At 55.8% G+C, this 115,343-nt stretch carries 111 protein-coding genes (2 of these 111 cut by a window edge); 68 read left to right on the plus strand and 43 right to left on the minus strand.

Translation table 11 applies throughout. From position 1 onward, the window contains the following. Both B3K78_RS09590 and B3K78_RS09595 read right to left on the minus strand, forming a co-directional pair. Nucleotides 1–636, minus strand: the 5' portion of a protein-coding gene (locus tag B3K78_RS09590; RefSeq protein WP_286695270.1) for a hypothetical protein. 453 nt of this gene lie to the left of the window's left edge; the window shows 636 of its 1,089 coding nt (coding positions 1–636); its start codon is at nt 634–636; the stop codon falls past the left edge of the window. A 72-nt stretch (nt 637–708) separates the two neighbouring features. After that, a complete protein-coding gene (locus tag B3K78_RS09595) occupies nt 709–3,099 on the minus strand; it encodes a hypothetical protein (protein ID WP_286695271.1) in 2,391 nt (796 codons plus the stop codon). A gap of 366 nt (nt 3,100–3,465) precedes the next feature. On the opposite strand from B3K78_RS09595, the gene B3K78_RS09600 reads away from it, so the two are divergent. Beyond that, nucleotides 3,466–4,524, plus strand: coding sequence for an NAD(P)H-dependent flavin oxidoreductase (locus tag B3K78_RS09600; RefSeq protein WP_286695272.1), 1,059 nt, complete (start codon nt 3,466–3,468; stop codon nt 4,522–4,524). Nucleotides 4,525–4,621: 97 nt separating this feature from the next. Beyond that, the gene (locus B3K78_RS09605; protein WP_286695273.1) at nt 4,622–5,035 is read left to right on the plus strand and encodes a DUF805 domain-containing protein; all 414 of its coding nucleotides are present in this window, start codon (nt 4,622–4,624) and stop codon (nt 5,033–5,035) included. On the opposite strand, the gene B3K78_RS09610 is transcribed toward B3K78_RS09605, so the two are convergent. After that, a complete protein-coding gene (locus tag B3K78_RS09610; RefSeq protein ID WP_286695274.1) occupies nt 5,032–5,697 on the minus strand; it encodes a nitroreductase in 666 nt (221 codons plus the stop codon). The two genes, B3K78_RS09605 and B3K78_RS09610, sit on opposite strands and share 4 nt — an antisense overlap. A gap of 163 nt (nt 5,698–5,860) precedes the next feature. On the opposite strand from B3K78_RS09610, the gene B3K78_RS09615 reads away from it, so the two are divergent. Continuing rightward, nucleotides 5,861–7,663, plus strand: coding sequence for a putative bifunctional diguanylate cyclase/phosphodiesterase (locus tag B3K78_RS09615; protein WP_286695275.1), 1,803 nt, complete (start codon nt 5,861–5,863; stop codon nt 7,661–7,663). A gap of 82 nt (nt 7,664–7,745) precedes the next feature. Continuing rightward, nucleotides 7,746–8,516, plus strand: coding sequence for a sulfite exporter TauE/SafE family protein (locus B3K78_RS09620; RefSeq protein WP_286695276.1), 771 nt, complete (start codon nt 7,746–7,748; stop codon nt 8,514–8,516). 32 nt (nt 8,517–8,548) lie between these two features. On the opposite strand, the gene B3K78_RS09625 is transcribed toward B3K78_RS09620, so the two are convergent. The 6 genes from B3K78_RS09625 to ectA all read right to left on the minus strand — a co-directional run bounded on the left by B3K78_RS09625 (nt 8,549) and on the right by ectA (nt 14,690). After that, nucleotides 8,549–9,961 carry a sodium/proline symporter gene (locus tag B3K78_RS09625; RefSeq protein ID WP_286695277.1) on the minus strand — a complete coding sequence of 471 codons (1,413 nt, stop codon included), beginning with the start codon at nt 9,959–9,961 and terminating at the stop codon, nt 8,549–8,551. Between the two features lie 36 nt (nt 9,962–9,997). Further along, complete coding sequence (locus tag B3K78_RS09630) at nt 9,998–10,888, minus strand: TPR end-of-group domain-containing protein (RefSeq protein WP_204994865.1); 891 nt, start codon at nt 10,886–10,888, stop codon at nt 9,998–10,000. Beyond that, nucleotides 10,876–12,315 carry an aspartate kinase gene (locus B3K78_RS09635; protein WP_204994866.1) on the minus strand — a complete coding sequence of 480 codons (1,440 nt, stop codon included), beginning with the start codon at nt 12,313–12,315 and terminating at the stop codon, nt 10,876–10,878. Before B3K78_RS09635 ends, B3K78_RS09630 begins: the two co-directional genes overlap by 13 nt. A 53-nt stretch (nt 12,316–12,368) precedes the next feature. Then, complete coding sequence (locus B3K78_RS09640) at nt 12,369–12,752, minus strand: ectoine synthase (RefSeq protein ID WP_204994867.1); 384 nt, start codon at nt 12,750–12,752, stop codon at nt 12,369–12,371. Between the two features lie 91 nt (nt 12,753–12,843). Further along, nucleotides 12,844–14,115 carry a diaminobutyrate--2-oxoglutarate transaminase gene (gene ectB, locus B3K78_RS09645; RefSeq protein WP_204994868.1) on the minus strand — a complete coding sequence of 424 codons (1,272 nt, stop codon included), beginning with the start codon at nt 14,113–14,115 and terminating at the stop codon, nt 12,844–12,846. Nucleotides 14,116–14,153: 38 nt separating this feature from the next. Continuing rightward, nucleotides 14,154–14,690 carry a diaminobutyrate acetyltransferase gene (ectA, locus tag B3K78_RS09650; protein ID WP_286695278.1) on the minus strand — a complete coding sequence of 179 codons (537 nt, stop codon included), beginning with the start codon at nt 14,688–14,690 and terminating at the stop codon, nt 14,154–14,156. A gap of 231 nt (nt 14,691–14,921) precedes the next feature. On the opposite strand from ectA, the gene B3K78_RS09655 reads away from it, so the two are divergent. The 7 genes from B3K78_RS09655 (at nt 14,922) to B3K78_RS09685 (ending at nt 21,547) form a co-directional block, all read left to right on the plus strand. Continuing rightward, nucleotides 14,922–15,443 (plus strand): MarR family winged helix-turn-helix transcriptional regulator, encoded by a 522-nt coding sequence (locus B3K78_RS09655; RefSeq protein ID WP_036255765.1) that lies wholly within the window; start codon nt 14,922–14,924, stop codon nt 15,441–15,443. Beyond that, nucleotides 15,433–15,789 (plus strand): c-type cytochrome, encoded by a 357-nt coding sequence (locus B3K78_RS09660; RefSeq protein ID WP_286695279.1) that lies wholly within the window; start codon nt 15,433–15,435, stop codon nt 15,787–15,789. The genes B3K78_RS09655 and B3K78_RS09660 overlap by 11 nt, the downstream gene beginning before the upstream one ends. A gap of 80 nt (nt 15,790–15,869) precedes the next feature. Continuing rightward, on the plus strand, nt 15,870–16,829 hold the full coding sequence (locus B3K78_RS09665; protein WP_286695280.1) for a YbgA family protein: 960 nt from the start codon (nt 15,870–15,872) through the stop codon (nt 16,827–16,829). Beyond that, nucleotides 16,826–18,196 (plus strand): deoxyribodipyrimidine photo-lyase, encoded by a 1,371-nt coding sequence (gene phrB / locus B3K78_RS09670; RefSeq protein WP_286695281.1) that lies wholly within the window; start codon nt 16,826–16,828, stop codon nt 18,194–18,196. Before B3K78_RS09665 ends, phrB begins: the two co-directional genes overlap by 4 nt. Before the next feature lie 104 nt (nt 18,197–18,300). Then, complete coding sequence (locus B3K78_RS09675) at nt 18,301–18,879, plus strand: ATP-dependent zinc protease family protein (RefSeq protein WP_204994872.1); 579 nt, start codon at nt 18,301–18,303, stop codon at nt 18,877–18,879. Further along, nucleotides 18,876–20,411, plus strand: a complete 1,536-nt coding sequence (locus tag B3K78_RS09680; protein ID WP_204994873.1) for an inactive transglutaminase family protein — start codon at nt 18,876–18,878, stop codon at nt 20,409–20,411. Before B3K78_RS09675 ends, B3K78_RS09680 begins: the two co-directional genes overlap by 4 nt. Then, nucleotides 20,408–21,547, plus strand: a complete 1,140-nt coding sequence (locus B3K78_RS09685) for an alpha-L-glutamate ligase-like protein (RefSeq protein WP_286695282.1) — start codon at nt 20,408–20,410, stop codon at nt 21,545–21,547. The genes B3K78_RS09680 and B3K78_RS09685 overlap by 4 nt, the downstream gene beginning before the upstream one ends. A 13-nt stretch (nt 21,548–21,560) precedes the next feature. On the opposite strand, the gene B3K78_RS09690 is transcribed toward B3K78_RS09685, so the two are convergent. Next, the gene (locus tag B3K78_RS09690; protein WP_286695283.1) at nt 21,561–22,709 is read right to left on the minus strand and encodes an iron-containing alcohol dehydrogenase; all 1,149 of its coding nucleotides are present in this window, start codon (nt 22,707–22,709) and stop codon (nt 21,561–21,563) included. 156 nt (nt 22,710–22,865) lie between these two features. Between B3K78_RS09690 and B3K78_RS09695 the strand changes: the two genes are divergently transcribed. Further along, nucleotides 22,866–23,753 (plus strand): AraC family transcriptional regulator, encoded by an 888-nt coding sequence (locus B3K78_RS09695; RefSeq protein ID WP_286695284.1) that lies wholly within the window; start codon nt 22,866–22,868, stop codon nt 23,751–23,753. Between the two features lie 9 nt (nt 23,754–23,762). Here the strand turns inward: B3K78_RS09695 and B3K78_RS09700 are convergent, their stop codons facing one another. The 4 genes from B3K78_RS09700 to B3K78_RS09715 all read right to left on the minus strand — a co-directional run bounded on the left by B3K78_RS09700 (nt 23,763) and on the right by B3K78_RS09715 (nt 26,629). Continuing rightward, nucleotides 23,763–24,713 (minus strand): DMT family transporter, encoded by a 951-nt coding sequence (locus tag B3K78_RS09700; RefSeq protein WP_286695285.1) that lies wholly within the window; start codon nt 24,711–24,713, stop codon nt 23,763–23,765. Nucleotides 24,714–24,812: 99 nt separating this feature from the next. Continuing rightward, on the minus strand, nt 24,813–25,520 hold the full coding sequence (locus tag B3K78_RS09705; RefSeq protein ID WP_286695286.1) for a thiol:disulfide interchange protein DsbA/DsbL: 708 nt from the start codon (nt 25,518–25,520) through the stop codon (nt 24,813–24,815). Between the two features lie 147 nt (nt 25,521–25,667). Then, complete coding sequence (locus tag B3K78_RS09710; protein ID WP_027873374.1) at nt 25,668–26,294, minus strand: c-type cytochrome; 627 nt, start codon at nt 26,292–26,294, stop codon at nt 25,668–25,670. A gap of 38 nt (nt 26,295–26,332) precedes the next feature. Further along, complete coding sequence (locus B3K78_RS09715) at nt 26,333–26,629, minus strand: c-type cytochrome (RefSeq protein ID WP_027873375.1); 297 nt, start codon at nt 26,627–26,629, stop codon at nt 26,333–26,335. Between the two features lie 162 nt (nt 26,630–26,791). Here B3K78_RS09715 and yihA point away from each other — a divergent pair, with 162 nt between their 5' ends. Beyond that, nucleotides 26,792–27,442: a ribosome biogenesis GTP-binding protein YihA/YsxC gene (gene yihA / locus B3K78_RS09720; protein WP_286695287.1), complete on the plus strand. Its 651-nt coding sequence runs from the start codon at nt 26,792–26,794 to the stop codon at nt 27,440–27,442. Between the two features lie 9 nt (nt 27,443–27,451). Here yihA and polA read toward each other — a convergent pair whose 3' ends face one another. Beyond that, complete coding sequence (gene polA, locus B3K78_RS09725) at nt 27,452–30,184, minus strand: DNA polymerase I (RefSeq protein ID WP_286695288.1); 2,733 nt, start codon at nt 30,182–30,184, stop codon at nt 27,452–27,454. 258 nt (nt 30,185–30,442) lie between these two features. On the opposite strand from polA, the gene B3K78_RS09730 reads away from it, so the two are divergent. Next, nucleotides 30,443–30,712 carry a hypothetical protein gene (locus tag B3K78_RS09730; protein ID WP_204994881.1) on the plus strand — a complete coding sequence of 90 codons (270 nt, stop codon included), beginning with the start codon at nt 30,443–30,445 and terminating at the stop codon, nt 30,710–30,712. Between the two features lie 3 nt (nt 30,713–30,715). On the opposite strand, the gene B3K78_RS09735 is transcribed toward B3K78_RS09730, so the two are convergent. Beyond that, on the minus strand, nt 30,716–31,552 hold the full coding sequence (locus B3K78_RS09735) for a metal ABC transporter solute-binding protein, Zn/Mn family (RefSeq protein WP_286695289.1): 837 nt from the start codon (nt 31,550–31,552) through the stop codon (nt 30,716–30,718). Between the two features lie 86 nt (nt 31,553–31,638). Between B3K78_RS09735 and B3K78_RS09740 the strand changes: the two genes are divergently transcribed. From B3K78_RS09740 to B3K78_RS09750, 3 genes are read left to right on the plus strand one after another with little or no spacing between them, the layout of a single operon-like run. Further along, nucleotides 31,639–32,130, plus strand: coding sequence for a Fur family transcriptional regulator (locus B3K78_RS09740; RefSeq protein WP_286695290.1), 492 nt, complete (start codon nt 31,639–31,641; stop codon nt 32,128–32,130). Further along, nucleotides 32,123–32,890, plus strand: coding sequence for a zinc ABC transporter ATP-binding protein ZnuC (znuC, locus tag B3K78_RS09745; protein WP_286695291.1), 768 nt, complete (start codon nt 32,123–32,125; stop codon nt 32,888–32,890). Before B3K78_RS09740 ends, znuC begins: the two co-directional genes overlap by 8 nt. After that, a complete protein-coding gene (locus B3K78_RS09750; RefSeq protein ID WP_027873381.1) occupies nt 32,883–33,674 on the plus strand; it encodes a metal ABC transporter permease in 792 nt (263 codons plus the stop codon). Before znuC ends, B3K78_RS09750 begins: the two co-directional genes overlap by 8 nt. Before the next feature lie 43 nt (nt 33,675–33,717). Here B3K78_RS09750 and B3K78_RS09755 read toward each other — a convergent pair whose 3' ends face one another. From B3K78_RS09755 to B3K78_RS09775, 5 genes are read right to left on the minus strand one after another with little or no spacing between them, the layout of a single operon-like run. Then, nucleotides 33,718–34,380 carry an SCO family protein gene (locus tag B3K78_RS09755; protein WP_286695292.1) on the minus strand — a complete coding sequence of 221 codons (663 nt, stop codon included), beginning with the start codon at nt 34,378–34,380 and terminating at the stop codon, nt 33,718–33,720. Further along, nucleotides 34,373–35,311 carry a heme o synthase gene (gene cyoE / locus B3K78_RS09760; RefSeq protein WP_286695293.1) on the minus strand — a complete coding sequence of 313 codons (939 nt, stop codon included), beginning with the start codon at nt 35,309–35,311 and terminating at the stop codon, nt 34,373–34,375. Before cyoE ends, B3K78_RS09755 begins: the two co-directional genes overlap by 8 nt. Then, complete coding sequence (locus B3K78_RS09765) at nt 35,308–36,357, minus strand: COX15/CtaA family protein (protein ID WP_204994886.1); 1,050 nt, start codon at nt 36,355–36,357, stop codon at nt 35,308–35,310. Before B3K78_RS09765 ends, cyoE begins: the two co-directional genes overlap by 4 nt. Nucleotides 36,358–36,398: 41 nt before the next feature. Beyond that, nucleotides 36,399–37,016, minus strand: coding sequence for a redox-active disulfide-containing membrane protein (locus tag B3K78_RS09770; RefSeq protein WP_036255773.1), 618 nt, complete (start codon nt 37,014–37,016; stop codon nt 36,399–36,401). Beyond that, entirely contained in the window at nt 37,013–37,756 is a 744-nt protein-coding gene (locus tag B3K78_RS09775) for an SURF1 family protein (protein WP_286695294.1), read from the minus strand. The genes B3K78_RS09770 and B3K78_RS09775 overlap by 4 nt, the downstream gene beginning before the upstream one ends. Nucleotides 37,757–37,806: 50 nt before the next feature. Here B3K78_RS09775 and B3K78_RS09780 point away from each other — a divergent pair, with 50 nt between their 5' ends. Then, nucleotides 37,807–38,049, plus strand: coding sequence for a DUF2909 domain-containing protein (locus tag B3K78_RS09780; RefSeq protein WP_027873386.1), 243 nt, complete (start codon nt 37,807–37,809; stop codon nt 38,047–38,049). Between the two features lie 85 nt (nt 38,050–38,134). Here the strand turns inward: B3K78_RS09780 and B3K78_RS09785 are convergent, their stop codons facing one another. Genes B3K78_RS09785 through coxB form a run of 4 tightly spaced genes read right to left on the minus strand, consistent with a single transcriptional unit; the run spans nt 38,135 to nt 42,467 of the window. Beyond that, nucleotides 38,135–39,115, minus strand: coding sequence for a cytochrome c oxidase subunit 3 (locus tag B3K78_RS09785; protein ID WP_204994889.1), 981 nt, complete (start codon nt 39,113–39,115; stop codon nt 38,135–38,137). Nucleotides 39,116–39,154: 39 nt separating this feature from the next. After that, nucleotides 39,155–39,721 (minus strand): cytochrome c oxidase assembly protein, encoded by a 567-nt coding sequence (locus B3K78_RS09790; RefSeq protein WP_027873388.1) that lies wholly within the window; start codon nt 39,719–39,721, stop codon nt 39,155–39,157. Between the two features lie 14 nt (nt 39,722–39,735). Next, nucleotides 39,736–41,292: a cytochrome c oxidase subunit I gene (ctaD, locus tag B3K78_RS09795; RefSeq protein ID WP_027873389.1), complete on the minus strand. Its 1,557-nt coding sequence runs from the start codon at nt 41,290–41,292 to the stop codon at nt 39,736–39,738. A gap of 11 nt (nt 41,293–41,303) precedes the next feature. Continuing rightward, nucleotides 41,304–42,467: a cytochrome c oxidase subunit II gene (coxB, locus tag B3K78_RS09800; protein ID WP_204994890.1), complete on the minus strand. Its 1,164-nt coding sequence runs from the start codon at nt 42,465–42,467 to the stop codon at nt 41,304–41,306. Nucleotides 42,468–42,933: 466 nt separating this feature from the next. Between coxB and B3K78_RS09805 the strand changes: the two genes are divergently transcribed. Continuing rightward, complete coding sequence (locus B3K78_RS09805) at nt 42,934–44,280, plus strand: MATE family efflux transporter (RefSeq protein ID WP_286695295.1); 1,347 nt, start codon at nt 42,934–42,936, stop codon at nt 44,278–44,280. 156 nt (nt 44,281–44,436) lie between these two features. Further along, nucleotides 44,437–44,751: a hypothetical protein gene (locus B3K78_RS09810; protein WP_286695296.1), complete on the plus strand. Its 315-nt coding sequence runs from the start codon at nt 44,437–44,439 to the stop codon at nt 44,749–44,751. 7 nt (nt 44,752–44,758) lie between these two features. Here B3K78_RS09810 and B3K78_RS09815 read toward each other — a convergent pair whose 3' ends face one another. Next, a complete protein-coding gene (locus tag B3K78_RS09815; RefSeq protein ID WP_286695297.1) occupies nt 44,759–45,667 on the minus strand; it encodes a LysR family transcriptional regulator in 909 nt (302 codons plus the stop codon). A 112-nt stretch (nt 45,668–45,779) separates the two neighbouring features. On the opposite strand from B3K78_RS09815, the gene B3K78_RS09820 reads away from it, so the two are divergent. The 6 genes from B3K78_RS09820 (at nt 45,780) to B3K78_RS09845 (ending at nt 49,785) form a co-directional block, all read left to right on the plus strand. Continuing rightward, nucleotides 45,780–46,382, plus strand: coding sequence for an FMN-dependent NADH-azoreductase (locus B3K78_RS09820; RefSeq protein WP_286695298.1), 603 nt, complete (start codon nt 45,780–45,782; stop codon nt 46,380–46,382). Nucleotides 46,383–46,403: 21 nt separating this feature from the next. Then, nucleotides 46,404–47,261 carry a pirin family protein gene (locus tag B3K78_RS09825; RefSeq protein WP_286695299.1) on the plus strand — a complete coding sequence of 286 codons (858 nt, stop codon included), beginning with the start codon at nt 46,404–46,406 and terminating at the stop codon, nt 47,259–47,261. Nucleotides 47,262–47,352: 91 nt separating this feature from the next. Beyond that, on the plus strand, nt 47,353–47,766 hold the full coding sequence (locus B3K78_RS09830) for a CBS domain-containing protein (RefSeq protein ID WP_036255781.1): 414 nt from the start codon (nt 47,353–47,355) through the stop codon (nt 47,764–47,766). Further along, nucleotides 47,763–47,933: a hypothetical protein gene (locus B3K78_RS09835; protein WP_154653844.1), complete on the plus strand. Its 171-nt coding sequence runs from the start codon at nt 47,763–47,765 to the stop codon at nt 47,931–47,933. Before B3K78_RS09830 ends, B3K78_RS09835 begins: the two co-directional genes overlap by 4 nt. Nucleotides 47,934–48,115: 182 nt before the next feature. Then, on the plus strand, nt 48,116–49,339 hold the full coding sequence (locus B3K78_RS09840) for a saccharopine dehydrogenase family protein (protein ID WP_286695300.1): 1,224 nt from the start codon (nt 48,116–48,118) through the stop codon (nt 49,337–49,339). A 26-nt stretch (nt 49,340–49,365) separates the two neighbouring features. Beyond that, complete coding sequence (locus B3K78_RS09845; RefSeq protein WP_286695301.1) at nt 49,366–49,785, plus strand: CBS domain-containing protein; 420 nt, start codon at nt 49,366–49,368, stop codon at nt 49,783–49,785. 12 nt (nt 49,786–49,797) lie between these two features. Here B3K78_RS09845 and B3K78_RS09850 read toward each other — a convergent pair whose 3' ends face one another. From B3K78_RS09850 to B3K78_RS09860, 3 genes are all read right to left on the minus strand, one after another. After that, entirely contained in the window at nt 49,798–50,184 is a 387-nt protein-coding gene (locus tag B3K78_RS09850; RefSeq protein WP_161624243.1) for a SpoIIAA family protein, read from the minus strand. 100 nt (nt 50,185–50,284) lie between these two features. Further along, nucleotides 50,285–50,572, minus strand: a complete 288-nt coding sequence (locus B3K78_RS09855) for a YheV family putative zinc ribbon protein (RefSeq protein WP_027873422.1) — start codon at nt 50,570–50,572, stop codon at nt 50,285–50,287. Further along, the gene (locus B3K78_RS09860; protein ID WP_286695302.1) at nt 50,556–52,610 is read right to left on the minus strand and encodes a M3 family metallopeptidase; all 2,055 of its coding nucleotides are present in this window, start codon (nt 52,608–52,610) and stop codon (nt 50,556–50,558) included. The genes B3K78_RS09855 and B3K78_RS09860 overlap by 17 nt, the downstream gene beginning before the upstream one ends. A gap of 140 nt (nt 52,611–52,750) precedes the next feature. Between B3K78_RS09860 and B3K78_RS09865 the strand changes: the two genes are divergently transcribed. Beyond that, entirely contained in the window at nt 52,751–53,329 is a 579-nt protein-coding gene (locus tag B3K78_RS09865) for a gamma carbonic anhydrase family protein (protein WP_286695303.1), read from the plus strand. Here B3K78_RS09865 and B3K78_RS09870 read toward each other — a convergent pair. From B3K78_RS09870 to B3K78_RS09895, 6 genes are all read right to left on the minus strand, one after another. Continuing rightward, entirely contained in the window at nt 53,297–54,271 is a 975-nt protein-coding gene (locus tag B3K78_RS09870) for a calcium/sodium antiporter (RefSeq protein WP_286695304.1), read from the minus strand. The genes B3K78_RS09865 and B3K78_RS09870 overlap by 33 nt on opposite strands. A gap of 25 nt (nt 54,272–54,296) precedes the next feature. Next, a complete protein-coding gene (gene aroE / locus B3K78_RS09875; protein WP_204995031.1) occupies nt 54,297–55,130 on the minus strand; it encodes a shikimate dehydrogenase in 834 nt (277 codons plus the stop codon). Between the two features lie 2 nt (nt 55,131–55,132). Continuing rightward, a complete protein-coding gene (gene hemF, locus B3K78_RS09880; protein WP_286695305.1) occupies nt 55,133–56,032 on the minus strand; it encodes an oxygen-dependent coproporphyrinogen oxidase in 900 nt (299 codons plus the stop codon). A 9-nt stretch (nt 56,033–56,041) separates the two neighbouring features. Next, a complete protein-coding gene (locus tag B3K78_RS09885) occupies nt 56,042–56,608 on the minus strand; it encodes an L-threonylcarbamoyladenylate synthase (protein ID WP_286695306.1) in 567 nt (188 codons plus the stop codon). A gap of 93 nt (nt 56,609–56,701) precedes the next feature. After that, nucleotides 56,702–57,814, minus strand: coding sequence for a DNA-processing protein DprA (gene dprA / locus B3K78_RS09890; RefSeq protein WP_286695307.1), 1,113 nt, complete (start codon nt 57,812–57,814; stop codon nt 56,702–56,704). 56 nt (nt 57,815–57,870) lie between these two features. After that, nucleotides 57,871–58,896, minus strand: a complete 1,026-nt coding sequence (locus B3K78_RS09895; RefSeq protein ID WP_286695308.1) for a LysM peptidoglycan-binding domain-containing protein — start codon at nt 58,894–58,896, stop codon at nt 57,871–57,873. A gap of 237 nt (nt 58,897–59,133) precedes the next feature. On the opposite strand from B3K78_RS09895, the gene def reads away from it, so the two are divergent. From def to B3K78_RS09925, 6 genes are all read left to right on the plus strand, one after another. Then, the gene (def, locus tag B3K78_RS09900) at nt 59,134–59,640 is read left to right on the plus strand and encodes a peptide deformylase (protein WP_204994905.1); all 507 of its coding nucleotides are present in this window, start codon (nt 59,134–59,136) and stop codon (nt 59,638–59,640) included. Between the two features lie 9 nt (nt 59,641–59,649). Further along, complete coding sequence (fmt, locus tag B3K78_RS09905) at nt 59,650–60,603, plus strand: methionyl-tRNA formyltransferase (RefSeq protein WP_286695309.1); 954 nt, start codon at nt 59,650–59,652, stop codon at nt 60,601–60,603. Further along, a complete protein-coding gene (gene rsmB / locus B3K78_RS09910; RefSeq protein ID WP_286695310.1) occupies nt 60,600–61,904 on the plus strand; it encodes a 16S rRNA (cytosine(967)-C(5))-methyltransferase RsmB in 1,305 nt (434 codons plus the stop codon). The genes fmt and rsmB overlap by 4 nt, the downstream gene beginning before the upstream one ends. Before the next feature lie 66 nt (nt 61,905–61,970). Then, a complete protein-coding gene (gene trkA, locus B3K78_RS09915) occupies nt 61,971–63,344 on the plus strand; it encodes a Trk system potassium transporter TrkA (RefSeq protein WP_204994908.1) in 1,374 nt (457 codons plus the stop codon). Nucleotides 63,345–63,356: 12 nt separating this feature from the next. Continuing rightward, nucleotides 63,357–64,805, plus strand: a complete 1,449-nt coding sequence (locus B3K78_RS09920) for a TrkH family potassium uptake protein (protein WP_204994909.1) — start codon at nt 63,357–63,359, stop codon at nt 64,803–64,805. Then, complete coding sequence (locus B3K78_RS09925) at nt 64,805–65,380, plus strand: class I SAM-dependent methyltransferase (RefSeq protein ID WP_286695311.1); 576 nt, start codon at nt 64,805–64,807, stop codon at nt 65,378–65,380. Before B3K78_RS09920 ends, B3K78_RS09925 begins: the two co-directional genes overlap by 1 nt. On the opposite strand, the gene B3K78_RS09930 is transcribed toward B3K78_RS09925, so the two are convergent. Next, entirely contained in the window at nt 65,370–67,802 is a 2,433-nt protein-coding gene (locus B3K78_RS09930) for a penicillin acylase family protein (protein ID WP_286695312.1), read from the minus strand. The two genes, B3K78_RS09925 and B3K78_RS09930, sit on opposite strands and share 11 nt — an antisense overlap. Nucleotides 67,803–67,961: 159 nt before the next feature. On the opposite strand from B3K78_RS09930, the gene B3K78_RS09935 reads away from it, so the two are divergent. After that, entirely contained in the window at nt 67,962–69,842 is a 1,881-nt protein-coding gene (locus B3K78_RS09935; protein ID WP_286695313.1) for a putative bifunctional diguanylate cyclase/phosphodiesterase, read from the plus strand. A 58-nt stretch (nt 69,843–69,900) separates the two neighbouring features. On the opposite strand, the gene B3K78_RS09940 is transcribed toward B3K78_RS09935, so the two are convergent. Together B3K78_RS09940 and djlA are read right to left on the minus strand one after the other, a co-directional pair. Next, nucleotides 69,901–72,672, minus strand: a complete 2,772-nt coding sequence (locus B3K78_RS09940) for a PKD domain-containing protein (RefSeq protein WP_286695314.1) — start codon at nt 72,670–72,672, stop codon at nt 69,901–69,903. Nucleotides 72,673–72,747: 75 nt separating this feature from the next. Further along, entirely contained in the window at nt 72,748–73,548 is an 801-nt protein-coding gene (gene djlA / locus B3K78_RS09945) for a co-chaperone DjlA (RefSeq protein WP_286695315.1), read from the minus strand. A 141-nt stretch (nt 73,549–73,689) separates the two neighbouring features. Between djlA and glyQ the strand changes: the two genes are divergently transcribed. From glyQ to B3K78_RS09960, 3 genes are read left to right on the plus strand one after another with little or no spacing between them, the layout of a single operon-like run. Further along, nucleotides 73,690–74,640: a glycine--tRNA ligase subunit alpha gene (glyQ, locus tag B3K78_RS09950; RefSeq protein ID WP_036255786.1), complete on the plus strand. Its 951-nt coding sequence runs from the start codon at nt 73,690–73,692 to the stop codon at nt 74,638–74,640. Continuing rightward, entirely contained in the window at nt 74,640–76,724 is a 2,085-nt protein-coding gene (glyS, locus tag B3K78_RS09955; protein WP_286695316.1) for a glycine--tRNA ligase subunit beta, read from the plus strand. The genes glyQ and glyS overlap by 1 nt, the downstream gene beginning before the upstream one ends. Nucleotides 76,725–76,751: 27 nt before the next feature. Continuing rightward, nucleotides 76,752–77,477 (plus strand): lysophospholipid acyltransferase family protein, encoded by a 726-nt coding sequence (locus B3K78_RS09960; protein WP_286695317.1) that lies wholly within the window; start codon nt 76,752–76,754, stop codon nt 77,475–77,477. Between the two features lie 65 nt (nt 77,478–77,542). Here the strand turns inward: B3K78_RS09960 and gyrB are convergent, their stop codons facing one another. From gyrB to dnaA, 4 genes are all read right to left on the minus strand, one after another. Continuing rightward, nucleotides 77,543–79,963: a DNA topoisomerase (ATP-hydrolyzing) subunit B gene (gyrB, locus tag B3K78_RS09965; protein WP_286695318.1), complete on the minus strand. Its 2,421-nt coding sequence runs from the start codon at nt 79,961–79,963 to the stop codon at nt 77,543–77,545. A gap of 82 nt (nt 79,964–80,045) precedes the next feature. Further along, nucleotides 80,046–81,185: a DNA replication/repair protein RecF gene (gene recF / locus B3K78_RS09970; RefSeq protein WP_286695319.1), complete on the minus strand. Its 1,140-nt coding sequence runs from the start codon at nt 81,183–81,185 to the stop codon at nt 80,046–80,048. Nucleotides 81,186–81,292: 107 nt separating this feature from the next. Next, complete coding sequence (gene dnaN / locus B3K78_RS09975; RefSeq protein WP_286695320.1) at nt 81,293–82,405, minus strand: DNA polymerase III subunit beta; 1,113 nt, start codon at nt 82,403–82,405, stop codon at nt 81,293–81,295. A 92-nt stretch (nt 82,406–82,497) separates the two neighbouring features. Continuing rightward, nucleotides 82,498–83,976, minus strand: coding sequence for a chromosomal replication initiator protein DnaA (gene dnaA, locus B3K78_RS09980; RefSeq protein WP_286695321.1), 1,479 nt, complete (start codon nt 83,974–83,976; stop codon nt 82,498–82,500). 505 nt (nt 83,977–84,481) lie between these two features. On the opposite strand from dnaA, the gene rpmH reads away from it, so the two are divergent. From rpmH to B3K78_RS10100, 24 genes are all read left to right on the plus strand, one after another. Continuing rightward, nucleotides 84,482–84,616 carry a 50S ribosomal protein L34 gene (rpmH, locus tag B3K78_RS09985; protein WP_084497939.1) on the plus strand — a complete coding sequence of 45 codons (135 nt, stop codon included), beginning with the start codon at nt 84,482–84,484 and terminating at the stop codon, nt 84,614–84,616. A gap of 31 nt (nt 84,617–84,647) precedes the next feature. Further along, entirely contained in the window at nt 84,648–85,025 is a 378-nt protein-coding gene (gene rnpA, locus B3K78_RS09990) for a ribonuclease P protein component (protein WP_027873444.1), read from the plus strand. A 3-nt stretch (nt 85,026–85,028) separates the two neighbouring features. After that, the gene (gene yidD, locus B3K78_RS09995; protein WP_027873445.1) at nt 85,029–85,289 is read left to right on the plus strand and encodes a membrane protein insertion efficiency factor YidD; all 261 of its coding nucleotides are present in this window, start codon (nt 85,029–85,031) and stop codon (nt 85,287–85,289) included. After that, a complete protein-coding gene (gene yidC / locus B3K78_RS10000; RefSeq protein ID WP_286695322.1) occupies nt 85,286–86,974 on the plus strand; it encodes a membrane protein insertase YidC in 1,689 nt (562 codons plus the stop codon). The genes yidD and yidC overlap by 4 nt, the downstream gene beginning before the upstream one ends. Before the next feature lie 3 nt (nt 86,975–86,977). Beyond that, nucleotides 86,978–88,333, plus strand: coding sequence for a tRNA uridine-5-carboxymethylaminomethyl(34) synthesis GTPase MnmE (mnmE, locus tag B3K78_RS10005; protein ID WP_286695323.1), 1,356 nt, complete (start codon nt 86,978–86,980; stop codon nt 88,331–88,333). Nucleotides 88,334–88,445: 112 nt separating this feature from the next. Further along, nucleotides 88,446–90,413 carry a TonB-dependent receptor plug domain-containing protein gene (locus B3K78_RS10010; protein ID WP_286695324.1) on the plus strand — a complete coding sequence of 656 codons (1,968 nt, stop codon included), beginning with the start codon at nt 88,446–88,448 and terminating at the stop codon, nt 90,411–90,413. Between the two features lie 33 nt (nt 90,414–90,446). Further along, on the plus strand, nt 90,447–91,331 hold the full coding sequence (locus tag B3K78_RS10015; protein ID WP_286695325.1) for a type 1 periplasmic-binding domain-containing protein: 885 nt from the start codon (nt 90,447–90,449) through the stop codon (nt 91,329–91,331). Beyond that, nucleotides 91,332–93,194 carry an ATP-binding protein gene (locus tag B3K78_RS10020; RefSeq protein WP_286695326.1) on the plus strand — a complete coding sequence of 621 codons (1,863 nt, stop codon included), beginning with the start codon at nt 91,332–91,334 and terminating at the stop codon, nt 93,192–93,194. A gap of 416 nt (nt 93,195–93,610) precedes the next feature. Next, entirely contained in the window at nt 93,611–95,500 is a 1,890-nt protein-coding gene (gene mnmG / locus B3K78_RS10025; protein ID WP_286695327.1) for a tRNA uridine-5-carboxymethylaminomethyl(34) synthesis enzyme MnmG, read from the plus strand. 1 nt (nt 95,501) lies between these two features. After that, the gene (rsmG, locus tag B3K78_RS10030; RefSeq protein WP_286695328.1) at nt 95,502–96,158 is read left to right on the plus strand and encodes a 16S rRNA (guanine(527)-N(7))-methyltransferase RsmG; all 657 of its coding nucleotides are present in this window, start codon (nt 95,502–95,504) and stop codon (nt 96,156–96,158) included. A gap of 10 nt (nt 96,159–96,168) precedes the next feature. Continuing rightward, on the plus strand, nt 96,169–96,993 hold the full coding sequence (locus B3K78_RS10035) for a ParA family protein (RefSeq protein WP_204994930.1): 825 nt from the start codon (nt 96,169–96,171) through the stop codon (nt 96,991–96,993). Continuing rightward, entirely contained in the window at nt 96,986–97,906 is a 921-nt protein-coding gene (locus B3K78_RS10040; protein WP_286695329.1) for a ParB/RepB/Spo0J family partition protein, read from the plus strand. Before B3K78_RS10035 ends, B3K78_RS10040 begins: the two co-directional genes overlap by 8 nt. A 233-nt stretch (nt 97,907–98,139) precedes the next feature. After that, the gene (locus B3K78_RS10045) at nt 98,140–98,550 is read left to right on the plus strand and encodes an ATP synthase subunit I (protein ID WP_204994932.1); all 411 of its coding nucleotides are present in this window, start codon (nt 98,140–98,142) and stop codon (nt 98,548–98,550) included. Between the two features lie 35 nt (nt 98,551–98,585). Then, the gene (gene atpB / locus B3K78_RS10050) at nt 98,586–99,524 is read left to right on the plus strand and encodes a F0F1 ATP synthase subunit A (protein ID WP_204994933.1); all 939 of its coding nucleotides are present in this window, start codon (nt 98,586–98,588) and stop codon (nt 99,522–99,524) included. Between the two features lie 55 nt (nt 99,525–99,579). Continuing rightward, nucleotides 99,580–99,819, plus strand: coding sequence for a F0F1 ATP synthase subunit C (gene atpE, locus B3K78_RS10055; RefSeq protein WP_022958922.1), 240 nt, complete (start codon nt 99,580–99,582; stop codon nt 99,817–99,819). 56 nt (nt 99,820–99,875) lie between these two features. After that, nucleotides 99,876–100,346, plus strand: a complete 471-nt coding sequence (locus B3K78_RS10060) for a F0F1 ATP synthase subunit B (protein WP_027873453.1) — start codon at nt 99,876–99,878, stop codon at nt 100,344–100,346. A gap of 11 nt (nt 100,347–100,357) precedes the next feature. Then, on the plus strand, nt 100,358–100,894 hold the full coding sequence (locus B3K78_RS10065; protein ID WP_286695330.1) for a F0F1 ATP synthase subunit delta: 537 nt from the start codon (nt 100,358–100,360) through the stop codon (nt 100,892–100,894). A gap of 32 nt (nt 100,895–100,926) precedes the next feature. After that, nucleotides 100,927–102,471 carry a F0F1 ATP synthase subunit alpha gene (gene atpA, locus B3K78_RS10070; RefSeq protein WP_286695331.1) on the plus strand — a complete coding sequence of 515 codons (1,545 nt, stop codon included), beginning with the start codon at nt 100,927–100,929 and terminating at the stop codon, nt 102,469–102,471. A gap of 52 nt (nt 102,472–102,523) precedes the next feature. After that, nucleotides 102,524–103,390 (plus strand): F0F1 ATP synthase subunit gamma, encoded by an 867-nt coding sequence (gene atpG / locus B3K78_RS10075; RefSeq protein ID WP_027873456.1) that lies wholly within the window; start codon nt 102,524–102,526, stop codon nt 103,388–103,390. A 54-nt stretch (nt 103,391–103,444) separates the two neighbouring features. After that, nucleotides 103,445–104,842 carry a F0F1 ATP synthase subunit beta gene (gene atpD, locus B3K78_RS10080; RefSeq protein WP_027873457.1) on the plus strand — a complete coding sequence of 466 codons (1,398 nt, stop codon included), beginning with the start codon at nt 103,445–103,447 and terminating at the stop codon, nt 104,840–104,842. A 39-nt stretch (nt 104,843–104,881) separates the two neighbouring features. After that, entirely contained in the window at nt 104,882–105,307 is a 426-nt protein-coding gene (locus tag B3K78_RS10085; RefSeq protein ID WP_204994937.1) for a F0F1 ATP synthase subunit epsilon, read from the plus strand. Nucleotides 105,308–106,221: 914 nt separating this feature from the next. Next, entirely contained in the window at nt 106,222–107,508 is a 1,287-nt protein-coding gene (locus tag B3K78_RS10090) for a hypothetical protein (RefSeq protein ID WP_286695332.1), read from the plus strand. A gap of 272 nt (nt 107,509–107,780) precedes the next feature. Further along, on the plus strand, nt 107,781–108,449 hold the full coding sequence (locus tag B3K78_RS10095; protein ID WP_286695333.1) for a pseudouridine synthase: 669 nt from the start codon (nt 107,781–107,783) through the stop codon (nt 108,447–108,449). Between the two features lie 16 nt (nt 108,450–108,465). Next, nucleotides 108,466–109,371 (plus strand): DMT family transporter, encoded by a 906-nt coding sequence (locus B3K78_RS10100; protein WP_286695334.1) that lies wholly within the window; start codon nt 108,466–108,468, stop codon nt 109,369–109,371. Here the strand turns inward: B3K78_RS10100 and B3K78_RS10105 are convergent. Further along, nucleotides 109,368–110,276 carry a LysR family transcriptional regulator gene (locus B3K78_RS10105; RefSeq protein ID WP_286695335.1) on the minus strand — a complete coding sequence of 303 codons (909 nt, stop codon included), beginning with the start codon at nt 110,274–110,276 and terminating at the stop codon, nt 109,368–109,370. The genes B3K78_RS10100 and B3K78_RS10105 overlap by 4 nt on opposite strands. A gap of 144 nt (nt 110,277–110,420) precedes the next feature. Here B3K78_RS10105 and B3K78_RS10110 point away from each other — a divergent pair, with 144 nt between their 5' ends. From B3K78_RS10110 to B3K78_RS10140, 7 genes are all read left to right on the plus strand, one after another. Beyond that, nucleotides 110,421–110,975 (plus strand): carboxymuconolactone decarboxylase family protein, encoded by a 555-nt coding sequence (locus B3K78_RS10110; RefSeq protein WP_286695336.1) that lies wholly within the window; start codon nt 110,421–110,423, stop codon nt 110,973–110,975. A gap of 60 nt (nt 110,976–111,035) precedes the next feature. After that, nucleotides 111,036–111,623: a pyridoxamine 5'-phosphate oxidase family protein gene (locus B3K78_RS10115; RefSeq protein ID WP_286695337.1), complete on the plus strand. Its 588-nt coding sequence runs from the start codon at nt 111,036–111,038 to the stop codon at nt 111,621–111,623. After that, nucleotides 111,624–112,136: a nuclear transport factor 2 family protein gene (locus B3K78_RS10120; RefSeq protein WP_286695338.1), complete on the plus strand. Its 513-nt coding sequence runs from the start codon at nt 111,624–111,626 to the stop codon at nt 112,134–112,136. A 136-nt stretch (nt 112,137–112,272) separates the two neighbouring features. Continuing rightward, a complete protein-coding gene (locus B3K78_RS10125; RefSeq protein WP_286695339.1) occupies nt 112,273–113,574 on the plus strand; it encodes an alpha/beta hydrolase in 1,302 nt (433 codons plus the stop codon). A 69-nt stretch (nt 113,575–113,643) separates the two neighbouring features. Continuing rightward, nucleotides 113,644–114,363 (plus strand): polyamine aminopropyltransferase, encoded by a 720-nt coding sequence (locus tag B3K78_RS10130; RefSeq protein ID WP_286695642.1) that lies wholly within the window; start codon nt 113,644–113,646, stop codon nt 114,361–114,363. 20 nt (nt 114,364–114,383) lie between these two features. Then, entirely contained in the window at nt 114,384–114,818 is a 435-nt protein-coding gene (locus B3K78_RS10135) for an SRPBCC domain-containing protein (RefSeq protein ID WP_286695340.1), read from the plus strand. An 18-nt stretch (nt 114,819–114,836) separates the two neighbouring features. Further along, nucleotides 114,837–115,343, plus strand: the 5' portion of a protein-coding gene (locus B3K78_RS10140) for a DUF2238 domain-containing protein (RefSeq protein WP_286695341.1). Its footprint extends 99 nt past the window's final position; 507 of the gene's 606 nt are visible here — the first part of the coding sequence; it begins with the start codon at nt 114,837–114,839; the stop codon falls past the right edge of the window.

Below are 115,343 nucleotides of genomic sequence, written 5' to 3' on the forward strand. Positions count from 1 at the left end.
CTCGGCAAATGGCCAGCTCAGGTCAAGGTCGAGGCTGAGGCCATTGCCTCGGACATTTTCCTCTTCGCGCTTTAGCAAGGCATCTCGGGAATAGTTGTAGTCGAGGACAAGATCGGCCTCGACTGTGTCTTCGAGCGTGCGCAGCTGACCACTCAGCGTGCCATCGGTCAGCTCTTCCGCACGGAGGTAATTGGCGCGTAGTTTCAGTTTGGCCTTACCCGGTAGCGAAAAATAATAGCCAAGCCCTAAGCCCTTAGCGCGCAAGTGGTTGGGCTCTATATACAGGTGATAGTTGCGCTGCTTATCCAGTTCTTTGTCGTTTTTATCAGCATAGGCGACTTCTGCGGTATCATTGCTGAATTCTAGGAAGTAGTCGTAGCGATAAAAGGCGCTCACTTCCCAGTTGCCGTCGCGTTCGCCGACTTCAAATTTATTGTGAGTGAAGGCAAGATCGCCTCGACTGAAGCGCGGACCGTTTAGGTCATCTAATAGCTGCTTTATCGGCGCGATTTCGCTATAGGCATCGGATTCTGCCTGGAAATAAAAAGCATTATCGGCATGGCTGAGCGGCATGCTAAGTAGCCCTGCCAGCAATACGATTACTGAGTATGTACGTGTATGGGTTTGCGCTTTCACGGTAAACGCTCTGTGTAAGAAATAGAAAAGGGAGGCTAGGCCTCCCTGTTTACGTTTATTTAACGCGCTTACTTAGAACGATTCAAACTCGCCATCAGTATAGGTGATGACCGGCGCGCCGGCGTCTTCATCTATGTCGGCATATTTTACGCCGTCCTGCTCGATGGTACCGCTCAGTTCGCCGTCGGCATCTTCCGTCAGGGTCATAACCACATCGTTGTGGTTGCTAACGGTAACGCTGCCACCCTCAGGTGCATCCTCGGAGAGGTCTGCGGTGTGAGCAATTGTCAGCGTATTGCCACTGTAGGCAAGCTCAACATCCAGATCAGCTTCTTCAAGGCCGGTGCGGGTTCCCGTCGCCGTGAGCTTCACAAAGTCGGCTACGCCGTCCAGCGCGATATCAAAGCTGACTGCAATGGCGGCACTGGCGTATTGCTCAGCGCTTTCCTGCAAGCTGCAATCGTAGCTGGCATCCCACTGGTAGGGCTCATCCATCGAATAGGAGTAGCTATACTCGTCTGTGCAAACCTCGTGGATACCGTCAGCTTGCAGAGCCAGGCTGGCGTTGAAGGCATCACCGTCGTTGTTGGCAATGGAACCCGACAGAGTGAGTTCAAAGCCATCAACCATTACCGTGCTTTGGCTATTGTCGTAGCCGCTACCGCTTGCCTCTTGCCAATTGGACTGGTCTCCCCACTCCTCAGAGTACTCAGAGTCGAAACGCTCAACGCCAAGCTCCAGGCCGCCGCTGAACGTCACCGTCTGCTCACCTTCCAGCGCTGTTTCCAAGCTGCCATTGATAATGGCGCGCAAATTGGTAACGGTGAATTCGTCGGTATATTGGCCGTCATACTGGTAGCCGTTTGCTGACTCAGTGTCGGTTTCGCTGCCGCTCCACTCCCCGACCAGGCTGCCTTCAAAAAGCGAGCCTTCGGCGATGGTAAAGGTCACGGTATCCGTGCTGGCTGAGCCGCTAAGCTGCATATCCGCCGTAATTTCCGACGTGCCAGATTCGGTGGTTTCCGTGGTGCCATTCTGCGGGCCTTCAATGGCCACCGCACGCGCGGTTTTCACCTCACCAGCCTGCTCTTGCTCAGCAGGGGTGAACTCGGTGGTCTCGGTGCTTTGCTCATCGATCTCCGAGTCATCCAGCGCCGTCAATACAACCGCCGCACCGTTAATGGTTTGATCGACGCTGTAGCGAATGCCGCCTTCCACTTGTGCAATGGCGACGGTGACACCCTCTTGCTCGAAACTTTCGGGCAGCGGTTCTTCATCCGCCTTGGCATCCTGCACCGCCTCAAAGGCATAGGAAATGGCGTTCAATCCCATCGCCGCCGCTTCCACAACCGCAGAGGCGTCAGTGGACAACACATCGCTGGCCATACCCACTTGCTTGGCAAAACCAGTCAAGGCCTCGCCGTCTTCACCCTCTGGTTCTAGGAAGGCGGCCGTGCCAACATTGCGCAGCTGCTTAACGAAGGCCTTGCTCGCCTGCAAGCCCTGCGAGCCGACATCATCAGGCACATCACCCTGACTGGGTGTCGTCGAACCGTTGGTTTCCGCATCGCCCTCTTCAACATCAATCTCAGTGGCTAGTGCATCAATATCTTCATTGTCTGCGCCGTCGACCGCGGCCACTTTATCCATCAATTCCTGAGCAGCTTCGAGCAGCTCTTCCACAGAAACAGAGGGGTCGCCGTCCTCTTTGTCGGCCATCCCCGTCGACTTATACTGATTGGCAAATGCCGTGAGGGCGTCTTCAATACGACCGTCTGCCAGCGCGGCGGCAATGGCCGCTGCGGCTTTCACGTTGTATTCCAGCGCCTCTTTGCCCGCCGCATTCAGTGACTCGGCATTGGTAATGTCGACAATTGGCTGACTCAGCAAGTCGCTGCTTGCCAGACCAAGTTTATTGGCCACCTGGGCATTGGCTGCAATGGCTGCGTCTCCTGCACGTGCACCAGCGGCGACTTTCTGCAAACCCAGTGCGGCCGCGGCGCTAGTGAGAGGAGTGATGCTGGCTGACACAGTACCCGAGGCAGAAGGCAGCATGGCCTGCATGCTAAAGTCGGCCGCCAATGGGTAATCATCGCCGAAGCTAACCGTTGGCGTGCCTTGGCTGTCACGCTGGCAAACCGCCAAGTCACAGCGCATGGTGGTGCCATCTTCTGCCGTAATTTCTATCAGCAGAGCGCCGCCCTGGTAATTGCGATTAAGGGTCAGAGAATAGCTGCCATCGTCCGCCGTCGTGGCCGGTTCAGCAACGCTGCTGCTTTTGTCTACCGAGCCATCGTCGGCAATGGCGTAGGCGTTAACCACACCACCGATAACAATACCTTTAGACGCACCACCGCTGACAGTGCCCGGCGAGCTGCTACCACCTCCACTGCTGCTACCACCGCCGCCACAGGCGGCTAGCGTGGCAGTGATGGCGGAAGCCAGAATCCAATTCTTATTCATTGCTATTCTCCAGTACAACATGTGGACGGTCGGTACAGACAGCCACAGCATCGCGACGCCAAATTAGCGATACTCTGTGTTGAGGCTGAAAACGCGGCTGCGTCATAGGACTCGTCCTTGATTTATATGAGGGCGTGTAACGTGGCTGTTCTCTGGCTTCCCTTCCGTCGACAACCGCTTGCGCACTAAAATCACACAGGGGCAATATTTAGCAGCGCACTAAATATTTATAGCCGATGGCCTACTCATTGACAAGCAAGTCCTAAAAAACGTGGGCGAAACCGGTTTTCAATCAAGCTCGAACACCCCATGCTGCACAGGTACCCGTCAGGCGTAATACCCGAGCGCCAACCAACAGGAGAGTTTATGTTCCAGCTAGGTAATGCGCATTTTCGCCACCCAGTGATTCAAGCACCGATGGCGGGTTCGCAAGACAGTGAACTCGCGCTGGCCGTCGGCCGTGCCGGCGGGCTGGGTTCGCTGCCCTGTGCCATGCTGAGCCTCGATAAGCTGGAGCAGGAACTCCAGGCATTGCGGGGCCTGGAGAGCTATAACCTCAACTTCTTTTGCCACGATGCAGCAGCAGCCGAGCTCACTCGCAATGCCGAGAAGCTCCAGCACTGGCAGCAGCTATTGCAACCTTTTTACGAAGCGTGGGAAATCGCCCCACCCGACCCAATGACACCTGCCAGCCGCCAACCCTACAGTGCAGCGCAGGCAGAGTTGCTGGCCGCGTATCAGCCACCGGTAGTGAGTTTCCACTTCGGATTGCCGAAAGCCGCTTTGCTGCGCCAAATAAAAAGCTGGGGCAGCGCCGTTATTTCAACCGCCTGCACCGTCGATGAGGCAGTGCATCTGCAGAGTGAAGGGGTAGACGCCATTATCTTGCAGGGACTGGAGGCAGGAGGGCACCGCGGTCACTTCCTGCGCGGCGACCTGGCGGGGCAGATGCCCACACTGAAGCTATTGGAAGCTTGCCGAGATAAAATTTCGCTGCCACTTATTGCGGCTGGCGGCCTTAGCACCGCCTCTGCGGTTCGCCTCGCCATTGCCTCGGGCGCCAATGCCGTACAGGCTGGCACCGCCTATTTGTTGTGCCCGGAGGCAAAAATCTCTGCGGTCCACCGTCACGCCATAACATCGACAGCCGATGCCTCCACAGCTGAGGCAACCCAGCTGACAAATGTATTCTCCGGACGACCGGCACGCGGACTGAGCAACCAGCTCATGCAAACCCTGGGGGCACTTCGCGACGACCTGCCCGCCTTCCCACTTTGCAGCGGCCTGCTTGCGCCGCTACGCGCGGCAGCAGAAGCGCAAAACAGGGACGACTTTTCGCCGCTATGGGCCGGAACCGCTCTGCAAGACTGTCTCGTTACGTCCGCTGCAGAGGTAACTCAGCGGCTGGTCGCGGAAACTTTCTAGGGCTGACGAGCCGCATACAAGGCTAGGAAAGCGAACACAGATCGTTGCACAATTGGACTGATCGCGAATCGCTAACAGCCTTGTCAGGGAGACAACAATGGAACCACAAAGCGCCAACCTTCGCAGCCCCTTCGACTGTTATATAAACGCATGGCGACATTACGCCGACTTTAGCGGTCGCTCACGGCGGCGCGAATATTGGTTTTTTGTGCTGTTCAATATATTGATCAGCATGGCGCTAAGCATAATCGACAGCGCTTTGGGCCTGGGCAATGCCGAAATTGGCGCCGGGCTGTTTAGCGGCTTGTACGGCTTGGCGGTGTTGTTGCCATCGATCGGCTACGCTGCGCGCCGCCTGCACGATATCGGCCGCAGCGCGTGGTGGCTGCTTGTGATCTTCATTCCGTTGCTGGGCCCCCTGATTATGCTGGTGTTTACCGTGCTCGACAGCCAGCCCGGCGACAATGCCTTCGGGCCCAACCCAAAAGGCATTGACGACCCCGAGCGCTAGGAAATCAGCGTGGCGACATCCTCCAGCGGCGCGCGATCCATAATCACCTTATTGATCTGCTCACCGGGCTGCTCGTAGCCGAAAGACAGCCCGCAGATAATGCCGTGCCCCTCAGGCAGGTTGGCGATCTCTTTGACCGGATCGGGAAAAAAGGCGAGCGCGCCCTGGGGGATGCTGGCCAGGCCGTAATCGACGAGTAGTAACATTAGCGTCTGCAGGTATATGCCAATATCGATGGCATTGACCGAACCCATACCGGTGGGCATAGAAATGAATGCGACATGCGGCGCGCCGAAAAACTGCCAGTTCTTCAACATTAGGGCCTGACGCTTGTCTTTTTCGTGGCGCTCAATGCCCATGGTGCCGTAGTAGGTCATCGCGCAGTCGAATTGCCTCTCTTTATACACGCCGTCTAGATCGGCGTCGCCGGGTTTAAAGGCGGGCGAGGGTGCCTTGCCACTAAGAATTTCTGTGACAATGGCATCTTCCAGCTTGTTGCGCGCCTCGCCACTCACCACCGTGATATGCCAGGGCTGGGTATTGCAGTTTGAGGGGGCGTGGCGGGCAATATCCAAAATTTCACGCAACAGTTCTTCAGGCACCGGGTCGGGCTTAAAGCCCCGAATGGAACGTCGGGCTTTTACGGCTTCAGCTACACGCATAATCTCTCACTGTCTTTGGCTCAAACGCCCTAGTCTAAACCAGTCGCGACAATGGGCAAGAGTTCACAGCCCGGTAAAATCATTATGACAGTTCAGCACCTTGTTCCTACAATACAGTAAAGGCAATTAGCGCAGACCCGCAGCAGCACTACGGAGCATACCCATGGCCCTTCGCGGCTTTTTCAACCACTACTACTCCGACGCAGCCGCCGCACGCCTGTTACGGGATGTGCGCTATATCCATATTCTGGCGGCAACAGGCGCCACCGCACTGATGATACTGCTGAGCCAGGAGCTTCCTCGCTATTTCATTACCAGCTGGTTGAGTACCCTGCTATGTATACAGGGCGGACTCACCCTTGTTCCACTATTATTCCGCCACTATGGCTGCACGAACACGGTAAAAAACTGGCTGGTGCCTTACGGGGCACTTAGCGCCCTGGGACACCTGACCTGGGGCTGCCTGTTTTTGACGTTTGCCGACCATTTAACGCTGTGGCAGCAAATTTTAGTGATGCTGCTTTTGTTTGTGATTCTGTCCATGTCGATGCCCATGCTGGCGCGTTTTTACCCGCTGTTTTGCCTGGATGTAGTGATGCTTGGCCTGCCGTTTTTGGCGCTTCTGGCCGAGCAGCAGGACTTTGCATGGCAACTATGGTTTGTGGCGGGGCTGCTGCTAATGGGCACCCTCAGCCTGTTGTGTCGCGGCCACACTGAGGCTCAACAGCACCTGGATGCCGTTAAGCGCGACCCACTTACCGGCCTGCTAAACCGCGAAGCCTGCATTACCGCTCTGGCAAGCACAGCGGGAGAAACGCGCGGCGCGCTTATTTGCCGGCTGCACAACTATCGCGCGATCTGCGATGCTTTTGGCAATCGCGCTGGCGATGCGGTGCTACAACACTGCGCCAACAGCCTGCGCTATGTCAGCGAACAGCAAAAGCTCACTGGCCGTGTTGGCGAAAACGAATTCTTTCTACCGCTGGCCGTTGCCGACTCGACACTCTGGCAAAAACGCAGCCGACACCTGCTTCGCCAGATCGGCGCACAAATGAGCTGGGGAGAGCACCTTATCGCCCTCGATATCGGCATCGGCCTGGCGGAATTAGCGGGTACGCCCGAAGAAGCCCTGCGTCATGCACAACTGGCGGCTGCCGTGCGAAACCCACACAGCCAGATCAACCAGTATCACCCCGAATTGTGGGACCGGCTGCAGCGCGATGTCAGTCTGCGCTCGGCACTGCAAAGCACCGCGCTATACGAACAACTAACGCTTCACTTTCAGCCTAAGAAGCAGCTGCGCGACGGCGCAATCAACGGCGCTGAGGCGCTGTTGCGCTGGCAGCATCCCGAGCTTGGGGCCATACCGCCCGACGAGTTTATCGCGATTGCAGAACAGAGCGAGGTGATCAATGACCTTGGCGACTGGGTGATCCAACAAGCCGCCAGGCACCTGGCCGAGATCCCCGGGGATGCGCCGTTTTGCATTGCCGTGAACGTATCGATGGCGCAATTTACCAGCCCGCGCTTACTGGCAAGCCTTCGCGATGCCGTCGCCGAACTGCCGAGCAATCGACGCCTGGAGTTAGAAATTACCGAGAGCGTGATGATGCTGGAGCCTTCGGTGGTTAACGATACGCTGGCAACCCTCGCCAACCTCGGTGTCAATGTCGCCCTTGACGACTTTGGCACGGGCTACTCGTCGCTGCAGTACTTGGCAACACTGCCCATACACACGCTGAAAATCGATCGCAGTTTTGTCTCTGACCTGACTCAGGATAAACACCGAGCCGTGATTAAGGTCATTATTGAAATGGCTCATGCACTGGGTATTAAGGTTGTTGCCGAAGGCGTGGAGAGCGCCGAACAACTGGCTGTTCTCGCGGAGTATCACTGCGACGAAGTCCAGGGTTACCACATTGCTCGACCGGCGCCATTTAGCTCGCTTGTTGCCGCACTGCGCTAACCCTGCGCTGGCCGAGTAGGCTTTGCAGCCGGTATCATGCGCCGTCACACCCTTGCGCTGCGCCGTAATTTAAAGAGCTGTAATGACCGAACTCGCACCCCTGCAATATATCCTGATTGGGCTGATTTTTGTCTGGAGTGGCTTTGTTCGCTCCGGCCTTGGCTTCGGTGGCGCCGTGCTCTCGCTGCCCTTTCTGTTGCTGGTACACAACGCACCGCTCGTTTACCTGCCGCTGATCTCCGTTCACTTACTGGTGTTTTCATCGTTAACCATCGCCCTGAATAATCGTCAGCGCCTCGGGGGCAGCAGCGCCCAGAGCACGGTGGACTGGCAGTATTTATGGAAGGCGCTGACAGTGATGATCGGCCCCAAATTACTCGGCGTGTTCGGTTTGATTACCCTGCCCAGCGGCGTACTCAGCGGTATTATTTTTAGTATCGTGATGCTGTATTCACTGAGTTATATTTTTAATAAGCCATTTCGCAGCAACAACCGCCTGGTCGATGCGGTGTTTCTAATGGCCGGGGGCTATATCAGCGGTACCTCACTCATCGGCGCGCCGCTGATCATAGCGGTAGTCGCCCAACACGTCGCCAAGGAGCGCCTGCGCGACACACTGTTTGCGCTATGGTTTATTCTGGTGACGATTAAAATGGCTGCCTTCGTCTGGGCCGGTGTCGACCTGCAGCTCATTCACCACCTCTGGTTGCTCCCCTGTGCTGCCGTTGGCCATGTTATCGGCCTGCGGGTGCACGACCGCTTGCTACAGGCCGAAACGCCGATATTTTTCCGGGTAGTTGGTAGCGTGTTGTTGGCCATTAGTGTGGTTGGTTTATTTTCAGCGTTTCGCTAGGGCGACGCGCTACCTTCCATTCAGGAGATCGCTTACGCCACTGGCTGCCCGCGCCGGTGAATACGACTGACCCCATACACCGCCACCCCGGCGAGAATACCGGGCAGGCCTTCATAGACCATGTTGTGAAGGTCGAAATAACGCCACAGTAGCGCCGTGCTGATCCCAACCACACTCATCGCAATACTCACGCCCTGGCCTGGGCGGCCGCCAAAAATAAGCACCAGCAACAGCGGCACAAACGCACTGGCTAATCCGGACCACGCCATAACCACCATGGCGAAAACGCTTTGCGCACTGAGTAGCGCCCAGGCCAGAGCCGTGGCGGTAATACCAAACGTCGACAGCTTAAGCAGCCAGGGTTTTTCAATATTGTGTGGCAACAAATCGTGGGTCAGTGCCGCCGATGAACTCAAAATTAATGAATCGGCGGTGGAGAGCGTCGCGGCAAACACCCCGGCGAGAATTAAGCCGACCAGCACCGGTGGTAAAAGCTGTTGCGCCATGGTTGGCAGAGCGAGTTCAGCGTCGAAGCTGCCGGCCTCGGGCAGGTAGAGCCGCGACAGCAAGCCAACCGACGTGGCCATTAAGTAAAAAGCGGTAAACCACAGGTAATACCACTGGCGTGCGCGGTTCATATCCCCACCTTCTCGCAGGGTCATAAACCGCACCATCACATGGGGCTGACCAACCACGGACAGGCCGGCAAACAACCAACCCAATGCGAATAACACCGCCCCCATTACGCCGGGAAAGGCGAGATCCTGGGGAAACCAATTCATATAATCCGGCACGTCGCGCAACCGAGAGAGAGTCGCCTGCGCTCCACCGAGGCCGTCGACCGCCACCCACAACAGCAGCCCCATCGCTGAGATCATCACCATCGACTGCGCGGCATCGGTCCAGATTGATGCGCGGATGCCACCCGCCAGGCAGTACATCAACACCAGTACGGCACCACTGACCGCCCCCGCCCAAATTGGCCAATCAAACAAGACGTGCAAGGCCTTACTACCGGCAAGCAATTGCGCGGCGGCGTAAGCGACTAACAGCAACAAACAAATGCTTGCAGCCAGCCGTTGGTAGGCGGGTTTTGTGCCACCGGACCACGACGACAACACGCCGATATAACTGACCTCGCCGCGTTTTTCCGTCATCGTCCGCAGGCGGCGGTGCACAAAGTGGGACGCGATAAAGTCGCCACTAATCCAGCCCAACATAACCCAAAAAGCGGATAAGCCGACGGTGTAGGTATAGCCGATAACACCGATAAACATATAGCCACTGTTATTCGTGGCCACGGCAGAAAGGCCGACGAGCCAGGGCTTAACGCTATTGCTGGCAAGGTAGTAATCCTTGCTCTGGTGACTACTAAAAAAAAGGGAAGAGAGGCCAATAAGGACGAATAGGCTTAAAAAAGCAATAAAACTCCAGGCAGTAAGCATAGGCTTCCTATTGTTACTGCCCAGTGCCGAGCAGCGTTAAATATTATCGTTAACCGTTGGCTCTAGCAGCTCGTGTACCAGCGGGTGCTCACGCAGTGATTCCAGTGCGGGGTCCCGCTCCAGTTCTTCGCGATAGGCCTCAGCCTGAGCAACCGCTTTGGCAAAGTAGCGAGCGGCATCGTCGAGATTGCCCATTGCCGAATGTGCACAGGCCAACTGGTAAAACGCGTGACCGTTGGTTTCGTCGAGACTCAGCGCCTGATTACACAGGTTAACCGCCCACTGGGGTTCACCCTGATCCAGCGCAGCATCGGCCTTATAGGTAATGGCTTCAATATCGCTGGGGCGAATGGCAAGTATTTGATCGTAGATGCCAATTTTACCCGCCGGACTGGCCTCCTGACTGGCGCGCAACCATAGCGAATGGATCTCCTGCGTACGGTTGATTTCCTCGCGGTTGGACTCGATGTGCTCAGTTTCTTGTTTGAGCTGTCGCTCTATCACGCGCAGGCGCTTTTCGTATTCTTCAACGATGTCCGCAACCTGCTCATTAGCAACGCTGTGAACCTTGTCGCGAATATCACGCAGGGAATTCCAGCCGATCAACACCAGCGCCGAACTGACACCGGCGATCAGATAGAAGAAGTAGGTAACCGTATTGGTGGCGTAAGACACCGCTTTATCTGCAGCGCCAAGCTCGCGATCCACCACTTCCTGAGTGAGTTCGCGGTGCTTGCGCTCCATATCCACCCGCAGTGAACGCACTTCATCGAGGATATAACGCTCGATGAAGGGCGAGTAGAGCGGCTCTTGCAGTTGATCAATATGCTGATCAACTTGTGTGTCGCTGACCTCTTGCTCTGAGTCGGCAAACGCCATTAAGGGAAGTAGCGCTGCCACTATCCAGCACAGGGTCAAGCCACGCATATTGCCTCTCCGTGATCATGGACTTCTACTAAACAACGGTGCAGGTTGGCGACCGCTGCCTCGTAGTCATCTTCATTGATCACGAACTGCATGTCCACTTGACGCATAGACTGGTGCATAGCCAGCACACTGATATCTGCCGACGCCAATGCCGAGACCGTTTTTGCCAGCATGCCAGGCACTTTCATATCGCTGCCGATGGCGGACACAATAGCCACCTTGCGCGTACTGACCTCTGCCGTCGTAAACTCATCACTGACCGCTTTAACAATGCGCTTAACCGTTTTCAGGTTGGTGCCCAAGTAGTGGGTGATGGTGTTGGCGTTAATATCTTTGGTGATCACCGTCGCTTTAAAGCGAGAGATCGCACTGAGTATTTTCTGCTCGTAATCCCACAGCGAGCCGACCATGTCTTGGTCGAAAACTTCCAGCGCGTACACTTGCTTGCGGCCCGCAATAATTTCTACACAGGGTCGCTCACTGGTGTATTCACCATCGATTAAGGTGCCGCTGTGCTCGGGTTCAAAGGTGTTTTTCACCCGCAACGGAATATTGTCCTGGCGCAGGCCCTTGGCTGCACGCGGGTGAATCGCCTCCATGCCGAGGTTGGCCAGCTGATCGGCAACATCGTAGTTAGTGCGGCCGATCGGCACCACCTTCTCGGCACCCACTAAACGCGGATCAGCACTACTGAGGTGATACTCCTTGTGAATAATCGCTTCGTCGGCCTTGCTCATCACCGCCAAACGGCTAAAGGTCATCTCGCTGTAGCCGCGATCAAAAGTCGCCATCAAGCCTTCGCTGCAGTAGGCGTAACCGGTGACGATGGGCAGCTCTTTTTGCACATCAATTTTATCCAGCTCGCGCAGAATGTGTGCATCCAAGGGGATTGCCGACTCCATTCTCCAACCGGAAAGGTCAACAAAGCGCGCGTTAATACCGTCGCGCTGCAGCAGCTTGGCGGTATTCCAGGCACTGTGAACTTCGCCAATGCTGGCCAGCATTTCACGGACCGTTAGCAGGTGGTCTTCCAAACCAAAGTGGCCGTGCTGGCACAGACGGTGCAAGTTGTCCATGCAGCGCTCGGCCTCGAATAAGCGGCCATCAATAAACGCATTGGCCTCATTGAGCTGCTCGGCGTCGTCGAACAGCTCCTCATTAATTTGGTGCAGGGCTTTGGCCACATTGCGCAGCGCTTCCCGCCACAATGCTTCGCTGCCTTCGTCGTCGGCAAATAAACCGTAGACACCGGGGTTACCGTTGCGCTTGTTCTCCAGCAGCATGTCGGTTACACCACCGTAGGCAGACACAACAAAAATTCTGCCGTACAGGTGGTCGCCCTCGGCTCCCGCCAGGATGATATTGTCGCGCACCGCGGCGTAATCGCTCATCGACGTGCCGCCAATTTTTTCTACACTGTGTGACATCGTATTCTCCATTCGATCATTAAAAAGGACGTTTTCCGCGCGCTTTTTAACAATCAGTCAATGGGGTAAACGCCATTTTCATCGTGAACTTCCTTGCCACTCAGTGGCGGATTAAATACACAGGCCATTTTCATGTCTTCGCTGCCGCCGCGAAGCAGGTGCTTGTCGTGCTTGTCGAGGATATACAGCGTACCGGGTTCAATTTTGTAGATTTTGCCGTCTTCAACCGTTTCAATCTCGCCATTGCCCGACATGCAGTACACGGACTCAAGGTGATTCTGGTAGTGAATCGGCGTTTCGGTACCTGCAAGAATGGTAGTGATATGGAAAGAAAAACCCATATTGTCGTCTTTCAGCAGCATGCGCACACTTTGCCAATTGCCACCGTCAACTTTGCGTTCTGAATTTTCACACTCTTCTAATGTTCTTACGATCATTACTCGGTTTCCAATTTCTTTAGTCGATACAACGGTCCGCCATTACGGCGGACCCAAATCGAGCCCGGGCGGGCCCGAACACAAGGCGGGATTAAGACGCTTTCTTAACGTCTTTCAACAACACTTCCGAAACGGCATCGGCGACGATATCCATGCCGCGAATCAGCTCGTCTTTGTCGATGGTCAGCGGGCAGAAACATTTTACGATATGCCCACGGTTACCACAGGTTTCAATTACCAGGCCTCGCTCAAAACAGGCGCGGGCAACGGCATCGGCAGTATCGCCATCGGCAAGGGCAATGCCCTGCATCATGCCGCGACCTTTAACCGCCGCGCGCGTAACGCCGTAGCGGTCAGAAATTTTCTTAAAGCGGTCGCGCACAATCGCCGACTTTTCGATGATCTCGTTAGAGAAGCTTTCATCTTTCCAGAAATGGCGGATGGCAGCCGCTGCGGTAACAAACGCGTGGTTATTACCACGGAAAGTACCGTTGTGCTCACCCGGTGCCCACACGTCCAGGTCCGGGCGCAGCAATACAATTGCGCAGGGCAGGCCGTAGCCACTCAGTGACTTCGACATGGTCACAATGTCGGGCTTAATACCGCTGGGCTCAAAGCTGAAGAAGGTACCCGTGCGGCCACAGCCGGCCTGGATATCATCCACAATCAACAGGATATCGTGCTTGCGGCACAGTTTTTCCAAGCCGCGCAACCAATCGCTATTGGCGACATTCAAACCGCCTTCACCTTGCACACACTCCACCAGCATCGCCGCCGGCAGATCGATACCCGACGACGGATCGCTAAGCAGCTTGTCCATCATCTTGATGGTGTCGGCATCGCGACCGTGGTAACCGCAGAACGGCATACGCGAGATGTCGCCCAGCGCCACACCCGCACCGCCGCGGTGATGGCTGTTACCCGTTGCCGCAACACTGCCCAAAGTCACACCGTGAAAGCCGTTGGTGAACGATACAATGGTATTGCGACCAGTCACTTTGCGCGCCAGCTTCATCGCCGCTTCAACGGCGTTGGTGCCAGTGGGGCCAGTAAACTGGAAGGTATACTCCATATCGCGCGGCTTGAGGATGTTCTCGTTAAACGCGTCGAGGAAGTCGGCCTTGGCGTCGGTGTGCATATCCAGACCATGGGTAATGCCGTCGCGCATGATGTACTCAACCAGCGCTTCTTTAAGCACTGGGTGGTTGTGGCCATAGTTCAGCGTGCCCGCCCCAGCGAGAAAATCCAGGTATTTGTTGCCGTCAACGTCGTACAGGTATTCACCCTGCGCCTTATTAAACGTTACCGGGAATGAACGTGCATAACACTGCACTTCTGATTCAAGCTGATCAAAAATAGTCATAATAATGTCCTCTTAGCATCCTTTAATGTTGTCGACCGCTATTGTTCTAAAGGGGGTCGAGGGAAGGGTCCGATGCGAAGCAACGCCTCGCTGTCGTGTTTTCCGTGGAAGTGGGCCTCGCGCTCGAACCAGATATCGTGGTTCAGTTCGGTGTTCATATCCCGAGCGAAACTGCGGAACAGTGCCCATGACGCCTCGTTGTCTGGCGTGATCGTCGTTTCTAAAAATCGCACATTGGCGCAGGCTGGCCGCTGCACAATTTCCTGCATCATTTTCTTCGCCAATCCCCGGCCACGTTGGCTCTTATCAACCACAACCTGCCACACGAATACCGTGTCGGGCTTTGCCGGTGGAATGTAAGCAGAAATAAAGCCAACCAGTTGGCCGTTTTCTTCGACGGCAACCGAGGTTTCTGCAAAGTGGGTGCACTGCAGTAAATTGCAGTAGACCGAATTCGGATCGAGGGGGGGGCTGTTCGCCACCAATTGATTGAGTGGATAGCCATCTTCCGCCGTTGGTTGGCGAAAATTTAGCTCAAAAGCGTCCGCTGACGTCGCTTCATTTGATTTCAACACAATTTATTTGTGTTCATTGTAAACAGGGCGCAATAATGGGCAAAAATTAGACAATATTTGCCGTTTTCGGCCTGTTTATGAACTCAACCTCCCAAATAATTACTTAGTACACGAAGCATTATAACCTCGGCGCTGAACATTTTTCAAACAAAGGCTTAGAGAGCGATGCATTATAGCGATGCATTTTTGCCGCAAGCGCACTAAAATGGGCCGATTGCGAGGACATCCAACATGAAAGATGACGACAATATCGAAGAGGTTTTGATTGCTTTGCGGCGCGTTACCCGCGCCGTTGATTTGCACTCCAAGCACCTGATGAAGACCTCCGGCCTGACAGCGCCACAGATGCTGATTCTGCAAACTCTGCGCGACCAGGGCGACGCCATCATTTCCGATATCGCCAAGCAGGTGAGCCTGAGCCAGGCGACCGTTACCAGCATCATAGACCGGCTGGAAAAGCGCCAGCTGGTGGTACGGGAGCGCTCCAGCCAGGATAAGCGCAAGGTGTTTGCCTGCCTCACCGAGCAGGGCGCGGAGATTATTCGCAACGCGCCAACACCGCTCCAGGAATACTTCAAGCGGCAGTTCCGCGACCTGCAGGACTGGGAACAAATGCAGATCATCAGCTCGCTACAGCGCGTTGCACAGATGATGGACGCGCAACATATTGATGCTGCACCGCTGCTGGATGTGGGCGCCATCGACCGCCAGAGTGAACATGAGCAACCGAGCTTTGGCTTCAATGAAAAATAGTCGCACGGCCGTTGTTCTTTCAGCCGTGCTGCTGGCCGCTTGCGGCAAGCCCGGCAACAAGGCGGTGATGCCATCATCCCCTGACTTAAAGACGCTCTATATTCAGAGTTGCTATAGCTGCCATAGTCGCGGCACTAAAGGAGCCCCTCGCAGCGGCAATGCCGAAGACTGGCGGCCGCGACTCGAAAAGGGCATGGATACCCTTCTGCAGCACACCGCAGGTGGCTTTAAGGCCATGCCAGCAAAAGGGATGTGCGGTAGCTGCAGCCGCGAAGACTATCGTGCACTGATTACATTTATGGCCACGCCGCATCAAACCTCACCTAACGCGGCCGAAAACGACTAAGCTAGAACCTCGTGGCGCTGATCTAGCGCCAATGCAAACACGTATTTTGACTCATAAGAACGTGCGCAGAGGACGCTGCTATGGAACTCCCCCACCCGATTCAAATTGGTATCAGTGCCTGCCTGCTCGGCGACCAGGTTCGTTATGATGGCGGCCACAAGCGCCTCCCTTTCGCTACCGATGAGCTCAGCCGACACTTCGACTTTGTAAAAGTCTGTCCCGAGCAGGCCATCGGTATGGGCGTACCGCGCCCAACCATCCGCCTGGTCGGCGACCCGGAGAATCCGCGCTTACAGGGCAGCAAGGAAGGCCCGGATCTGGATGTCACCGAGAAAATGCAGGTTTTCGCCAGCGACACTGCCGCCAAGCTCGGACATATCAGTGGCTATATTTTTTGCGCCAAGTCGCCCAGCTGCGGCATGGAGCGCGTTCCCGTTGTCTCTGAAACCGGTCAGGGCTTAGGCAAGGTTGGCGTGGGCATTTATGCTCGCAAGCTGATGGAAGCCTTGCCGCTACTTCCCGTAGAAGAAAATGGCCGCTTGAACGACCTGCCCCTGCGAGAGAATTTCGTACTGCGCGTTATCGCTTACTCGCGCTGGCAGGCCATACAAGCAGAGGGGCTGACGGTGGCCGCACTGCAGGAATTCCATCGCCGACATAAGTTTTTATTGCTCGCACACAACCAGTCGATCTATCGGCAGTTGGGGCCACTGGTAGCCGACACCCTTAGTGACAACCTAGAGAAAAGTGCCGACGAGTACATCCGCCGCTTTATGGACGCTCTGAAGAAACCCGCCAACCCCAAAAACCATCGCAACACGCTGATGCATATTCAGGGCTTTTTCAAAGACCACTTGGAAAAAGAGGACCGCGCACAATTAAGCAAGGTGATTGAGGACTACTCCAACGGCCTGCTGCCACTGCTGGTGCCACTGGAGATGCTGGCCATGTTTTTGAAAAAGTACCAAGTCGACTACTTATTGGATCAATACTATTTCGATCCGTATCCGCGCGACCTTAAATTGCGGGTGGGCCTGTGACAGCACTGGTCTGGTTTCGCAACGACCTTCGCAGCCTCGACCACGCCGCTCTCAGCGCCGCGGTGGCAGCCGGCCCCTGCCGGGCCGTCTACTTCCTGTGCCCGGCGCAGCTCGACGAGCATGGCATTGCACCGATACGTCGCCACTATTTGCGCCGCGCATTGCAGGCCTTGGCGGAACAGCTCGCCGAATTGGGAATACCCTTCGACATTATCGATGCGGCGCATTTTCGCCATGTTCCAAAGATGCTGGCGGACTACTGCCAGCAATACGGCATTGCACAAGTATTCGCGCATGAAGAGCTCCTGGTTGATGAAATGCAGCGCGATGCCGCCTGCAAGCAGGCGCTTTCAATTCCTTTGACGCTGCTTGATGATTGCCTGATTCATCCCAGCCTTGGTACCAAAGACGACGGCAGCGCCTATAAAGTGTTTACGCCGTATTCGCGCCGTGCCCGCCAGCACTTGCGCGAGCACTTCCCACGCGTATTGCCACGCCCTCAAGCGCAAGCGGCCGCTACGGCGACCGCCCGCATTGAGGCCTTTGGCGAAGAGCGCGACTCCGACCCCTGGCCGGTGACAGAAAAGGCGGTGCTTGATCAACTTCGCGAATTCTGTGCCCAGCGCGCCGTCAAATACAGCGACCAGCGCAATTTTCCCGCTGTCGACGGCACCTCGCGCTTATCGGCGGCCTTAGCGCTGGGCGTTATCAGCCCCAGGCAATGTTTGGCGCGCCTGCAATTGGAGTGCGGCGAGGCCATGTGGGACGCCAAGTCCAGTGCCGGAAACTGGTTTAATGAATTACTGTGGCGCGAGTTTTACCGGCAGGTGGCCTTCCACTTTCCCCAAGTGGTTAAGGGCCGCGCCTTTCAAGCCGATACCGAAAGACTACGCTGGCGCAACAAGCGCGAACACTTTGCCGCCTGGCAAGCCGGGGAGACCGGCTACCCGATCGTCGATGCCGGCATGCGTCAGCTCGCCCAGACCGGCTGGATGCACAACCGCTTGCGCATGGTCACCGCGTCGTTCCTGTGCAAACACCTCCACATTGACTGGCGCTGGGGTGAGCGGCACTTTCTCGAGCAGCTTATCGACGCCGATTTCGCATCAAACAATGGCGGCTGGCAGTGGGCGGCCTCCACCGGCACCGATGCCGTGCCTTACTTCCGCATTTTTAACCCCACCACGCAGAGTCAGCGCTTCGACGCCGATGGCGAGTTCATCAAGCAGTTTATTCCCGAACTGCGCGAGCTCTCCGGCAAGGCGCTGCACCAACCCAAAAATGTCGCCGGCTACCCCCAGGCGATTGTCGACCACAAAGAAAGTCGCGAAACCTGTTTAGCACTTTTTCAGGAAATTAGAGACTAAAGCCCGGCAAGCCCTGTTGAGACTTTAACGCTGGCGCCGTCACAGCGCGGTGTTCTATGCTAGAGAACCAACGACGACGCCACCATCGATTACCGGGAGAAGATGTGAAACTACTTCGACACAGTCTATTGATCGTTAGCGCCGCCATGAGCCTGTCGGCAGCCGCCATGTCCAATGCGCAAACCGTGAGCGAGGCGAAGACCGTCTTCGGCATCAGTGAGTATGTCTATATCGAAGAACTGGGAGTCCGCTACAAAGCCAAAATTGACACTGGTGCAGAGAGCGCCTCCATCAACGCCATTAACCCAAAAGTGAAGAAGGGGCGCGGCGACGAGCCCGACATGGTGCACTTCGACTTGGTACTGCCAAGTGGCGAGCTCAAATCCGTTTCGCAGCCATTGGAGAAACACATCCGTATTATTCGTCGGGCTGGCGACATGGATGAAGACGACAAATACTACCACCGCCGCCCAGTGCTTGAATTGACCCTGTGTATCGGCGGCACCTCTCGTAAAGTTGAAGTGAACCTGGCCGATCGCCGACAATTTTCAAAGGCCATGCTGGTCGGCTCTGACCCATTGATAGCCTTCAACGCGATTGTCGACCCCAGCGAAAAATACCTTCAAGACAAAAACGCCTGCGCAAAAAAGGCAAAAAAACTCGATAAGGAGAGCGCCGAATGAAAGGCGTCAAACTGCACGTTAAAGTGCTTGCCGCAGCCCTGCTGTTACTCGGTGCGGCGGCCACGGCCTGGCAGATTTTTGCGTTGAACATTCCGGTCAGCGCGGAGACCACCGAGCCGGTCTGGGTTATCGACACCAAAATCAGCTTTAACGCGCGGGAAAAAACGCCAGTGAAGGTGCAGATGTATCTGCCACCAAGCTGGAGTAAATTCATCACCCTTGATGAAAGCTTCATCGCTCGCAACTACGGGGTGAACATCGATGAACTAGAACAGAACCGGCGTGCGGTGTGGTCGGCACGCCGCGCCGAAGGTCAGCAGCAACTGTTCTACCGGCTGATGCTGACCCAGCGCAGCAATACGCGCCTGTCGAATGAAGAACCCGGCCCCCAGTTTCGCGAGAGCCCCAATCTCAAAGGTGTTGAAAAAGTGGCTGTTGAGGCCCTGCTAAAACCCATTCGCGAACATTCCGCCGATATTGAAACCTTTATTCGCGAAGCCATTAAGCTGATTAATGACAGCAGCAACGACAATGCGCGGCTGTTGCTGCGCAACGACTATTCTCAGCTGAGCAAGTCCCGCGTACTTGAGCTGTTGCTGTCTTCGGCCCACATTCCCGTTGAGCAGGTGCATACCCTGCGCCTGTTGAGCAGCGGCACCCAACAGCCCGAGCTGTGGATGCGCAGCTACAATGGCCAGCGCTGGCTGTACTTCAATACCGAAACCGGCGTCTTTGGCCTGCCCGATGACCGCATTGTGTGGTGGACGGGGCGCGACCCACTGGTGAAAGTAGATGGCGGCCGACAGGTTAAGGTGGAAATCAATTCAACCCGGCAAACCATGAACTCCATTATGCTGGCGCAGAGCATTAATGAAAGCCGCCAGGAAAACAGCTGGGCGCTGTCGATGTACAGCCTGCCACTGCAGTCTCAGCAGACCTTTGAAATTATTCTGATGATTCCCATTGGAGTAATGTTGATCCTGTTCCTGCGCAACATTGTCGGCATTGAAACACTGGGCACCTTCACCCCCGTGTTAATAGGCTTGGCCTTCAGGGAAACGCAGGTGGTGTGGGGAATCATCCTCTTCACCACCATTTCTGCCCTCGGCCTGGGGCTGCGTTCCTACTTGGAGCACTTGCACCTGCAATTACTTTCGCGGCTTTCGGTTGTGCTGACCTTCGTCGTCATTGTGATGGCGCTGATCAGTGTGCTCGGCCACCAACTGGGGCTCGACCGTGGCCTGTCGATTGCGCTGTTCCCAATGGTGATTCTGACCATGTCGATTGAGCGACTGTCGATCGTCTGGGAAGAGCGGGGCGGGCTGCACAGTCTAAAAGTGGGCATCGGCACCTTAATTGCCGCTACGCTGGCCCACTTGATGATGAGCTACGCACCGTGGATTTATTTCGTGTTTACCTTCCCCGGCGTGTTATTGATGCTAATGGCGATTATGCTGGCCATGGGCCACTACCGAGGCTATCGCATCAGCGAGTTATTCCGCTTTAAAGCAATGCTTAAGGACGGCCAATGACCTCGCTATTCAAAACCTGGAAGACCCTTCGCGAGAAGGGGATTATGGGTATCAACGAGCGCAACTCAGACTATGTGTTGCGCTATAACGCTCGCCACCTTTACCCCTTGGTCGACGACAAAATTCTCACCAAGCAAAAGGCGATAGACAACGGAATTCATGTGCCGCCCATGTACGGCATCATTGATTCCGAGAAACAAATTAGTCAGATTCGCGACATTATCGGCAGCCACCGTGACTTCGTCATAAAGCCGTCTCAGGGTGCTGGCGGCGATGGCATTATGGTGATCGCCGATCAATTCGAGGGCTATTACCGCAGCGCCGGGGGCCGCTTACTCAGCCTTGAGGATATTGAATTCCATCTGTCGGGCATACTCTCGGGAATCTACTCCCTCGGGGGTCATCGCGATCGCGCGCTAATCGAGTACCGCGTGATCCCCGACCCCATCTTCAGTGCCATCAGCTACGAGGGCGTGCCCGATATTCGCATCATCGTGCTCAAAGGCTATCCCGTTCTGGCAATGCTGCGCCTGCCCACCCGCCAGTCTGGCGGCAAGGCCAACCTCCACCAAGGCGCCATTGGCGTCGGCGTTGACCTGGCCACCGGCATCACCCTCGACGGCACATGGCTGAACAAAAAGATTCAAACCCACCCCGACACCACCAACTCCGTTCGCGGTGTTGAACTGCCGTTTTGGGAGGGATTTATTTCCTTGGCAACGCGCTGCTATGAGCTGACCGGCCTGGGTTATATCGGAGTTGATATGGTGCTGGACAAGGATCTGGGCCCTATGATGTTAGAGCTCAATGCGCGGCCGGGGCTCAACATTCAAATCGCCAACGACACCGGCCTGTCGGCGCGCTGCCAAGCCGTCGAGGCCGAGATAGAGCGCCTGGCTAAACAAGGGCTTCACAACCCGCCACCAGAACAGCGCCTTGCGTTCTGCCAGAGCACCTTTGCCAACGCGCAGTGCGCTGCCCTAGCGAAAGAACTCGCTGAGCAACGCGCCGCACAAGAGGCGGCCGATGAAGAAGCGGCGATACGCGCGGCAAGCAAGCCGGGCGCAGACGATCCCTCAGTCGATGCCGGCATTCGGGTGCCCCAGTCGGGCAATCCACCGCCGGCCCGACAGTAGCGGCCATCGGCCCCTATGCAACCGCCTGCTCCAGAATCTCGCGGCTTTCCTTTGGCGTTATCGCGCGATTTTCACCCAGCTTGACCATGCCGTGCGCTTCCAGCTGCGCAACAATTGCATCGATCGCAGCCGCTTTGTCAGCGCCGTGCTCAGTGAGCTGCGTGGCAACCCCCAGACTGTGATAAAAGTGCTCAATCGCGTCGATGCAGCGTTCAGCGAGATCTTCAGAATCTGCCAAGCCAAAGACATTGCGCGCCATTTGCTCCAGTTTGTCGCGCTTGACGGCAATTTGATGGCGCAACAATGAGGGTTGCACAATGGCCAGTGAACGACCGTGATCCACCCCATAGAGGGCGGTAAGTTCGTGGCCGATCATATGGGTAGCCCAGTCCTGCGGCACACCGCTGCCAATAAAACCGTTCAACGCCTGGTTGGCAGCCAGCATCAAGTTGGCCCGCCAGCTGTCATCATCGCGCTCAGCGTAACGCTCGCCCAGGCTTTTAAGCGTTCTGAGCAGTGCTTCCGCATAGCCTTCCTGAACCATTGCCTCGGTGGGTAAGGTCAAATATTGCTCACACGTATGCACCCAGGCATCGACCAGGCCATTGGCAAGCTGGCGCTCGGGGAGCGTCTTCATCACGTCGGGGTCGAGCACGGCAAAACCGGGTTGAACCGCTGGCGACATAAAATTCAACTTATCGCGGGTCGCCTTTTTCGTAATCACCGAGCCACCATTAGACTCTGAGCCCGTCGCGGGCAGGGTCAGCACGGCGCCAATCGGCAGCGCTTGTTTTACCCGGTGTTTGCCCAGCAAGATATCCCAACCCTCGCCGTCATACAGCGCGGCGGCGGCAACATATTTGGCGCCGTCAATAACCGAGCCTCCACCGACCGCCAGAATATAATCCAGACCACTGTCTTTTACTTGAGCTACCGCTTTGTCCAGGGTCTCAACCGTCGGGTTGGGTTCGACCCCGGCGAACTCCTGCCACTGATGCTCGGCTAAGGCGCTAACCACCTGCTCATACACACCGTTGGTCTTTATCGAGCCACCGCCATAGAGCAGCAAAACCTTGCGATCAGCGGGAATAGCGTCGGCGATACGGGCAATCTGGCCCTGGCCAAAATGAATTTGAGTTGGGTTCACAAACGAAAATTTCATACTAAACCTCATTGCTAACACAGGGAGTCGCGCCAACAGCAGCGCCACCATGTGATGTACAATACGAGCTATTAATGGGAATAAAAACCGCAATTACTGGATTTTATTTGCCTATTCCTGCCAAAATACAAAAAACACCCCACAAGCAATAATTCTATGAATACGATTAGTGAGCTGCTTCAGCGCTATATCAGCAGCCAATCGCTGGATACATTGGAAGGCAGCCGTAGCACGATCATTCCCGGTGTTCACATCTACCGGGCAAGCCGCGGCAGCTCGCGCCAACCCTTTGTGTATCAGTCTGGCATTATCGTGATGGCCCAGGGCCGCAAACGCATTTATCTCAACGGCCAGCAAGTAGACTACGGCCCCGGCCGCTACTTGGTGCAAGGTGTACCGCTGCCACTCGAGTGCGAAGCACATAGCGACGGCAACTTACCCTTGCTGGGCATATCCATCAGCATTAATCCCGCATTGCTCCAGGAGCTCATTGACGCCACACCCAGCCTCGGCCAAAAGCGCGGCGATAGTGGCGACTGCGGCCTAAGCTCCGACCGTTTGAGCCCGAATATGAGCGACACACTCAAACGCTTGCTCGAGGCCCTGCTTAGCCCTCAGGACGCACAGGTTCTGGGGCCGGCAATTGTTCGAGAGTTTATCTACCGAATACTGATTGGCCCGAAGGGGCATGTACTCACCGAGCTTGCTCAGCACGATGGCCACTACGCACGCGTAGCGCGGGTATTGGTGCATATGCACCGGCATTATGCCGAAGACCTGAATGTCGATGCCCTGTCTGACTATGCGGGAATGAGCCCCTCGAGTTTTCATCGCGCCTTTCGCCAGGTGACCCGAGAAACACCCCTGCAATACTTAAAGAAACTGCGCCTGAGCAAGGCGAAAGAACTAATAGCCAACGAGGGACGGCGCGCAAATGAAGCCGCAATACTGGTCGGCTACCGCAGCCCCTCGCAATTCAGCCGCGAATTCAAACGCCACTTTCAGCAGGCACCGGCGCGTATGCTCAGCCAACGTTCGGCGTAGCGATACCCGCTATTGAGGGCGCAGCCCGGTTTTTTCGACGCGCTGTGATTTACTGAATATCACCAGCGCCAAGCCACCAATAATTGCCGCCGACACCAGCAAAAAGTGCAGGGTGAAAGGCTCGGCAAGTAGCAAAATACCGCCAAGTGCCGTCATTAGTGGCACGCTCAGCTGCACACTTGCCGCCGTTGTCGCCCTGAGCGCCGGCAGTGCGGAATACCATACGATATAGCCCAGCGCCGAAGCGCCCGCGCCGGATAGGAGGGCGTATACAACACCCTCTGCGCCTAACCGGGGCGGCTCAACGGCCCACATCGCCAGGCTAAGAAGCGCGGCAAAAGGCAGGGAGTAGAGGAAGTTGTGCGCAGAGATCACGCGCGGATCGCCCACCCTTCGCCCCAGCAAAGAGTAGACTCCCCACGCCGCGCCCGAAATCAACATAATGAGGTAAGCCAGCAGCGAGGGGGCGCCCTCTAATGCGCCCGTGGCACTGGGCAGCATGAGTGCCAACAGGCCACCGTAGGCAAGGAGCAGACCCAGCCATTGCAAGCCGTTAAAGCGCTCCCCGCGGTAGAAGCCGTAGCCGATCATCACCGTTTGCACCGCGGCAAATAGAATCAGGGCACCCGCGCCAGCGGATACTCGAGCGTAGGCATAGGAAAACGCCGCGGCATACGCAAACAATACAAAACCGGAAATAACGCGCGCGGATACCGGGGGAGAGACGTCGCGATGGGGAATGTTGCGCACCGCAATAATCGCCCACAACATAGCGGCTCCCGACAGCAGGCGCAGCGCTGTAAAACTGGCCGCATCTATCGTGCCGCCCAACAACGCCGCACGACAAATAAGCGCATTGCCGGTAAAGGCCAACATCGACAGGGCGGTGAAAACAGCGATACGAAGCGGCGACATAAAACGGTCCACAAAGCGCGGGAAAGAAAGAGTATGAAGGGGCATTTCGCTGATGCATAGGCGACTTTAGTCGCCACATAGCCGCGTCGCTAAGCCAGCGCGACTGGGCCGCGCTGGCGGGGTCAAACTAACAGGCGGAAGCGCTTAGCGGGCGGCGCGCTCTTCCTCAATAAGCTGCTCAGCCACCTTCAACATATTGGCTTTGCTGCCTGCTGCGCGGCCAGTAACCCGGTATTTGCCATTGACGATCAACTCCGGGGTACCCGCGATACCGTAGCTGCGTGCGCGGGAATCGGCTTGCCGTACCTGGCTCTTCACACCAAAGGAGTCAAAGGTTTTACGAAAGGTCTCGGCATCAATATTGCTGTGCTCAAGAAACAGTTTTTCAATGGCATCGCGATTTCGCAGCGGATTTTTCTTGAGGTTGATCTCGTCAAACAGCGGCTCGTGCACCTGGTCGAGAATGTTCAGCGCTTTGGCGGTGTAAAAGGCCTGAGCATGCAGCACCATTAAGTCGTTCCACATTGCCGGTGACTGCACAAACGCCACATCTTCGGGCAACTGTTTCGCCCACGCGCTCACCATAGGCTCGAAGTCAAAACAGTGGCTACAGCCGTACCAAAAAACTTCCACGACTTCGATTTTATTCGCATCGGATGTGCGCACCGGCTGAGCAATACGAACAAAGCCTTCGCCGTTAACCGCTGTGGCTGGTGGCGCGGTGCGCGTTTCAGCGGTCGTTTTAGCAGCAACCTGGGCGGTCTGCCCACCTGTCGCATCACCATTGCTACAGGCCGATACCAACAGCGCCATCAGGCCAAACAGATACATTGAGATGTGTTTCTTCATCATTCCCATCCTAGTTACTTATGCGAGTCGAGTGCGCGATGCCGATAGAGTGTATCAGACACGCCGACGGCTGTGCGGTTCCTACAGCTCAACCAATTCAACGGCGAAAAAAAAGGCGGCTATTGCCGCCTTTCACAAGCTCTGCACGCCTTAGTTATGCAGACCTTGAATGAAGTTTGAAACCGCTTCAATCTCGGCATCGCTCATTTTGAAAGCGATCATGCGCATGGTCTTCGCTTCGCCGTCATTATCGCGACCTTCGCGTCCATCCATTGCTGCACGGAAAGCCTTCAGTTGCGCTGCGGTGTAGTCAGCGTATTGGCCGCTCAATTTGGGGAAGCCAGCTGCTGCCATCCCTGCACCCGTAGGTGAGTGACAAGCAGAGCACGCCGGAATACCGCGCTCGGCAATGCCGCCACGGTAAATCGCTTCGCCTTTTTTAACCAGCGCCGGATCCGCTTGGCCAACAGAGCCAGTCTGGCTCGCGTAGTAAGCGGCGATATCGGCAATGTCCTGATCGCTCAGGTTGTCGGTCTGGCCAGCCATCATTGGCACAGGACGCGCACCCGACTTGATGTCATGAATTTGCTTGATCAGGTAGCGCTCACCCTGGCCAGCCAATTTCGGAAAGGTGGGTGCCGGGCTGTTGCCGTCTTGACCGTGACAGGCGGCGCATGAGGCAGATTTTGACTTGCCGGCAGCAGCGTTACCTTCCACAGCCACCGCAACATTACTCAGCAGCAGGGAAGCAAGAAAAACTAGCAAAGGTTTGTTCATGATCACTTACTCTTTAAAAACAGAAGTTCTAGCGCGCCTTACTTGGCCGTCGCCATATACTCAATCAGCGCTTGGAAGTCGGCATCGCTGCAATCAAAGCACAAACCCATTGGCGGCATAGTGTTAAAGCCTTCACGAGCGTGTTTTACGAGCGTTTCCATTCCCTTTTCCAAGCGCGGAGTCCAGGCGGCAACATCACCAGTTTTCGGTGCGCCATTGGCACCAAAACCGTGACAGGCGTAACACGACTTCTTGTAACGCGCCTCGACATCGGCGTTGGCACTAGCGGCTACGCTGGTAATGGCAAGAAGTACTGCGAATAAGCATTTTTTCATGGTTTACCCTCTCTTCTGACCGGCGCCCGCGATGAAAGCTGCGACACGCTGGGTGATGACCCCCAGTAAAAACTGCGGCATTATACACAACAAGCCCGAGTCTGGGCCATTTTTTGGCTCCCCCAGACTTGCTATGCACCGCAATACTCCCCCGGATATTTTATGCCCAAGGCCAATTCTGTTAATTACCGCCGTGCCGTCTACATGAAAAGTGCACCCAAACTTGCCCAATGCCCCGAAGACAGCGGCGCGGAGGTCGCATTTGCCGGCCGTTCGAACGCAGGCAAGTCGAGTGCCATTAATCGCTTGACGGAAAACAGCAAGATGGCCAAGACCAGTAAAACACCAGGTCGTACCCAGCTTATCAACTTTTTCTCTGTGAACGAACAAGACAGCATGCGACTTGTTGACCTACCCGGCTACGGTTTCGCCAAAGTGCCGCTAAAGGTGAAGCAAGAATGGGAACGCAATCTGGAGTATTACCTGCAGCACCGCCAATCACTGCGCGGCCTGGTGCTAATGATGGATATTCGCCACCCGCTCACCGACTTCGACACCACCATGCTGAATTGGGCCCACCAGGCGGGGATGCCGGTTCGCATCCTGCTGACAAAGGCCGACAAACTCAAGCGCGGGCCGGCGATGTCGACCCTACTACAAGTGCGAAAAGCCCTTCAGCCCTACGGCGGGCTGGTAAACGCGCAGCTGTTTTCAGCTCCGCGTGGCGACGGTCTGGATGACCTTCGCGAACAGCTCGACGTGTGGCTAACCGCTCGCTTTGAAGAAGACGAGGAGCTCGACGACCTCGACTGAGACCCCGCGCTAGTGCGCCTCGTCCCAGTTATCGCCACTGCCCACTCCTACCTCTAACGGTATCGCCAGCTCGGCAGCGCTCTCCATCAACGCGACAACACGCTCTTGAACGCTATCGAGCTGATCCTCGGCAACCTCAAGAATCAGTTCGTCGTGAACCTGCATAATCATTTTCGCGTCGGGCTGCTGCTCGCTCAGGTAGTCATCCACGGCGATCATTGCCCGCTTGATAATATCAGCAGCAGTGCCTTGCATGGGGGCATTGATTGCCGTGCGCTCGGCAGCCTGACGCCGCTGGCCATTGCGCGCGTTAATTTCCGGCAGGTGCAGGCGGCGGCCGAACAGGGTTTCCACATAACCTTTTTCCGCCGCGAGCGCGCGGGTATTGTCCATATACTCTTTGACACCCGGATAGCGTTCGAAGTAGAGGTCGATATATTGCTGAGCCTCGTTGCGCCCAATATGGAGCTGGCGCCCCAGGCCAAAGGCCGACATTCCGTAGATCAGCCCAAAGTTAATGGCTTTGGCGTTGCGGCGCTGCTCATCGCTCACAGCGTCTAACTCCACCCCGAATACCTCAGCAGCCGTGGCGCGGTGAATGTCCTCACCATTTTTAAAGGCGTTGATCAGGCCCTCGTCACCAGAGAGGTGGGCCATTATGCGAAGCTCGATTTGTGAATAGTCCGCCGCCAGTATTTTGTAACCCTGCGGCGCAACGAAGGCCTTTCGTATGCGGCGGCCTTCGGCACTGCGAATGGGAATGTTCTGCAGGTTAGGGTCAGACGACGACAAGCGCCCGGTAGCGGCAACAGCCTGATGGTAGGAGGTATGCACGCGCCCGGTTTGGGGGTCGATCAACTGCGGCAACTTGTCGGTATACGTCGACTTCAGTTTCGCCAACCCGCGGTAATCGAGAATAACCTGGGGCAGGGGGTAGTCGTGAGCCAACTCAACGAGCACTTCTTCGGCCGTAGACGGCGCGCCCTTGGGCGTTTTGCGGATGACGGGGATTTCCAGTCGTTCAAACAAAATTTCACCCAGCTGCTTGGGCGAGGACAAATTAAACTCGCCACCGGCAATGTCGTAGGCCTGCTGCTCCAGCTGCTTGAGCTTATCGGCAATCTCCATGCTCTGCACCGCCAACATGTCTCGGCTGATCAGGGCGCCGTTGCGCTCGATCCGTGACAGCACTCCCACCAAGGGCAATTCAATATCCCGATACACGGAAACAAGGGATGGCGCCTCGCTGAGCTTGGGCGCCAGGGCCTGATGTAAGCATAGGGTGATGTCGGCATCCTCAGCGGCGTAGGGGCCGGCTTGCTCGAGTGCGATTTGATTAAAACTAAGCTGCTTAGCGCCTTTGCCCGCAATGTCTTCAAAGTGAATGGTTGATTGGCCCAGGTATTTCAACGCCAGGCTATCCATATCGTGACGGCTGCCCGTGGAATCCAGCACATACGACTCAAGCATGGTGTCTTCGGCGATACCCCGCAGGGTAATGCCGTGGTTCGCCAAGACATTCGCATCGTACTTAAGGTTTTGCCCCAGCTTGGCGACCTTGGCATCTTCCAACAAGGGCTTTAACGCGCCGAGCACGCGCTCCTCACTGAGCTGCGTTGGCGCGTCGATATAGTCGTGGCCAAAGGGCACATAGGCCGCCTCGCCGGGCTCAATGGCAAAAGACACCCCAACAACCCGCGCCTGCATATAATTCAGACTGGTTGTCTCGGTATCGAAGGCGAACAATGCTGCTGCGCTCAGTCGATCCAGCCACTGCTGAAAACTCTCCTCGTCGAGAATAACGCTGTACTGCTTTTCCGAGGAGTTACCAGGCTGATCGTCGCCCACCTCGGCTGCAACTGCCCCCTCATTGCGCTGCAGCTCGTCAACCCAACCTTTAAACTCCATGTCGCGAAACAGCGCCAATAACTGCTCATTGTCGACGCTACCCGGCTGAAGATCCGCCACCGCAACATCGAGCGCCACATCGCACTTAATCGTGGCCAACTCGTAGGACAACTCTGCCGCCTCGCGCGAGGCCTCTAACTTTTTCGCCAGGCTCTTGGCGCCGCGAATGGATAGGTCCGCAACCTCATCTAGCCGGGCATAGATATCTTTTATGCCACCCAGGGCCTGCAGCAGGGCCAGGGCGGTTTTTTCGCCAACGCCAGCCACGCCCGGAATATTGTCGACTTTGTCCCCCATTAGCGCGAGGTAGTCGATAATCAGCGAGGGTGGGATACCAAATTTTTCGGCGACGGCAGCCTCATCCATTTTGGTATCGGTCATGGTATTCACCAACGTGACATGGGCATTCACTAGCTGCGCCATATCCTTATCTCCGGTCGACACCACCACCGGCCGCTCCGCGCCCGCCTGGGCCGCCAGGGTGCCAATCACATCGTCGGCTTCCACACCATCGATCACCAGTCTCGGCAAACCCATGGCGTCGACAATGTCGTGAATAGGTTGAATTTGCGCCCGCAGGTCGTCCGGCATCGGTGGGCGGTTGGCCTTGTAGTCGCTGTACATGTCGTCGCGAAAGGTTTTGCCCTTGGCGTCAAATACCACGGCAATAGGGCTATCGGGGTAATCCTTCTGCAGGCGGCGCAACATGCTGATAACACCTTTCACCGCACCGGTGGGCTGTCCTTTGGAGTTAGTTAGCGGAGGCAGAGCGTGGAAGGCCCGGTATAGATAAGAAGAGCCGTCTACCAAAACAAGGGGAGATGTCGCAGTCATTGTCGAAATATTCAATTGCCAGCCGAAGAAGCCGCGAGTGTATCACGAAGCCAGAAATCGAGTGACCCACATAGCAAGACAAAGTGTTACCGAAAATCCCCCCAGGTAACACCCAAATACCCTTATGAACAGCGCATTACACCAATATGAACAAAATTTAAGCATATTGAGCCGTCAGCAATGTGTTACCTTACGTAACACAAGGTGACAACAGCATCTTGTTCCGGGGCAACAGCGCCCCACAGAGGAGAAAGAGAGATGAAAAAGCTAAGCAGCGCAGTACTACTTTTGATTGCCAGCACCGCAGCGTTTGCCGCTGACGAGGACACGGCGTCGGGCGCGCCGCTGGTATTAGCCTACAGTGAAGCCACTGCAAGTTATGCACCGGAGAATACGGCTGTTAACAACACCGTTAATGCCGAACGCGTACTGGCAAACACACTGGATGTGGTCTCAGCCTCACTGAGCGTAGCACTGGACAACTTCGAAGCGCCGTCACTGCCTGGCGCCAAAAACCTCGACCAGTAAACGCTAAGGACTTGCGACCAAACAGCTCGCAAATGCCTCACCAAGCTGGCGGTAAAAGCCCATAAAGCCGCCAGCTGTCGTGGTCTCACCCGCCATCGGATCCAGCTCGACAACCGGCACGTCCAGTCCCTGCGTCAACACCCTCAACATTGCGGCAGGATATTGCGGCTCGCGAAACACACACTGTATCTCACCCGCCTGCAATTGCTCGCGCAACTCGGCCAGGTGCCGCGCTCCCGCCATACGACCCTCACCACCCGACAGCACCAGCCCGCCACGCAAATCATAGCGAGCCTCAAAACGGGAAAAGCCGTCATGCAAAAACAGATAGCGCTGATCACTTGCTCGCTGCAAGCGGGACGCTAATGATTTGTCATACAGGCGCAGGGCAGAAGTGAGGCGCGCCGCGTTGGCATGGAAGTATGCACTGCGACTGGGCACCCGATCTGACAACAGCTTAGCGATGCGCCGCGCCATATAGTGAATTTGCTCAACATCCAGCCAGTAGTGGGCATCAACATCGCCGGGCTGGTCATCCGGATACAGAGCAACCGCATGGTCAAAGCGGCGGATGGGCTTGCTCAGGTAGTGCTCCAACGCGGGCCCAAACCAAAGCACCATATCCGCTTTAGCCAAACGGCCGAGATCAGAGCTGCGCAACTGAAAATCGTGAGGTGACGTCGCTGCAGACTGCAGCAACGCAACCTCGGCGGCATCGCCGGCAATGTCGGCCACCAACAACTGCAGCGGCTTAACGGTAGTAATCAGTTGCAAGGACGACGCGTAAGCCGGTACAGAAATACAGCAAAAACACAGCAATATCAGCCAGCAGCGGCGCATGATCGACAGTAACCTCAACGTCAGGTGGTGTAACAGAAAGAAAATTGAAATATTATAACATTATTATTTCTACTAGGTGCTGACCAATGCCTACCGAGGCACCCGAGCAACATCACAACCATCAACATTGCATTGATGAAGCCCTGCAGCGTGCGCGCCAGATATGTGCCGCCCGCGGTGCACGACTCACGCCGATTCGCGAGCATGTTCTCAGCCTGATCTGGGAGAGCCACAAACCGGTGGGCGCCTATAGCTTGCTGGAGTCGCTCGATGCGCAAAGCGAGCGTCGCAGCACACCCCCCACCGTCTATCGCGCCTTGGATTTTTTACTGGAGCAGGGGCTGGTTCACCGCATTGCGTCGCTCAACGCCTTTGTCGGCTGCGCGGACCCAAGCCACCGACACTCCGGGCACTTCCTCATTTGCCGGCACTGCAATACCGCCATTGAACTCGACGCTGAGGCGATCGATAGCGCTATCCGCCAAGCCGCCGAGGGGCGCGGCTTCCACGCAGAAGAGCAGTGCGTAGAGGTTGTTGGCAGCTGCCAGCGCTGCCAGGAGCAATCCGAGAGTGCGTGACCGCCAACTTCTGCAGCTTGAAAAGGTGTCGCTTAGCCTCCGCCAGCAAACCCTGCTGTCAGAGATTGACCTGAACCTGGCGAGGCGAGAAATCATGACAATTATCGGCCCGAACGGCGCCGGTAAAAGCACCCTGCTGCGCATCGCCCTGGGCCTGCAGCGCCCCGATAGTGGCACCGTGACGCGCGCCCCAGGCCTGCGCATTGGCTATATGCCGCAGCGCCTGAGCATCAATCCACTGATGCCGATCAGCGTTAGTCGCTTTTTACGCATGTCGCAGCAGCGGCGCTGCGGCATCAAGCACGCGCTGTCCCGCACGGGCATTGCCCACCTGGCTGACCGACCACTCCACGATATCTCCGGCGGTGAAACTCAGCGGGTGCTACTTAGCCGCGCACTGCTCGCCGAGCCAGAGCTACTGGTACTCGACGAGCCGGCTCAAGGGGTGGATATTACCGGCCAAACCGAACTCTACGAGTTGATTGGCGAACTGAGAGATCAGCTGGGCTGCGCAGTGTTGATGGTTTCTCACGACCTTCACTGGGTAATGGCGCAGACCGACACTGTTATTTGCCTCAATCAGCACGTTTGCTGCCACGGACACCCAGAGACGGTCAGCAATGATCCGGCCTATTTATCACTTTTCGGCCGTCGGCATGCCGAAGCGATTGCCCTTTATCAACACGACCACGATCACCGCCACGACATGCATGGCGAAGTTGTAAGGGAGAAGGGCGACGGCCCCTGCCATCATGACTGATATTTTACTCAACGCACTGGCGGCCGGACTGATATTGGCGCTGGTGTGCGGCCCTCTTGGCACGCTGGTCACCTGGCAGCGCATGGCCTACTTTGGCGACACTCTTGCGCACTCGGCACTATTGGGGCTCGCGCTCGGCTTAAGCTGGCAAATACGCTTGGAGTGGGCGGTGTTACTCGCCTGCACCGGCATCGCCGTGCTGCTGTTCGCCCTGCAGTTATGGCGCGACACCGCCCTGGACAGCTTACTGGGCATTCTCTCCCACACCAGCCTGGCACTGGGCTTGGTAGCGCTGTCATTTATGGATGGCCCGGCATTTGATCTCAATAGCTTTTTATTCGGCGACTTGCTGGCGGTAATGCCAGAAGATTTGCGCTTACTGGCGGGCATCGCCACCGTTGTATTGCTATTACTGGGCTGCTACTGGCGTGGCCTGGTGGCGGTAATCGCTCACGCCGAGTTAGCGGCCGTAGAAGGCCGCAATGTGAACGCCCTGCGCCTTTTGTTGATGCTGCTGATTGCCGCAACCGTCGCGGTCGCGATGAAGGTTGTCGGTGTGCTGCTGATCACCGCGATGCTCATTATTCCCGCGTCGGCGGCAGGCAGATTATCCCGCAGCCCTGAGCAGTGTGCGGTAATTGCGATTTTATGCGGCGTCGCAGCGGTGGCCTCAGGGCTGGCAGCCGCCTGGACGTGGGACAGCCCAGGCGGGCCAAGCGTTGTCTTGTGCGCAGCACTGATCTTCGTTGCGGCGCAGTTTAGCCGCGGCTTTCGTCAGGCATAAAAAAACGCCGACTCGCGGCGTTTTTAGCGCTTTTGCTTCTACCCTAATAATGCTCGCGGATCGCCAGGAAGCTGCGCTTCATCTTACTGATGTCTAGCGGCGCCCTGAAAAAGCCAAGGGAATGCCCCTGAGGATTGACTAAGGCAACGTTGGCACTGTGATCCACCATGTAATCGTCACCGCCGCCCGGCACTTTGGCGAAGGGGATATTCAACGCCGTGGCAAAACGGTGGATCTCGAGAAAATCCCCCGTGATCCCGCGAAATGACGGATGAAAGAACGCCAGGTAGCTGCGCATTTGCTCGGGCGTATCCCGGGCCGGATCAACACTGGCCAGCCAAATTTGAGTGTTCGCCTGAACGTCCGGTTCCAGCTCCTGATACAGCAGCTTGAGCTGAGCCAGTGTGGTGGGACAGATATCAGGGCAGTAAGTAAAACCGAAGAAAATCAGATTCCACTGGCCTTTGAGGGCCTCCGGGGTCAGCGTTTTCCCCTGTTCATCTAGCAAACTAAACCCGGGGATCATGCGCGGGTTCTCATAGAGGTAGGCCCCCTGATCACGCAATTCGTCCTTGGTCATCACCCGTGCTTTGGTGAAGGCGTAAAAGAAACCCGCAACCAAGCTGCCGGCAATCAGCAGAATAACTAAAACTGTTAGACGTATGCCGCGCCGCTGCTTATTCGTCGCTTCCGTGGCCTCACTCATAGCCAGACACCTCGTAAATGATCGTTGCGGGCAGCATATAATGATCCAACAACATAACAATAAACAGGGCCATCAAGTAAATAATGGAGTACTTGAAGGTCGCCATCGGCGCTTTCGGGTCATTGCCGCGCAGCAGCACGATAGCCCAGTAAATAAAGCCTGCCCCCAAACAGATCGCCCCCAAGAGGTACAGCATGCCGCTCATTCCAGTGGCGAAAGGTAGCAGCGTGACCACGAACAACAACAGGGTGTAGAGCAGGGTATGCAATTTGGTATAACCAATGCCGTGGGTCACCGGCAGCATGGGGATATCGACCTTGGCGTAATCATCGCGCCGGTGGATCGCTAGCGCCCAGAAGTGTGGCGGCGTCCACACAAAGATAATCAGCACCAGCAGCAGAGCATGCCCGTGAATCTCACCCGTAACCGCCGTCCAGCCTAGTAGCGGCGGCGCCGCACCAGCAATACCACCGATGACGATATTCTGTGGTGTCGCGCGCTTTAAATACAGGGTATACACCACGGCGTAACCGAGCAGCGAGGCGAGGGTCAACCAAGCCGTCAGGGCATTGATTTCAACTAACAGGATCGCCATTCCTGCAACCCCAAGAGCCGCAGCAAAGATCGCCGCATTAACCGTTTTCAAACGCCCCTGCGCAATCGGCCGGTTGTGGGTACGCGCCATTATGAGATCGATACGGCGATCCACCAAGTGATTGACCGCCGCCGCGGCCGCCGCGCACAAGCCAATACCCAGATTGCCAAACACCAACACCCGCCATGGCACCATACCGGGGACCGCCATAAACATACCGATGATCGATGTCAGCAGCATGAGAAAAACGACATTCGGCTTACACAGCTCGTAGTAATCGCGCCAACTCACCGCCGACGATTGCGGCTCGGCCTCGGCGACATTTTCCCGACTCATACTCGTACACCCCCACGGTTTACCGTTGCGGTAAACACGCAATAATTCATTGTCACCATTACCAATAGCAGTAGCGCGCCAACCAGGTTATGCGTCACCGCCACAGCAATGGGGAAGTTAAATACTATATTGCTAATACCCAAAAGCACCTGGGCAACGAGCACGGCAAGCATGACCACAGACAGACGTTTCGCAGGCGCCGTCGCCAAGCCGCGCAGTTTCACAAACAAAAACAGCAAGTACAGGCTCGTTATGATCGCGCCGATGCGATGGCTGACATGGATGGCCACCCGCGCGTCGTTGTCCAGCACGCCACCAAGGTAGTTCGGCCCAACCTGCTGAGCGATATTAAAGCCGTTGGCAAAGTCCATCGGCGGCAACCACGCGCCCTGGCAGCGCGGAAAGTCGGGGCAGGCAATGTCGGCGTAGTTGGAAGTGGTCCAGCCACCGAGCGCGATTTGGCCGACAACAATCAGCAGCCCAACAACAACCAAAGGCCGCAGTGCGGTCAGCTTTGGCTCAACAATAGCAGGCAATTGCCAGCGCTGATTATTTAATCGTAGGGTAAGCAGCCACAATAAACTGATGGTTGTGAAGCCGCCCAACAAGTGCGCAGTGACCACTTGCGGCCACAGTTTCAGCGTCACCGTCCACATGCCGAACATGCCCTGCAAGATAATGAAGGCCAGCAGAAAAACCGGCAGTTTCAGGGGCTGCTCTGGGCCGCGGTTGCGCAGCGCAAACACCAGGATGCCAATGGTGAACAATCCCAGGCTCGTCGCTAAATAACGGTGCACCATCTCCGGCCAGGTCTTATCGTGCTCCACCGGCATTTCCGGATAGGCTTCATTCGCGCGAGCAACCTCGTGGTCTTCGGTCGGCCATAACACGTGACCATAGCAACCCGGCCAATCGGGGCAACCCAAGCCGGCGTCAGCCAAACGGGTAAACACCCCCATGCCCAACACAATAATGGCAACCAAGCAGGCACTGAATGCCAGACGAAATCCGGGCTTACGCAAATCGGGACTATTAAACAGCGTCATCTATCTCTCTACCAATCTGTTTTGTATTCGCCAGCACCGCACTATTTAAGCAAGCGGCGCATGTCTTTGAGCACGTCCTTGCCCAGGGTGGTTAACGTTTCCGTGGTGGTATCCTCCGCACGGTAGACCATCATCACCCACCCCAGCGGATCGACAACGTAGAAGCTGTGCTTGTCCAGCGGCGAAGTCGGCAATGCCGAAAAGGCCTTGAGGAAGCGACTGCCATCGACATTTACTACCGTAATGTCACTGTGCTCTTGTTCGATAAAATCGCGAAGCTGTGGCGACAAAGGGCCTTCAGTAGCAAGGTAGACGCGCTCGACTCGGTCCGTTTTCTTGCCCAAGGCCACATGTGTCTGCCGCGTCAAATACAGCATGCGCTCGCAAGCGCCCTGGCACTCGCGACCACCGACAACCATAAACACCCAACGCGACTCGGCGGTGTCGAACAGGTATTCGCTGCCATCAACACGGGTCGGCGTTAATTCACTAAGCTGCACCGGCGGTTGAATTAAGCTACCGCGATTGACCGTGCCAAAATCCAATACTCGCTTTTGCGCCAACAAAAACATTACGCTGGACACGGCAATAACCAGCACCGGAATGGCAAGAATTAGCGCAACCTGCTTTTTACTACCTGAAGGCAGCTCCGACGTCATGATTTTCCCTCTTGTTTTAAACGCTGTTTAATTACCGCCAGCACATTGCTGTTGCGAATTAAAAATATCACCGCCAACATCGCCGCCATCGCAAACCACTGAACGGCATAGCCGTGGTGCTTTTGTGGCGAAACGTTTATCAGCACACGATCTGTACGTAGCGCAGCCGGGCTGCGTTCACTCAGGCGCATTACCGTCGGTAATACCCCATCTATTTCCCGCGCGACCTCGTCGGCATCGAACCACTGCTGGCGCCGTGGCCAGTTTGTCGGCGACTCTTCTCCTAAGCTGAACGGCTCTTCCAGCGATTTATATAGCTCACCCTGCAGACGAAGCTTGCCCTCAGGCCACGTAATCTGCGGCAAGGTTTGGCGGCTCGGATCAGCAGCAATCCAGCCGCGTTCGACAAGAACTTTACGTCCATCAGCCAAATTCAGGAGCGCGATTATCTCATAACCGAATTGCCCCTGCCTGATCCGATTGTCCAATAACCAGTATCGTTGGGTGTCAAATTGTCCCAGGGCGAAAACCGGGCGGTAATTCGGGTAGTCGTTAAGCGCGGCGATATCCACGGCGGCTTGTTGCCGACGCTCCTGAGCGGCCACCAATAGCTGCTGCTTCTCGTCGGCACGCTGCAGCTGCCAAAAGCCCAACCGTATCGTCAGGGGCAGGGCCAACAAGATAACGATCAAAGACTTCCAGTCGAGCGACCATTGCAAAGGCGTGCGCGTGTAAGGCATGTCGAGATTCCGATTGTGTATACTGCGGCAAACGCTATGGGAGAGTTCTAATGTGGTTAAAAGTCGTCATTGTAGTGCTATTTATTGCACTGTGTTTCAGCCTGTTCAGTGGCCTGTTTTTTCTATTTAAAGATCGCGGCACAACGATGCGCACCTGGCAGTCACTGAGCGTACGCCTAGCGATTGCGACGCTGCTGATGGGCTTTCTGTTTTATGGGGTCTATACCGGCCAGCTTGGCTCAAAGGCTCCCTGGGATCAGCGCTACCTGGATGACGGCCGCGCCACACGCTAAGCACCACATAAAAAAAACGGCCGGAAACGCCTATTTGCCATGCAAACTCACGTATCCGGCCGTTTTCGGCGTCGCTAAACGCTACTTACAAGATATAGACAAACAGGAACAGGAATACCCATACCACGTCTACAAAGTGCCAGTACCAAGACGACGCTTCAAAGCCAAACTGATCATCGGCGGTGAAATGCCCCTTGCTTGTTGAACGCAGCCACTGGATCAGCAGCATGACGGTACCCATCGCCACGTGGAAGCCGTGGAAGCCGGTCAACATGAAGAACGTAGTGCCGTAAACACCGCTGTTCAGCTTGATGCCATATTCAAACAAGGCTTCGTGGTATTCCATGTACTGCAGGTACAGGAAGATCGCACCCAGCGCCACAGTAATGAACAACCACAGGTTAAACTTCTTGCGGTTGTTTTCTTTGATGCCCATGTGAGCAATGTGGCAAGTGAAGCTGGAGGTCAGCAGGATGATGGTGTTGTACAGCGGCAGCCAGTGGCCGATGTTAGCAAAACCAGGGAAAGACAAGTGCTTCTCTGCACCGGTAAATTCACCATTGTTCGCCAGATGCCCCGCAGCCGCCTGACCGGAAACACCACCAATGGCGTCCTGAGGCGTTTCCATCAACGGCCAGCTGTACTCAAAGCCCGGCCATAGCAGCGTGTTCATCGCGCCATCGCCTTCGCCCGCCAGCCATGGGCCAGCCAGGTTACGAATGTAGAACAGTGCGCCAAAGAAGGCTGCAAAGAACATCACTTCCGAGAAGATAAACCACTGCATGCCAATCACGTAAGAGTGCTTGAGCTGAGCACTGTTCATGCCCTGGCGGTTTTCACGAATAGTGGTTGCGAACCATACCCACAGGGTGGCGGCGAAGTACGCCAAACCTGCAAACAGGATAAAACTAGAGTTGGTTTCTTCACCGGGGCGATAGCTGGCGTCGTTAATTACGCTGGCCGCGCCATAAACCGAAGCTACCAAACCGATAGTTGCGTTGATAGCAAGGCTACTTTTCTCCGGCACGTAATAGGTTTCGTGCCCGGCATTGCTTTGACCCGCCATGATTAATTCTCCGTTTTCTCGCTTGAGAAAAATCTCTTTCTATTTAGACGCCGCAACAGAATCCTGCTTTGCGGCCATCTCGGTTACGTCAAAAATCGTGTAGGAAAGGGTGATTACGTGTATGTCTTTGGGCAGATCCCGGTCGACAATAAAACGCAACGGCATATCGGCTTCTTTGCCGGCATCCAGCGGTTGCTGGTTAAAACAGAAGCACTCGGTCTTGTGAAAGTACTCTGCCGCACGCGAGGGAACGATGCTGGGAATGGTCTGCGATACCATATAGTGGCTCTGGGTGTTCTTGGCGTAGAACGTCACCATCGCAGGCTCCCCGGGATGTACCTCTACCTGACTGGTATTCGGGCCAAACTCCCAAGGCATCAGCTCGTTATTTTGCGCGACAAACTGCACTTTTACCGTGCGGCTTTCGTCAACCGCACTGTCAACCACTTCATAGCGGCCACCTGTCTTACCGTTGATACCCAACACCTCACAAAGTGCATTGTAAAGTGGTGGCATCACCCACATGGCAAAGGCAAACATTGCGACAACAAGCACCAGTAACTTACCAGTGGTTTGAATAACGTTACGCTGCGTTGCATTTGCCATGTTTCCGACTCCTCTTACTTAACTTCCGGTGGTGTGCTGAAAGTATGGTAAGGCGCCGGGCTAGGTACGGTCCACTCCAGAGTGGTTGCACCATCCCAAACTTTGTCGTCGTTGACCGGCTTGCCGTGCGTGATGGTCCGAACAATGTTGAACAGGAACAACAGCTGGCTAGAGCCATAGATGAATGCACCGATAGACGACATCATGTTGAAGTCAGCAAACATCAGGTTGTAGTCAGGGATACGACGCGGCATACCTGCCAAGCCCACGAAATGCTGCGGGAAGAAGGTCAGGTTGAAACCGATGAATGATACCCAGAAGTGCACTTTACCCATGGTCTCGTTGTACATTTTGCCTGTCCACTTAGGCAGCCAGTAGTACACGGCCGAAGACAGAGCAAAGATCGCACCCGCCACCATGGTGTAGTGGAAGTGAGCAACAACGAAGTAGCTGTCGTGGTATTGGAAGTCAGCCGGCGCAATCGCCAACATCAGACCCGAGAAACCACCCACGGTGAACAGGAATACCTTGGCGATAGCAAACAGCATCGGCGTTTCAAGGGTAATAGACCCCTTGAACATCGTGGTAATCCAGTTGAACACCTTCGCCGCCGTTGGGACTGCGATCAGCATAGTGGCGTACATAAAGAACAGCTCACCAGCGATCGGCAGACCTACGGTGTACATGTGGTGAGCCCACACGATGAACGATAGGAAGGCGATAGAAGCGGTCGCGTATACCATCGATGCATAGCCGAACAGAGGCTTGCGCGAGAAGGTTGGGATAACCTCAGACACCACACCAAAGGCAGGCAGAATGATGATGTATACCTCGGGGTGACCGAAGAACCAGAACACGTGCTGGAACAGAACCGGGTCACCGCCACCCGCTGCTGAGAAGAAGCTGGTACCGAAGTGAATATCCATCAACATCATGGTAACTGCGCCAGCCAGTACGGGCATTACCGCAACCAGCAAGAAAGCAGTGATCAACCACGTCCACACGAACATCGGCATTTTCATGTAGGTCATGCCAGGCGCGCGCATGTTCACAACCGTAGCGATAATGTTGATCGAGCCCATAATGGACGAGATACCCATCGCGTGTACGGCGAAAATGAAGAAGGTCACGCTCGGTGGCGCATAGGTCGTCGACAGCGGCGCGTAGAATGTCCAACCGAAGTTAGGACCGCCACCTTCCATGAACAAGGTAGACGCCAACAACAGGAATGTGGGCGGCAGGATCCAGAAGGACCAGTTGTTCATACGCGGCAGTGCCATATCTGGCGCGCCGATCATCATTGGAATCATCCAGTTCGCCAAACCGACGAAGGCCGGCATAATGGCGCCGAATACCATGACCAGGCCGTGCATGGTGGTCATCTGGTTGAAGAACTCCGGCTCAACAATTTGCAAACCGGGTTGGAACAGCTCTGCTCGAATAATCATGGCGAACGAGCCGCCAAGCAGGAACATAGCGAAACTGAACCACAAGTACATCGAGCCGATGTCTTTGTGGTTGGTGGTGGTTAACCACCGGGTCAAACCTTTAGCAGGTCCGTGAGCACCCATGGTGAATCCTCCTACTGACCTTTCTTGAAGTTATACACATCGATCGGCTGTACCTTGTCACCCATATTGTTGCCAAAGGCATTACGGGTATAGGTAACGACTGCCGCCAAGTCGACGTCGTTCAGCTGACCACCAAAGGCCTGCATCGCAGAACCTGGGACGCCGTTAACCAGCACATCGATGTGCGCAGTAACTTCGCCGGTAGCAATAGGGCTATTGGCAATGGGTTTACCCACACCGCCTTCACCGTTGGCACCGTGACAAGCCATACAAGAGCGGTTGTAAATGCCCTTGCCGCGCTCAACCAGCTCATCCATAGAGAAGGTTTGCGCCATCAGCTTTTTGATCTCAGCGGCCTCGGCTTGCTTAGTCGCCATCCACGCTTTGTATTCAGGCTCTTCAACAACGTTGACAACGATCGGCATAAAGCCGTGATCGCGACCACACAGCTCGGCACACTGGCCGCGGTATACACCGGTTTCAGTCGGCTTGGTCCACGCCTCGTTGATGAAGCCCGGAATCGCATCACGCTTAACGGCCAGTGCAGGTACCCACCACGCATGCAGCACGTCGTTTGCAGTGACGAGGAAGCGAACTTTGGTATCAACCGGAATCACCAGCGGCTCATCTACTTCGATCAAGTAGTTCGAACCCTTGGCTTCGGTGTTACCGATTTCAGCTTTGTCAGTCAGCAGGTTAGAGAAGAAGCTGACATTGTCGCCTTCGGGATTAATGTACTCGTACTTCCACTTCCACTGATAGCCGGTGATCAGAACGTCGAGCTCTGCATCATCGGTGTCATAAATTTCAATCAGGGTGCTGGTCGCCGGCACAGCCATAACGATCAACAGCAGGAATGGCACGACGGTCCATGCGATTTCCAGCTTAGTGTTTTCGTGGAAAGTGGCTGGTTCTTCGTGACGCTCTTTGCGATAGGCAAAAACCGAGTAGAACATCACGCCAAAGACGATAATGCCTACTACCACACACACCCAAAACACAAACATGTGCAGGTCGTAGATTTTGGCACCAACTTCCGTTACGCCCGGCGTCATATTTGTTTGCCAACGCTGGGGGTTACCCTCCGTCGCCCATGCGCCAGTACTAAGCAGGCTAAGCAGCATCAGCACAGGACAAAGCGCCAGCTTATACAGCCGTTTCGCTTGTTGATACATCTCCCGTGTCTCCGTATAAGTTATAAGAATCCCTTCGCCGATCGACGACAGGCAGACACGCTAGACGCTTTCTTATATATGGAACGCAGTTGCGAACTCACGGTCAGAACAGCTATACGGACGCAAAAACGCTGCCCTGGCCCACCGCCAAGCAACGTCACTCCCCCCGAAATTGCGCGCTTGCCCACACCGAAATAGCTTTGGGTGCGACAAAACGCCGCAATTATAAACCTGAAGAAACCAGCAAGGCTACTCCGAAACACCGAAGGGCGCGCTCACCGGGGCGCCAAATTAACGCGCAGTCCGTGAAAATATACCAGTTAGAGCATTATTACCCAGCGCACACCACTAGATATAGGCAATGAGAAAAGCCGCACCGTTTAAAAAATAGACGGTGAGATGCACCGCAGCTGTGCACATCCGCGCCAGCCGATTACACTTGCGGCAACGCCGAGATGCCAGAAACATGCCCAACACCCCCACAGCCACACCCTTGAATGCGAAAATTTGGTCGCTAGCCTGGCCAATGATTCTCGCCAACTTATCAGTGCCACTACTCGGCTTGGTCGACACCGCCGTGCTCGGCCACCTTGCTGACAGCCGTCACCTCAGCGCCGTGGCGATCGGCGCAAGCATTCTGTCACTGTGCTACTGGACCTTCGGCTTCCTGCGCATGGGCACCACCGGCGCCAGCGCCCAAAGCCTTGAGCATAGCGACAGCCTACTAATCAAAGCCGTACTACTCGGCCTGGCGCTCGGCAGTGTAGTTTGGCTGATATCGCCAGCATTGCGGTCGCCCGGCCTGACCTTAATGAATGCAGAGGGCCATTTACGGCCACTGGCCGACAGCTATTTGCAGATCCGCCTAATCAGCGCGCCGGCCGTGCTTGCCAGTTACGCAATCACCGGCTGGCTACTCGGGCAACAGCAAGCACGCTGGCCACTGGCAATTGCCCTGTTTACCAACATCCTGAACATCTTTCTGGATTTGTTGCTGATTGTCGGCCTGAACATGGCCAGTGAGGGCGCCGCAATCGCCAGCGCTATCAGCGAATACGCTGGTTTCACCCTCGGCCTCTATGCCGTTCGACAACACCTTGGTAGCGCCATACGACGGGGCCTGCTCAATAGTCTGAAAAGAGGCATGCCGATGCGGCGCCTGCTGAGCGCCAATGCACAAATTCTTGTTCGCACCGCCGCACTATTATTCAGTTTCAGCTTCTTTACCGCCCAGGGAGCCAAACACGGCGAAGTGATTTTGGCGGCCAACACCATTTTAATGCAGCTCGCACTGGCCGCCGCCTACGGTATGGACGGCTTCGCCCATGCGGCAGAAGCGCTAGCCGGCCGCGCTTACAAACAGGCCGACAGGGGCGCCTTTCTGGAAGTTTGTAAAACCTGTGGCCGCTGGTCATTGTATTCCGCCTTGGCGGCGAGCCTGATCCTCGCCACCGGCAAACCACTCATCCTTTCACTGATGACCAGCATTGCTGATGTTCAGGCCACCGCCAACCACTACTACCCCTGGCTGATCGCGCTGCCACTGCTAAGCGTGGCCAGTTATTGTTACGACGGCATTTTTATCGGGGCGCTGCGCACCGGCGCCATGCAGTACTGCATGCTGTTCAGCGTATTTGTTGTGTACCTGCCACTGTGGTGGGCATGCACGGCCTGGGGCAACCACGGCCTCTGGCTGGCCTTTGCAGCCTTCAATGCCACACGCGGCCTGACGTTGGCCGCGTGTTTCTTCTGGTTATTCTCAGAAAAACACTGGAAGCACAGCACACTCATCGGTAACACTTCTTCTCGATAAAGATGCAAGCACATTTGCTGAATTTCATTAACTTTTTGTGATAAATCAACAAAACCTCATCCAAACAGAAAAACCGGGCGTAACCACTGTTACAAAATTTGTTTCGTTTGGTAGCATGCCTTCCAACAGACATGCACGTACTCTGAGGTTTTTAAAATGAAAGTTTTCCCTCTCGTTGCTCTTTTCACTAGCTTGGCGACTTTTTCAGCGGGAAGCCAAGCGGCCTGCGCCCTGGCCGCGATAATGGGCGCGCCCGCACTGCCCGCTAGCGATACCAACAACCTGGAGCGCCTGGCAGACTTGCGCGACAGCGTTGATAGTTATTTGACTAGCGCCAGCGCGCGCCTGGAGTCTTGCACAGGCTCCGATCCGTTCGTGTATAACTACGCCGTTGATCGCCTTGAGGATTACGCCAGCGCCTTCAATGCTTTAGCCCAACGCCACAACACCCAGATCATCGCATCGAACTAATTGCGCATCAGCGTTGGCGATCGCAGGTCAACGCGGCCGCGGCGTTTTTTATCAACGCTTCGGCCCGCCGCGCTGCGGGGCCTGCCAGCTCCCGCTCTGGCAATACAATGAAGAGTTCGGCGAAACGTTCGCGACCCTCGTTCAGCGGCAGCGGCTTGAGTAACCCGCTGTTGAGCGGTCCTTGAATCACAACTTCAGGCAACCAAGCAAAGCCCACCCCTCGGCACACGGCTTGCACTGAAAAATCGATTCGACTCACCGTCAAGCGCTGCGCGGCCTCGAGCCACCCGGAGTCCCTGCGACGTCGCGCCCCGGAGTCGCGCACCACAACCTGACGATGGGCACGCAGGTCCTGGTAACTCAGCGCCCGGTCAAGCTGGTGCAGGGCATGGTCGCGGTGTGCGACGGCAATGAACCGGACTCTCAGCAGCGGGTCGCCCAAAAAGCCCGGCGGTACAATGCCCGTGATCGCGAGGTCACACCGCTGTTCAAGCAGCGCTTCCTCGGCGCCACTGAGCACCGTTTCCACGCACTCCAGGCGCGTTTCGGGGCACTCTATGGCCAGCTGCTCGAGGCAATCCAACATAGCGGTTTGCGGAAACAGCGCGTCGCTGACAATCCGCAGCTGTGGCTCCCAACCCTGAGCGAGGGTTACGGCAGACGCCTCCACCCGCAACGCCTCATCGAGCAGGGCGCGGCCGCGGCGGTAAAAAAGCTGTCCGGCGTCGGTCAACTCGGCTTTACGGCCCTTTATCTCAAACAGGGCGACCGCCAGTTGCTCTTCAAGCTTTTGAATTGCATAGGTAACGGCCGACTGGCTCTTGTGTAATTTTTCCGCCGCTTTGGAGTAGCTCCCCTCATCCACTACCGCCATAAAACAGTGCCACTGGTCGAGATTCGTTCGAGGTCCGCGCATAATACATCAACTTATTCGATTGTTTAGCCGCTAAAATTGCGCTTTTTAAACAATTAAATCAATAGTTAACTACTCCCATCGCAACTCACCACACGTAGCAACGGGAGGCACCATGCCTAATATTCTCTACATCAGCAGCAGCCTGTCAGGCGAACAGGGACATTCCAGCCAAATGGCACAAGAGTTCATCGCGGGCCGGCGCGCCCAAGGCGAGTCAATCAACGTGATCCACCGCGACCTGCACGCACAGGCATTGCCTCACCTGGACGCACAGCGCTTCGCCGCACTGACCACTGCGCCAGAAAACCGCTCAGCAGAGCAGTCTGCCATCGCGGAACAGTCCGACGCGCTCATTGCAGAAGTCCGCAGCGCCGACGAAATTGTCATTGCAATGCCCCTGTACAACCTGGGTGTACCGTCAACATTTAAGGCGTGGATCGACCATATTGCCCGGGCAGGGGAGACCTTCCGCTATACAGAAAATGGCCCGCAGGGTTTGCTCCATGACCGCCCCGTGCACATTTTTGCGGCCCGCGGTGGCCAGTATGTCGGCACCGCAATGGATACCCAGAGCCCCTATCTGCGCCATATTTTTGGTCTCATGGGCATTGAGTCTATCCACTTCATTTACGCCGAAGGGCTAAACATGGGGCCAGAAACCGCCGACCAAGCCAGGCAGCACGCCCGCGAGACGATGTTTAAACACGCCTCTTAAATTTAGAGTGAGGAGTTAGGTATGACACAGCGAACCGTTACTCGCCGTATTACCGCTCGCGACACCCGCGATGGCGCGGGGGTCAGCCTCAAGCGTAGCCTGGGCAGCACCCCCGGAGATCGCATCGACCCCTTTCTAATGCTCGATGAGTTCTACTCCGACCGCGCAGAGGACTACATAGCCGGTTTTCCCGCCCACCCTCATCGCGGCTTTGAAACCGTGACCTACATGCTCGCCGGAAACATGCAACACCGCGACCATATGGGAAATGAGGGCAACCTCGGGCCGGGAGATGTGCAGTGGATGACGGCCGGCCGGGGAGTGATTCACTCGGAAATGCCTCAGCAGCGCGAGGGTTTGCTGCGCGGCTTTCAGCTATGGGTGAACTTACCGGCTGATGAGAAAATGCGACCGGCTGTGTATCAAGATATCAACTCGGCGCGCATTCCGGTGTATCGCGGTGAAGGTTTCTCTCTCCATCATATCGCCGGAGAACTTGCGCTGCCCAGCGGGAACAGCCTGGGCTACGTTAACGGCGTAGATGGGCAGCAATACAGTACCCAACCGGTCTACGCCGACATCCGCTTTACGTCGACGCAGGCACTTAAGCTTGGCCTGCCTGCTGGTCACAACGCCGCGGTGTACTGCTATGACGGCAGCCTGGAAATCGGCGGGGAGCGTATTTGTGCTGGAACCGCAGCGCTACTCAGCCCCGGCGACAGCGTAATACTTGATGGCGAGCCAGGTAGCGGCGCGCTGTTGATAGCCGGTAAACCCATTGGCGAACCGGTGGTGCAATACGGCCCCTTTGTGATGAACAGCAACGCGGAAATTGAGCAAGCGCTGCGCGACTATCGCGACGGCACCCTCACTGACTAGGGCGGCGTTGAATCGTCGCTCTTTGTCCCCATCTAAACACTGACAGCAGCTTAGCTAGGGGCGTATAGTATTCACAAATGGAGGAAGTACAATGAGCAACAGTATTCGCGTCCGTGACATCATGACCAGCCCCGCACCCTTTGTGCGCATGCACACACCACTGGGGGAAGTCGTCGACACCCTATTGCGCAGCCGGGTTATGGGCCTGCCCGTATTAGACGATAACGACCGCGTTGTCGGCTTCGTCTCTGAACAGGATTGCATCCATTCTATGCTGGTCAGCAGCTACCACTGTGAAGGCGTGCCGAACGTTGACGATGTCATGCACAACGAGGTGCTTGCCGTCGAAGCCGAACAGAATATTGTCGACCTCGCGCAAAATATGGGTAAGAACAAACCCAAACTCTACCCAGTGATTGAAGACGGCAAACTTCTCGGCTTGATTACCCGCAGTGCCATCTTGAGTGCGCTTTGGGAAAACCGCGCGCACTGCGACTCTCAATGACCGCCGCTCAAGCGCTCACCACCGCCGCCCTGTGCGCCATGCTCGGCGCCTGTGGCAGCGGTCAGTACGATCAACAACGAGAGTGGGCCCTGCAAGAGTGCGACAAAATACTCGACCCCGATGATCGCCACCACTGCCGGCAAGACACCCCTCACTACCTGCGCTAACGACTTCGCAACCGGACATCGGAGATCATGGTAAGTCGCATCGCCCCAGCTACACTAGTGCCTATTCATTACCGTTTGATCGTTACAGCCCTCGGCCGCAGCTCTGCACCGAGTCAAACACAAGCTATATAACAACACCGCCGTTCCGCGGTGGACACATGCATCTTGATAAGGAGTGCTACGTGAGCGAAGCCCAATATGAAATCATCGTCTTTGGCGCCAGCAGTTTCGTTGGTCAGATTATCTGCGAATACCTGAGCACCTACCAAAGCGAAGACACGCCCTTACGCTGGGCAATGGCGGGGCGGAGCGAGAGTAAACTGCAGGCAACCCGCGATGCGCTGAGCGGCGAGAAGCCGGACATTATATTGGCAGACTCAAACGACGAGGCATCACTGCGCCAGCTCGTTGAAAAAACCCGTGTTGTTCTCAGCACCGTTGGCCCTTACGCGCTTTACGGCGAGCCTCTGGTAAAGGTCTGCGCCGAGACTGGTACCGACTACTGTGACCTGACTGGCGAGGTGCACTGGATTCGTCAAATGGTGGATCGCTACCAAACCACCGCCCAACAATCCGGCGCGCGTATCGTACATTGCTGCGGCTTTGACTCCATACCCTCCGACCTCGGCGTCCTCTTCACGCAGCAGCAATTCGAGCAACGCCACGGCAAACCGAGCAGCGACATTCGTATGCGCGTGAAAGCTGCCAAGGGTGGCTTGTCTGGCGGCACCTTCGCCAGCTTGCTCAATGTAATGAAGGAAGCCTCCAAGGACCCAGCGCTGCGCAAGCAAATGGCCGACCCCTATCTAATTGCTACCGACGCGTCCTACAGCGCTCGTCAACGCAACCCAGGCCTGGCCGAACACGACCCCGTTACCGAGCGATGGATGTCACCCTTTATCATGGCGGCAATCAACACCCGCGTGGTTCACCGCAGCAATGCCTTACTGGCCTCCAAGTACGGCGAAAATTTTCGCTATGAAGAAACCATGCTCACGGGCAAGGGGCTGTCCGGCCGCCTCAGCGCCTACGGTATTGGTAGCGGCCTGACCGCATTCATGGTTGGCGCAGCGATAAAACCCAGCCGCTGGCTGCTGGAAAAGCTTCTTCCCGCGCCGGGCGAAGGCCCCAGCCCTGAAGACCAACTGAATGGCTTCTTTGATATGCGCTTTTACGCCCTTGAAGACGGCAGCAGCAAACTGCAGTGCAAGGTGACCGGTGACCGCGACCCCGGCTATGGCTCAACCGCCAAAATGATCTCTCAAGCTGCACTGTGTTTGGCGCGCGACATCGATGCCGAGCAATGCGGTGGCGGCATCTGGACACCGGCTAGCAGCATGGGCACCACACTGCAGGGTCGCTTAGCAAGCTACGCTGGATTACGCTTTGATGTTGTGGATGGCTAACGCCATTCCATACAGGGAGGGCGAATATGAAACTGCGCGATATTATGGCCTCACCGGTCGTTACCGTTGAAAGCGACGACCGTTTGAGCACCGTGCGAGAGTTGTTTATGAAGACCCGGTTCCACCACCTGCTGGTGGTGGAAGGCGGAAAGCTTCGGGGGAGTATTTCTCAACGGGATCTTGCCGCCGCCATCAGTCCAAACATCGGCACCATGGCGGAACTGCCTAAAGACCAGGCAACCCTCAATAAACACGCCCATCAGATCATGCGCAGGCAGCTGCTATGCCTGGCACCTGACGACGATGTTCACGCCGCCATTGCCGCCTTTAACCGCAACGATATTGCCTGCATCCCCATTGTGGATAGCGCGCAGCAAACCGTCGGCATTGTCAGCTGGAGAGACATATTACGTCGCGCTGAGGAATGCGGCTTTAACGGCGACTAATGCGCCACTGCATCAGCCAGAGAACGCACCGGCATCGCGCTCACTTACCCAGATCAACGCTTCATCACGCTGAATTTCCGTGAAGTGTTCAATCTCTGCATTGGGCATCCAGTGGGTAATCAGCTGCGCGCCACGGCTGTACCAGCGCGGCTCACCGACCAATGCTGTGCGGGTAATATGTTTGAAAAAGCGCGCGAGCAATCGCATTTCCTTTAGCAGGCCACGCAAGGTGAAGCCTTTGAAATGCTCTAACTCGATATAAATGCCGAGGTATTCCTCGTTTTCCAGCTTGTGTTCAACGGCGTCATAGATTTCCGCCATGTCGTCGTGATTTACCTTGCCAGACACCTTTACCCCAATTACATGGGAAGAAGGTATTGGCAGCAGCTCCAACATCATGTTACCTCCGCGAACCATTTCAGGCGGCCTAGACCGCTTACATAACAGTATAGATAAGCATTACTGAAATGCGTTCCGCGAAGCGTGGATATTACCAATCTCAGTGATCGCGGCGCTCAGGCTTGGCCTTGGGGTCGAGGATGGAAACGACTCTTACTTCATCTTCATGAGCGAGCGGCGCTTCGCCAGCTCGGGGTTGATTAACACGGGTCGGCGGCTCGTTGACCGCGACATCATCGTCGCGGATCGACTCTTTAAAACCACAGCGAATACACTCGCGCACTTGCTCAACCTCTGAGACGCGGTACATCACGGTTTTATCCATCTCAGCGCACTTGGGGCACACCGCCCCCGCAATAAAACGCCTGGGTTTAAACTCCGTTGCCATGCGTGGCCCCTCCTGTATTTACCGCGATGCCGCTGTGCCGCAGTAGCGCGTCATTGGCAGGCTCTCGCCCACGAAACTCAGTAAATAGCAGCGCCGCATCACGCGCACCGCCTTGTTCCAATATCACCTTGCGGAACCGCAAACCGGTATCTCTGTCCATCACGCCGCGCTCTTCAAACAGCGAAAAGGCGTCCGCAGACAACACCTCGGCCCACTTGTAGCTGTAATAACCCGCGGCGTATCCACCGGCAAAGATATGCGAAAAACTGTTTTGAAAACGGTTAAACGCTGGCGGCCGCAACACGGCAACCTGGTCGCGCACCTCAGCCATCAGGGCATCGATTTGCGACTCACTGGCAATATCCGCCTGCATATGCAGACGGAAATCAAACAGTGCAAACTCTATCTGGCGCAGCATCTGCATACCCGACTGAAAGTTTTTCGCCGCCAGTAGCTTTTCCAACAAGGCCTCGGGCAGCGGCTCACCGGTTTGGTAGTGACCGGAGATATCGGGAATCACGGATTTTTCCCAGCACCAGTTTTCCAAGAACTGACTGGGTAGTTCTACGGCATCCCAAGCCACTCCGTTTATTCCGGATACGGCGAGACAGTCTATCTGGCTTAACATGTGGTGAAGACCGTGACCAAACTCGTGGAAAAGCGTCGTCACCTCATTGTGGGTCAATAACGAAGGGCGGTCGGCACTCGGCGGCGTAAAGTTGCACACCAAAAAGGCAACGGGGCGCTGCACGTTGCCATCGCCAAGCATCCGCCGCCCCCGGCAGTCTGCCATCCACGCACCGCCACGCTTATTGGCGCGGGCGTATAGGTCGAGATAGAACTCCGCAATGGTATCGCCGCCACGACGCAGCGCGAAACACTGCGCATCGTCGTGCCAGAGTGGTGCCTCTTGCTCGACAATATCCAGATCGAACAACTCGCCCGTCACCTTGAATAAGCCTTCGAGCACACGCTCCACCGGGAAGTAGGGGCGCAGCTCTTCCTGAGACACGGCGTAGCGGGCCTCCCGCAGCTTTTCGCTAAAGTAGGGTAAATCCCACGCCTCGAGCTCGTGCTGACCCTGTTCGGCGGCGAAGGTCTGCAATGCAATTAGCTCCTGCTCGGCCACGGGTTTACTGGCAGCCGCCAACTCAGACAGAAAATCCAGCACCGCATCACAGGACGGCGCCATTTTACTCGCCAATGACTTTTCAGCGTAACTGCCAAAACCCAACAGGCGCGCTTGCTCGGCACGCAATTGCAATATCTCCACCATCAGCGGGCCGTTGTCCCACTGGGCGCCGCTGGGTGACTGCGCAGAAGCGCGGGTCACGTAGGCCTCGTAGAGCTCACGGCGAATCTCCCGGTTGTCGCAGTACTGCATTACCGGCAAATAACTCGGTATGTCCAAACTCAAGCGATAACCTTTTTGGCCCGCCGCCGTTGCGGCAGCGGCGAGGTTATCCAGCACCGACTCCGGCACACCAGCGAGCGACTCCGCATCAGCGACAAATTTTTCCCAACCGTCTGTGGCATCCAGTACATGGTTGGAGTAGGCGGTCGACAGCTCACTGAGTCGCTGCTGTATTTCACTAAAGCGAGTGGCTTCGTCACCATCCAGAGCAACCCCGGACAGGGTGAAATCGCGCAGCATGTTTTCCACCGCCTTTTGGCGAGCAAATGGTAGCTGCTGAAACTCGTCACTCTCTGACAGCGCCTTCACGCGCTCATAAAGGGGGCGATTCTGACCCATCTCACTGCTGTAAGCCGTCAACAGAGGCAAGCACTTATTGTAGGCATCGCGCCAGGCATCACCGCTGATCACCGCATGAAGGTGGCTCAAGGGTGCCCAGAATTGTTCAATCCGATCGTTGATCTCTTCCAGCGGCTGCATGAGCGATTGCCAGCTGAGCGGCGTATCGCTGGCTAACAGGCCTGCAACATCGGCGCGGCTGCGATTAAGCAGTTCCTCGCACTGGGCGGGATAATCGGCCGGTCGCAATTGAGAAAATTCCGGAAGAGATTGCTCTGCATACATGAATAAGCACTCACATGATCAAAAAAATGAACAAGCCCTAGCTTAACAGATCGCAGGCCCAGGCTGGGCCAGAAAGCATGTTCGCCGACCACCCGGCTCGCTACAATAGATCTTTCGTCAGTGCTTCGAGGATCATTGCAATGGGCTACCGCGCCGAGAACTACACCCGCCGCTTTGAGGGTCATCAACCTCAGTTGGAAGAGGGGGTATTTATCGACCCCAGTGCCGTTGTCATCGGCGATGTCCACATTGGTCGCGACAGTTCCATTTGGCCGCAAAGCACCGTTCGCGGCGATATGCACAGCATTCATATCGGCGAGCGCTGCAGCATTCAGGACAACTGCGTGTTACACATCACCCATGCTGGCCCCTACAACCCCGACGGATATCCTCTGCGCATTGGCGACGACGTGACCGTTGCCCACAGCGTGACGCTGCACGGGTGCGAAATCGGCAGTCGAGTATTGATCGGTATGGGAAGCATCGTCATGGACGGCGCAATTATCGAAGACGATGTCGTGGTAGCGGCCAACAGCCTGGTATCACCTGGTAAGCGGCTTGCCAGTGGTCACCTCTATGTCGGCAGCCCCGCTAAAGCTGCCCGGCCGCTGAGCGAAAAGGAAATGCGCTATTTCTGCTACAGCTCGGCAAACTACAGCAAGCTAAAAGATCGCCACATCGCTGAATTAGAAACTGATAGCGCCGGTGTCGACGAGTAGATAAGCCAGATAGGCAAGGTATACCGTCAACAGCAGCCCGCCCTCGTAGCGGCGGATTTCCGGGGCCCGACGCGGACCGAAGGCAACGAGGTAGAAGCCCGCTGTTAGCATCAACATCAGCGGGTAATCGCGGTCGACGATCGCCATATCAATGGCGCCGGGCGCAATCACACCGGGCAGCGCCATCACCCCCAGCAAGTTAAATAGGTTTGAACCGATCACATTGCCAATGGCAATGTCGTGCTCGCCCTTGCGCGCCGCAGCAACCGACGCCGCCAATTCGGGCAAACTGGTACCAATGGCCACCACCGTTAGGCCGATCACCAAATCGCTAACACCGAATATCTGCGCCAACTCCACCGCTGACCACACCAGCATGCGCGCCGATGCCATCAGTAAAATCAGGCCGACTAACAGCCAGCCCAGGGCAACGGGCAGCGACATATCCTTGGGAATTTCTTCGGCGTACTCGGCCTCCAAGGCATCGCCGCGGCTGTGCTTGGCTTCCCACAGTTGCCGCAACACTACCGCTAAAAACCCGCCCAGTAATATGCAGCCATCAGTAAAACCAAGCTCGCCATCGCGCAGCAAAAAATAGCCGCCCAGCATCACCAGCAGCAGCAGGGGAATTTCTCGGGTTATCAACTTGCTTTGCACGCGCAGCGGGATGTACAGCGCCGTCAGGCCGAGAATCAGCGCAATATTTGTGATATTCGATCCCAGTGCGTTCCCCACCGACAGCCCCGACTGACCGTCGGCGGCGGCCATTGCCGAGACCAGCATTTCTGGTGCAGAGGTACCAATCCCCACCACCAAAATACCTACCACCAGGGTCGACACACCTAAAATCGACGCCGTCGCCGACGCACCGATAACAAACCTGTCGGCACTCCACACCAGAATAACCAAACCAAGGATGAGGGTTGTCAGGATCAACAGCATACAACAAGGGCCCGCAAAGCAATTTTCAGTGAGAAAGGGATTGGCGAATCAACTCAATGACTGGCCGTGTATCAGGGCGAACGCCTCGCCAAATGCAGAACGACTCCGCGGCCTGTTCGACCAGCATGCCAAGCCCGTCTGATACTGCCCACGCGGCTTCAGCAGCCGCCCAGCGCATAAACGGGGTGGGCTCAGCGCCGTACATCATATCGTAGGCACTGCCTTCGTTGCTGAGTATGTGGGAGGGCAGCGGCGGCAAATCGCCACTCAAACTGGCGCTGGTACCATTGATAATTAAATCGAACTGACGGCCCGGCAAGGCTTCGAAAGGCTGCCCACTCACAGGCCCCAGTTCAGCAAACAACTCGGCCAGGGCCTCGGCTTTTTCCAGGGTGCGGTTCGCAACCACCAATTCCTCGGGACGCTGCTTTAACAGCGGGCCGAGTATTCCCCGCACAGCACCGCCGGCGCCGAGCACCAAAATTCGCTTACCCGCCACTGGCCAGCCGAGGTTGTCATTGATATCGCGCACCATACCCACGCCGTCGGTATTGTCGCCATAGATACGGCCGTCCTCGCCACGCGCCAGCGTATTCACTGCCCCTGCGCGGCGCGCACGACCACTGAGTTCGTCGGCAAATTCGAAGGCATCCAGCTTGAAGGGCACGGTGATATTTAGCCCGCGACCACCATTGCGAAAGAACTCCGACGCCACTTCAGCGAAACGCCCCAGCTCAACCTTATGCGCCCGATAATGCAGTGCCTGCCCGGTTTGCTCGGCAAACGCCGCGTGAATTTGCGGGGAGCGACTGTGTTTTATGGGGTTACCAAATACGGCGTATTGATCCACTGCATCCATCATTACTGGGCCAACCAATCCCGAGGGGGCAAAAACTGCGTGTACAGCGCTTGCTCGGCGCTGCCTTCGTCTGGCTGCCAATTGTACTCCCATCGCACCAGCGGTGGCAGTGACATGAGAATGGACTCGGTGCGGCCGCCACTTTGCAAACCAAATAAGGTGCCGCGATCAAAAACCAGATTGAACTCTACATAGCGGCCTCGACGATAGAGCTGGAACGCTCGTTCGCGCTCGCCCCAGGGCGTGTCACGGCGGCGCTCCAGGATGGGGAGGTAGGCATCCGTGTACGAATTCCCCACGGCTTGCATAAAGGCAAAGCAGCGATCGAAGCCGCCCTCGTTAAGGTCGTCGAAAAACAAGCCACCGACGCCGCGCGCCTCGTCGCGGTGCTTCAGGTAAAAATAGTCATCACACCACTGTTTATAGCGGGGATAAACGTCGTCGCCAAACGGCTTGCAAGCGTCAAAGGCCACTTGGTGCCAATGTACGCAGTCCTCTTCAAAACCGTAGTAGGGCGTTAAGTCATAGCCGCCACCAAACCACCAAACCGGCTCTTCTCCGGCTTTTTCTGCCACAAAAAATCGCACATTGGCATGGCTGGTTGGCAAATAGGGATTGAGGGGGTGAATAACCAGCGACACCCCCATCGCCTGGTAGCTGCGGCCGGCCAGTTCAGGCCGGTGCGCCGTTGCACTGGCGGGCATCGAGTCGCCTTGCACGTGCGAGAAGTTTACCCCGCCTTTTTCGATCAGGGCACCGTCGGTCATTACTCGGCTGCGACCCCGCTCCCACTTGTCTTCGGCAAAGCGGGCGCCGCCATCGCATTGCTCAATGGCGGTGCAAATTTGGTCTTGCAGGTCCAGGAGATACTGCTTAACGGCGGCGATATCGATAGTGCTCATGTGATGCTCCTAGGCTGAACGCAGCGTGTCGCCGCTAAGCGCATCGCGAATACAGCTGGGTTGACGGCGGCCACCGAGGCGACCGGGCAAATAGTAGTTTACGGCGCCGGCAAAATACCGCTCGGCCTGTTGTTGGCTGCGAGCGGGCTCCAGTGATGCCGGGTTAGCGGAGGTAGACACCAAACATCCACCCACGGCCTTGCATAGGGCAGCGGTGAGGGGATGGTCAGTCACTCTTACCGCGACGCTGCTAAAGCGCCCCCTCACCCAACTGGGAGCAAAGCCTTCATCGGGAATCACCCAGGTATAGGGGCCGGGCCAGCTCTCTAATACCGCTTCGCGCCGCGAGTCAGGCAGCGGCGCCAACAATGTCTGAAGGCGATCGACGCTGTCGGTAACCAGCAATAGGCCTTTTTCCGGGTCGCGACGCTTTAAGGTGCAAATCCGTGCCACCGCCGCGGCATTCTCTGGCACACATGCCAGCCCCCAGACAGCTTCGGTGGGGTGACAAACGACACCACCAGCACGCAGTAGGTCGGCAGCATAGCGCAATCGATAACGGGATAGTTCTGTCATGATAAGCAAGACCCTGCACAGGCAAAGGCCAGCAGTGGGGCGCCGGCAGCGGAAGACGCGGCAAAAGTACCCAAAGGCGAACGGCTTTGCAACTTAGCGGCAGCGTTGCCAACCACCACTACACTGCTCAACCCAACCCGCCAGCTCTAATTCGCCCAGCGCGCTGAGCAACTCCGTTACCGGCAGGGTACTGCGCGCGGCCAGCTGATCGAGTGTAAGCGGCGCAAATTCCAACAGCGCCAGCAACGCAGGCGGCTCAGCCTCAGGGCTCTCCAGTACGGCACCCGCGAGCCCCGGCGGTAAGCAGGGGAGTTCTTCGACAATGTCCTCTAAGGTCTCGACCAACTTCGCCCCTTGGCGAATCAAGGCATTGCAGCCGCGACTGGCCGGACTATGTATCGAGCCAGGCAAGGCAAATACTTCGCGGTTCTGCTCTAAGGCCTGGCGCGCAGTGATTAGCGATCCGCTTTTGATTGCCGCTTCAATGACCAAAACCCCGAGGCTCATCCCACTGATAATGCGATTTCGACGCGGGAATTGATGGGGCAGGGGCGGGCTGCCCAGAGGGTACTCGGAAAGCACAAGCCCGCCCTCAACCATCGCGTCATAGAGCGCCTTGTTGCGTCGCGGATAGCAGATGTCCACTCCGCAACCCAGCACCGCTACAGACGCTGCCGCTTCCTGCATGGCGCCGGTATGGGCCGCGCCATCGACCCCCATTGCCATACCGCTAACCACCGTAATGCCGTGCGCAGACAAGGCCTGGGCAAAGGCATGCGCATCTTGCTCACCACGGCGACTGGGGCGACGGCTCCCCACCACCGCAATCATAATGCTCTGCAGCAACTCTCGCCGCCCCCTCATAAATACGATTGGTGGTGGGTCGACGATCTCGCTTAGGAGCAAGGGGTAGTCTTCATCGGTCAGGCAAACCAACTCGCAATGAGCGTGCTGCTCCGCCAGTGCGGCGAGGGCATTACTATCGCTTAATACCCCGGCAATACGATCACGCATCGGCGCGCTGAGCAGCTGTTCACTGCGAGCCTCTTCGCCGTAGCGCTGCACGACAAACTGCTGAACCTCGTCCGCAGAAATTTCCGCCAAGCGACGGGGTTGTCCTGCCAGGCTCATTAAGGCGCGCAGTTGCGCAGGGGGGATAGTCAACTGCTGCTGAATCAGCAGCCAAAGAAGGGCATCTGCGTCCATGGTCTGCATCCTTGCCGACAATGGCCCGCGCAGCGCAAGGCTACGCGGGGGAGTAGTTAGGGGTTACGAACTTTGTCGCCAACCTTTAAGGTTTGCTCGGCTTTCAGGACCAGCGCATAGCTAACTTTATCGAACACGCGGAACACCATTAGGATTCCCGCGCGCACGTCTGGTGCCTGCAGGCGCTCGCCCGTCAGGGGGTCGCGAACCATCACACCCGTGGTGTAAATCGCCATAACATCGCCTGCTTCGATCGCATTTCGCTCACCGAGGTTCAAGGTCACCACATCCATACTGCCAATTTGAGTTAAACCACCCTCGACAGCAATGATTGACCCGCGGGTGTCTTGGTCTGGGGCCTGGGGTTCAAAGCGCGCGGTGAGCTGGCGCGACTCCAGCGGTAAAAAGCGGTCGGCTCGGCGAATTTCTTGCGTACTGCGATTCAGTGCCAGGGTGGAGATATCGCCCTCGGTATGCAGTAGGTGGGCGGTGCCGATGTCGATCGCCTCAACCCCCAACAGCTCGCGGCTGCGCGGATCCACATACACTTTACCCCGGCGGTAAATACCGAAATTTTTGGCATCCTCAAAATCGCCGCGACCCAAAATTTCATCGCCTGCACCCGCGACGATATTGCCACGCTTACCCGCCAGCACGTAGGGCGCCGACTCAAGCTCGCCCTCGTCGACAACGCGGCTGCGCGTTAAGAAGGGGGCAATCACATCCAAGGGGATCGCGGGAATCGCATCGCTGACATCGGAAATCCGCATCTGCGGCGTCAATTTCACTACCGCGTCGCGCGGCTCGGGGTTGCGAACCAGCACCGGCTTGCCGTCCACCCACATCAACTTAAGCAGGTCGCCTGGGTAAATAAGATGAGGGTTTTCAACCTGGGGGTTGTAGTACCACAGCTCGGGCCACAGCCAGGGGTCATCGAGGAACATCGCCGAGATATCCCACAGGGTATCCCCTCGTTTCACCACGTAGGTTTGAGGGTGACCGGCTTTCAGTGACAAAACATCACCCGCATGGGCAGCGCTCAGTAGCGCACAAAACAGCAAGCCCAGCACAGTTTTTCTCATAACACTTTCCTTCAAGCGACCTCAGCAAGGGGGTAGCACCCCGGTCGTTCGCGACAATCAGGCATTTCCGCCGTTCTCACGGTATAATAGTCGGCCGTCGCGGCGACTGCATATTGTTATCGTTGTAAAAAGCAGAAGGCGTTGCCACCCTATCCGATACACGGCTCTGCAATTGCGAATACTCTTTATAGTAGCAATAGTTGGGCAACATACACGACAACTTGGTCACAATCATTTATGGCTGTACTAGAGATTCTCGAATTTCCCGATCCGCGCCTGCGCACCGTCGCCAAACCCGTGGAAAACGTCGACGACCGCATTCGCAAGATTATCGACGATATGTTCGACACCATGTACGAGGCGCCGGGCATCGGTCTGGCTGCCAGCCAGGTGGATATACACGAGCAAATCGTCGTCATTGACGTGAGCGAAGACCGCAGCGAACCGCTGGTGTTCATCAACCCGGAAATTACTGTTCTCGATGAAGAAATCTTCCAGTACGACGAGGGCTGCCTGTCTGTACCTGGCTTCTATGAGACCGTCGAGCGCCCCCGCCACGTTCGCGTGAAGGCCCTGGATCGCAACGGCGACGTTTTCGAAATTGAGCCCGAGGGACTGCTGGCGGTATGTATTCAGCATGAGAACGACCACCTGTTGGGCAAGTTATTTGTCGACTACCTGTCGCCGCTTAAGCGCAACCGCATTCGCGGAAAACTGGAAAAACAACACAAACGCAAGGCATAGGAGACGGCAGTGGCCGCCACTTCACAAAAGCTGGTATTTGCCGGCACCCCGGAATTTGCAGCGCAACATTTGAAGGCACTGCTGGACGACGGCCACCACGACATCGTTGCGGTATACACCCAACCTGACCGCCCAGCGGGCCGCGGTAAAAAGCCCCGCCCCAGCCCCGTTAAACAACTTGCCGAGCAAGCCGGAATCAGCGTTTACCAGCCGCTCAACTTTAAAGACCAGGCCGACCGCGACGCACTGGCCGCCCTCGGCGCCGACCTAATGATAGTGGTCGCCTATGGCCTGATCCTACCGCAAGCGGTATTGGATATACCGCGACTGGGCTGCGTAAATGTTCACGCCTCCCTGCTGCCACGCTGGCGCGGTGCCGCTCCTATCCAGCGGGCCATTGAAGCAGGCGACAGCGAAACCGGCGTTACCATTATGCAAATGGCAGCTGGCTTGGATACCGGCGACATGCTGCGCAAAGTGCACTGCGATATTGGCCCCCACGACACCAGCGCCAGCCTCCACAACCGCTTGGCTGAGATGGGTGGTCCGGCCCTGATAGACGCCATTAACCAGCTGGCGAGCGGCACCGCTCAGCCTGAAGTGCAGGATGACGCACTGAGCAATTACGCCGCCAAGATCGACAAGCAAGAGGGCGAGATCAACTGGCAGCGCAGTGCCGCTGAAATAGATCGTCAGATTCGCGCATTTATTCCCTTTCCCGTTTGCTACACCAGCGTCGGTGAAGACCGTTTACGTGTATGGCAGGTGGAGCCTACCCGAGGCGAAGGTTCGCCGGGGGAAATACTCAGCTGCGACAAGCATGGCATCGTCGTCGCCTGTGGCGAGGGCGCCCTGCGACTTCTCTCACTGCAACTGCCCAATGCACGCCAAATGGCTGTCGCCGATGTGCTCAATGGTCACGCTGCGCGCTTCTCGGTAGGCACCGTCTTGGGTGCGGCATGAGCTGCCCTCGCGTTGCCGCGGCGCGCTGCCTCGTCGCCGTCGTCGATGGCCAGTCACTTAGCCGCCAAATTCCCCTGCAGGAAAAGTCGCTGCCGGAAAAACAGCGACCACTTTATCGCGAGCTTTGCTACGGCACGCTGCGGCGCTACTGGCAGCTCGATGCCGCACTGAAGCCCTGCTTTAGCAAGGGCTTGAAGCGCAAAGACAGCGATATACGAATGCTGATTTACATCGGCGCCTATCAGTTATTTTTTACTCGCATTCCCCCACACGCCGCCATCAGCAGCGCCGTGGAAGCCTGTAAAACACTGAAGAAGAAATGGGCGGCCGGGCTGTGTAATGCCATTTTGCGCCGCTGCCAACGCGACGGCGAAGCACTATTTAAAGACCTCCCCGCCGACGCGGCGAGCGCTCATCCCACCTGGTTGTATAACGCGATAACGCGCGCCTGGCCCGAGCAGGCCAACGCCGTGTTCGCGGCAAATAACACCCACCCGCCAATGTGCCTGCGCGTCAACCAACAGCAATATAGTCGTGACGCCTATTTGGCGAAACTAAGCGCCGCCGATATTGACGCCACCACCTGCCAATACGCGCCTATGGGTCTGCGCCTCAGCAGCCCCTGTGGTGTAGAAGCCCTGCCCGAATTTTTTGCAGGCGCGGTGTCGGTGCAAGATGAGGCCGCCCAGCTGTGTACCCGCTTACTCGAGCTGCAACCGGGCCAACGGGTGCTCGATGCCTGCGCTGCCCCCGGCGGTAAAAGCGGCGCCATTTTGGAGGCGGAACCGGCGCTACAGGAACTGGTAGCCCTGGATATTGATGAGGGACGCTTAGAGCGCGTGGCCGACAATCTGCAGCGCCTGGGCCTTCGCGCCCACTACCAAGTGGCGGATGCCGCAGACCCCCAAGCCTGGTGGGATGGCCAAACCTTCGATCGCATTTTGCTTGATGCCCCCTGCAGCGCCACCGGTGTGTTGCGCCGCAACCCCGATATTCGCTTGCACCGTCGCGCCAGTGATATTCCCGAGTTGGTTAGCTTGCAGCGCCGCATTCTGGATGCCATGTGGCAGTGCCTGGCACCGGGTGGCATATTGGTTTACGCCACCTGCTCGGTACTGCCAGAAGAAAACGAGCAACAGATCGCGGACTTTTTGCAGCGCCACGACGACGCCCACAGTGCAGCATTGGATGTGGCGTGGGGCATAGATAGAAAAGTCGGTCGTCAGCTACTCCCTTCAAATGAGGGTGCCGATGGCTTCTTCTACGCTAAGCTAGTAAAAGCAGCGGCAACAGGGCATTAACCCTTGAGCCCGAGCGGCTAAACAACGCACAATTGGCGCATATTCTGCGGCGGCGACAAGACAGACATGAAAATCATTATTCTCGGTGCCGGCCAAGTCGGCGGCACACTGGCTGCCAACCTGGCCAGTGAGCACAACGATATTACCGTTGTCGACCAAGATCAGGATCGTTTGCGAGAGCTGCAAGACCGGCTGGATATCGGCACGGTGTGTGGCTCAGCCTCCCACCCGGACATACTCGACCGCGCCGGGGCCGAAGACGCGGATCTGCTGATCGCCGTGACCAGCAGCGACGAAATCAATATGGTCGCCTGCCAAGTTGCCGCAACGCTTTACCGCACACCGACGAAGATCTCGCGCATACGCTCTAGCTCCTATACCAGCCAGTCGAAATTGTTCGGCAGCGACGCTATTCCCATCGATGTTTTTATCAGCCCGGAAGAGCTGGTTTGCCGCTATATAAAACGTCTGCTGCAATACCCCGGTGCCCTGCAGGTGCTGGACTTCGCCGACGGCAAGGTGCAATTGGTCGCCGTTAAGGCCTATTACGGCGGCCCGCTGGTTGGCAACGAGTTGGCGACAATCCGCGAGCACATGCCTCAGATCGACACGCGTGTGGCGGCAATCTTCCGCCGCGGGAATGCCATCGTCCCCAGCGGTACAACCGTTGTTGAAGCCGGTGACGAAGTGTTCTTTATTGCCGCCAAGAAGAACGTTATGCCGGTAATGAGCGAGCTGCGGCGGGTAGATACACGCTACAAGCGCCTGATTATTGCCGGCGGCGGCAACATTGGTGAGCGGCTGGCCAGTGCCGTAGAGAGCCGCTACAACGTTAAAATTATCGAGCGCAGCTACGATCGCTGTCGCACCCTGTCAGAGCAGTTGCGCAAGGCCATTGTGCTGCACGGCAGCGCCTCGGACCACGAATTACTGGCCCAGGAAAATATCGAAGAAACCGATGTTTTTCTCGCGCTGACCAATGACGACGAGGCCAACATTATGTCGTCGCTGCTGGCCAAGCGCATGGGTGCGAAAAAAGTCGTCACCCTGATCACCAACCCCGCCTATGTGGAGCTGGTGCAGGGCGGCGAGATCGATATTGCGATTTCCCCGCAGCAAATCACCATCGGCAGCCTGCTTACCCACGTTCGTCGCGGGGATATTTACAACGTTCACTCACTGCGGCGCGGCGCGGCGGAGGCGTTGGAAATTATTGCCCACGGTGACAGCCGCTCCTCCAAAGTAGTGGGCCGTCGGCTAGACGAAATAGACCTGCCCGAAGGCGTAACGATTGGCGCCATCGTTCGCGGCGACGAGGTGCTTATTGCCCACAGCCACCTGACGGTAGCCAGTGAAGACCACCTGATCCTGTTCCTGGTGGATAAAAGCAAAATTAAGGCGGTGGAAAAGCTATTCTCCGTCGGCTTCACCTTCTTCTAAACGAGACCGCGCATGCACCTGATCACGATAAGTCGCATTATCGGCATGTTGCTCATGGTATTTAGCCTGACCATGGCGCTGCCCGCGGCGCTGGCGGCGATCTATCAAGACGGTGCACTGCACGCCTTCGGTTACGCCTTTGCACTCACCTTTAGCGTCGGGCTGGTGCTGTGGCTGATCAGCCAGGGCAAGCAGCCCGACCTCGGCATTCGCGATGGTTTTTTGGTGGTGTCGCTATTCTGGACGGTACTGGGCGTTTTTGGCTCGCTGCCGTTCTTCCTTGCCGACAATCCGGGCCTGTCCTTTAGCGCGGCGGTATTTGAGTCGATCTCCGGGTTAACCACCACCGGGGCAACGGTAATCGTTGGGATCGATGAACTGCCAGTGTCGGTATTGTTTTATCGACAATTTCTCCAGTGGCTGGGGGGCATCGGTATCATCGTTATCGCCGTGGCGATCCTGCCGATACTCGGCATCGGGGGCATGCAGCTCTACCGCGCAGAAACACCCGGGCCGGTGAAGGATAACAAGCTGACGCCACGTATTACCGGCACCGCGAAAGTGCTGTTCCTGATGTATGTGGCGCTAACGGCAAGCTGCGGGCTGGCCTACTGGCTGGCGGGGATGACACCCTTTGATGCGATCTGCCACGCTTTCTCCACGGTGGCCATCGGCGGCTTTTCAACCCACGATGCCAGCATGGGCTTTTTCGACAGCCCGTTAATTTTGATGATTTGCAGCGTGTTCATGCTGTTGTCCGGCATGAGCTTTGCCATCCACTTCCACGCCTGGCGCGCGCGCAGCCCCCGCACCTATTTAATGGACTCTGAAACCAAGTTCTACCTTGGTGTAATGGCGACCGCCACGGTTTCTGTGTGCGGCTACCTATTACTGAGCGGCACCCAGGACTTGCCCGATAGCGTGGTGAACGGCATTTTCCACACCGTTTCTATTGCGACGACGACAGGGTTTGGCGCCGACGACTTCTCGGTTTGGCCCAGCTTCTTGCCAATCGGCTTGTTGATGCTGTCGTTTATTGGTGGCTGCGCCGGTTCAACTGGCGGTGGTATGAAGGCGGTCAGGATCATGCTGGTCGCCAAACAGGGGATTCGAGAGCTCAAGCAGCTGATTCACCCCAGCGCCGTGATTCCATTGAAGATCGGTTCACAGCGCGTAGAGGCCAAGGTCGTCAGCGCCGTGTGGAGTTTTGTCGGTGTGTATTTGATCTCTTTTATGGGCATCACGCTGGCAATGATGGCCTGCGGCCTCGACTTCTTGTCGGCGTTCTCGGCAACAGCCGCGTCGATCAATAATATGGGCCCTGGCCTCGGCGAAGTCGCCGCGAATTACAGCACTGTTAGCAACACCGGCAAATGGATTCTCTGCTATGCCATGTTGCTGGGGCGGCTGGAAATATTCACGTTGCTAGTATTGTTGTTACCGGCTTTTTGGCGCCGCTAATGTCCCGGCAAAAGTGGCAACAACGCTATACCGACGCCAGGCTGCCTCAACCGCCGTGCTGGCTGCTCAATACCTACAGCCACTGGCTGCCCGACAGAGGCTACGGCCTGGATGTCGCCTGCGGCCTGGGTGGCAATGCAGTGGCACTCGCCAGGGCTGGGCTGGCGGTCGACGCCCTCGACTACGCAGACAACGCCGTAGACAAGCTCAACGACTATGCACGCAGTGAGCAGCTGTCGATTAGCGCCAAATGGGAAGACCTGGAATCGCAGGGCCTCAACGCTGAGCGGCGCTACGATGTTATTGTGGTGAGTTACTATTTGCACCGGCCGCTATTGGCTCAATTGGCTGACGCCCTCGCTCCCGGCGGACTATTGTTCTACCAAACCTTTAATTCGCGCCGCCCGGCGCTCCGCGGCCCAAGCAACCCGGATTTTTTGCTCGGCGAGGGCGAACTGAGCCGCGCCTACGCCGGCCTCGAAACACTGCTGCACCGCGAAGACCTCGACTTGCGAGGCCCCGAGCACGCGCTGCAGACCGGCTATATCGGCCGCAAACCCGCCACTATTCGCTAAGGCGCAATACCTCAACGGTCTTTTCGGCAATCTCGGCCTCCGTCCACGGGAATTTGATCCAGTTTTTGGCCGAGTAAGCTTCCGTCATATTTTGGTAGTAAGGCGACGCCGGATCGGTCGATTGCGAATAGGTGATAAAGCCTTCGGCCTTGGGCGTGCCCTCCGCATCCCAAGTCACGGTCTGCACATAGCTGTTGCCATAGGTGACGTCATACGCACCATCTTGCAAGTCCCCTTCACTGCCGGCAATGGTAAATGAACCGGCAAAGCTCTCACCGCCAAAGATGGGAATTTCCTGCTCGTGGACGCCTGATCGCTGTATATCCCGAATGGCGGCAGTCTCGCTCACCCCCGCACTTTGCAGCGCCTGCACAGCATCGGCAAAGGCCCGGGCAATATCCGGGTTCAGCACATTGAGACCTCGAGGGGTATTCACCGGATCGTCGGCCGAGAAGGGCGTGGTCCAGCGCAGCGCAGCGGGAATCGAACTGGCGTTAACACCGCGCCAAAACTCTCGCCAAATATGACCGCCGACCGAATCGAGATTATTTTTACCATCCCAGGCCGACAGCACCGAACAGGCCTGGCTGATATCAACAGGTCCGCTGCTGCCGAGCAAGGTCGGCAACTGGCAGTAGCTATCCAACACCGCCTGCCGACCCAGCTCCGCCGAATACACAGCACTATCGAGCGCCACGGTTTGCAGCAAGTCTGGTGTAAAGCGGTTGCCCGGCAGCGCGTCACTGCCTTCTAAACGACGCTGAACCTGCAGCATGCACAGTCGCGTACGCAACGTTCGCTCGGCACCCTCATCGCCAATGATGGCAGCAAAGCCGGTCAGTGGCTGCGCCGGGTTGCTCAGCCAGTAGCTGTCGTTGCAATTGTGAACCCAGTCATTGCGCTCCAGCGACGGCAAATTAGCGGGCCCGAAAATACCCGGCGCCGGCGCATCCGGGTCAGTATCCCATTCACAGGCTGCCCGCGACCCATCGAGTATGGGCAAACCCGGCAGCAGCGCCCCCAGCGCCGTTTGCAGCGGCTGGGCACCACAACTCTGCACCTTGCTGTCGGGCACATTAGGCACCACCGTAATATCGCCATAGTACGCGGGCTTGCCCGGCCCTGTCGCCGTTGTATTCACCCACGGCACACCCAGCACACTGCCGTGTAAATCGACAAATTCCTCGTAACTTTGCGCGCGATTCCAGCGGAAGAACTGGTTGATTAGGCGGTTGTTCTCAGCATTGGCATCGCGCAGGGTATAAGCCTTAGCAGGTGACCATTCCAACACCGGCACGCCGGAAACGGCCAGCTCGAGCATGGGGCCGAAGTGCGAGCGGTACAAGGTTCGCGTTTCACTGCCCAAGGTACCGTCACCCTCGAGAATAGGGACGGTTATTTCGCTGGCTTCCATATCGCGAAGCTCCCCCTCATAGAAGTACTGAGTGGGATCAGCGGGATTCAGGGTAAGCTCGTAAAAAGTAAAGCGGTATGCGGTAGACACCGTGTGGCTCCAGGCAACATGTTGGTTGAAGCCAATTAACGCTGCCGGAACACCGTAAAGCGACGCCCCCATAATCTCGGCATCGGGCAGTTGCATATGTGCCAGATACAAGCGCTCAGTACCCTCCCAGGGAAAGTGAGGATTCACTAACAGCATGGATTCATCAGTGCTGGCCTCGGCGCCCAAGGCATACATATTGCTGGCAAAAGGCTGCTCACCTGCCAGCGGCATCTCAGAGGGGTCCAGCGCAGAGATTGCAGGAATGCTGATCGGTAGTGGCAGGTTATCGGGGGAGGGTGGCGCGGCATTGGCCACCTCGCTCACAAATACCGACGACGACGCCAAAATAGACAAGCGGAAATAGCGGCGGTAGAGGTCATCAACGCTGATTTCCGTCAGCCACGCGGCATCGCGACAGGCGAGGTGGCGGCCACTGTGTTCGCCCGACTTCAGCTCCCTCAGGTAGCGATTGTAACCGGCAACAAAGCCGCGGGTTGCCTCGACGACCTCTGGGTCACTGTTTGCTTTGATCGGCGCAATCGCCTCATCAGTCGCCACCGCCCGCCAAAAGAAGTCCGAGTCGACATTCGACGCCGTCGAGCCGTTAGGAATAATGGTATAGCTGCCGTCGCGACCGAGGTATTGGGCGCGCTCACCGCGAATGGTCATCAAGTCCTCGGCCAGCACGCAAATATTGTCCTGCGCATGCACATAGCCGTAGCCATAACCCATGCTGGCGTAATTGTCGGCCTTAATGTGGGGAATGCCGTGCTCGCTGCGCCTCACTTCAACATCGTATTGCTTCGCCTCGCCCTGGCCACCCCCGGAGCTACTGCCGCTACTTCCGCCGCCGCAGGCAGTGAGCAGAACCACGGCGCTCAGCACGGCGCCTTTCATAATTTGATGGGAGTGAATCATCCTTAGCCTCGTTTACAGCAGATTTATCGTTATTGGGCGACACTAATACCCTATTATCAATAAATGCGCCATTGCAAGGAAGGACAGTCAGCAACAATGCTGGCGAAAATGGCCCTTGCCTGCCATCATAGCGCCGTAATCTGACACAAAAGATGGACTATGGCTTACGCGCAACTCGCCCTAGCACTCGCCAGCTCGGCCTCCTTAGCAGCCGCAAGCCTGTTACTGCCTGAAAATCGCTACGATTCGGCGGTATTAGCCCTGGCCATCTTCACGATGAGTATGCTGTGTTTCCTGATCGCCTTTAGCGGCAAGCTGGACGCACTGCGCGCACGACTCGGCCGCAGCCAGGAGAAAGAGCAGCAATTGCAGGCCCTGTTGGATCACAGCCCCGCCGCATTGATTTTGCTCAACAAGCACTTTCGGCCCATCTACACCAACCAGAAGTTTCACAGCCTCAGCGGCATCAGTGATGACAGCGTTCCGGACACCGCCGACATAGAGCGACTGCTATCGCTGATTTCCGAGGAAACGCGCCAACGCATTCGCAGCACAATTGAGCAAGGCCGAAGCTGGGAGGGCGAGCTGCATATTCAGCTCGCCGACCGCGAGGAATATGTTGCCGCGGTGGCCTCGGCGACCAAAGACGAACAGGGCAATATAGAACACTATATATTCAGCTGTGAGGATATTTCTGAGAACAAGGCGATCGCCAACCGGCTTTTTGTTCGCGAACACTACAGCGTGTTAACCGGCTTGCCCAATCGCCAGCTGGCATTAAAAAATCTGCAGCGCACTATTGAACAGCAGGGCGAGGACGCCAGCGGGTTTGCCATTTTGCACCTCGACCTCGACCGAATCCGCTTTATAAACGACTCGCTGGGCCACCACGTGGTGGATCGCCTATTTCGCGAGACAGCCGAGCGCCTGCGACGCTGTATCAACGACGAACAGCTACTCGCTCACTTGGGCGCCGACGAATTCTTGATCATTCTCGGCGAGGGCAGCTGCAGTGATGAAGCCAGTATTTTCGCCGAAACCGTGCTGAGCAAGGTGAGTGAGCGCTACCTGATAGACACCAATGAGATTAACGTCTCAGCCAGTATTGGTATCAGCCAGTATCCCGACCACGGCCGCGACGCCGAAACCCTGTTACGCAGAGCCGAAGCGGCAATGTTTGCGGCGAAGGGCAAAGGCGGCAACCAATTCTCTTTCTATCAAGCGGGTATGAGCAGCCAGGCCGAATACCGGCTGGAAACAGAGTCGCAACTGCGCCGCGCGATAGAGCGCGATGAATTTAAGCTGCACTTTCAACCTGTTATCGAGCTTGGCAGCAACCGCCTGGTTGCCGCGGAGGTGCTGCTGCGCTGGCACAACAACGAACTGCGCAACCCCGGCCCGGATCAGTTTATCTCCGTTGCAGAAGAGTGCGGCATGATTGGCATGATCGGCGAGTGGGTGATGATCAACGCCTGCCAACAGGCAATGCGGTGGCGGCGCGCCGGGCTGCCCGAAATTAACATTGCTGTGAATATCTCTGCGCGGCAGTTTGAAGAGTCCGAGATTGTCGATACGGTGCGGCGCGCCCTGCAGCAATCGGGTCTGCCGGCACGGCAGTTGGAACTAGAAATCACCGAAGGCCTGTTGATCAACGATACACCAAATCTTCGCCAATGCTTTCAGGAGTTGAAGGCGCTCGGCGTTCGCCTGTCGCTGGATGATTTCGGCACCGGCTACGCTTCGCTCAGCTACTTGAAGCGCTACCCCTTCGATATTCTAAAAATCGATCGCAGCTTTGTTCACGATATCGACCAAAGCCAAGATAGCGTCACGCTGGTAAACGCCATTATTGCGATGGCGCACAGCTTCGGCATGTCGGTTATTGCCGAAGGTGTCGAAAACCTGCAGCAGCGACGCCTGCTAAAAGATCATCACTGCGACATGGTACAGGGCTTCCTCTACACCCCCGCGCTAAATGCCGAAGCCTTCTCAGACTGGGCTAAACGCTACGCCGACGTCCACGAAGCTCAGCATATTTAAGGCAGCTCTGATTAATTCGGTAATGGCTCAGCGGAGCCTATCGCGTGCACTGGCGAGGCTAAGGCAGCGTGGGATAGAGAAAACTATCCCCTTCCCAAACCGAAGGCGGGCGGCACAATGGCAGCGGCGCGTCGCCTGGCAGCAGCCAAATCGGCGCTGAAAACGCCACCGGACGGTTATTGTTCGCCGAATCTAACACCCTAACAAAGGCGTATTTTTTGCTGCTGCCAACGGAAAGTTGGCCCTGTAGCTCGCCGCCTGTCGCCTGTGCTAACACGGTGTTCCCCGGCCCAACCAGCTGCACCACCGCGCTCGACATAACTTGGCCATGCAGGCTCACCGACACTCGGTAAGGCAACACGCTGCCCGCCGGTTGACGAATTCTCGCCCCCAGGGTGGCATCAGCCACGCGGTAGTCCAAACGCAAGTCACTGTAGTGTTGCGCCACGGCATATATCCGCCTTGCCAACAGCGCCTCTCGCAAATCATCAAGACTGCGAGAGCGCGCCCGGATCACGGTTTTTGGTAAGTCTGGGTCACCCCAGTGAATGCCGTGATGGTCCTCTGAACTGATCGGCGCGAGGTGCCAGCCCTTATCCAGGGCATAACTCAACCAGCTCCCGCCCGGCCCATCGCTATCGTATTCACTGCCCTTGCCAAAGACCTCAATGCCGACAACGCGGTAGTCAGCGGTATCGACATAGCGAAAATCATTGAATGTAAAAGCCGGGTCACCGCCGGCAAACTCAAAGGCGGATTCCAACGCATCTTCACGGCCGGGGTGATTAAAGCTAAGTAGTCCATCACTGCCGCCGCCAAACTGCGCAGGGTAGGTAAACCACTGCCAGAACAAGGCCATACTCACCGCGTATCCGGGGCCGGTTTTGGCATTGATGATATTGCGCGAGAAGTAGACATTCGCATGGCCGAATCGGTCCGAGGTCCATTCGAAGCCGCGTATAGCCGTGAAATTATCGGTAGTGGCGGCATTGCTTTGACTCAGCGTCGCCGCCCACTTGGCCAGTGCATCCTGCGGGCGTTGCTCGTCAACCAAAAACAGGCAGTAGAGGAAGTTTTCAGGTGGGCATTCTGCCCGGCCTATGCCAGTGGAGAGCGGAATGCCCAGGTTATCGGAATGGTCAGAGGAGGCAACGAAGTCGTAGCCAAGTTCCTTCACCCGACGATACACATCCGCAGGCTTGGTTAGCGGCGTGCCGTCAGAGTAGGCGGTGTGCTCGTGCATCGCACCGATGTAATCCTCGAAGCTATCGGGATCATACGCGGGGGTGCAGGCATCGGCGGGTGCCTCCGGGCCAATTTGCTCAAGCACATAGCTTGGCTCGGTAACATCCAGCAGGGCCTCCGCGCAGCCCTCGGCAGAAGGTTGGCGCAAGCATTGGCGCAGCGACGGGCCGATGAGGTCGCCAAGTATGCAGTCGCTGCTTAACGGGTCTGAGCAGGCCAGAAAGGCTTGCGGATCAAGTATCGAAGACAGCGGGTAGAGGGGACAACCGGGTTGCAGTGGGTCCATTAAGCACGACAAAGGATCCGGGCTTTGCGCTTCCCGCGGCACCAACTGCAAGCTGCGTCGCTCCTCAGTGTGTGCGCGACCATCGCTCACCTGCCACGCTATTTCGACAAGCACGGGCTCACTGAGCGCTGGAACAATAAAGCTGGCATTGGGCTTGTCGGCATCGCGCAGGCCGATACGCACATCGCCGCTCGTTTCGCCCTGCTGCCAAATTGTTTGCAGGGCATCGGCGTCAGCGTCACTGGCGATGCCGCGCAAGAAAACGGTTTCGCCGCTGTAGGCAACCCCGGGGTCGACCTCAACACGCTCGATTTGTGGCGCCCGATTTGCGACCGGCAAAAGATGGATACGCAGGTCGGCGCTGGCACTACCGCCGCTATTGTCGGTTGCCGTCAACCTCAGTACCAGGTCTCGTGCCTCACTGGGATTGGGTGCGACAAAACTTGCCTGCAGGGTGTCGGCTCCATCTATCACAAGGTCGTTATCTTCACCCAAGCCCTGCCAACGCACACTGACAATGTCGCCATCGGGATCAATCGCCGATGCACGAAGGCTCACCCGCTCGCGGCCACGCGCGTCGAAACTATCGCCTACATCGACAATGGGTAGACGGTTTTGAAACACATTGCGCAACTGCACCGAGGTGTTGTCACTACCGATAAAGCCGCCGCTATCCCGGGCACTCAGACGAAAGCGCAGGGTGTCGCCTTGCTCGACCTGGGGCAGGCGGAGGTGCAAGCTGTCTTGGTCACTGGCGCCAATAATCGTGGCACTCGGTCCCGCCGTTTGCTGCCAGGAAAGGGCTCTGATACTGCGGCCGTTGCGCGCCGTTACCGAGGAATTGAGCGTAATTTCCTCCCCTTCATCAGCCACTTTATCTGAACCGGCATCCACCCGCGGCGCCATGACAGTATCGTTAGCCGGCCTTAACTGAATCGAGGTTTCGGCAGATCGGGGCTCGCCGTCGGCAGCTTGACGCTGCACACGCACACGAATACTGGCAGGGCCGTTTAGCGCCACGCTGCGATATTGAAAACGCTCTTCATCAACCTCGGCGGTTTCCAGCAGGGACTGGCCGGAGACGACCGTCCACTGCCACGGCGCAGTCGTCGCGCTATCACTGTTATCCTGCGCTAACAGAATTTGCGTACTTTGCGCGGCGACTTTCATTTCACCAATAATCGTCAGCTCGCTGTTATCAGCGGGCGCACTACTGTTGTCACTGTCCGATGAACTCCCGCCACCACAGGCGCTGAGAATGATACAACAGGCGATAAAACCGCTTCGAATGGCAAACACGTCGACAAGACCAATCAGTGAAAACGGGGAGTGTAGCGCCGCTATGTGACATCGATGTTAAATGTGACAGGAGGGTTACTTCACACCTCGATGACGGCGAATCAGATCGTAAGCCGCCCTGATTTCCTGAGACTTTTCGGTCGCTATCTTCAGCATATCCTCAGGTACACCGCGCGCAATGAGCTTGTCTGGGTGGTGCTCACTCATCAGCCGGCGATAGGCCTTCTTCAATTCAGCATTGCTGACATCAGCGCTAACCCCAAGGGCGGTGTATGCATCCTCGAGGTCACTGTGTTGCTGGCGGTGGGCCTGCTCTCGGGATGAATGTTGATGGTAATTAAAGTGCTGCTGAGCGCGACTCATTTTTAGCAGTCGCTCAAAGTCTCGCGTGGCAAAACCGAGGAACTGCGCCACGCGGGATAAAACAGCCTCTTCGGCGGCATCTATTTCGCCGTCGGCGATCGCCATTGCCAGCAACGCCTCTATCAGCATTTGCTTTAACAGCGGCTGAGCCGCGCAGTGTTCCAAAAAGCGGGACACCTCTTCCTCGAGCACAAAGGCGTCGCCGCTACCTTCCTTAAACCGCTCAATAGCGCTGCGCCGCCGCTCGCTGCTCAAGCCCAGCTGAGTAAAAATGGCTTCTGCCTGATGAATTTCTCGCTCGCACACGCGGCCATCGGCTTTCGCGAGATGCCCCATAATGCGAAAGGTGCTGTCAAAAAACGCCTGCTGAAGCTGCTCCCGGCGCGCGGCGTAGTTGAAGCCCATCGCCTGCTTCAGGCCTCGGTCGAAAAAATGCCCAATGGCCAATCCGACCACTGCCAATAGCACTCCGCCGGTAAAATAGCCGAGTACTGCGCCGATGAGTTTTCCCATGCTGTGTTGCTCCACACCACTGTGAACAGGTCCTAGATCATAACAAGTCTATTCCTCGGCCACACGCGTCGCCGCGAGCCACGCAACGCTGTATAATCCTCGCTTCTTTTATTCCACGCACAGCGGTAGACGGGGATCACAGTGAACCAGGCAGATGTAAGCAGCTTCCAGGGACTCATCCTGAGCCTGCAACAGTTTTGGGCCAAGCAGGGCTGCGTTGTTTTGCAGCCCCTCGATATGGAAGTCGGTGCAGGCACCTTTCACCCAGCCACATTCTTGCGGGCCATCGGCCCCGAGAGCTGGAATGCCGCCTATGTGCAGCCATGCCGACGCCCCACCGACGGCCGCTATGGCGAGAACCCTAACCGCCTTCAGCACTACTACCAGTTTCAGGTAGTCATGAAGCCGTCGCCCGATAATATTCAAGAGCTCTATCTCGACTCCCTGCGCATGCTGGGTATCGATCCAACGGTTCACGACATACGCTTTGTTGAGGACAACTGGGAGTCGCCGACACTGGGCGCCTGGGGACTCGGCTGGGAAGTGTGGCTGAATGGCATGGAAGTCACTCAGTTTACCTACTTCCAGCAAGTGGGCGGTATTGAGTGTTTCCCGGTTACCGGCGAGATCACCTACGGTCTGGAGCGTATCGCCATGTACCTGCAGGGCGTGGACAGCATCTATGACCTGGTGTGGACCGACGGGCCCGAAGGCAAAGTGACCTACGGCGATGTGTTCCACCAAAATGAGGTGGAGATGTCGACCTTTAACTTTGAAGAGGCAGACGTCGAACAACTGTTCAGCAACTTCGACCACTACGAGGCAGAAAGCCAGCGCCTGGTAGAGAAAGGCCTGCCTCTTCCCGCCTATGAAATGGTAATGAAGGCTTCACACGCCTTTAACTTACTCGACGCTCGCCACGCCATTTCGGTCACCGAGCGCCAGCGCTTTATCTTGCGTGTTCGTGGCTTGGCCCGCGCAGTGGCCCATGCCTACGACGAAGCGCGAAACCAACTTGACTACCCGCTGGCCAGCGACGAGCGAAAAGCCGTATGGCGCGAACAATTTCGCGCAGACAAAGGAACAGCCTGATGAGCAAGCGTGATCTGCTGATAGAGATCGGCACAGAAGAACTCCCCCCGAAGGCACTCAGCAGCCTGTCCGAGGCCTTCACCAACAGCATTACCCAGCAATTGGCCGCAGAGGAACTGAGCTTCGACGGCGTAGAAGGCTTCGCCTCGCCACGTCGCCTTGCTGTGGTCGTTAGTCAACTCGACGAACAGGCGCCCAGCAAAGACATAGAAAAGTGGGGGCCACCTGTCAAAGTCGCCTTTAAGGACGGCCAGGCCACCAAAGCCGCCGAGGCCTTTGCAAAGAGCAATGGTTTGGCACTGGATGAGCTGAGTAATTACATCGCCAATGACGGCAAGCAAGACAAGCTGTGCTTCCGCTCTACCGCTGAAGGCAGCCAAGCCAGCGAAAAACTGCCAGGCTTTATCGACCAGGGCCTGGCGTCTCTGCCCATCCCCAAGCGTATGCGTTGGGGTGCAAAGCGTGAGCAGTTTGTGCGCCCAGTACACTGGGTGAGCGTTATTTTTGGCGACGAGGTTGTTAGAGGTGAGGTGATGGGTCATCGCATCGGCCGCAGCAGTCGCGGCCACCGCTTTCACAGCGAAGGCGAGCTGCAACTGGGCAAGCCCGCAGATTACGCGCGCCAGCTTGAAGAAGAAGGCCGTGTTATCGCCGACTTTAGTCGTCGTCGTGAGTTAATTCGCCAACAAGTCACCGCACAGGGGCAGCGCCTCGGCGGTGAGGCGGTGATCGACCCGGCACTGCTGGACGAAGTCACCGCACTGGTTGAATGGCCGGTGGCCTTAGCGGGTAATTTTGAGCAGCGTTTCTTGCAGGTTCCCGCCGAGGCCTTGGTGTCCTCGATGAAGGAACACCAGAAGTATTTTCACGTGGTAGATGCCAAGGGGGAGTTGCTCCCTCACTTTATCACGGTGTCTAACATCGAAAGCCGCGAGCCGGAAAAAGTCATCGATGGCAATGAGCGGGTTATTCGCCCGCGCCTGAGCGACGCCGCTTTCTTTTTCGAAACCGACTGTAAAACATCATTGGCAGAGCGCCGCGAGCGGCTGAAGAAAGTCGTTTTCCAGGAAAAGCTTGGCAGCATTTTCGACAAAACCGAACGCGTTGCCGAACTCTCGGCGCTTATTGCCTCGCAATTGAACGTCGACGCCGCGCAGGCGCGCCGTGCCGCCGAGCTTAGCAAAAGCGATCTGGTGTCAGAGATGGTGCTGGAATTCGACGATATGCAGGGCATTGCCGGTACCTACTACGCCAAGAATGATGGCGAGCCCGCCGCGGTTGCCCAGGCCATGCAGGAGCAGTATCTGCCTCGCTTTGCCGGCGATGAATTACCGGCTGGTGATGTCGGCACAGTCGTCGCCCTGGCAGACCGCCTGGACACCATAAGCGGTATTTTCGGCATCGGCCAACTGCCCACCGGGTCAAAAGACCCCTTTGCCCTGCGCCGCGCGTCACTGGCGGTCATGCGCATTCTGATCGAAAAAGCCTTGGACCTGGATCTGCGCCCGCTGGTCGTTAAAGCCATTGCTCAACACAGTGCGGTGAAGGGCAGCGACGAGCTAGTAGAGAGCATCCTCGGCTACATGTTCGAGCGACTGCGCGCCTGGTATGACGACAAAGGCGTGGCCAGCGAAATCTTCCTCGCCGTCAATGCCAAAGGCATCACTCATGCCCTCGACTTTGATCGCCGCGTTAACGCTGTTCAAGCCTTTACCCAGTTGAAGGAAGCCAGTGCATTGGCCGCCGCCAACAAGCGCGTATCGAATATTCTCGCCAAAGCGGAAGGGGACGTAGTGCCGACAGTCGATGCGAGCTTATTGCAAGAAGACGCCGAGCAAGCGCTGCACTCAGCCTTGGGGGCGTGCTCGTCAGAAGCCCTGGCGCTATTTGAATCCGGCGACTACACCGGAGGCTTGAAGTCACTGGCGGTCTTGCAAGGCCCCGTTGATCGCTTCTTTGACGATGTCATGGTGAACGCCGACGACCCGGCTCTCAAGAATAACCGTCTCAGCTTACTCAAACAGCTACAAGCCTTGTTCTTGGAAGTGGCCGATATATCACTGCTGGTGCCTGCTAAAAAATAGCGGGCAAGCGATGCGAAGGGAGCAGGGATGACGTTACCGTACAAAGTGTGGCTCGGACTGCGCTCGGGGCTGTTTTTTGTAAGCTATGCGCTGATTACGCTGTTTTTTAGCGTTACAGGTATCGTGTTCACGTGGTTCCTACCCTTCCATGTTCGCGGCCGCTACTTTGTCATCGGCAATGCGCTGATCATTTTCTGTCTGCGGCTATTTTGTGGCGTACGCACGCGCGTCGTCGGCGAATTGCCTGCGCAGCAGCCCTATGTCGCCCTGGCAAAACACCAAAGCCAGTGGGAAACCTTTTATTTGCAGTGGTTTCTTTTTCCCGTTACCACCGTAGTTAAAAAGGAGCTGTTGTCCGTGCCGTTCTTCGGTTGGGCGCTGCGCATGATGAATGCGATCGGCATCGATCGCAGCAACCCCCGGGCGGCCATGCGCCAAACCATGGAGCAGGGCACTCGGCACCTGGCGAATAACTGCAATCTGCTTATCTTCCCAGAGGGAACCCGTGTGCCCCATGGCGTGCGCGGTAAATACGCCAGGGGAGGGGCAGGCATTGCCGTCAAAGCCGGTGTACCCATTTTACCCATCGCTCACAACGCCGGAAGGCTGTGGCCACCCAAGAGCCTGCTTATTCGGCCAGGCACCGTCACGCTGTGGATAGGGGAGCTGATTGACACTCGCGACGGTGACCCAAAGGCCCTGACCGAACAGGCCGCAGAATGGATCGAGCAACACTGCGATAAAATGCCTTAGCCGGAATCAGCACAAAAAAAAGCCCGCGAATCGATGCGACTCGCGGGCTTTTTTAGTGCCTGGGATCAGACATCCAAGTTAGCCACTTTCAGGGCATTACTTTCGATGAAGTCGCGGCGAGGCTCGACTTGATCACCCATCAAGCAGGTAAAGATCTGGTCGGCGGCAATCGCGTCTTCAATCGTGACCCGCAGCATGCGTCGGGCATCTGGATCCATGGTGGTTTCCCACAGCTGATCTGGGTTCATTTCACCCAGCCCTTTATAGCGCTGCACGTTGATACCGCGCTCTGCCTGGGCCATTAGCCAGTTCATCACCTCGTCGAAGCTTTCCACCTCTTGGGTGCGCTCACCGCGTTTGATATAGGCGCCGTCTTCGAGCAGCCCCTGCAGGCTTTCACCGAGTTCTGCAATGCTTTGATAATCTGAAGACTTGAAGAAATCGCGACCAAAGCGATAGTGGGTACTTACTCCGTGAGAGGTTATTTCCACTTCAGGGACAAAGATATTCAGTTCATTGTCTTCCACCACTCGCACATCGTAGCGGTGTTGCGGATCGCGGGCTTCTAGCTCTACGGTGACCTCAGCCAGTGCGGTGCACCATTTATCCATCACGGCCCGGTCGCCGAGTTGATCGGCCTTAACGGTGGGTAGGTGAACAACTTCACGCAACAATCGCGCAGGATAAATACGCGACAGCCGCTGGGTGATATCTTCAACTTTCCTGAAGTTGGTCACCAACTTTTCCAGGCCTGCACCAGTGATCGGGGCCGCGTCCGGGTTTACGTATAACGCTGCACCATCTAGCGCGTTCTGGGTTAAGTAGCTGGCTAGTGCAGCCTCATCTTTCAGATACTGATGCTGCTTACCGCGCCCAATTTTGTACAGGGGCGGTTGGGCAATATAGACATAGCCGTTTTCAATCAGCTCCGGCATTTGACGGAAGAAGAAGGTCAGCAGAAGGGTACGAATGTGCGAGCCGTCTACGTCGGCGTCGGTCATGATGATGATGTGGTGATAACGCAGCTTTTCTAAGTTGAATTCCTCTTTGCCAATGCCGCAGCCAAGGGCCGTAACAATGGTGCCAACTTCAGCAGAGGAGAGCATCTTGTCGAAGCGCGCCTTCTCAACATTCAATATTTTACCTTTGAGGGGCAGAATAGCCTGAGTGCGACGGTCGCGGCCCTGCTTAGCCGATCCACCCGCCGAGTCACCCTCCACCAAGTACAATTCAGAAAGACCGGGGTCTTTTTCCTGGCAGTCTGCAAGCTTGCCTGGCAGGCCTGCAATATCCAGCGCGCCTTTGCGGCGGGTCATTTCTCTGGCTTTACGAGCAGCTTCACGGGCACGGGCCGCATCCAGCATTTTCTGGACGATCTGCTTAGCTTCGTTGGGGCTCTCCAGTAGGAAGTCACCAAACTTGGCCGTCATTGCTTGCTCGACAACCGTTTTCACTTCGCTGGAAACCAGCTTGTCTTTGGTCTGCGAGGAAAATTTGGGGTCGGGGACTTTAACTGAAATAACGGCGGTTAGACCCTCTCTCGCATCATCGCCCGTAGTGGAGACCTTAGCCTTCTTCGCCAAGCCTTCACTTTCAATGTAGCTATTCAGGTTGCGCGTCAGACCGGCCCGGAATCCGGCCAAATGGGTGCCGCCGTCACGCTGGGGAATATTGTTGGTGTAACAGAATATATTTTCCTGGAAGCCGTCATTCCACTGAAGGGCGACCTCAACACCTATGCCGTCTGCTTCGGTAGTGAAGTGGAAAACATCGTTAACAGCGCTTTTGTTGTTGTTGAGATACTCAACAAAGGCGCTAAGACCACCTTCATAACAGAAAACTTCTTTTTCACCACTGCGCTCGTCGATCAGCTCGATGTTGATACCGGAGTTCAGGAATGCCAGTTCACGAATACGCTTCGCTAGATAATCGAAGTGGAACTCAATATTGCTGAAGGTTTCTTTACTGGGCTTAAAACGGACTTCCGTTCCGCTGCGTTCAGTATCACCAATAATCGCCAGTGGCGCGTCGGGCACACCGTGACGATAGACTTGCTCGTGAACTTTACCGCCCCGACGAATGGTGAGGCGCAGCTCTTCAGAGAGGGCATTTACCACGGATACACCAACACCGTGGAGACCACCAGAAACCTTGTAAGTATTGTCGTCAAATTTCCCGCCTGCGTGCAGGACGGTCATGATAACTTCAGCCGCGGATACACCCTCATCATGGATCTCGGTGGGAATACCACGCCCATCGTCACAGACGGTAACGGACTCATCGGGGTGAATAATAATTTGTATCTTGCTGCAGTGGCCTGCCAGAGCCTCATCAATCGAGTTATCGACGATTTCGAACACCATATGGTGAAGGCCTGAACCATCATCGGTGTCGCCGATGTACATGCCGGGTCGCTTACGCACGGCGTCGAGGCCTTTTAGCACCTTGATACTGGAGGAATCGTAATTTTTGTTTTCTTCTGCCATTCTTTGAACCTCTACACACAAGAGCCTTGCCCAGCAGCAAGTCCTTTTTATTTACCTGTCGCCCACACGCCATTGGCTGGAATCAGGCGTTGGTAAAATGTTCCACGTGAAACCTTCTTATCTCTTTTGCGTCACCCAGCCAAGCGTCATCAAGATCTGATGCTTCTATGGATGTCGCGAAAACCTGCATATCCATGCTCGCGATCACACCAAACAGGGCAGCGCGGCGCTCTCTATCCAACTCTGCGGGCAAGTCATCGACTAACAACAGCACATCTAGGTTTTGCCGTCGCATCAACCCGCATTGTGCTAATTTCAGCGCACATACCAGCGTTTTAATCTGCCCGCGCGACAATACCTCGGCCGCATTAGTACCACCGTAACTAAAGCGAATATCGGCGCGGTGCGAACCTACTCGCGTAAACCCTTGCCGCAGATCTTGCTCTCTGGATTCATTTAAGAGCCTACGCAAATCCTCTGCGCCCAAACGACCCTCGTCGTCATCCCAGCCACTGATAAAGCGCATAGTAAAACGCGAGGCATCCAGAAGGTGGCTTGCGTCCTGCCCAGACCCACCCTGAAGCTCGTTAAGCAGACTTACAAACGCTTCCTCTAGCTCCGCAAACTGAGCGCGGCGCATAGCCGTGATTTTCGCCCCTGTCAGCGCAATTTCCTCCTCCCAGGGGGAGAGCATTGCATCCGATAGTTTACCACGTCTGAGCAGTGTATTTCGCTGCTTTACCGCTTTTCTATACCTTGACCACTCCTCGTAAAAACCAAGATGTTTCACGTGGAACACTGACCAATCGAGAAACTGCCGGCGCACGGTTGGTGAGCCTTCAAACAATTGAAAGCTATCGGGGTTGATCAACTGCACGGGAAGTAAGCCCGCTAAATCCGAGAAGGACCGGAGTCGTTCGCCCGCATACTTAACCAGCAGCGACTTATCCCGCCCGCGCTGGATGCCAAGCATCCGACTATCGTCAAAGGCACCGTCAACCAACTCCCCCCTTACCAATAGAGAAGGGGAGTCAAAATTCACCACACTATTAATTTTTCGTGAACGAAATGACCGCGTGAGGGAAAGCATATGTATCGCCTCAAGCACCGAGGTCTTACCACTACCATTCACACCATGGATGAAATTAAAGGTAGAGAGATCACTCAACACACAGCGCCGCAAATTACGAAAATTGGAGATATGTAATTCACTTAACCGCATCGGGCGTCACAAACTCCGCAAACAGGAGGGAAGGGGAAGAATACAAAAACGGCCACCATCGCTGGCGGCCGCTATCAAAATCGCAAACATCCGTAATTGCCGACAGCTTACAAGCGCATTGGCATAACAACGTATTGGCTATCGCTGCTCTCAGACTCTTCAACTAAGGCTGAGCTGTTGGCGTCCGACAGCGAGAACTTCACGGTTTCGCCATTGATTGCCGACATCACGTCCAACAGATAGCTCACGTTGAAACCTATCTCCAGGCTATCGCCCTCGTAATCCACCGCTACGATCTCTTCCGCTTCTTCTTGCTCGGGGTTGTTAGCCACTATCTGCAAGTTGCCACTGCTGAGCAACAGGCGAATGCCGCGGTATTTTTCGTTAGACAAAATTGCAGTACGTGCGAAGGCTTGCTTAAGCTCTGCTCGGCTACCTAATACCGTTTTGGTGCTGCCACGGGGCAGTACACGCTCGTAGTCGGGGAATTTTCCGTCTATCAACTTAGACGTGAATGTGAAATCACGGGTGACCACGCGGATGTGGTTACTACCCACAAAAAGCTCCGCATCATCGTTTTCATTAATAAGCAGACGACCCAGCTCGATAACCCCTTTACGTGGCAGGATCACCTGGGCGCTGTTAGAAACATTGATGTCGCCATTGAAGCTGGCCATCGCCAGCCGGTGACCATCTGTCGCAACCACTCGCAACAAACCTGGGTTCACCTCAAACAGCATCCCGTTCAGATAGTAGCGAACATCCTGCTGCGCCATGGCAAAGCTGGTGCGATCGATCAAGCGCTTTAAATCACCTTGCTTCAGGCTGAAACGCTGACCGCCGTGACCCTGCTCAACACTGGGAAAATCACTGGCGGGAAGGGTGGACAGCTGGAAGCGGCTGCGTCCCGATTTAATAATGAGCTTCTGCTCGTCCTGGCTGACATCGATCACCGAGCCCTCGGGCAGGGCCTTACAAATATCCACCAACTTCTTGGCGGGTACCGTGATTTCTCCCGGCTCGCTTGCCTGGCCCTCTTCCGCCAAATCCACACGACCGATCAACTCCACCTCGAGATCCGTACCCGTCAGCGAAAGTTGCTGACCATCCAGCACTAACTGAACATTCGCCAAAATAGGCAGCGTTTGGCGGCGTTCTACAACACCGGCAACAAGGTTCAGGGGCTTGATCAAAGCGTCCCTAGAAATAGAAAATTTCATTCGTTGTCTTCCCGTTGGTTTTTGCTGGTCGCAGGGCCGCTTTCCCAGGCCATAACAAACTACACTTTATTATAAAAACTGACCTAAAAACATTAGGTTGTCAGAAGTCTTATCAAATTCTTATAGTCTTCCCTGATATCGGCATCAGCGTCGCGCAATTCTTTTATTTTACGGCAGGCATGCAACACGGTCGTATGGTCCCGACCACCAAAACCCTCGCCGATTTCGGGCAAACTGTGGTTGGTTAACTCTTTGGAAAGCGCCATTGCTAACTGCCGCGGACGCGCCACCGAACGACTGCGACGCTTGGACATTAAATCGGCGATTTTAATCTTGTAATACTCTGCGACGGTGCGCTGGATATTATCCAAACTCACCTGCTTATCCTGCAGCGCCAGCAAGTCTTTTAGCGATTCTTTAATAAGCGGAATATCGATGGGCTTGGCCATAAACCGTGAACTCGCGATAACCCGCTTCAACACACCCTCAAGCTCGCGGACATTCGAGCGAACACGCTGAGCAATAAAAAACGCCGCATCAGAGGGCAGGGGGATATTCTCTTGCTCTGCCTTTTTCAGCAAAATAGCCACCCGCGTTTCCAACTCTGGCGGCTCTACCGCAACGGTAAGCCCCCAACCAAAACGCGACTTCAACCGTTCTTCCAGCCCCTTAATTTCTTTGGGGTAGCGGTCACAGGTAAGTATCATCTGCTGACCGCCTTCCAGCAAGGCGTTAAAGGTATGGAAGAATTCCTCCTGGGAGCGCTCTTTTCCTGAGAAAAACTGAATATCGTCAATTAACAGCGCATCCACCGAGCGGTAATAGCGCTTAAATTCATTGATCGCATTGAGCTGCAAGGCCTTAACCATATCGGCAACAAAGCGCTCAGAGTGAAGATATACCACGCGAGCATTGGGGTTTTGTTGCACCAGGGAGTTACCCACCGCGTGCATAAGGTGCGTTTTACCCAAGCCAACCCCACCATATAAAAATAGCGGGTTATACGCGCGCCCCGGGTTCTCAGCGACCTGACTTGCTGCCGCGCGGGCTAGCTGGTTGGACTTACCCTCTACAAACGTTTCGAAGGTATAGCCCTCCATCAAGGAGCTTTGATGGCGAATACCGCCTTCAACTTCCACTTGCCGCTGGGGGGGGGTGGTCGGCGCTGCCGACGCCGCAGTGGAGGACTGGATAATTGCCGGAGCAGGAACCGGGGCGACGCCTTCATTCCCCGCGAGTGTACTTTCTGTGGCAGCAGGGCTTTGACTCAGATTCTCCCCATAACTGGCGGGAGGAGTAGGGCGTTGGCGCGCCATTGCCGATTGCTGGCGATCGGCAATGGCCAGCTCAACATTGAAGCCTTGGCCGCCGGCGAACTCTGCAACCAGCTCTTCAATCCGAGTAAAAAATCGATCGTTGACCCAATCTTTAACAAAGCGATTAGGCGCCAGCAGACGCAACCAACCTTCTCCAACCTCTAAACGCAGCGGCCGAATCCAGGTATTGAACTGCTGCGCGGGCAACTCCTCTTGAAGAACCGCTAAGCACCGCTGCCATATGGCGTCAGACAAAATAACACTCCCAAAACCAAAAACACCCGCCCAGCGAACACCAGCCTTACAACCACAACAAAGGCGCCGCGTAAACGAGGTAAAACCCAGCTAAACCTATAAACACGCCCGACATTCTACGCCTTCAACCCAAACTTATCCACACCTACGCGACTTTATCAACAATCGCGAATCGTTAAAAAATACCTAAATTTCAATGATATATAACAATAAACAATAAGACTCTATGGATAAAACAGAACAACATGTGGATAACCCCGGGGTCAAGATGTGAATAACTTGTCAATAGGGTGTTATCATCGAAAACATCTAGCGAAGACCCTCAACCAGCCGGAAATTCCGATAACGAAGCCGGTGAGAGGCTTGGCAAATAAACCCCTTACAGGCATTGCTATTAGCGGTGCTGTCCACTAAAATTCGCGATCCGATTTTTCGTGCTCCAGCCACTTATTCCGGCAGGAGACAAAGAACTCGTCGTATAACGACACTGTGAACGGACAAGATCATGAAAAGAACTTTTCAACCAAGCAACCTGAAACGCGCCCGCACTCACGGTTTCCGTGCTCGCATGGCAACCAAGAACGGCCGCAAAGTATTGAACCGTCGTCGCGCTAAAGGCCGTGCTGTTCTGTCTGCATAATTAAGCGCTAGATTAAGGTACCGGTATTGCAGTGGAATTCGGCTTTGATAAATCACTGCGTCTACTCAATGCCGGCGACTACCAGGCTGTATTCGACCAATCTCGTCTGAAGGTCTCTACCGCCGAGTTATTATTTCTAGCGAATGCCAACGGCCTCGACCATCCCCGGCTTGGCCTTGTTGTTGCCAAGAAGAACGTACGCTTAGCCGCACAGCGAAATCGCCTGAAACGCATCGTTCGAGAGAGTTTCAGAATGCAGCAGTCGCGATTGCCGGGTATCGATGTTATCGTGCTGGCTCGAAAGGGCGTCGACAAGCTCGACAATCCCACTTTGCATAGAACCTGCAAACAGTTGTGGCGACAGTTAGAAAAGCGCGCCGAGAAGCAACTGCGCAAGCAAGAGGGTTAAACCTTGCAGCGCCTACTTATTGCCTGCATCAAGTTTTACCGCCTGTGCATCAGTCCGCTGATGGCACCACATTGCCGTTTCTATCCCAGCTGTTCCCATTACGCTATCGACGCGATCCGCGAGCACGGTGCCCTGCGTGGCAGCTGGCTTGCCCTGCGCCGCATCGGTCGCTGCCACCCGTTAAATCCCGGCGGCTACGACCCCGTTCCACCCTGCCATCACTGCCAAAACGAAAACAACTCAATCAAGGCTATTAAGCAATGATCGATATTCAGCGCTACCTACTTATCGCCGCCATCGCCGCGCTCTCATTTATGCTGCTGGTTGAATGGAAAAACTTTGATGGCGGCAACACTGCTCCGCTGGCCGCGGCCGCTGCACTGGCTGAGCAACCGGCCAACGCCGACGTTTCTCTACCCACCAACGACGCTGGCAGTGACGATTTACCCACTGCCGACAATGTCGACAACAGCGTTGAAGACTTCGCCGACAAGGGCGTAGACAGCCGCTACATCCATATTCGTAACGATGTTCTGGACCTGAAAATCGATCTACAGGGCGGCGACATCGTCTATGCCGCAACCTTGGAGCACCGCGACAGCATCGAGGAAGAAGAAGCCTTCGTACTGCTGGAAAACAACCAGCGTCGCAGCTATGTGGCCCAGAGTGGCTTAATCGGTAAAAACGCCACCGACACGGCGCAGGGCCGACCCATGTTTAGCGCCAACCTTGAGAGCTTCTCCTTGGAAGAAGGTCAGGACAGTGTTTCCGCGAATCTGCGCTATCAATACAGCGACGACATTCTTATCACCAAACGCTACACCCTGCAGCGTGGCGATTATCTGGTAAAACTCGACTACCTTGTTGAAAACCGCTCTAGTGAAGCCTTTAGTGCCTCACTGTTTGGCCAGCTGAAGCGCGACAACAGTGTCGACCCCGGTGTCAGCGACGACGGCCTGTTCGCCATGAAACCCTTTATGGGTGTCGCCTATTCCAGCAGCGAAGACCCCTACAACAAACTGGCCTTCCACAAGCTGAAAGAAAAGCCACTCAACGAGCAAATGGAAGGTGGCTGGGTCGCCATAATCCAACACTACTTCCTTAGCGCCTGGGTGCCCGACCAATCTGCCAACAACAGTTTTAAAACCGTTGTTACGCGCCAGGGCTTAAATATTGTTCGCTTCACCTCGCCGTCACAAACGGTTGCTGCCGGTGAGCAGGGCACCTTGAGCGCGGCGATTTATATCGGCCCTAAAGACCAGTACCGTTTAGAGGAAATCTCTCCTGGTCTGGAACTCACCGTCGATTACGGCTGGTTGTGGTGGATAGCACAACCCTTGTTCTGGCTGCTGACCAAACTCTACAGCGTCTTCGGCAACTGGGGTTGGGCGATTATCGGCGTTACCGTGTTGGTAAAAGCCGCCTTCTTCCAGCTCAATGCCAAGGCCTTCACCTCCATGGCGAATATGCGCAAGGTTCAGCCTAAACTGATGGAGCTGCGCGAGCGCTACGCCGACGACCGTCAAAAGCAGTCCCAGGCGATGATGGAGCTGTACAAGAAAGAAAAAATTAACCCCGTCGGCGGCTGCCTGCCCATGCTGGTGCAAATGCCGGTATTCATCGCCCTCTACTGGGTGTTGATGGAAAGTGTTGAGCTGCGCCACGCACCCTTTATGCTGTGGATTAATGACCTGTCAGCGATGGACCCCTATTTTGTCTTGCCGCTGATTATGGGTGCGTCGATGTTCATTCAGCAGAAGCTGAACCCGCCACCGGCAGATCCTATGCAGGCGAAAATCATGCAGTGGATGCCCATCGTCTTCACCTTCTTCTTCCTGTTCTTCCCCGCGGGCTTGGTACTGTACTGGGTGGTCAACAACACCCTGTCGATTATTCAGCAGTACATTATTACCAAGCGCATCGAAAAAGCTGGCTTGCCGTCCCGTTAAGCCATGAGCCAGCAAGACACCATCGCCGCCATTGCCACGCCGCCCGGCAAAGGCGGCGTTGGTATCATCCGCATTTCGGGCAGTAAAAGCCTGGCCATTGCCGCTGCGCTGATGGATCGCAGCCCGCAACCACGGCGTGCCCACTTCGCCCATTTTCGCGAGATTATCGACAACGAAACGGATGTTATCGACCAGGGGCTGGCGTTGTTTTTCCCTGGCCCCAACTCCTTTACCGGCGAAGATGTTCTGGAACTGCAGGGTCACGGTGGCCCGGTAATTATGGACCGCCTGCTCAAAGCCTGCCTGCGTGCCGGTGCTCGCATGGCCCGGCCTGGCGAGTTCTCCGAGCGCGCATTTCTGAACAACAAAATCGATCTCGCCCAAGCTGAAGCCATCGCCGATCTGATCGATAGCGCCTCGGAACAAGCCGCTCGCCAGGCGATGCGTTCACTTGACGGCGCCTTTAGTCGCGAGATCGACCAACTGGTCGAAGCGGTCACCGTATTGCGGATCTATGTCGAAGCGGCGATAGACTTTCCGGAAGAAGAAATCGACTTCATTAGCGACAGCCGCGTCGCCGACGACTTGAGCGCCATCAAACAACAGCTTCAACACGTCAGCAACGCCGCCCAGCAAGGCAGTTTGCTTCGCGACGGTATGACCGTTGTTATTGCCGGGAAACCCAATGCGGGTAAATCCAGCTTGCTGAACGCCCTGGCCGGGCGAGAGTCTGCCATCGTTACTGACATTGCCGGCACCACGCGGGACATACTGCGCGAAAACATTCTGATTGACGGCATGCCGCTGCACATTATTGATACCGCCGGTCTGCGCGACAGCGATGACCCGGTGGAACAGGAGGGCATTCGCCGAGCCTGGCAGGAAATCGACAAAGCGGACCGCGTACTGCTAATCGTCGATAGCCACCAACAGCGCCACGCCGATATACCCGATACCTTCGCCGAGCACGCCAATGCCGGCAAGCTCAGCCTGATATTCAATAAATGTGATTTGAGTGGCGAAACGGTGCGCGAGGACACGCAAGGCGAGCTACCCACGCTCTACCTCAGTGCCAAGGCAGAACAGGGTATCGACCTGCTGCGCAACCACCTCAAGCGCTGCGTGGGCTTTGAAGACGGCGACAGCCCGTTTATTGCCAGACGGCGGCATATTGAAGCACTGAATACTGCCCGCGAGCACCTCCTGCAAGGCGAACACCAGCTCCACCACTACAATGCCGGCGAACTGCTCGCCGAAGAACTCCGCCTCGCCCAGCAAAGCCTGTCAGAAATCACCGGTGCCTTCACATCCGACGATCTGTTAGGCCGCATCTTTTCCAGTTTTTGTATCGGAAAATAGCTATCCCTATTATCACTTCATGCGCAGTACAATTTGCGACATAGTTGTGAGACCCCAGCTACACTTATCGTAAGTTACTACCGTTAAAATTTTCCGCCACAAGGACGTCTCTATGGCTGACGCTACCCGCCACTCTCTATTATTACTACTGGTCGCTAGCAGCGCCGCCACCATGCCCAGCCATGCCCAGTTGTGGGATAACGAGGCACTTCCCGTTGTGCTTACACCAGCCCGCCTGAAACAAAGCCGCAGCGAGGTTCCCGCCAGTGTCAGTGTGATCGACCGTCAAATGATCATCGCATCGGGAATACGCCGTATCCCCGAATTATTCCGACTGATACCCGGCAAATCAGTCGGCGCACGCGACGGCTGGAACCACGTGGTCAGCTACCACGGCACAAATTATCGCGACTCGCGGCGCATGCAGGTGCTGGTAGATGGACGCAGCATCTACCAAGCGGGCCTGGCAACGGTAAACTGGAACGATATTCCCCTGGCAATTGAAGACATCGAACGTATCGAAGTCGTCCGGGGCCCCTCCACAGCAAGTTACGGCGCCAATGCGTTTTTGGGCGTCATCAATATTATTACCCGTCACCCCGACGATGCCGACAAACTCTACCTACAAGCCCGCAAGGGTGATAACCAGGTCGAGGACTACCTACTCACCCACGCCGGTAGCTTCGAGGGCGGCAAGTACCGATTGAGCCTACAAAGCCGTCGCGATGATGGTTTTGAAGTCAACCGCGACGGTGAAGACCGCCGCGACAGCGATAATAGCGACACACTCAACCTGCGCTATGAAAAGGCCCTCGACCAGGCCAATATCAGCTTGGCGATGGGCTACAAACAGGGGTGGATAAGCGACGACTTTGCCGATATCGATATCACCGCTCCCGATACTCGTCACCGCAACCATTTTGTTTCCGCCAAAATTAGTTGGGACTTAAGCAAAGACCACCATCAACACTTGCGCATTGACTACTCCGGTCAAAAGCAGCAAAAAGAATGGCAGGCGGTACTGCCGCCGGCGTTTATTGGTCAGCCCACCCATCCCTCACCACTGGTGCGCGTTGATGCCAACGAAAACAGCCGACAAACTCGCCAGGACATTGAATTTCAGGACACCATGGTGTGGTCACCAGACTTAAAAACAGTGGCTGGCATTCACATCAAGCACAACCGCGTTAGCTCCGAAACGTACTACAATGGAAACCGCCGAAGCGACAGCACCCAGCTGTTTGCCAATGCCGAATACCGAATCAGCGACCGTGTTACGGGCAATGTTGGTGCCTCGTGGGAACAGGACAGCAACGACAACAAAGACCATCTCTCACCCAGGGTTTCACTGCACTACCATCTGAACAATCACCACAGTTTTCGCGCCGTCTACTCCGAAGCGGTGCGCAGCCCCGACCTACTGGAAACCACGGCCGATTGGACCTATCGCGCTAAAAACATCACCCCCACGCACAATGGCCAAACCACCGGCGAGTACGTTGTTAAAGCTACGGGGAACCCAGATTTGCGCGCGGAGAAAATTTCCTCTCGCGAAATTGGCTACTACGCCAACTTTCAACACATCGGCTTACAGTGGGATATAAAACTGTTCCGCGACCACCTAAGCAACCTTGTATCAGACTCAACGGCACTGGATAAATTCTCCCCGGAGAACAGCAACCGCCTGCGCCAGCAAGGCATAGAAACCGAACTGGATTATCGCCCGTCGCCCAGCTGGCTTTTCCACGCCAGTTACGCCTACATCAACTCCGACACCACAACCCAAAATGAAGAGAGCTTCACCCCCAGCAATAATTTCAGCGCGCTGCTCAGTTATAAATTTTTAAGCAATACTCAACTTTCACTCAGCCGCTACTACAGTCAAAACACACGTCGCCGGGGGAAAAATACCTTTTCACGGTCAGATTTACGGCTGGCTCACACCCTGAATCTACGCGGCACCGAAGTGCAGTTAGCCTACGTGGCACGATATCAGCATGACGATAACAGCGAACTGTTATCGGATAACTTTTACCGTGAAGAACTGCGGCAGCTATTCACTCTGAGCCTGCGCTATTAGCCGTGATACATATCAACCTCGAGGAAGGAATCCTTGAAAACACTGCTTAAAGGACTTCAATACGCGCTATTACTGCTCCTGGCAGTAGCGGCGTATGGCAGTGATAAACCCCCTTTAAAGGTCGACCTAGTGCTCCCTGTGGATAACGCTTCCCTGCGGCAACTTGCCAGTGAAATTGCCAGCCCGAGCGACTACCAACTACAGGTCTACATCAACGAACTCCCAGACCCAGCACAGGCCGGAGATGTGCTGTTGCTTGTCTCCGACGGCCTGCTGCCAATGATCAACAGCACTCACTACCCGGCCAAACTGGCGCTGTATGCAAACAGTGTGCGCTTTAGCCCCTATCGCACCGAAAATGCCAGCGCCGTTTACTCAGACCAACCTATATCGCGACAAATAAAGTTGATTGACGCAATACTCAAGGGCAAGCCGGCGCGCATTGCCATGGCCTGGGAAAGCCCCAGTTACCATCAACAACTCCACCAGCTCACCGACCAATATCCTCAGTACCAATTTAATAGTGAGCAAATACCCGCCGACGGATCCGCCTCGCAGCGCAAGCTAAACCGCTTGATCCAGCGCAGCGATGTACTGCTGGCAACACCCGAGCAAAATCTCTACAACGCCGCCACCATCCGGGGCGTACTGCTGGCAACCTATCGCCACCAGAACTTTCTTATTGGCCCCAACGCCGGTTTCGTCAGCGCCGGCGCCCTGGCGTCTGTGGTATCAGCCCCCAGCGACTACGCCGCTGAAGCAAAGGCAATGATCAACCATTACCGGGATCACGGCCGTCTGCCCACGGCGCGCTATCCACAGCGCTACAGTATTACCATCAACCGCAACGTCGCCGATTCTCTGGGCCTGGTTATCGACGATGAGCAAAGCCTACTCAACACCTTGAGGGGGCAGTAAATGCGCGCGCGAAGAAGCCTCTTTCAACAGATTTTAATTGCCAGCCTGGCTCCGATGCTGGTGTTGTTTATTGCCCTGTTTTCCTACTCACTTGCCGCACGACTCAGCGATGCTCAACGCTATCAGATCGATCTGGGTGAACGCATTGCGGAAAACGTCGCGGCCCTGATTGAGCTGCCACTGATTAGCGGAAACGACCAACAACTCAATGACATTCTCAAGTCGGCGCTGCAGGGCGATATCATCGCCTTACGCGTGTATCGCTTTGGCGATAGCAAACCCATTAGCGTCAGCCGAAACACCGCTAACGGGCCCGGCAACACCATCAGTATCCTGCTGGAGCAGCGAAGCATCGCGCTAACCGACGCCATCACCGGTGAACAGCTGCCGCCCATCAACAATATTCTGGGGCGACTGGAGCTGGATATCTCCAATGCCGGACTCAACGCATTGCAGCGCAGCATAATCGCTGTGTCCATCAGTATTGCATTGCTGGCAATTCTTCTTGGCGCCGCCTTTGCCCTTCGCGTCAGCCGCCGGTTGTCGCAACCGCTCAGCGAAATCCAGCACGTCACGCAAGAGATCGCCAGCGGCAAGCACGGCAGCCGTATCCAGCACTTAGAGCGTGGTGAACTCGGCGAACTGCAGCGCCACATCAACGACATGGCCGACGCCATCGAAGCCCAGCAGCGCGAACTCAGCGACTATGTCGAAGAGTTAAAACTCGCCAAAGGCAAAGCAGAAGAGGCCAGCATGGCCAAGAGCTTGTTCCTGGCCACCATGACCCACGAACTCAGAACGCCCATGAATGGCGCACTGGGCATGCTACAGCTGTTGGCCAAGAGTGAACTGAATGAATCCCAACGCCACTATCTGGATATTGCCAAAAGCTCCAGCGAGCATTTACTCCACATCGTAAACGATATCCTCGACTACTCGCGCATCGAAAAAGGCGATATGGAGCTCGAAGAGCGCTTCTTCCCACCCCAGTCTCTGCTGGGTGAAATCCTTCAACCCATGAAGCTGGATGCGCAAAGTAAAGGCATCGTTTTCAATACTCAGATCGACCCCATTCTGCGCCGTATCGAAATACGTGGCGATGAGACCCGACTGCGACAGATCGTTATCAACCTCGCGGCCAACGCGGTCAAGTTCACCCATCAGGGCAAGGTCGATGTCAGTCTGGAGCAACAGCCTGTCGATGCAGAAACCCTGCAATTAACACTGCGCGTTAGCGACACCGGCATCGGCATTACCCCAGAACAACAAGCCCACATATTTGAGAGCTTCCACCAGGCCGATAACTCCACGGTTCGCCGCTATGGTGGCTCAGGGCTGGGTCTGGCCATCGTCAAGCGACTGAGCGAGCTGATGAAGGCCGACATCCAGCTGAGCAGCCAGCCCGGTGAGGGCTCCAGTTTCACCGTGGTGTGGCGTACGCGCTATCGCAAGCTGGCTGCACAAGCGCAGGAAAACACGGTGGATGACGAGCAGTGTTTCTCTGGGCTCACCGCAATGGTGGTTGAAGACAACCCGGTCAATCAGCTGTTGGTCGCTCGCAGCCTAGAAGGTTGGGGGGCAGACGTCATTACGGCTAACAATGGCGCCGAAGCGATTAGTCAACTGGAGCAACACCACGCCGATGTGATCTTAATGGATCTGCAAATGCCGATTATGGACGGATTTGAAGCAACGCTGCAGCTCCGCAGGCGCTTGCACCAACACATCCCTGTGATCGCCCTAACGGCTAACACTGATCCAGAAACCCAACGTCGCTGCTTAAATGCAGGTATGAACGCCTTCCTCTCCAAACCGGTATCGCTAGAGCAATTGCGCAATAGCATTGCTGAACAGCTGTCCTAAGCCCTTTTTTCTACTATTTATCCCAAGGATAAGATCGGGATAGCCGCGTCTGAGCCTGTGAAAAACCCGTCGATAAGGCGGCACTTACTCACAAGCCCCCGACGCGCGCCGATTTATCCACATTTCATCCCCAAACGGCTCACACCAAGATGACAGGATATCTGTGGATAAAAACGGTAGTTATACATCAAGAAAAATATTTAAATACAATGACTTAGATACCTTACTCACAGAAAAGCGGTTCCTTAACATCAGTATCAAGAATAAAAAAACATAAAACTATCAACATATATATTCATAAAATATTATTCTTTAAGCACAAAAAAAGAATTGATTAAAAATTCACCAATTCATTGCAGCGCACCCAGAACCCCGTATAATTTCGCCCCCAGTAAAATTACTCATTCAGGTGTTTTGTGGACTATCCGCAGCGATTCGATGTCATTGTTATCGGTGGTGGCCATGCCGGTACTGAAGCCGCCTTGGCCGCTGCCCGTATGGGTAGCCAAACCCTTTTGCTTACCCACAACATCGAGACGCTGGGGCAAATGTCCTGCAATCCCGCCATTGGTGGCATTGGTAAGAGCCACCTTGTCAAAGAAGTGGATGCACTCGGCGGCGCAATGGGCCTTGCAACAGATCGCGGTGGCATCCAATTTCGAGTGCTTAACGCCCGCAAAGGGCCCGCGGTGCGGGCAACTCGCGCACAAGCTGACCGCGTGCTCTACAAAGCCGCCGTGCGAGAAATTCTGGAAAACCAAGCAAACCTCGCCATTTTTCAGCAGGCCGTAGACGACCTGATCGTCGAAGGCGACTGTGTTCGCGGCGTCGTGACAAATATCGGCCTGAAATTCTATGCCAGCAGCGTTGTCCTGACGGCGGGCACCTTCCTCGGCGGAAAAATCCACATCGGTCTGGATAACCACAGCGGTGGTCGCGCCGGCGACCAACCCTCCATTGCACTTGCGCACCGCCTTCGCGAACTGCCTTTCCGGGTAGATCGCCTTAAAACCGGCACGCCGCCACGCATTGACGCAAAAACCGTCAACTTTGCTGGCCTGGAGCAACAGTGGGGCGATGAACCCCGTCCGGTAATGTCGTACCTGGGTGACCGAAGCATGCACCCCGAGCAAGTCTGCTGCTGGATTACCCACACCAACGAGCACAGCCATGAGATTATTCGCAGTGGTTTAGACCGCTCGCCCATGTACACCGGCGTAATCGAGGGAATCGGCCCCCGCTACTGCCCGTCGATCGAAGACAAAGTCCATCGCTTTGCCGATAAAAACTCTCACCAGGTGTTCATTGAGCCCGAGGGCCTGAAAACACACGAGCTTTACCCCAATGGCATTTCCACCAGCCTGCCGTTTGATATTCAGTTGGCGCTGGTTCGCTCGATCAAGGGCTTTGAAAACGCCAATATGACGCGCCCCGGCTACGCCATTGAGTACGACTTCTTCGAGCCGCGTGACCTGAAGAATTCGCTGGAAACCAAATTCATTGCCGGTTTGTTTTTTGCGGGTCAGATCAACGGCACCACCGGTTACGAAGAAGCCGCTGCCCAGGGCTTATTGGCCGGTGCCAACGCTGCCTTGCTGGCGCAGGGCAAAGAGTCGTGGTGTCCGCGTCGCGACGAAGCCTACATCGGTGTGCTGGTTGACGACCTGATTACCATGGGCACCAAAGAGCCCTACCGCATGTTTACCTCGCGTGCGGAATATCGCCTGCTGCTGCGCGAAGACAATGCCGACCAGCGGCTCACCGAAAAGGGCCGTGAACTGGGCTTGGTCGACGATGCGCGCTGGGCCGCGTTCTGCGAAAAGCGCGAAGCCATCGAGCGCCAGCGCCAGCGTATGGCCAGCACGTGGATTCAACCGAATACCCCTCAAGCCGAGCAATTGGCGGCCAAGTTCAGCAAACCGATCAGTCACGAATACAATCTGCTCGACCTGCTAAAACGCCCGGAGCTGGGCTATGCCGATTTGGCGGACATGGTGCAAGATGGCGAAGCCGTGGTGGACGATGTCGCCGAGCAGATTGAGATTGGCGTGAAATACGCGGGCTACATCGAGCGCCAAAAAGACGAAATCGAGCGCCTGCGTCGCCATGAAGAAACCCCGTTGCCGCTGGACTTTGACTACAGCGTGATCGAAGGTCTGAGCAACGAGATCAAGCAAAAACTGGGCGACGCGCGACCGCAAACCCTCGCCCAAGCCTCGCGGATTCCCGGCGTGACCCCGGCCGCGGTATCGCTGTTGCTGATTACGCTGAAAAAGCGCGGTCTGCTGGAAAGGAAGTCCGCCTGAGGTGAATGACGAACGCCAATTTCTAACGCGGGGTGTCCAAAAGCTCGGGCTCTCGCTTACCGACGCCAATATCGACGCACTGCTCAACTACCTCGCCTTGTTGGTGAAGTGGAACCGCGCCTACAACCTCACGGCGGTGCGCGATCCGATGCAAATGGTCAGCCGGCACCTGCTGGATAGTCTGAGTGTTGCCGACCTGGTCGACGGTCAGCGTATTCTCGATGTGGGCACCGGCCCCGGGCTGCCGGGCATTCCGCTGGCAATACTGTTCCCCGAGCGCCAGGTTGAACTGCTCGACAGCAACGGCAAGAAAACGCGGTTTTTGATCGAGGCCAAATTACAACTCGGCCTCGACAATGTGCAGGTGCACTGTTGCCGTGTAGAATCCCTGCGCGACGAACAGGGATTTGACGGCATTACCTCACGGGCGTTTGCCTCGCTGGCCGACATGGCTCGCGGTTGTGAGCACTTACTCGCCCCGCAGGGAAAACTCTATGCCATGAAGGGCCAATACCCCGAGCAAGAGTTGAGTCAGCTGCCAAAACACTTTATCGTCGAAGCCTGTCATACTCTTTCCGTTCCCGGTGTCGACGAGGCACGCCACTTGATGGTGATCGCTTCCCAGCACAGCGGTGAACATTCTGCGAGCGATCAATAGGGACCGGGCCGTGGCCACCATATTCGCGATCACCAACCAGAAAGGCGGCGTGGGGAAAACCACCACCAGTGTTAACCTGGCTGCTTCTCTGGCGGCGACAAAACGTCGCGTGCTGCTTATCGACCTCGACCCGCAAGGCAATGCCACCATGGGTTGCGGGGTGGATAAAAACGCGGCGGAACACACGGTGTACGACGTGTTGGTCGCCCAGCGCGCCATAGCAGATACCCGCACCGTGGCACCCGAGAGCGGTTTTGATGTACTGCCCGCCAACCAGGATCTCACTGCGGCAGAGGTAGAGCTGATCAATGAGATCGGTCGCGAATTCCGCTTGCGTGAAGCGCTTGGCGATATCGCTGACGACTACGACTACGTGCTGATCGACTGCCCGCCGTCGCTGAATATGCTTACCGTTAACGCACTGGCGGCCGCCGACGGCGTGATCATTCCCATGCAGTGTGAATACTATGCCCTGGAGGGCTTGAGTGCGCTGCTCAATACCATCAGCCGGGTGACTCAGCTGATAAACCCGCAGCTGCGTATCGAGGGAATACTTCGCACCATGTTCGACGGCCGCAACAGCCTGACCAACCAGGTTACCGACGAACTGCGCCACCACTTTGGCGATAAACTCTACAGCACCGTCATCCCGCGCAATGTGCGCCTCGCCGAGGCGCCCAGCCACGGCCTGCCGGTGCTGTACTACGACAAACAATCCAAAGGGGCTCTGGCCTACCTGGCCTTGGCCGGGGAAATTTTGCGTCGCGCAACATCCACTGAAGCGCCTGCCAAGGGCGGCCAGAACGAACAACAGGTTGAACACATCAATGGCTAAGAAACGAGGTTTAGGACGAGGCCTGGACGCCCTGCTTGGCGCCTCCGCAGAACCGGTAGCGATCGCCGATACCGCGACAAGCGTGGAGCAAGCCAGCGAGACAACCTCTGCGGCAGTGAGCGACGCCGCCGTGGATGGCGAATTGAAAAACCTGCCCATCGAATACCTGCAGCGCGGCAAATACCAACCGCGCCGCGAAATGCCTGCCGAAGGCCTGGAAGAACTGGCCGAGTCCATCCGCTCCCAGGGCATTATGCAACCGATTGTTGTGCGGCCCGTCGCCGACAACCGCTATGAAATTATCGCCGGTGAGCGCCGTTGGCGCGCCAGCCAATTGGCCGGTTTAGAGTCCGTACCTGCGCTGATTCGCGAAGTGCCCGACGAAGCCGCGGCGGCGATGGCACTCATCGAAAACCTGCAGCGTGAAGACCTCAACCCCATGGAAGAGGCCTTGGCACTGGTTCGCCTGCAACAAGAATTTGAACTCACCCACGCCGAAATTGCCGGTTTAGTGGGCAAATCGCGCACCACCATCACCAACCTGCTGCGCCTTACCGGGCTGCGCGACGATGTGCAAACCCTGCTGGAAAATGGCGATATTGAAATGGGCCACGGTCGCGCCCTGCTAGGCCTGCCCGCCGAGCAGCAGAGCAGCGCCGCTGCTACCGTTGTCAGCCGCGGTTTGTCGGTGCGCCAGACCGAAGCCCTGGTGCGACGCTTGGTTGACGAGGCCAAAAGCCCCGCCAAATCCAGCCCGCGCATCGACCCCGACATCAAACAATTACAAGACAGTCTGTCCGAAAAACTCGGCTCCCCTGTGCAAATTCAGCACGGCGCCAAAGGCCGCGGAAAACTCACCATAAAATACAGCAGCCTGGACGAATTGGACGGAATTCTCAGCCATATGAAATAGCTTATTTGGTGGCAACAATGTAGCGGTGCTACCCCATCTGGTAGCCAGGTAAAATAACCCCGCGAATTGTGCTGCTAAATTCCTGATATTGTTAACGAATTGCGAATTGTGCTTATTGCAGACTTTGGTCGCATAAATGGTAAATCGGTTGATCCTTAGCCAATGACCACCTATAATTCGCCCCGCTTTTTGGACAAGCGAAAAATGCGTTGCAGCGGCAGGTAAACAGGGCAATGACAGCAACACAGCGGCAGCAGAAAACTGCGCTAGCCACCGTCAAACCCCCACTGCTAAAAATTTATGGCCTGCAATGCATCGTGCTGCTTGTCGCAAGCGGGTTTACATATTCAATTAACGGGGTGGTAGCAAAATCCCTGTTAATCGGTGGGCTGATTTCCGTTTTACCCAATGCCTATTTTGCGCGCCAGGTTTTTAAGTACGCCGGCGCGGCATACGCGCGCGAGGTAAATCAATCATTCTACCGGGCAGAAGCGGGCAAATTTATTGCGACGGTTGGGCTGTTTGCCGCCACGTTCGCAATGGTCAGACCCCTCTCTGCCGTCGCCGTATTTTCGGCATACCTGGTGGGTATGCTTTTAAACACCTTGCTGGTGGCCGTGTTGAGAAACCCCGGCGCAAGGTAAAAAACAGTTTCTAAGTTTTGCAATGAGAGTGACATATGGCAGCTGAATCGCAGTCGACTGTTGGATATATCCAGCACCATTTAACCAATCTCACCTATGGCAAGCTTCCCGCTGGCTACGAGCGCCTTGATAGCGAAGGCCACGTGCACGAAGTGCTGGCGGCAGACACTTGGACGCTGGCACACAGCGGCCAGGAAGCGGCAGACATGGGTTTCATGGCTATCCACGTTGACTCCATGTTGTGGTCAATTGGTCTGGGCTTTTTGTTCCTGTTGTTTTTTGCCCGCATCGCCAAGCGCGCTCACAGTGGCATTCCCCGCGGCGCACAAAATGCCGTCGAAATGGTTATCGGCTTTATCGACCAAACAGTTAAAGACGGTTTCCACCACAAAAACGCCATGATCGCGCCAATGGCACTGACTATTTTCATGTGGATCTTCCTGATGAACGCGATGGACCTTGTGCCCGTCGACTGGATTCCACAGCTTGCTGCATTGATCAGCGGCGACCCGCACTTCTACTTCAAAGTGGTTCCCACGACTGACCCCAACATCACCTTGGGCATGGGCTTCACCATTTTCGGCCTGATGGTTTACTTCACCATCGCTAAAAAAGGCTTTATGGGCTTTGTAAAAGAACTCACTCTGCACCCGTTCCACCACCCCAAGTGGTACGTGAACGTGTTCCTGGTGCCGATCAACTTCGCGCTTGAGGCGATCTCGTGGATCTCCAAGCCGATCTCACTCGGTCTGCGACTGTTCGGTAACATGTACGCCGGTGAGATGATTTTCATTCTGATCGCCACAATGTTCGGCGCCGGACTGATTCTGGGACTCTTTGCAGGTGTGTTGCAGTGGGCGTGGGCAGTTTTCCACATCCTTGTTATTACACTGCAGGCCTTCGTCTTCATGGTACTGACCATTGTCTACATGGCAACGGCGCACCAAATCGAAGAAGAAGACCAGTTCCACTAAGGTATTTGCTTTAACTAACTAAACTTTTCTTAACTTAAAATGTAGGAGAACTACCATGGGTTTGGCTCTGATTGCTGTTTCACTGATGATCGGTTTTGGCGCACTGGGTACTGCGATTGGTTTCGCACTGCTGGGCGGTAAACTGCTGGAAGGCTCTGCTCGTCAGCCTGAACTGGCGCCAATGCTGCAAGGTAAAATGTTCCTGATCGCTGGTCTGCTCGACGCCGTTCCCATGATCGGTGTTGGTATCGCTATGTACGTTCTGTTCGTTGTTGTTCCCGGCCTGCCCGCTTAATTGCACGCATACGGAATACGACACGTTCAGCAACTTGATATAGCAGAGGTATCGGCGTGAATATTAATCTCACACTGATTGGACAATCGATCACCTTCCTGTTCTTCGTATGGTTCTGCCACGCATTTGTGTGGGGATACATTCGCAAGGCAATGGAAGAGCGTGAAAAGCAGATTGCTGACGGTCTTGATGCCGCAGACCGCGCGGGTCGCGATCTTGAGCTTGCTCAGGAAAAAGCTGCCAAGCAGCTTCGCGAAGCCAAAGCGGAAGCGGCTTCCATCATTGATGCTGCCAACAAGCGCGCCAATCAAATTATTGATGAAGCGAAAGAGTCTGCACGTACTGAAGGCGATCGCCTGAAAGCAGCAGCCCAAGCCGAAGTAGAGCAGGAAATGAACCGTGCGAAAGAAGCACTGCGTTCACAGGTGGCGAAACTGGCATTGGCAGGTGCTGAAAAAGTACTGGAAGCGTCTATCGATGAGTCTGTTCATAAAGACATGGTCGACAAGCTGGCCGCAGGCCTGTAAGCGAGGTTGACATGGCTGAATTGAGCACAATGGCTAGACCCTACGCCAAGGCGGCTTTCGAGCACGCCCTGGCTTCTTCGGCATTAGGTGAGTGGTCACAAATGCTGGCAACGGCAGCCGCTGTCGCCAGCCAGGAAGCGGTAGCCAAGCTGCTGTCTTCTCCGGCCATCACCAGCGAGCAGCAAGCGCAGAAATTTATCGACGTCTGCGGCGATGCACTCAATGCCGGCGGTGAAAATTTCATCAGGATTCTCGCAGAAAACAAGCGCTTGGCATTACTGCCGTTAATCAGCGAATTGTTTGACGCGCACAAAGCCGTCCAGGAGAAATCCGTGGACGTCGAGCTGACGACAGCCTTCGCGCTGGACTCAGAATCCGAGCAACGTCTTGCCGAAGTTTTGAGCAAAAAACTGCAACGCCAGGTGAAGGTAAGCAGCCACGAAGATCGCAGCCTGTTGGGCGGCGTTGTGGTTCGCACCGGCGACCTGGTTATAGATGGCTCGGTGCGCGGTCGCTTAGCGAAACTCGCTGAAGCAGTAAATTCCTGAGCGTTTAAGAGAATAGGATTGAGGAACAGAGCATGCAGCAACTGAACCCCTCCGAGATTAGCGATATTATCAAGCAGCGCATCGAAAAATTAGATGTGACCGCTGAAGCCCAAAACGAGGGCACTATCGTCTCGGTATCAGACGGTATCGTACGTATCCACGGCCTGACCGATGTGATGTACGGTGAAATGATCGAATTCGAAGGTGGCCATTTCGGTATGGCACTTAACCTCGAGCGCGATTCAGTCGGCGCGGTAGTCCTGGGTGACTACTTTGACATCGCCGAAGGCCAAACTTGTAAATGTACCGGCCGTATCCTGGAAGTACCCGTAGGCCCCGAACTTCAGGGTCGCGTTATCGACGCACTGGGTAACCCCATCGACGGTAAAGGTCCCATCGACGCCAAACTCACCGACGCAGTTGAAAAAGTTGCTCCCGGTGTAATCTGGCGTAAGTCGGTTGACCAGCCCGTGCAAATCGGTCTGAAAGCCGTTGACTCCATGGTACCCATCGGCCGTGGCCAGCGTGAGCTGATCATCGGTGACCGCCAGATCGGTAAAACAGCTATCGCTGTTGACGCCATCATCAACCAGAAAGACTCAGGCATTAAGTGTGTCTACGTCGCTGTTGGCCAGAAGGCCTCTTCTATTGCCGCCGTTGTGCGCAAACTGGAAGAACACGGCGCAATGGACCACACCGTTGTCGTAGCCGCGACCGCGTCTGATCCTGCTTCTATGCAGTTCATCGCACCGTTCACCGGCTGTACTATCGGCGAATACTACCGCGACCGCGGTGAAGACGCGCTGATCATCTACGATGACCTGACCAAGCAAGCCTGGGCTTACCGCCAAATCTCGCTGCTGCTGCGTCGTCCGCCAGGCCGTGAAGCCTACCCCGGTGACGTATTCTACCTCCACTCGCGTCTGTTGGAGCGTGCTGCACGAGTTTCTGAAGAGTACGTAGAAAAATTCACCAACGGTGAAGTAAAAGGCAAAACCGGTTCATTGACCGCACTGCCTGTTATCGAAACCCAGGCTGGTGACGTTTCTGCCTTCGTACCGACCAACGTAATCTCGATCACCGACGGTCAGATCTTCCTCGAAACCGACATGTTCAACGCCGGTATTCGTCCGTCAATGAACGCCGGTATCTCGGTATCGCGTGTTGGTGGTGCAGCGCAGACAAAAGTAATCAAGAAACTGTCCGGTGGTATTCGTACCGCACTGGCTCAGTACCGCGAACTGGCGGCCTTCTCCCAGTTTGCTTCTGACCTCGACGACGCAACCAAAGCTCAGCTTGAGCAAGGTGAGCGCGTAACCGAGCTGATGAAGCAGAAGCAATACAGCCCAATGAGCATTGCCGACATGGCTCTGTCACTGTACTGCGCGAACGAAGGTCACCTGAAAGACGTTGATGTTAGCAAGGTACTGGACTTCGAAGCGGCGATCCTGGCTTACGCACACGCTGAATACGGCGACGTGATGAAGCAGATCAACGACACCGGCAGCTGGAATGACGAGCTGGAAGGCAAGTTCAAAGAACTGGTCGAAAAGTTCAAGTCAACACAGACTTGGTAAGACGGATAAAGCGCTCTCCCGGGAGCGCTTTACTGCTTGAGGATTTTTAATCATGGCAGGTGCAAAAGAAATACGCACCCAGATCTCCAGCATCAAGAGCACGCAAAAAATCACTAGCGCCATGGAAATGGTTGCGGCGAGTAAAATGCGTAAAGCTCAAGATCGCATGGAAGTGGGTAAGCCCTACGCGCAGCGTATGCGCGCAGTGGTTGGGCATATCGCCAATGCAAATCCGGAATACCGTCATCAATATATGGAAGAGCGCGACGTTAAGCGCGTTGGCTTTGTTATCGTTTCTACAGACCGCGGTCTGTGTGGCGGCCTGAACACCAACCTGTTCAAGCAAGCTATTAAAGAAATGCAAAGCTGGTCCAACAAAAACGTCGACGTTGATCTTTGCCTGATTGGTGGCAAAGCAGCGGGCTTCTTCAACAGCTTTGGCGGCAACATTGTTGCATCAGTGCGCGACATGGGCGAAGCGCCCAGCGTTAGCGACCTGATCGGCTCTGTTAAAACCATGCTGGACGCCTATAGCGAAGGCCGGATTGATCGTCTTTACCTGGTGGGCAATGAGTTTATCAACACCATGACTCAAACGCCGTTTGTTCGCCAACTGCTGCCACTGGAAGCAGAACAAGACGACAGCTTGAAACATCACTGGGACTACATTTACGAGCCCACTCCAGAAGAACTGCTGGAAGGTCTGCTGACTCGCTACGTTGAGTCACAGGTATACCAAACAGTGGTTGAAAACGGAGCATGTGAACAAGCTGCCCGGATGATCGCGATGAAGAGCGCTACCGACAACGCTGGCGAAATCATCGACGGTCTGCAACTGGTATACAACAAAGCCCGTCAGGCAGCCATTACGCAAGAGCTGTCAGAGATTGTTGGCGGTGCTGCAGCGGTATCGTCATAACACGATACCGGCAACGGATTTTGAAATTTTTAAGGTTTTTAAGAGGAACCTAACATGAGTAGCGGACGTATCGTACAAGTCATCGGCGCCGTTATCGACGTGGAGTTTCCGCGCGATTCTGTGCCACAGGTTTATGATGCACTGAAAGTGACTGACAGCGGCCTGACGCTGGAAGTACAACAGCAATTGGGTGATGGCGTGGTTCGCGCGATCGCGTTGGGTTCTTCCGAAGGCCTGCGTCGCGGACTGGATGTCGACAACACCAAAGAAAAAATCAAAGTACCCGTGGGCACCGAAACACTCGGTCGAATCATGGACGTACTGGGTAACCCCATCGACGAATGTGGTCCCATCGGTGAAAAAGAGCGCATGGAAATCCACCGCGCTGCACCGAAGTACGAAGAGCTTGCAGCGTCTTCTGACCTGCTGGAAACCGGCATCAAGGTTATCGACCTGGTTTGCCCGTTTGCCAAGGGTGGTAAAGTTGGTCTGTTCGGTGGTGCCGGTGTTGGTAAAACCGTAAACATGATGGAACTGATCAACAACATCGCAACCGAGCACAGCGGTCTGTCTGTATTCGCAGGTGTTGGTGAGCGTACTCGTGAGGGTAACGACTTCTACCACGAAATGCAGGAAGCCGGCGTTGTAAACGTTGAAGAATTCGCGAAATCTAAAGTAGCGATGGTATACGGCCAGATGAATGAGCCACCGGGCAACCGCCTGCGTGTAGCACTGACTGGTCTGACCATGGCTGAAAAATTCCGTGACGAAGGTCGTGACGTACTGTTGTTCGTCGACAACATCTACCGTTACACACTGGCTGGTACCGAAGTATCAGCACTGCTGGGTCGTATGCCTTCAGCGGTAGGTTACCAGCCCACACTGGCGGAAGAGATGGGTGTTCTTCAGGAACGTATCACCTCAACCAAAACCGGTTCTATCACTTCTATCCAGGCGGTATACGTACCGGCGGATGACTTGACTGACCCCTCGCCAGCAACCACCTTTGCTCACTTGGATTCAACGGTAGTACTTAGCCGTGACATCGCAGCAAAAGGTATCTACCCAGCGGTAGACCCACTGGATTCTACTTCACGTCAGCTCGACCCACTGCTGGTTGGTCAAGAGCACTACGAAGTAGCCCGCGGCGTACAGACTGTACTTCAGCGCTACAAAGAGCTGAAAGACATCATCGCCATCCTGGGTATGGACGAGCTGTCTGAAGAAGACAAAATGACTGTAGAGCGCGCACGTAAAATCGAGCGCTTCCTGTCACAGCCTTTCCACGTTGCCGAAATCTTCACCGGCAGCCCCGGTAAGTACGTGTCTCTGAAAGACACCATCGCCAGCTTCAAAGGCATTCTGAACGGTGACTACGATCACCTGCCAGAGCAGGCTTTCTACATGGTTGGTACCATCGAAGAAGCAATCGAGAAAGCGTCGAAACTGTAAGTCCGCGCAAGCGGGCTTCACGCCTAAGAGGCTGAAGATATGGCTATGACAATACATTGCGACATCGTAAGTGCCGAAGAAGAAATCTTCTCCGGCCGCGCCAAGCTGATCGTTGCCAATGGCATTCAGGGTGACCTGGGTGTGACCTACGGTCACGCCCCGCTGTTAACCTCGCTCGAGCCCGGCCCCGTACGCCTCGTACTGGACAACGGCGAAGAGCAGGTTTACTACGTCTCCGGTGGCTACCTCGAAGTCCAGCCCAATGTTGTGAGCATTCTTGCCGACACAGCATTGCGTGCCGACGACCTCGACGAAGCCGCAGCCCTGGAAGCACAAAAGCAAGCTCAGCAAGCCATGCTGAACCAAAGCGCCGACGTAGACTACTCGCGCGCCGCGGCTCAACTGGCAGCAGCCACTGCACAGCTGCGTACCCTGCAGCAAATTCGCAAGGCGATGGGCAAGTAATTCCCACCGGGAATTGCAGAAAAAGGCGGCTTAGGCCGCCTTTTTTTATGCCTGGAAAAAAGCCCTACCAACTCAATAATTCCCTTCCTTTCAAACAACATGTCCGCATCAATGTAGGAGTGCTTTAGCGCTGCCTACCATCATAGTGGTTGTAGGAGCGGGCCTGAGCGCGACCAATCCAGCTACGAACCAGGGTTACTTGTAGGAGCGGTTTACCCAAAGCACTCCCTACGGTCGCGGGGCACGCTGTTAACCGCGAAGACGTTGTCTGATGGACCGTTGAAACATTCATTCCCCCAGACGCTGATGGCTTTGATTTCGCCCTGCTGGGCGACCCCCTTTCTCTTTGCTTGCCCAAAGAGAAAGGGGGCAAAGACAATGCGTTTTCCGCATTGAGCGCCGCTCGTCGGCGACCCGAAGGGCGAGGCATGCAATGCCGAGTAAAAAGGGGCGCCCCGCATCACTGTCGTCGGCTGACCGCCGCCGATCCCCTGCGCGCGGCCCTGCCCAAGCGGTCGCTGCGGAACTCGCCTATCGGCTCAAACAGTTCTCGCTCTATTCCGCTTAGTCAGCGCCGTGCTCGGCAGTGCTGAAGGGGAGGTTTAGCCCGTGCCAAAGACAGTGTATTACACAAGCTATACATCCTTAGGCTAGTAAATTAAGCTGAAGTCAGCAAAGGAGTGTGCGTTAATCTTGGGCGCAAAAAGAAAGAATAAATAAAACAGCCACATAAGGATATGCAGGCAAAATTATGAGACCCCCTCGTTATTTGAATCAACGCGCATGCTCACTTTTTCAGCGAAAAAGCGCCGAAAAAAAAGACTTTTTCCTAATTAGTTAGAGAGCTAAAGCGATACTCATGTTTTAGCTAAACGAGGGTGCGCGATATGCAAATGTTAGCCAAGGAGATCAGAATGGTAGACAAGCCATCATTGTCTGAAGTTGAAAATGCTTTTCAGCCAGCTAAAGAAGTAACTGCCGTCGTTCGATTTGCTGGGCGTAAAATGGAGGTGGAAGATGGATATTATGGGCTCCTAGGTGACGGAGTTAACATTGCCATTGTTGGGAACCGTGGCGTAGGTAAAACTTCTTTATCTCGCCAGTTAGAGATTGCAGCCTCTGGTGACGATGGCCTCCTAGATCACTTAGGAATTAACCATGATAGACCTTTAGACTTCTTGCCGGTGTATTTTGCATGTGGCAACCGCGTAACAGATTTTGGGGATTTGCTCGAACGTCTCTTAACAACGTCTAATTGTCTGGGCGACTGGATATACGATATTCCTGGAGCAAAAAAAGAAGTTGTTTCTTATGCGCCCGAAATAGGTGCGAAGTTATTTGGCATCGAGGCGAAACTCGGTGGTGAAAAGGCTACCGAGCAAGAGTCTAGGCCAGCGGTCAACAACCACTCTATCGATACCGTTTTCACAAACGTTTGCCATGCAATTGTTGAAGAAGGAATAGCTAAAGACGGCTTGTTTATTATCGTAGATGAATTTGATCAGATTAACGATCCATCGGGTATGGCCGGATTCATGAAATCACTGGCTACCAATGTACCAAAAGCCAAATTCTGTTTGGTCGGAGTAGCTCAAGATATCCAAAACCTGATGAAAGAGCATGAGTCCGTTGATAGGCTATTTTCTGGCAGTATTATTCGTGTTCATCCAATGCAGCCTGAAGAACTACGAGAAATAATTCGGATTGCGGAGAATGAGATAGACGGCTTTATTACCTTCGACGATGAGGCTACTGATATACTGGTTTCCCTCGCACAAGGCCATCCTTATATGGTCCATCTGATAGGTAAGTACGCGTTTCGCTCAGCCTACCAAAAGGGCGTTAAAGTCATTGATCGTGCTGCGGTTCAGGAGACATTGAAATCGATAGCTGAGCGGGGTGCTGACCCAGTTCTAGAAGGCCGTTACAAAAAGGCTGTCGGCTCATCACGCCAAAGGGAGTCAGTCCTCCGCGCTCTTGCACAAGTCAGAGGAGAGGATGGCGAGTGTTGGACCACTGATGCCTACAAAATCGCCTTAGAGGATGAAGTTGATAATGCGAGTCAGTTTGTTGGTCATTTAGTGGCTGATGACTATGGCTCAGAGCTTGAGAAAGTTCGTGAGCGGTATTATCGATTTAAAGATTCTCTGTTTGCTACGTATGTTCTCGCTAGACCTAGGCTGTATCCGCCAGTTGGCTAACAAAGCCAGGCACGGCGACACCCTTTTTATTGCGGCTTCGCCTCCACTACAAAGTCGCGCATGATGGCGGCGTTAATGTCGAACAGTTTCTGTACGCTTAAACAGGGTGAAGTTTTTAGCACCGCCTATCTCATTCCAGTAAGTTTAACAGTCTACATTCGCGCGACTCTTATAGTCGCGTGTAGTCAATCCCATCTACCCGCAACAATACGCGCATGACTGCCAACACGACTCGCCTTGACCGTTTCATCCGCCAGCATACCGCGTTCGCAATGTCGGATACTCGGCTGTTATTGGCGCAGGGGCGCATTGTGGTGGATGGGGAGCTGGCGAAGTCGATTAACCAACGTATTGATCGCTTTAGTCGTATTGAGGTGGACGGGCTGTGTTTGCAAGCGGACACACCTTTGTACATTGCCTTAAATAAGCCCAGGGGGGTGGTGAGCGCAACGAAGGATGATGCTCACCGCACGGTGATTGATGTGCTGGATCATCCTCGCAAGACGGAGCTGCATATTGTCGGTCGCTTGGATTTTAATACCACCGGTTTGGTGTTGCTTAGCAATGACGGTGGATGGTCGCGGCGTATCAGTTTGCCGGAAACGAAGCTCGCCAAGGTGTATTGGGTGGAGGTGGCCACGCCGCTCTCCCAGGATTATATCGATGCCTTTCAGCGCGGTGTTTATTTTTCCTATGAGGGCATTACCACCCAGCCCGCGCAGTTGCAGATTTTGTCGGCCACCACGGCGCGCCTAACGCTTACCGAGGGTAAGTACCACCAGGTGAAGCGGATGTTCGGCGCTTTTGATAACGAGGTGTTAGCGCTGCATCGCGAGTCGGTGGGGCCGGTAGCCTTGGCGGACTTAGCCCTGGGTGAAAGCCGCTTGTTGAGTAAGGAAGAGCTTGCGGCAATAGCGCGATATACTGCCCCGCCAACGTAAGGACGCTAAGACGGCAGTGGACGCACTTCATCATCAACAAACACCTCGCGCGGCAGCTTGGATGGCTGGCGCCTTGGCGTCGTTCAGCACAATGGCGATATCGGCGCGTGAGCTGAGCGGCGAAATTGCCGTACACCAGCAACTGTTCTTTCGCAGCGCTATCGGTTTGCTGTGTTTGTTACTGATTATGCTGGTGGCCAGGTTGTCCCGCTCAAACCGAGTAGAGTCATCAGCGCTGCGGCTGCGCAGTCAGCGCCCGGGCTTGCATGTGCTGCGCAATGTTTTTCACTTTGGCGGCCAGTACGGTTGGTTTGTCGGCATTGGCTTGCTGCCATTGGCCGAAGTGTTTGCGCTGGAATTTACCGTGCCGTTTTGGACGATGCTGATTGCCGCCGTTGCCTTAAACGAGGCGATAACGCGCCGAAAATTAATAGCGATAGTCATGGGCCTGCTGGGTGTGTTGGCGATTGTTCAGCCGGGCTACAGCATTGTCGATAGCGCATCGCTTATTGTGTTGGCAGCCGCCATTGGCTACGCCGTTTCTCACACCTGCACGAAAGCACTCGGCGGTGCCGACTCGCCGTTCACGATTGTTTTTTATATGTGTTTGGTGCAGTTACCCATTGGTTTTGCACTGTCGATTGCCCACTGGCAGTGGCCTTACTCCGAGCAGTGGGTGTGGCTATTGCTGATAGGCCTTATGGCCTTGTCGGCACATTTTTGCATGAGTAAGGCCATGCACTATGCCGAGGTAAGTGTGGTGGTCACGCTGGACTTTTTGCGTTTGCCATTGATCGCGCTATTGGGTGTGGTGCTCTACGCCGAGGCGTTCGACTGGGCAATACTATTGGGCGGTACATTAATGCTGGCCGGAAATATCATTGCCTTACAGCCGCTACGAAAACACGGTCGGGCGCGTTAATGCAGTGCCGAATGGCCTGCAAGTTTATCAGATAACATATCAATAAAGGCGCGAACCTTTACCGCGGGATTGCGATCTTCCCGGTGGAGAATGGTGATCGGTTTGGCGGCTGGTTGATAGTCTTCCATCAGTATTTCCAGCTTGCCTGCCGCGACCTCGTCGGCCACTTGGTAGGACAACACGCGGGTAATCCCCAAACCATTCACGGCCGCTTCAACGGCGGCATCATTCGTTGTGACCGTGAGTCGCGGTGCAATAGCAATGCGCTGTTGCGCATGGGCTTTGTCCGGCGATTGAAAGTGCCAGTGCTGGTTTTCGCCAACCGCCAGTGAGGCGATCAAGCTGTGCTTGCGCAAGTCGTCCGGGCGTTGTGGGCGACCACAGTGCTGCAAGTAGTCCGGCGAGGCGCAGACCACCATGCGCACGCTGCCGACTTTGCGGCCGCGCAGCGACGAATCCGGCAGCTCGCCAATGCGTATACCGACATCAATCCCTTCTTCCAGCAGGTTAACCACGCGGTCGAGAAACACGGCATTTACCGTGGTTTTGGGATAGCGCTCCAGGTAACGAACAATACTGGGCGTAATAAAGCGCCGCCCAAACAGTACGGGCGCGGTGACGGTGAGCTGGCCCTGGGGTTCGGTGTTGATCCCGCTTGCGGTGTGGTCGGCGGCCTCCAGCTCGGCAAGAATCCGTTTGGCATCGTCCAGATAACGCCTGCCGATATCGGTCGTGCGCACGTAGCGGGTGCTGCGCTGCAACAGCTTTACGCCCAGGTTATCTTCAAGTGCGGCAATGGCGCGGGTAACGGCGGGGGGCGACAGCTCCAAACGCCGCGCGGCGGCGGCAAAACCCTCGGCCTCGGCAACGGCCACATACACCTTAAGCAAGTGAAATTTGTCCATAAGTCTTGCGCGCCATTATTCCGATTAAAGTAATAATGAATTGCAATGTACGCGTATTCTTCTTCTATGTGAAATTCGGCAAGGTAGCGGTGTCGGGCAGTTACGGCGGTAGCTGCACCAAACCACTTACTTGAGGATGCCACGATGAGCCGTTTACCTATTATCGACCATGACAACGCCAGTGCCGAGCAGCAGGAGTTGCTCGATGCGATTCAACAAAAGCTGGGCATGGTGCCAAATTTTCTGAAAATCTTTGCCAATTCCCCAGCGGCGCTGCGCGCCTTTCTCGGCCTGCACGGTATTGCCGGTGAGGGTGAGTTGTCGCCGGCTACTCGCGAGCGCATCGCTCTGGCGGTGGCCCAACAAAATGCCTGCCAGTACTGCGTGTCGGCGCACACGGCCATTGGTCGCAAGGCCGGTTTGAACGGCGACGAAATTGCCGCCAATCGCGCCGGTGGCAGCCAGGATGCCAAAGCCGCGGTGGCGGTGAAGTTTGCCAATACGCTGGTTGAACACAGTGGCAGTGTCACCGCCGCCGAGATCGCCGAGCTGCACAGTGCGGGCTACAGCGACGCGGAGGTGGTGGAGATTATCACCCACGTTGGCATGAATATTCTGACCAACTTCATCGGCAAGGCCAGCGAGGTGGAGATCGACTTCCCCACGGTAGAACTGAGCCTGAGCCGAGGCGCTGCCTAAGCGTTTATCCAGCCACGGCCCCTTGGCAGTCGAGGGCAAGGGGCCACCGGAGACAGAGCCATGGGACACCGCTACGCCAAGCTAATGTTTAGCCCCGCCGCCAAAGCACTGCAAAGCCAGGGCCGCAGCCGCGACACTTATGCGCGAATGGAGCAGGGCGAGGACTACAACTATTTGCTCAGCGACAAGGAGGCGCAATTTATTCGTCAGCGCGACAGCCTGTATATGGCCAGCGTTAGCGAGTCGGGCTGGCCCTATGTGCAGCATCGCGGCGGCCCACAAGGGTTTATCAAAGTGTTGGACGCGGCGACGCTGGGCTTTGCCGACTACCGTGGCAATCGCCAATACATTAGTGCTGGCAACGTGCAGAGCAATAATCGCGTGTCGCTGTTTTTGATGGACTACCCAAACCGCCGCCGCCTGAAAGTGGCGGGGCGGCTGGAGTTTGTCGACCCAGATGATGCGCGCTTACAGGCCTTGCTGGACCCGAACTACCGCGCCCGCATTGAGCGCGGCGTGCTGATACACATTGCCGCCTTCGACTGGAACTGCCCCCAGCACATTACCCCTCGTTATACCGACGCGGATATTGATCGCATGGTCGAGCAGCGCTTGCGCGAACTCGGCGTAGACCCCAACCAACAGTAAATGCCAATCCTAATAGCCAAGCACAAGGAAATGATGATGACCGACCCCAATACTCGCCCACCGCTACCCCCGTTTAGCTACGAAGAAGCGGTAGTGAAAACCCGCAAGGCAGAAGATGCCTGGAACAGCCGTAACCCCGAAGCCATCGCGCAGGCCTACACCGAAGATTCTCAATGGCGAAACCGCGCCGACTTTCCGGTGGGCCGCGCAGAAATCATCGCGTTCTTAGCCAACAAGTGGCAGCGCGAGCAGGAATATCGCCTGATTAAAGAAGTGTGGGCCCACAGCGGCAACCGCATTGCCGTGCGCTTTGCCTACGAATGGCGCGATGACGGCGGTCAGTGGTATCGCTCCTACGGCAATGAAAACTGGCAGTTCGACGAGCGCGGCCTAATGGCCTACCGTCACGCCAGCATTAACGACATGGCGATTAGCGAGGCCGAGCGCAAGTTCCACTGGCCGCTGGGGCGTCGACCGGATGACCACCCAGGCTTAAGCGAGCTGGGGCTGTAAGTGCTGGCCCTCGACAAATGCTTACAATGTTTACACATTCAACTTGCGGTGTGTATTTGCTTTATAATCGCCTGCCAGCTCGGCCGCGCGCATTCGCGCTGAGCGGGTAACTATTCTTAACAGTTTGGCGATAATTATGAAGCGTAGCGAGCAGGGTCGAGGGCTTATGCCCATTGAGTTTGGCAGCGGTGTGTGGCGCATGGTGCGCGCGGTGTGTTTGCCGTTGCTGGTGTTCACCTTGGTGGCCTGCGGTGGCAGTAGCAGCAGTAGTAGTAATAGCGGTAGTGCAGGTTCAGGCAACAGCCTTCGGGCGTGGCCGGCCTCGCAACCCGGTGAAGACCCCCCGGCTGCGCCCGAGGAATTGGCGCCACTGATCACTAATTTGTCGCTGCTGTCAGCGGCCCTGCCGCGCGATGTCGCCGCCCGCCTGTTCGACCCCGTTGCCCTCGGCTACACCATCAACGATATTAGCGACCCGGTGATTGTCGAGCACATGGTGCGATCAACCTTGGCGCAGGGGCAGGATGGCTCGCGCATTGAGCACGCTTACCACTGGTACGGTCACCCTTACGAAAACCCCAATGTGGCGCTGGTGCCGGTGGAATTTAATAACCGCTACGGCACTCGTCTGCACGGTGAAATCGTGCTGCCCAAACAGGGTTTGGTACCGCCTACGCAGGGGCCGTTCCCGGTGATTGTTGCCCTGCAGGGCTTAAACACCAACACCGCCATGTATCGTTGGTGGCACCGCCTGTTCGCCGACAATGGCTATGTAGTGTTCGCCTTCGACTTCAGCGGCCAGGGCCGCTCGGATGATTCCGGCGAGTCCGACCCGGACAACAACTTACACGATGCCCAAGATGCCATTCGCTACTTGTTCGAAGACTCTCCCGTGGCGGCTGCACTGGATGCCGACCGGCTGGGTGTGATTGGCCATAGCATGGGCGCGGCTGCGGCGCTGCGCGTGCAGGAACAAGAGGCCGCCGATGCCGCCGAGCCCAACCCGGTTCGCGTTCGCGCGGTCGTGGCGGCGGCGCCAGTATTCGAGTCGGTCACTGCCAGCCCGGTACCGGTGATGATCCAAACCGGCGATCACGATGGCCCCATTGCGCCACTGCCGTTTGTGAACCCCGCCGTGGTGCGCCCGCTCTACGACAGCCTGAGCAGTGACCGCGCCTTTATTGTTGCCGAGGCAGCCAGTCATGCGCAGCACACCAATTATCCCTTGCTGCCCACCTCAACCTGGGGCCGCGAAATTGCCGCGAACTACTCGCTGGCATGGATGGAGTACTATCTAAACAACAACACTCAGGCGCTGTTGACCCTGCTTGGCGGCCATCCGCATTTGTCGTATTTGCACGACAGCCTGGTGCGTATTGGCGACAGCGAGCAAAGCTATCGCGGCAATGGTCTGGCGCCCTCAGGCGACGAGCTGTAGCGGCCAATATTGCGTATGATGGTCGGCGCACTGCAACAGACTGAATAAGGAAGCATCACCGTGTCGCTAATGTTTGAAGAAATCGACAGCCAGGACTCTGCCCTGGGTGAAATTTCCCTGCGTCGGCGGCGCATTCCCGCACTGGGTGAGCGCGATATTTACGAGGTAAAACTGGGCGACGAGTTTCTGATGTCGAGCATGTTTTACGATGCCGAGGAAGCCCTGTCTACCCTGGGCTTAGCCGCTGTGCAGGGCGAAAATCTCAGCGTGGTGGTGGGCGGCCTGGGCCTTGGCTATACCGCCGTTAAAGCCCTGGAAGACGCGCGCATTGATGAGTTGTTTATCGTGGAGGCGCTGGACACGGTGATCGGCTGGCACCGCGACGAAAAAGTGCCGCTGGGTAAAATACTCAACGCCGATAGCCGCAACCACTATGTGCTGGGCAGCTTTTTTGAGCTGGCCACCCAGCCCGAGCTTGGCTTTGACCCGGCGGTGCCCGGCAAGCATTTCGACGCCATATTATTGGATATTGATCACTCGCCGTCGGAGTTTCTCAACGCCGCCAACGCCGGTTTTTATACCACGCAAAACCTCTCGCTAATGGCTAGCCAGCTCAAGCCCGGTGGCGTGTTTGCCATGTGGTCGCAGAATCTGCCCGACGCTGAATTTGAAGCGCTGCTCGGCAGCGTATTCGCTAGCGTGGCGTCCCATGTGGTGTCGTTTTACAACCCCTTCCAAAATACCGAGTCCACCAACTCAGTGTATGTGTGCACCGTGGCGGCCGAATAGTCGTTAACCAGGGCAGCAATATGTTTGAAATTCGCTTTACCGAAACCGTGGCGGCCCCGGCCGAAAAAGTCTGGCAGGTTCTACTCGATACCGCCCACTACGCCGAGTGGAATCCGTTTATCGTGGCCTGCGAATCCAGCTTTGTTGTGGGCGAGCCTATTATTATGCAGGTACAACTGCTGCCCTCGCGCTGTATTTCGCAAACCGAAACCATCCGCGCAAACACGGCGGCCGAATACCTGGAGTACGGCATTCAATTGCCGCTGGGATTGCTGGCCAGTTCGCGCCAGCACCGCCTAACAGCGTTGGACGACGACAGCTGCCGCTATGAATCGGTGTTTATCCTGCGCGGCGCCCTGTCGCCGCTGGTGCGCCTGCTATTGGGCAAGCACTTGGCGCGCGGTTTTCAGGGTATGACTCGCGGCCTGGTTTGCCGCGCTGAAGCGCTGACGTAACTAACGCACCCCGTAAATGTGAGGAGCAAGGCCATTAAAGCTATCTGGATTTTGGTGTTTACGGCGGTGTTGCTGTGGTCGGGTATTGGGCCCCACGACCCCTTTACCTGGCTGTTGGAAGTCGCGCCTGCGGTTATTGGCTTTGTTGTTATGGCGGCAACGTATCGGCAGTTTCCGCTCACGCCGCTGCTCTATACCCTGATTTTATTGCACTGTGTGGTACTGATGGTCGGCGGCCAATACACCTATGCCGAAGTGCCCGGCTTTGATGGTTGGTTTGGCAGCGAGCGCAATAACTACGACAAAATTGGCCACTTCTTCCAGGGTTTTGTGCCCGCTGCCCTGGCGCGGGAAATCCTTATTCGCAAAAAGGCGGTGAACGGCAGCCGCTGGTTGGCACTGTTTGTGGTGGCTATCTGCCTCGCGTTTAGCGCTTTCTACGAACTTATCGAATGGTGGGTGGCCGAGCTAAGCGGTGAAGGCGCGGAAGCCTTCCTTGGCACCCAGGGTTATGAGTGGGACACC

Origin of the sequence: Spongiibacter sp. UBA1325 (assembly GCF_002306875.1) — a bacterium.
In the GTDB taxonomy this organism is placed as follows: domain Bacteria; phylum Pseudomonadota; class Gammaproteobacteria; order Pseudomonadales; family Spongiibacteraceae; genus Spongiibacter; species Spongiibacter marinus.

Excerpts from the sequence above, each read along its gene's own strand:
- B3K78_RS09595 (WP_286695271.1), bottom strand. The coding sequence starts at position 3,099 with ATGAATAAGAATTGGATTCTGGCTTCCGCCATCACTGCCACGCTAGCC.
- B3K78_RS09600 (WP_286695272.1), top strand. The coding sequence starts at position 3,466 with ATGTTCCAGCTAGGTAATGCGCATTTTCGCCACCCAGTGATTCAAGCA.
- B3K78_RS09605 (WP_286695273.1), top strand. The coding sequence starts at position 4,622 with ATGGAACCACAAAGCGCCAACCTTCGCAGCCCCTTCGACTGTTATATA.
- B3K78_RS09610 (WP_286695274.1), bottom strand. The coding sequence starts at position 5,697 with ATGCGTGTAGCTGAAGCCGTAAAAGCCCGACGTTCCATTCGGGGCTTT.
- B3K78_RS09615 (WP_286695275.1), top strand. The coding sequence starts at position 5,861 with ATGGCCCTTCGCGGCTTTTTCAACCACTACTACTCCGACGCAGCCGCC.
- B3K78_RS09620 (WP_286695276.1), top strand. The coding sequence starts at position 7,746 with ATGACCGAACTCGCACCCCTGCAATATATCCTGATTGGGCTGATTTTT.
- B3K78_RS09625 (WP_286695277.1), bottom strand. The coding sequence starts at position 9,961 with ATGCTTACTGCCTGGAGTTTTATTGCTTTTTTAAGCCTATTCGTCCTT.
- B3K78_RS09630 (WP_204994865.1), bottom strand. The coding sequence starts at position 10,888 with ATGCGTGGCTTGACCCTGTGCTGGATAGTGGCAGCGCTACTTCCCTTA.
- B3K78_RS09635 (WP_204994866.1), bottom strand. The coding sequence starts at position 12,315 with ATGTCACACAGTGTAGAAAAAATTGGCGGCACGTCGATGAGCGATTAC.
- B3K78_RS09640 (WP_204994867.1), bottom strand. The coding sequence starts at position 12,752 with ATGATCGTAAGAACATTAGAAGAGTGTGAAAATTCAGAACGCAAAGTT.
- ectB (WP_204994868.1), bottom strand. The coding sequence starts at position 14,115 with ATGACTATTTTTGATCAGCTTGAATCAGAAGTGCAGTGTTATGCACGT.
- B3K78_RS09655 (WP_036255765.1), top strand. The coding sequence starts at position 14,922 with ATGAAAGATGACGACAATATCGAAGAGGTTTTGATTGCTTTGCGGCGC.
- B3K78_RS09660 (WP_286695279.1), top strand. The coding sequence starts at position 15,433 with ATGAAAAATAGTCGCACGGCCGTTGTTCTTTCAGCCGTGCTGCTGGCC.
- B3K78_RS09665 (WP_286695280.1), top strand. The coding sequence starts at position 15,870 with ATGGAACTCCCCCACCCGATTCAAATTGGTATCAGTGCCTGCCTGCTC.
- B3K78_RS09680 (WP_204994873.1), top strand. The coding sequence starts at position 18,876 with ATGAAAGGCGTCAAACTGCACGTTAAAGTGCTTGCCGCAGCCCTGCTG.
- B3K78_RS09685 (WP_286695282.1), top strand. The coding sequence starts at position 20,408 with ATGACCTCGCTATTCAAAACCTGGAAGACCCTTCGCGAGAAGGGGATT.
- B3K78_RS09690 (WP_286695283.1), bottom strand. The coding sequence starts at position 22,709 with ATGAAATTTTCGTTTGTGAACCCAACTCAAATTCATTTTGGCCAGGGC.
- B3K78_RS09695 (WP_286695284.1), top strand. The coding sequence starts at position 22,866 with ATGAATACGATTAGTGAGCTGCTTCAGCGCTATATCAGCAGCCAATCG.
- B3K78_RS09700 (WP_286695285.1), bottom strand. The coding sequence starts at position 24,713 with ATGCCCCTTCATACTCTTTCTTTCCCGCGCTTTGTGGACCGTTTTATG.
- B3K78_RS09705 (WP_286695286.1), bottom strand. The coding sequence starts at position 25,520 with ATGATGAAGAAACACATCTCAATGTATCTGTTTGGCCTGATGGCGCTG.
- B3K78_RS09710 (WP_027873374.1), bottom strand. The coding sequence starts at position 26,294 with ATGAACAAACCTTTGCTAGTTTTTCTTGCTTCCCTGCTGCTGAGTAAT.
- B3K78_RS09715 (WP_027873375.1), bottom strand. The coding sequence starts at position 26,629 with ATGAAAAAATGCTTATTCGCAGTACTTCTTGCCATTACCAGCGTAGCC.
- yihA (WP_286695287.1), top strand. The coding sequence starts at position 26,792 with ATGCCCAAGGCCAATTCTGTTAATTACCGCCGTGCCGTCTACATGAAA.
- polA (WP_286695288.1), bottom strand. The coding sequence starts at position 30,184 with ATGACTGCGACATCTCCCCTTGTTTTGGTAGACGGCTCTTCTTATCTA.
- B3K78_RS09730 (WP_204994881.1), top strand. The coding sequence starts at position 30,443 with ATGAAAAAGCTAAGCAGCGCAGTACTACTTTTGATTGCCAGCACCGCA.
- B3K78_RS09735 (WP_286695289.1), bottom strand. The coding sequence starts at position 31,552 with ATGCGCCGCTGCTGGCTGATATTGCTGTGTTTTTGCTGTATTTCTGTA.
- B3K78_RS09740 (WP_286695290.1), top strand. The coding sequence starts at position 31,639 with ATGCCTACCGAGGCACCCGAGCAACATCACAACCATCAACATTGCATT.
- B3K78_RS09750 (WP_027873381.1), top strand. The coding sequence starts at position 32,883 with ATGACTGATATTTTACTCAACGCACTGGCGGCCGGACTGATATTGGCG.
- B3K78_RS09755 (WP_286695292.1), bottom strand. The coding sequence starts at position 34,380 with ATGAGTGAGGCCACGGAAGCGACGAATAAGCAGCGGCGCGGCATACGT.
- cyoE (WP_286695293.1), bottom strand. The coding sequence starts at position 35,311 with ATGAGTCGGGAAAATGTCGCCGAGGCCGAGCCGCAATCGTCGGCGGTG.
- B3K78_RS09765 (WP_204994886.1), bottom strand. The coding sequence starts at position 36,357 with ATGACGCTGTTTAATAGTCCCGATTTGCGTAAGCCCGGATTTCGTCTG.
- B3K78_RS09770 (WP_036255773.1), bottom strand. The coding sequence starts at position 37,016 with ATGACGTCGGAGCTGCCTTCAGGTAGTAAAAAGCAGGTTGCGCTAATT.
- B3K78_RS09775 (WP_286695294.1), bottom strand. The coding sequence starts at position 37,756 with ATGCCTTACACGCGCACGCCTTTGCAATGGTCGCTCGACTGGAAGTCT.
- B3K78_RS09780 (WP_027873386.1), top strand. The coding sequence starts at position 37,807 with ATGTGGTTAAAAGTCGTCATTGTAGTGCTATTTATTGCACTGTGTTTC.
- B3K78_RS09785 (WP_204994889.1), bottom strand. The coding sequence starts at position 39,115 with ATGGCGGGTCAAAGCAATGCCGGGCACGAAACCTATTACGTGCCGGAG.
- B3K78_RS09790 (WP_027873388.1), bottom strand. The coding sequence starts at position 39,721 with ATGGCAAATGCAACGCAGCGTAACGTTATTCAAACCACTGGTAAGTTA.
- ctaD (WP_027873389.1), bottom strand. The coding sequence starts at position 41,292 with ATGGGTGCTCACGGACCTGCTAAAGGTTTGACCCGGTGGTTAACCACC.
- coxB (WP_204994890.1), bottom strand. The coding sequence starts at position 42,467 with ATGTATCAACAAGCGAAACGGCTGTATAAGCTGGCGCTTTGTCCTGTG.
- B3K78_RS09805 (WP_286695295.1), top strand. The coding sequence starts at position 42,934 with ATGCCCAACACCCCCACAGCCACACCCTTGAATGCGAAAATTTGGTCG.
- B3K78_RS09810 (WP_286695296.1), top strand. The coding sequence starts at position 44,437 with ATGAAAGTTTTCCCTCTCGTTGCTCTTTTCACTAGCTTGGCGACTTTT.
- B3K78_RS09815 (WP_286695297.1), bottom strand. The coding sequence starts at position 45,667 with ATGCGCGGACCTCGAACGAATCTCGACCAGTGGCACTGTTTTATGGCG.
- B3K78_RS09820 (WP_286695298.1), top strand. The coding sequence starts at position 45,780 with ATGCCTAATATTCTCTACATCAGCAGCAGCCTGTCAGGCGAACAGGGA.
- B3K78_RS09825 (WP_286695299.1), top strand. The coding sequence starts at position 46,404 with ATGACACAGCGAACCGTTACTCGCCGTATTACCGCTCGCGACACCCGC.
- B3K78_RS09830 (WP_036255781.1), top strand. The coding sequence starts at position 47,353 with ATGAGCAACAGTATTCGCGTCCGTGACATCATGACCAGCCCCGCACCC.
- B3K78_RS09835 (WP_154653844.1), top strand. The coding sequence starts at position 47,763 with ATGACCGCCGCTCAAGCGCTCACCACCGCCGCCCTGTGCGCCATGCTC.
- B3K78_RS09845 (WP_286695301.1), top strand. The coding sequence starts at position 49,366 with ATGAAACTGCGCGATATTATGGCCTCACCGGTCGTTACCGTTGAAAGC.
- B3K78_RS09850 (WP_161624243.1), bottom strand. The coding sequence starts at position 50,184 with ATGATGTTGGAGCTGCTGCCAATACCTTCTTCCCATGTAATTGGGGTA.
- B3K78_RS09855 (WP_027873422.1), bottom strand. The coding sequence starts at position 50,572 with ATGGCAACGGAGTTTAAACCCAGGCGTTTTATTGCGGGGGCGGTGTGC.
- B3K78_RS09860 (WP_286695302.1), bottom strand. The coding sequence starts at position 52,610 with ATGTATGCAGAGCAATCTCTTCCGGAATTTTCTCAATTGCGACCGGCC.
- B3K78_RS09865 (WP_286695303.1), top strand. The coding sequence starts at position 52,751 with ATGGGCTACCGCGCCGAGAACTACACCCGCCGCTTTGAGGGTCATCAA.
- B3K78_RS09870 (WP_286695304.1), bottom strand. The coding sequence starts at position 54,271 with ATGCTGTTGATCCTGACAACCCTCATCCTTGGTTTGGTTATTCTGGTG.
- aroE (WP_204995031.1), bottom strand. The coding sequence starts at position 55,130 with ATGGATGCAGTGGATCAATACGCCGTATTTGGTAACCCCATAAAACAC.
- hemF (WP_286695305.1), bottom strand. The coding sequence starts at position 56,032 with ATGAGCACTATCGATATCGCCGCCGTTAAGCAGTATCTCCTGGACCTG.
- B3K78_RS09885 (WP_286695306.1), bottom strand. The coding sequence starts at position 56,608 with ATGACAGAACTATCCCGTTATCGATTGCGCTATGCTGCCGACCTACTG.
- dprA (WP_286695307.1), bottom strand. The coding sequence starts at position 57,814 with ATGGACGCAGATGCCCTTCTTTGGCTGCTGATTCAGCAGCAGTTGACT.
- B3K78_RS09895 (WP_286695308.1), bottom strand. The coding sequence starts at position 58,896 with ATGAGAAAAACTGTGCTGGGCTTGCTGTTTTGTGCGCTACTGAGCGCT.
- def (WP_204994905.1), top strand. The coding sequence starts at position 59,134 with ATGGCTGTACTAGAGATTCTCGAATTTCCCGATCCGCGCCTGCGCACC.
- rsmB (WP_286695310.1), top strand. The coding sequence starts at position 60,600 with ATGAGCTGCCCTCGCGTTGCCGCGGCGCGCTGCCTCGTCGCCGTCGTC.
- trkA (WP_204994908.1), top strand. The coding sequence starts at position 61,971 with ATGAAAATCATTATTCTCGGTGCCGGCCAAGTCGGCGGCACACTGGCT.
- B3K78_RS09920 (WP_204994909.1), top strand. The coding sequence starts at position 63,357 with ATGCACCTGATCACGATAAGTCGCATTATCGGCATGTTGCTCATGGTA.
- B3K78_RS09925 (WP_286695311.1), top strand. The coding sequence starts at position 64,805 with ATGTCCCGGCAAAAGTGGCAACAACGCTATACCGACGCCAGGCTGCCT.
- B3K78_RS09930 (WP_286695312.1), bottom strand. The coding sequence starts at position 67,802 with ATGATTCACTCCCATCAAATTATGAAAGGCGCCGTGCTGAGCGCCGTG.
- B3K78_RS09935 (WP_286695313.1), top strand. The coding sequence starts at position 67,962 with ATGGCTTACGCGCAACTCGCCCTAGCACTCGCCAGCTCGGCCTCCTTA.
- djlA (WP_286695315.1), bottom strand. The coding sequence starts at position 73,548 with ATGGGAAAACTCATCGGCGCAGTACTCGGCTATTTTACCGGCGGAGTG.
- glyS (WP_286695316.1), top strand. The coding sequence starts at position 74,640 with ATGAGCAAGCGTGATCTGCTGATAGAGATCGGCACAGAAGAACTCCCC.
- B3K78_RS09960 (WP_286695317.1), top strand. The coding sequence starts at position 76,752 with ATGACGTTACCGTACAAAGTGTGGCTCGGACTGCGCTCGGGGCTGTTT.
- gyrB (WP_286695318.1), bottom strand. The coding sequence starts at position 79,963 with ATGGCAGAAGAAAACAAAAATTACGATTCCTCCAGTATCAAGGTGCTA.
- recF (WP_286695319.1), bottom strand. The coding sequence starts at position 81,185 with ATGCGGTTAAGTGAATTACATATCTCCAATTTTCGTAATTTGCGGCGC.
- dnaN (WP_286695320.1), bottom strand. The coding sequence starts at position 82,405 with ATGAAATTTTCTATTTCTAGGGACGCTTTGATCAAGCCCCTGAACCTT.
- rpmH (WP_084497939.1), top strand. The coding sequence starts at position 84,482 with ATGAAAAGAACTTTTCAACCAAGCAACCTGAAACGCGCCCGCACTCAC.
- yidC (WP_286695322.1), top strand. The coding sequence starts at position 85,286 with ATGATCGATATTCAGCGCTACCTACTTATCGCCGCCATCGCCGCGCTC.
- mnmE (WP_286695323.1), top strand. The coding sequence starts at position 86,978 with ATGAGCCAGCAAGACACCATCGCCGCCATTGCCACGCCGCCCGGCAAA.
- B3K78_RS10010 (WP_286695324.1), top strand. The coding sequence starts at position 88,446 with ATGGCTGACGCTACCCGCCACTCTCTATTATTACTACTGGTCGCTAGC.
- B3K78_RS10020 (WP_286695326.1), top strand. The coding sequence starts at position 91,332 with ATGCGCGCGCGAAGAAGCCTCTTTCAACAGATTTTAATTGCCAGCCTG.
- B3K78_RS10040 (WP_286695329.1), top strand. The coding sequence starts at position 96,986 with ATGGCTAAGAAACGAGGTTTAGGACGAGGCCTGGACGCCCTGCTTGGC.
- B3K78_RS10045 (WP_204994932.1), top strand. The coding sequence starts at position 98,140 with ATGACAGCAACACAGCGGCAGCAGAAAACTGCGCTAGCCACCGTCAAA.
- atpB (WP_204994933.1), top strand. The coding sequence starts at position 98,586 with ATGGCAGCTGAATCGCAGTCGACTGTTGGATATATCCAGCACCATTTA.
- atpE (WP_022958922.1), top strand. The coding sequence starts at position 99,580 with ATGGGTTTGGCTCTGATTGCTGTTTCACTGATGATCGGTTTTGGCGCA.
- B3K78_RS10065 (WP_286695330.1), top strand. The coding sequence starts at position 100,358 with ATGGCTGAATTGAGCACAATGGCTAGACCCTACGCCAAGGCGGCTTTC.
- atpA (WP_286695331.1), top strand. The coding sequence starts at position 100,927 with ATGCAGCAACTGAACCCCTCCGAGATTAGCGATATTATCAAGCAGCGC.
- atpG (WP_027873456.1), top strand. The coding sequence starts at position 102,524 with ATGGCAGGTGCAAAAGAAATACGCACCCAGATCTCCAGCATCAAGAGC.
- atpD (WP_027873457.1), top strand. The coding sequence starts at position 103,445 with ATGAGTAGCGGACGTATCGTACAAGTCATCGGCGCCGTTATCGACGTG.
- B3K78_RS10085 (WP_204994937.1), top strand. The coding sequence starts at position 104,882 with ATGGCTATGACAATACATTGCGACATCGTAAGTGCCGAAGAAGAAATC.
- B3K78_RS10090 (WP_286695332.1), top strand. The coding sequence starts at position 106,222 with ATGGTAGACAAGCCATCATTGTCTGAAGTTGAAAATGCTTTTCAGCCA.
- B3K78_RS10095 (WP_286695333.1), top strand. The coding sequence starts at position 107,781 with ATGTCGGATACTCGGCTGTTATTGGCGCAGGGGCGCATTGTGGTGGAT.
- B3K78_RS10105 (WP_286695335.1), bottom strand. The coding sequence starts at position 110,276 with ATGGACAAATTTCACTTGCTTAAGGTGTATGTGGCCGTTGCCGAGGCC.
- B3K78_RS10110 (WP_286695336.1), top strand. The coding sequence starts at position 110,421 with ATGAGCCGTTTACCTATTATCGACCATGACAACGCCAGTGCCGAGCAG.
- B3K78_RS10115 (WP_286695337.1), top strand. The coding sequence starts at position 111,036 with ATGGGACACCGCTACGCCAAGCTAATGTTTAGCCCCGCCGCCAAAGCA.
- B3K78_RS10120 (WP_286695338.1), top strand. The coding sequence starts at position 111,624 with ATGCCAATCCTAATAGCCAAGCACAAGGAAATGATGATGACCGACCCC.
- B3K78_RS10125 (WP_286695339.1), top strand. The coding sequence starts at position 112,273 with ATGAAGCGTAGCGAGCAGGGTCGAGGGCTTATGCCCATTGAGTTTGGC.
- B3K78_RS10130 (WP_286695642.1), top strand. The coding sequence starts at position 113,644 with ATGTTTGAAGAAATCGACAGCCAGGACTCTGCCCTGGGTGAAATTTCC.
- B3K78_RS10135 (WP_286695340.1), top strand. The coding sequence starts at position 114,384 with ATGTTTGAAATTCGCTTTACCGAAACCGTGGCGGCCCCGGCCGAAAAA.